Source organism: Pseudomonas berkeleyensis (assembly GCF_014109765.1).
Lineage (GTDB): Bacteria > Pseudomonadota > Gammaproteobacteria > Pseudomonadales > Pseudomonadaceae > Aquipseudomonas > Aquipseudomonas berkeleyensis.
Genome location: NZ_CP059139.1, coordinates 338,344 through 451,521, shown reverse-complemented (window position 1 = coordinate 451,521; position 113,178 = coordinate 338,344). Strand labels below are relative to the sequence as shown.

At 63.5% G+C, this 113,178-nt stretch carries 109 protein-coding genes and 1 other RNA gene (2 of these 110 cut by a window edge); 45 read left to right on the top strand and 65 right to left on the bottom strand.

Features of this window, described 5'->3' with window-relative positions; translation table 11 throughout:
- Nucleotides 1–851, top strand: the 3' portion of a protein-coding gene (locus HS968_RS02125; protein ID WP_182369934.1) for a S66 peptidase family protein. The gene continues 46 nt to the left of window position 1, outside the view; the window shows 851 of its 897 coding nt (coding positions 47–897); the start codon falls outside the window, past its left edge; its stop codon occupies nucleotides 849–851.
- Nucleotides 852–858: 7 nt separating this feature from the next.
- Here HS968_RS02125 and HS968_RS02120 read toward each other — a convergent pair whose 3' ends face one another.
- From HS968_RS02120 to ompR, 3 genes are all read right to left on the bottom strand, one after another.
- Entirely contained in the window at nucleotides 859–4,623 is a 3,765-nt protein-coding gene (locus HS968_RS02120) for a bifunctional diguanylate cyclase/phosphodiesterase (RefSeq protein ID WP_238338903.1), read from the bottom strand.
- A 107-nt stretch (nucleotides 4,624–4,730) separates the two neighbouring features.
- Nucleotides 4,731–6,047, bottom strand: coding sequence for an ATP-binding protein (locus HS968_RS02115; protein WP_119692260.1), 1,317 nt, complete (start codon nucleotides 6,045–6,047; stop codon nucleotides 4,731–4,733).
- A 99-nt stretch (nucleotides 6,048–6,146) separates the two neighbouring features.
- Entirely contained in the window at nucleotides 6,147–6,881 is a 735-nt protein-coding gene (gene ompR, locus HS968_RS02110) for an osmolarity response regulator transcription factor OmpR (protein ID WP_017678391.1), read from the bottom strand.
- Nucleotides 6,882–7,085: 204 nt separating this feature from the next.
- On the opposite strand from ompR, the gene HS968_RS02105 reads away from it, so the two are divergent.
- From HS968_RS02105 to rmf, 4 genes are all read left to right on the top strand, one after another.
- Entirely contained in the window at nucleotides 7,086–9,413 is a 2,328-nt protein-coding gene (locus tag HS968_RS02105) for a Tex family protein (RefSeq protein ID WP_182369930.1), read from the top strand.
- Entirely contained in the window at nucleotides 9,410–9,796 is a 387-nt protein-coding gene (locus HS968_RS02100) for a PaaI family thioesterase (RefSeq protein WP_017678389.1), read from the top strand. The genes HS968_RS02105 and HS968_RS02100 overlap by 4 nt, the downstream gene beginning before the upstream one ends.
- Before the next feature lie 103 nt (nucleotides 9,797–9,899).
- Nucleotides 9,900–11,480 carry a glutamate--cysteine ligase gene (gshA, locus tag HS968_RS02095; RefSeq protein ID WP_182369928.1) on the top strand — a complete coding sequence of 527 codons (1,581 nt, stop codon included), beginning with the start codon at nucleotides 9,900–9,902 and terminating at the stop codon, nucleotides 11,478–11,480.
- A 227-nt stretch (nucleotides 11,481–11,707) separates the two neighbouring features.
- Nucleotides 11,708–11,899 carry a ribosome modulation factor gene (rmf, locus tag HS968_RS02090; protein ID WP_017678387.1) on the top strand — a complete coding sequence of 64 codons (192 nt, stop codon included), beginning with the start codon at nucleotides 11,708–11,710 and terminating at the stop codon, nucleotides 11,897–11,899.
- A 156-nt stretch (nucleotides 11,900–12,055) separates the two neighbouring features.
- Here rmf and argA read toward each other — a convergent pair whose 3' ends face one another.
- From argA to HS968_RS02070, 4 genes are all read right to left on the bottom strand, one after another.
- On the bottom strand, nucleotides 12,056–13,354 hold the full coding sequence (gene argA / locus HS968_RS02085; RefSeq protein WP_119692262.1) for an amino-acid N-acetyltransferase: 1,299 nt from the start codon (nucleotides 13,352–13,354) through the stop codon (nucleotides 12,056–12,058).
- Between the two features lie 66 nt (nucleotides 13,355–13,420).
- Nucleotides 13,421–14,587: an acetylornithine deacetylase gene (gene argE, locus HS968_RS02080; protein ID WP_182369927.1), complete on the bottom strand. Its 1,167-nt coding sequence runs from the start codon at nucleotides 14,585–14,587 to the stop codon at nucleotides 13,421–13,423.
- Nucleotides 14,588–14,698: 111 nt separating this feature from the next.
- Entirely contained in the window at nucleotides 14,699–15,964 is a 1,266-nt protein-coding gene (locus tag HS968_RS02075; protein ID WP_119692264.1) for an inorganic phosphate transporter, read from the bottom strand.
- 38 nt (nucleotides 15,965–16,002) lie between these two features.
- On the bottom strand, nucleotides 16,003–16,680 hold the full coding sequence (locus tag HS968_RS02070; protein ID WP_106737575.1) for a TIGR00153 family protein: 678 nt from the start codon (nucleotides 16,678–16,680) through the stop codon (nucleotides 16,003–16,005).
- 199 nt (nucleotides 16,681–16,879) lie between these two features.
- Between HS968_RS02070 and HS968_RS02065 the strand changes: the two genes are divergently transcribed.
- Nucleotides 16,880–18,241 (top strand): CYTH domain-containing protein, encoded by a 1,362-nt coding sequence (locus HS968_RS02065; RefSeq protein WP_182369926.1) that lies wholly within the window; start codon nucleotides 16,880–16,882, stop codon nucleotides 18,239–18,241.
- 123 nt (nucleotides 18,242–18,364) lie between these two features.
- On the opposite strand, the gene HS968_RS02060 is transcribed toward HS968_RS02065, so the two are convergent.
- The 9 genes from HS968_RS02060 to HS968_RS02020 form a co-directional block, all read right to left on the bottom strand.
- The gene (locus HS968_RS02060) at nucleotides 18,365–19,231 is read right to left on the bottom strand and encodes an ABC transporter permease subunit (RefSeq protein ID WP_119692266.1); all 867 of its coding nucleotides are present in this window, start codon (nucleotides 19,229–19,231) and stop codon (nucleotides 18,365–18,367) included.
- A gap of 82 nt (nucleotides 19,232–19,313) precedes the next feature.
- Nucleotides 19,314–20,195 carry an ABC transporter permease subunit gene (locus HS968_RS02055; protein WP_179625199.1) on the bottom strand — a complete coding sequence of 294 codons (882 nt, stop codon included), beginning with the start codon at nucleotides 20,193–20,195 and terminating at the stop codon, nucleotides 19,314–19,316.
- A gap of 23 nt (nucleotides 20,196–20,218) precedes the next feature.
- A complete protein-coding gene (potA, locus tag HS968_RS02050; protein ID WP_182369924.1) occupies nucleotides 20,219–21,373 on the bottom strand; it encodes a polyamine ABC transporter ATP-binding protein in 1,155 nt (384 codons plus the stop codon).
- A 53-nt stretch (nucleotides 21,374–21,426) separates the two neighbouring features.
- On the bottom strand, nucleotides 21,427–22,518 hold the full coding sequence (locus tag HS968_RS02045; protein ID WP_119692666.1) for a polyamine ABC transporter substrate-binding protein: 1,092 nt from the start codon (nucleotides 22,516–22,518) through the stop codon (nucleotides 21,427–21,429).
- 68 nt (nucleotides 22,519–22,586) lie between these two features.
- Entirely contained in the window at nucleotides 22,587–23,681 is a 1,095-nt protein-coding gene (locus HS968_RS02040) for a polyamine ABC transporter substrate-binding protein (protein WP_179623527.1), read from the bottom strand.
- Between the two features lie 66 nt (nucleotides 23,682–23,747).
- Nucleotides 23,748–24,845, bottom strand: a complete 1,098-nt coding sequence (locus HS968_RS02035) for an extracellular solute-binding protein (protein ID WP_119692269.1) — start codon at nucleotides 24,843–24,845, stop codon at nucleotides 23,748–23,750.
- 132 nt (nucleotides 24,846–24,977) lie between these two features.
- Complete coding sequence (locus HS968_RS02030; RefSeq protein WP_182369922.1) at nucleotides 24,978–26,351, bottom strand: aspartate aminotransferase family protein; 1,374 nt, start codon at nucleotides 26,349–26,351, stop codon at nucleotides 24,978–24,980.
- 118 nt (nucleotides 26,352–26,469) lie between these two features.
- A complete protein-coding gene (locus HS968_RS02025) occupies nucleotides 26,470–27,828 on the bottom strand; it encodes a glutamine synthetase family protein (protein WP_106737582.1) in 1,359 nt (452 codons plus the stop codon).
- A 117-nt stretch (nucleotides 27,829–27,945) separates the two neighbouring features.
- Nucleotides 27,946–28,320 (bottom strand): hypothetical protein, encoded by a 375-nt coding sequence (locus tag HS968_RS02020; protein WP_182369920.1) that lies wholly within the window; start codon nucleotides 28,318–28,320, stop codon nucleotides 27,946–27,948.
- A 275-nt stretch (nucleotides 28,321–28,595) separates the two neighbouring features.
- On the opposite strand from HS968_RS02020, the gene HS968_RS02015 reads away from it, so the two are divergent.
- The 5 genes from HS968_RS02015 (at nucleotide 28,596) to aguA (ending at nucleotide 34,393) form a co-directional block, all read left to right on the top strand.
- A complete protein-coding gene (locus tag HS968_RS02015; RefSeq protein ID WP_106737583.1) occupies nucleotides 28,596–29,975 on the top strand; it encodes a glutamine synthetase family protein in 1,380 nt (459 codons plus the stop codon).
- 322 nt (nucleotides 29,976–30,297) lie between these two features.
- On the top strand, nucleotides 30,298–31,356 hold the full coding sequence (locus HS968_RS02010; RefSeq protein WP_182369919.1) for a polyamine ABC transporter substrate-binding protein: 1,059 nt from the start codon (nucleotides 30,298–30,300) through the stop codon (nucleotides 31,354–31,356).
- Between the two features lie 70 nt (nucleotides 31,357–31,426).
- Nucleotides 31,427–32,068, top strand: coding sequence for a TetR/AcrR family transcriptional regulator (locus tag HS968_RS02005; RefSeq protein WP_182369918.1), 642 nt, complete (start codon nucleotides 31,427–31,429; stop codon nucleotides 32,066–32,068).
- A gap of 263 nt (nucleotides 32,069–32,331) precedes the next feature.
- Nucleotides 32,332–33,216: an N-carbamoylputrescine amidase gene (aguB, locus tag HS968_RS02000; protein ID WP_106737586.1), complete on the top strand. Its 885-nt coding sequence runs from the start codon at nucleotides 32,332–32,334 to the stop codon at nucleotides 33,214–33,216.
- 70 nt (nucleotides 33,217–33,286) lie between these two features.
- The gene (gene aguA, locus HS968_RS01995) at nucleotides 33,287–34,393 is read left to right on the top strand and encodes an agmatine deiminase (RefSeq protein WP_182369917.1); all 1,107 of its coding nucleotides are present in this window, start codon (nucleotides 33,287–33,289) and stop codon (nucleotides 34,391–34,393) included.
- A 97-nt stretch (nucleotides 34,394–34,490) separates the two neighbouring features.
- Here the strand turns inward: aguA and HS968_RS01990 are convergent, their stop codons facing one another.
- From HS968_RS01990 to HS968_RS01920, 15 genes are all read right to left on the bottom strand, one after another.
- On the bottom strand, nucleotides 34,491–35,480 hold the full coding sequence (locus tag HS968_RS01990) for a cytochrome-c peroxidase (RefSeq protein ID WP_182369916.1): 990 nt from the start codon (nucleotides 35,478–35,480) through the stop codon (nucleotides 34,491–34,493).
- A 122-nt stretch (nucleotides 35,481–35,602) separates the two neighbouring features.
- Nucleotides 35,603–37,306, bottom strand: a complete 1,704-nt coding sequence (locus HS968_RS01985) for a SulP family inorganic anion transporter (protein WP_182369915.1) — start codon at nucleotides 37,304–37,306, stop codon at nucleotides 35,603–35,605.
- Entirely contained in the window at nucleotides 37,296–38,159 is an 864-nt protein-coding gene (locus HS968_RS01980; RefSeq protein WP_182369914.1) for an MBL fold metallo-hydrolase, read from the bottom strand. The genes HS968_RS01985 and HS968_RS01980 overlap by 11 nt, the downstream gene beginning before the upstream one ends.
- Before the next feature lie 16 nt (nucleotides 38,160–38,175).
- Complete coding sequence (locus tag HS968_RS01975; RefSeq protein WP_179623520.1) at nucleotides 38,176–38,367, bottom strand: YgaP family membrane protein; 192 nt, start codon at nucleotides 38,365–38,367, stop codon at nucleotides 38,176–38,178.
- A 14-nt stretch (nucleotides 38,368–38,381) separates the two neighbouring features.
- Complete coding sequence (locus tag HS968_RS01970) at nucleotides 38,382–38,801, bottom strand: DUF6691 family protein (RefSeq protein WP_182369913.1); 420 nt, start codon at nucleotides 38,799–38,801, stop codon at nucleotides 38,382–38,384.
- A gap of 2 nt (nucleotides 38,802–38,803) precedes the next feature.
- Entirely contained in the window at nucleotides 38,804–39,238 is a 435-nt protein-coding gene (locus HS968_RS01965; RefSeq protein ID WP_182369912.1) for a YeeE/YedE family protein, read from the bottom strand.
- Complete coding sequence (locus HS968_RS01960) at nucleotides 39,235–39,549, bottom strand: ArsR/SmtB family transcription factor (RefSeq protein WP_182369911.1); 315 nt, start codon at nucleotides 39,547–39,549, stop codon at nucleotides 39,235–39,237. Before HS968_RS01960 ends, HS968_RS01965 begins: the two co-directional genes overlap by 4 nt.
- A 198-nt stretch (nucleotides 39,550–39,747) precedes the next feature.
- Nucleotides 39,748–40,137, bottom strand: a complete 390-nt coding sequence (gene gcvH / locus HS968_RS01955) for a glycine cleavage system protein GcvH (protein ID WP_119692282.1) — start codon at nucleotides 40,135–40,137, stop codon at nucleotides 39,748–39,750.
- A 92-nt stretch (nucleotides 40,138–40,229) separates the two neighbouring features.
- Nucleotides 40,230–41,312, bottom strand: a complete 1,083-nt coding sequence (gene gcvT, locus HS968_RS01950) for a glycine cleavage system aminomethyltransferase GcvT (protein ID WP_182369910.1) — start codon at nucleotides 41,310–41,312, stop codon at nucleotides 40,230–40,232.
- A 413-nt stretch (nucleotides 41,313–41,725) separates the two neighbouring features.
- Nucleotides 41,726–43,342, bottom strand: coding sequence for an ABC transporter permease (locus tag HS968_RS01945; RefSeq protein ID WP_182369909.1), 1,617 nt, complete (start codon nucleotides 43,340–43,342; stop codon nucleotides 41,726–41,728).
- A 161-nt stretch (nucleotides 43,343–43,503) separates the two neighbouring features.
- On the bottom strand, nucleotides 43,504–44,505 hold the full coding sequence (locus tag HS968_RS01940) for an extracellular solute-binding protein (protein WP_182369908.1): 1,002 nt from the start codon (nucleotides 44,503–44,505) through the stop codon (nucleotides 43,504–43,506).
- Nucleotides 44,506–44,616: 111 nt separating this feature from the next.
- Nucleotides 44,617–45,834, bottom strand: coding sequence for a 2-octaprenyl-3-methyl-6-methoxy-1,4-benzoquinol hydroxylase (locus HS968_RS01935; protein WP_182369907.1), 1,218 nt, complete (start codon nucleotides 45,832–45,834; stop codon nucleotides 44,617–44,619).
- A 75-nt stretch (nucleotides 45,835–45,909) separates the two neighbouring features.
- A complete protein-coding gene (gene ubiH / locus HS968_RS01930) occupies nucleotides 45,910–47,094 on the bottom strand; it encodes a 2-octaprenyl-6-methoxyphenyl hydroxylase (RefSeq protein ID WP_182369906.1) in 1,185 nt (394 codons plus the stop codon).
- 4 nt (nucleotides 47,095–47,098) lie between these two features.
- Nucleotides 47,099–48,433, bottom strand: a complete 1,335-nt coding sequence (pepP, locus tag HS968_RS01925) for a Xaa-Pro aminopeptidase (RefSeq protein WP_182369905.1) — start codon at nucleotides 48,431–48,433, stop codon at nucleotides 47,099–47,101.
- A gap of 19 nt (nucleotides 48,434–48,452) precedes the next feature.
- Nucleotides 48,453–49,007 carry a YecA/YgfB family protein gene (locus HS968_RS01920; RefSeq protein ID WP_182369904.1) on the bottom strand — a complete coding sequence of 185 codons (555 nt, stop codon included), beginning with the start codon at nucleotides 49,005–49,007 and terminating at the stop codon, nucleotides 48,453–48,455.
- Nucleotides 49,008–49,197: 190 nt separating this feature from the next.
- Here HS968_RS01920 and HS968_RS01915 point away from each other — a divergent pair, with 190 nt between their 5' ends.
- The 9 genes from HS968_RS01915 (at nucleotide 49,198) to HS968_RS01875 (ending at nucleotide 58,299) form a co-directional block, all read left to right on the top strand.
- On the top strand, nucleotides 49,198–49,407 hold the full coding sequence (locus tag HS968_RS01915) for a TIGR02449 family protein (protein ID WP_003458652.1): 210 nt from the start codon (nucleotides 49,198–49,200) through the stop codon (nucleotides 49,405–49,407).
- The gene (locus HS968_RS01910) at nucleotides 49,404–49,709 is read left to right on the top strand and encodes a cell division protein ZapA (protein ID WP_179623508.1); all 306 of its coding nucleotides are present in this window, start codon (nucleotides 49,404–49,406) and stop codon (nucleotides 49,707–49,709) included. Before HS968_RS01915 ends, HS968_RS01910 begins: the two co-directional genes overlap by 4 nt.
- Nucleotides 49,710–49,776: 67 nt before the next feature.
- A non-coding RNA gene (gene ssrS / locus HS968_RS01905) (6S RNA) lies at nucleotides 49,777–49,955 on the top strand.
- Between the two features lie 55 nt (nucleotides 49,956–50,010).
- Nucleotides 50,011–50,607 (top strand): 5-formyltetrahydrofolate cyclo-ligase, encoded by a 597-nt coding sequence (locus tag HS968_RS01900; protein WP_119692294.1) that lies wholly within the window; start codon nucleotides 50,011–50,013, stop codon nucleotides 50,605–50,607.
- A 374-nt stretch (nucleotides 50,608–50,981) separates the two neighbouring features.
- Nucleotides 50,982–51,431, top strand: coding sequence for an EVE domain-containing protein (locus HS968_RS01895; protein ID WP_182369903.1), 450 nt, complete (start codon nucleotides 50,982–50,984; stop codon nucleotides 51,429–51,431).
- A 52-nt stretch (nucleotides 51,432–51,483) separates the two neighbouring features.
- On the top strand, nucleotides 51,484–53,340 hold the full coding sequence (locus HS968_RS01890) for a sensor domain-containing diguanylate cyclase (protein ID WP_182369902.1): 1,857 nt from the start codon (nucleotides 51,484–51,486) through the stop codon (nucleotides 53,338–53,340).
- 71 nt (nucleotides 53,341–53,411) lie between these two features.
- A complete protein-coding gene (locus HS968_RS01885; protein WP_182369901.1) occupies nucleotides 53,412–54,473 on the top strand; it encodes an HlyD family secretion protein in 1,062 nt (353 codons plus the stop codon).
- Nucleotides 54,470–57,175, top strand: a complete 2,706-nt coding sequence (rbbA, locus tag HS968_RS01880; protein WP_115290144.1) for a ribosome-associated ATPase/putative transporter RbbA — start codon at nucleotides 54,470–54,472, stop codon at nucleotides 57,173–57,175. The genes HS968_RS01885 and rbbA overlap by 4 nt, the downstream gene beginning before the upstream one ends.
- On the top strand, nucleotides 57,175–58,299 hold the full coding sequence (locus HS968_RS01875; protein ID WP_119692299.1) for an ABC transporter permease: 1,125 nt from the start codon (nucleotides 57,175–57,177) through the stop codon (nucleotides 58,297–58,299). Before rbbA ends, HS968_RS01875 begins: the two co-directional genes overlap by 1 nt.
- A 30-nt stretch (nucleotides 58,300–58,329) precedes the next feature.
- Here HS968_RS01875 and HS968_RS01870 read toward each other — a convergent pair whose 3' ends face one another.
- Nucleotides 58,330–58,734 carry a flagellar basal body-associated FliL family protein gene (locus HS968_RS01870; RefSeq protein ID WP_119692300.1) on the bottom strand — a complete coding sequence of 135 codons (405 nt, stop codon included), beginning with the start codon at nucleotides 58,732–58,734 and terminating at the stop codon, nucleotides 58,330–58,332.
- A gap of 155 nt (nucleotides 58,735–58,889) precedes the next feature.
- Here HS968_RS01870 and HS968_RS01865 point away from each other — a divergent pair, with 155 nt between their 5' ends.
- Nucleotides 58,890–59,870, top strand: a complete 981-nt coding sequence (locus HS968_RS01865) for an NADPH:quinone oxidoreductase family protein (protein ID WP_182369900.1) — start codon at nucleotides 58,890–58,892, stop codon at nucleotides 59,868–59,870.
- Between the two features lie 53 nt (nucleotides 59,871–59,923).
- Here HS968_RS01865 and HS968_RS01860 read toward each other — a convergent pair whose 3' ends face one another.
- The 5 genes from HS968_RS01860 to HS968_RS01840 all read right to left on the bottom strand — a co-directional run bounded on the left by HS968_RS01860 (nucleotide 59,924) and on the right by HS968_RS01840 (nucleotide 65,211).
- Entirely contained in the window at nucleotides 59,924–60,892 is a 969-nt protein-coding gene (locus tag HS968_RS01860) for a CDP-6-deoxy-delta-3,4-glucoseen reductase (protein ID WP_182369899.1), read from the bottom strand.
- Nucleotides 60,892–62,358 (bottom strand): 4-hydroxy-3-polyprenylbenzoate decarboxylase, encoded by a 1,467-nt coding sequence (ubiD, locus tag HS968_RS01855; protein WP_182369898.1) that lies wholly within the window; start codon nucleotides 62,356–62,358, stop codon nucleotides 60,892–60,894. Before ubiD ends, HS968_RS01860 begins: the two co-directional genes overlap by 1 nt.
- 132 nt (nucleotides 62,359–62,490) lie before the next feature.
- The gene (gene rho, locus HS968_RS01850) at nucleotides 62,491–63,750 is read right to left on the bottom strand and encodes a transcription termination factor Rho (RefSeq protein WP_003458629.1); all 1,260 of its coding nucleotides are present in this window, start codon (nucleotides 63,748–63,750) and stop codon (nucleotides 62,491–62,493) included.
- Between the two features lie 319 nt (nucleotides 63,751–64,069).
- A complete protein-coding gene (gene trxA / locus HS968_RS01845) occupies nucleotides 64,070–64,396 on the bottom strand; it encodes a thioredoxin TrxA (protein ID WP_003458627.1) in 327 nt (108 codons plus the stop codon).
- A 110-nt stretch (nucleotides 64,397–64,506) separates the two neighbouring features.
- A complete protein-coding gene (locus HS968_RS01840) occupies nucleotides 64,507–65,211 on the bottom strand; it encodes a FadR/GntR family transcriptional regulator (protein WP_182369897.1) in 705 nt (234 codons plus the stop codon).
- Nucleotides 65,212–65,498: 287 nt separating this feature from the next.
- On the opposite strand from HS968_RS01840, the gene HS968_RS01835 reads away from it, so the two are divergent.
- The 6 genes from HS968_RS01835 to ppx all read left to right on the top strand — a co-directional run bounded on the left by HS968_RS01835 (nucleotide 65,499) and on the right by ppx (nucleotide 70,441).
- A complete protein-coding gene (locus HS968_RS01835) occupies nucleotides 65,499–66,284 on the top strand; it encodes a transporter substrate-binding domain-containing protein (protein ID WP_182369896.1) in 786 nt (261 codons plus the stop codon).
- Between the two features lie 20 nt (nucleotides 66,285–66,304).
- Nucleotides 66,305–66,970 carry an amino acid ABC transporter permease gene (locus HS968_RS01830; RefSeq protein ID WP_182369895.1) on the top strand — a complete coding sequence of 222 codons (666 nt, stop codon included), beginning with the start codon at nucleotides 66,305–66,307 and terminating at the stop codon, nucleotides 66,968–66,970.
- Nucleotides 66,967–67,617, top strand: a complete 651-nt coding sequence (locus HS968_RS01825; protein ID WP_170965166.1) for an amino acid ABC transporter permease — start codon at nucleotides 66,967–66,969, stop codon at nucleotides 67,615–67,617. The genes HS968_RS01830 and HS968_RS01825 overlap by 4 nt, the downstream gene beginning before the upstream one ends.
- Nucleotides 67,604–68,335 (top strand): amino acid ABC transporter ATP-binding protein, encoded by a 732-nt coding sequence (locus HS968_RS01820; protein WP_119692306.1) that lies wholly within the window; start codon nucleotides 67,604–67,606, stop codon nucleotides 68,333–68,335. Before HS968_RS01825 ends, HS968_RS01820 begins: the two co-directional genes overlap by 14 nt.
- 5 nt (nucleotides 68,336–68,340) lie before the next feature.
- A complete protein-coding gene (locus HS968_RS01815; protein WP_238338985.1) occupies nucleotides 68,341–68,844 on the top strand; it encodes an ureidoglycolate lyase in 504 nt (167 codons plus the stop codon).
- 94 nt (nucleotides 68,845–68,938) lie between these two features.
- On the top strand, nucleotides 68,939–70,441 hold the full coding sequence (gene ppx / locus HS968_RS01810) for an exopolyphosphatase (protein ID WP_182369893.1): 1,503 nt from the start codon (nucleotides 68,939–68,941) through the stop codon (nucleotides 70,439–70,441).
- 278 nt (nucleotides 70,442–70,719) lie between these two features.
- Here ppx and ppk1 read toward each other — a convergent pair whose 3' ends face one another.
- Nucleotides 70,720–72,921: a polyphosphate kinase 1 gene (gene ppk1, locus HS968_RS01805; RefSeq protein WP_179623497.1), complete on the bottom strand. Its 2,202-nt coding sequence runs from the start codon at nucleotides 72,919–72,921 to the stop codon at nucleotides 70,720–70,722.
- A 19-nt stretch (nucleotides 72,922–72,940) separates the two neighbouring features.
- Nucleotides 72,941–73,954: a porphobilinogen synthase gene (hemB, locus tag HS968_RS01800; protein WP_119692309.1), complete on the bottom strand. Its 1,014-nt coding sequence runs from the start codon at nucleotides 73,952–73,954 to the stop codon at nucleotides 72,941–72,943.
- Nucleotides 73,955–74,171: 217 nt separating this feature from the next.
- Here hemB and HS968_RS01795 point away from each other — a divergent pair, with 217 nt between their 5' ends.
- Complete coding sequence (locus HS968_RS01795) at nucleotides 74,172–74,726, top strand: DedA family protein (protein WP_106737622.1); 555 nt, start codon at nucleotides 74,172–74,174, stop codon at nucleotides 74,724–74,726.
- Here the strand turns inward: HS968_RS01795 and HS968_RS01790 are convergent.
- Nucleotides 74,694–75,944 carry a sterol desaturase family protein gene (locus tag HS968_RS01790; protein WP_182369892.1) on the bottom strand — a complete coding sequence of 417 codons (1,251 nt, stop codon included), beginning with the start codon at nucleotides 75,942–75,944 and terminating at the stop codon, nucleotides 74,694–74,696. The two genes, HS968_RS01795 and HS968_RS01790, sit on opposite strands and share 33 nt — an antisense overlap.
- Before the next feature lie 180 nt (nucleotides 75,945–76,124).
- Here HS968_RS01790 and elbB point away from each other — a divergent pair, with 180 nt between their 5' ends.
- Entirely contained in the window at nucleotides 76,125–76,784 is a 660-nt protein-coding gene (elbB, locus tag HS968_RS01785) for an isoprenoid biosynthesis glyoxalase ElbB (protein WP_182369891.1), read from the top strand.
- Between the two features lie 206 nt (nucleotides 76,785–76,990).
- Entirely contained in the window at nucleotides 76,991–77,458 is a 468-nt protein-coding gene (locus HS968_RS01780) for a thioesterase family protein (RefSeq protein WP_119692311.1), read from the top strand.
- A gap of 106 nt (nucleotides 77,459–77,564) precedes the next feature.
- Here HS968_RS01780 and HS968_RS01775 read toward each other — a convergent pair whose 3' ends face one another.
- The 7 genes from HS968_RS01775 to HS968_RS01745 all read right to left on the bottom strand — a co-directional run bounded on the left by HS968_RS01775 (nucleotide 77,565) and on the right by HS968_RS01745 (nucleotide 84,648).
- On the bottom strand, nucleotides 77,565–78,014 hold the full coding sequence (locus HS968_RS01775) for a YaiI/YqxD family protein (RefSeq protein ID WP_106737626.1): 450 nt from the start codon (nucleotides 78,012–78,014) through the stop codon (nucleotides 77,565–77,567).
- 74 nt (nucleotides 78,015–78,088) lie between these two features.
- A complete protein-coding gene (locus HS968_RS01770; RefSeq protein WP_179623491.1) occupies nucleotides 78,089–78,424 on the bottom strand; it encodes an enhanced serine sensitivity protein SseB C-terminal domain-containing protein in 336 nt (111 codons plus the stop codon).
- A 114-nt stretch (nucleotides 78,425–78,538) separates the two neighbouring features.
- Nucleotides 78,539–80,428 (bottom strand): FTR1 family protein, encoded by a 1,890-nt coding sequence (locus HS968_RS01765; protein ID WP_182369890.1) that lies wholly within the window; start codon nucleotides 80,426–80,428, stop codon nucleotides 78,539–78,541.
- 181 nt (nucleotides 80,429–80,609) lie between these two features.
- Nucleotides 80,610–81,242, bottom strand: coding sequence for a homoserine/homoserine lactone efflux protein (gene rhtB, locus HS968_RS01760; RefSeq protein WP_179623489.1), 633 nt, complete (start codon nucleotides 81,240–81,242; stop codon nucleotides 80,610–80,612).
- Between the two features lie 59 nt (nucleotides 81,243–81,301).
- Complete coding sequence (locus tag HS968_RS01755; RefSeq protein ID WP_182369889.1) at nucleotides 81,302–82,063, bottom strand: TerC family protein; 762 nt, start codon at nucleotides 82,061–82,063, stop codon at nucleotides 81,302–81,304.
- 132 nt (nucleotides 82,064–82,195) lie between these two features.
- Nucleotides 82,196–82,735: a mechanosensitive ion channel family protein gene (locus HS968_RS01750; protein ID WP_119692317.1), complete on the bottom strand. Its 540-nt coding sequence runs from the start codon at nucleotides 82,733–82,735 to the stop codon at nucleotides 82,196–82,198.
- Complete coding sequence (locus tag HS968_RS01745; RefSeq protein WP_182369888.1) at nucleotides 82,735–84,648, bottom strand: ATP-binding cassette domain-containing protein; 1,914 nt, start codon at nucleotides 84,646–84,648, stop codon at nucleotides 82,735–82,737. Before HS968_RS01745 ends, HS968_RS01750 begins: the two co-directional genes overlap by 1 nt.
- A 50-nt stretch (nucleotides 84,649–84,698) precedes the next feature.
- Between HS968_RS01745 and HS968_RS01740 the strand changes: the two genes are divergently transcribed.
- Nucleotides 84,699–85,142, top strand: coding sequence for a TIGR02444 family protein (locus HS968_RS01740; RefSeq protein WP_182369887.1), 444 nt, complete (start codon nucleotides 84,699–84,701; stop codon nucleotides 85,140–85,142).
- On the opposite strand, the gene HS968_RS01735 is transcribed toward HS968_RS01740, so the two are convergent.
- On the bottom strand, nucleotides 85,139–86,221 hold the full coding sequence (locus tag HS968_RS01735) for an AlgP family protein (RefSeq protein WP_182369886.1): 1,083 nt from the start codon (nucleotides 86,219–86,221) through the stop codon (nucleotides 85,139–85,141). The genes HS968_RS01740 and HS968_RS01735 overlap by 4 nt on opposite strands.
- A 192-nt stretch (nucleotides 86,222–86,413) precedes the next feature.
- Between HS968_RS01735 and HS968_RS01730 the strand changes: the two genes are divergently transcribed.
- A complete protein-coding gene (locus tag HS968_RS01730) occupies nucleotides 86,414–87,061 on the top strand; it encodes an FKBP-type peptidyl-prolyl cis-trans isomerase (RefSeq protein ID WP_182369885.1) in 648 nt (215 codons plus the stop codon).
- 24 nt (nucleotides 87,062–87,085) lie between these two features.
- On the opposite strand, the gene rsd is transcribed toward HS968_RS01730, so the two are convergent.
- From rsd to HS968_RS01690, 8 genes are all read right to left on the bottom strand, one after another.
- Nucleotides 87,086–87,559: a sigma D regulator gene (gene rsd, locus HS968_RS01725; RefSeq protein WP_119692322.1), complete on the bottom strand. Its 474-nt coding sequence runs from the start codon at nucleotides 87,557–87,559 to the stop codon at nucleotides 87,086–87,088.
- A 295-nt stretch (nucleotides 87,560–87,854) separates the two neighbouring features.
- Nucleotides 87,855–88,346 carry a disulfide bond formation protein B gene (locus HS968_RS01720; protein ID WP_119692323.1) on the bottom strand — a complete coding sequence of 164 codons (492 nt, stop codon included), beginning with the start codon at nucleotides 88,344–88,346 and terminating at the stop codon, nucleotides 87,855–87,857.
- Between the two features lie 115 nt (nucleotides 88,347–88,461).
- Nucleotides 88,462–89,709, bottom strand: coding sequence for a heme biosynthesis HemY N-terminal domain-containing protein (locus tag HS968_RS01715; RefSeq protein WP_182369884.1), 1,248 nt, complete (start codon nucleotides 89,707–89,709; stop codon nucleotides 88,462–88,464).
- A complete protein-coding gene (locus HS968_RS01710) occupies nucleotides 89,706–90,839 on the bottom strand; it encodes a uroporphyrinogen-III C-methyltransferase (RefSeq protein ID WP_182369882.1) in 1,134 nt (377 codons plus the stop codon). The genes HS968_RS01715 and HS968_RS01710 overlap by 4 nt, the downstream gene beginning before the upstream one ends.
- A 12-nt stretch (nucleotides 90,840–90,851) precedes the next feature.
- Complete coding sequence (locus HS968_RS01705; protein ID WP_182369880.1) at nucleotides 90,852–91,625, bottom strand: uroporphyrinogen-III synthase; 774 nt, start codon at nucleotides 91,623–91,625, stop codon at nucleotides 90,852–90,854.
- The gene (gene hemC / locus HS968_RS01700; protein WP_182369878.1) at nucleotides 91,622–92,560 is read right to left on the bottom strand and encodes a hydroxymethylbilane synthase; all 939 of its coding nucleotides are present in this window, start codon (nucleotides 92,558–92,560) and stop codon (nucleotides 91,622–91,624) included. Before hemC ends, HS968_RS01705 begins: the two co-directional genes overlap by 4 nt.
- A 103-nt stretch (nucleotides 92,561–92,663) precedes the next feature.
- Nucleotides 92,664–93,410, bottom strand: coding sequence for a LytR/AlgR family response regulator transcription factor (locus HS968_RS01695; RefSeq protein WP_106737642.1), 747 nt, complete (start codon nucleotides 93,408–93,410; stop codon nucleotides 92,664–92,666).
- Nucleotides 93,407–94,489 (bottom strand): sensor histidine kinase, encoded by a 1,083-nt coding sequence (locus HS968_RS01690; protein WP_182369876.1) that lies wholly within the window; start codon nucleotides 94,487–94,489, stop codon nucleotides 93,407–93,409. Before HS968_RS01690 ends, HS968_RS01695 begins: the two co-directional genes overlap by 4 nt.
- A gap of 233 nt (nucleotides 94,490–94,722) precedes the next feature.
- On the opposite strand from HS968_RS01690, the gene argH reads away from it, so the two are divergent.
- From argH to HS968_RS01655, 7 genes are all read left to right on the top strand, one after another.
- On the top strand, nucleotides 94,723–96,117 hold the full coding sequence (gene argH / locus HS968_RS01685) for an argininosuccinate lyase (protein ID WP_179623476.1): 1,395 nt from the start codon (nucleotides 94,723–94,725) through the stop codon (nucleotides 96,115–96,117).
- 63 nt (nucleotides 96,118–96,180) lie between these two features.
- Nucleotides 96,181–96,642, top strand: coding sequence for a sn-glycerol-3-phosphate transporter (locus tag HS968_RS01680; RefSeq protein WP_119692330.1), 462 nt, complete (start codon nucleotides 96,181–96,183; stop codon nucleotides 96,640–96,642).
- A 119-nt stretch (nucleotides 96,643–96,761) separates the two neighbouring features.
- A complete protein-coding gene (locus HS968_RS01675) occupies nucleotides 96,762–97,247 on the top strand; it encodes a GNAT family N-acetyltransferase (protein WP_119692331.1) in 486 nt (161 codons plus the stop codon).
- 10 nt (nucleotides 97,248–97,257) lie between these two features.
- The gene (locus HS968_RS01670; protein WP_182369874.1) at nucleotides 97,258–97,533 is read left to right on the top strand and encodes a hypothetical protein; all 276 of its coding nucleotides are present in this window, start codon (nucleotides 97,258–97,260) and stop codon (nucleotides 97,531–97,533) included.
- Between the two features lie 86 nt (nucleotides 97,534–97,619).
- Nucleotides 97,620–98,438: a substrate-binding periplasmic protein gene (locus HS968_RS01665; RefSeq protein ID WP_182369873.1), complete on the top strand. Its 819-nt coding sequence runs from the start codon at nucleotides 97,620–97,622 to the stop codon at nucleotides 98,436–98,438.
- A complete protein-coding gene (locus tag HS968_RS01660; protein ID WP_119692333.1) occupies nucleotides 98,435–98,689 on the top strand; it encodes a TIGR02647 family protein in 255 nt (84 codons plus the stop codon). Before HS968_RS01665 ends, HS968_RS01660 begins: the two co-directional genes overlap by 4 nt.
- 119 nt (nucleotides 98,690–98,808) lie before the next feature.
- Entirely contained in the window at nucleotides 98,809–101,667 is a 2,859-nt protein-coding gene (locus HS968_RS01655; RefSeq protein WP_182369872.1) for a class I adenylate cyclase, read from the top strand.
- Between the two features lie 81 nt (nucleotides 101,668–101,748).
- Here HS968_RS01655 and HS968_RS01650 read toward each other — a convergent pair whose 3' ends face one another.
- The 5 genes from HS968_RS01650 to HS968_RS01630 all read right to left on the bottom strand — a co-directional run bounded on the left by HS968_RS01650 (nucleotide 101,749) and on the right by HS968_RS01630 (nucleotide 104,757).
- Nucleotides 101,749–102,549, bottom strand: a complete 801-nt coding sequence (locus HS968_RS01650) for a lipase family protein (RefSeq protein ID WP_182369870.1) — start codon at nucleotides 102,547–102,549, stop codon at nucleotides 101,749–101,751.
- A gap of 57 nt (nucleotides 102,550–102,606) precedes the next feature.
- Entirely contained in the window at nucleotides 102,607–103,014 is a 408-nt protein-coding gene (gene rnk / locus HS968_RS01645) for a nucleoside diphosphate kinase regulator (RefSeq protein WP_106737652.1), read from the bottom strand.
- 118 nt (nucleotides 103,015–103,132) lie between these two features.
- Complete coding sequence (locus HS968_RS01640; RefSeq protein WP_119692336.1) at nucleotides 103,133–103,330, bottom strand: DUF1289 domain-containing protein; 198 nt, start codon at nucleotides 103,328–103,330, stop codon at nucleotides 103,133–103,135.
- Nucleotides 103,320–103,652 carry an iron donor protein CyaY gene (cyaY, locus tag HS968_RS01635; protein WP_182369868.1) on the bottom strand — a complete coding sequence of 111 codons (333 nt, stop codon included), beginning with the start codon at nucleotides 103,650–103,652 and terminating at the stop codon, nucleotides 103,320–103,322. Before cyaY ends, HS968_RS01640 begins: the two co-directional genes overlap by 11 nt.
- A 67-nt stretch (nucleotides 103,653–103,719) precedes the next feature.
- A complete protein-coding gene (locus HS968_RS01630; RefSeq protein ID WP_182369866.1) occupies nucleotides 103,720–104,757 on the bottom strand; it encodes an AraC family transcriptional regulator in 1,038 nt (345 codons plus the stop codon).
- A 181-nt stretch (nucleotides 104,758–104,938) separates the two neighbouring features.
- Here HS968_RS01630 and lptM point away from each other — a divergent pair, with 181 nt between their 5' ends.
- The 6 genes from lptM to HS968_RS01600 all read left to right on the top strand — a co-directional run bounded on the left by lptM (nucleotide 104,939) and on the right by HS968_RS01600 (nucleotide 109,586).
- A complete protein-coding gene (gene lptM, locus HS968_RS01625) occupies nucleotides 104,939–105,064 on the top strand; it encodes an LPS translocon maturation chaperone LptM (RefSeq protein WP_017361215.1) in 126 nt (41 codons plus the stop codon).
- Between the two features lie 13 nt (nucleotides 105,065–105,077).
- On the top strand, nucleotides 105,078–106,325 hold the full coding sequence (gene lysA / locus HS968_RS01620) for a diaminopimelate decarboxylase (protein ID WP_182369864.1): 1,248 nt from the start codon (nucleotides 105,078–105,080) through the stop codon (nucleotides 106,323–106,325).
- Nucleotides 106,326–106,335: 10 nt separating this feature from the next.
- Nucleotides 106,336–107,166 carry a diaminopimelate epimerase gene (gene dapF / locus HS968_RS01615; protein WP_179623468.1) on the top strand — a complete coding sequence of 277 codons (831 nt, stop codon included), beginning with the start codon at nucleotides 106,336–106,338 and terminating at the stop codon, nucleotides 107,164–107,166.
- On the top strand, nucleotides 107,163–107,861 hold the full coding sequence (locus HS968_RS01610; RefSeq protein ID WP_119692341.1) for a DUF484 family protein: 699 nt from the start codon (nucleotides 107,163–107,165) through the stop codon (nucleotides 107,859–107,861). Before dapF ends, HS968_RS01610 begins: the two co-directional genes overlap by 4 nt.
- Nucleotides 107,862–107,940: 79 nt before the next feature.
- Nucleotides 107,941–108,888: a tyrosine recombinase XerC gene (gene xerC, locus HS968_RS01605; protein WP_119692342.1), complete on the top strand. Its 948-nt coding sequence runs from the start codon at nucleotides 107,941–107,943 to the stop codon at nucleotides 108,886–108,888.
- Nucleotides 108,885–109,586, top strand: a complete 702-nt coding sequence (locus HS968_RS01600) for an HAD family hydrolase (RefSeq protein WP_119692343.1) — start codon at nucleotides 108,885–108,887, stop codon at nucleotides 109,584–109,586. The genes xerC and HS968_RS01600 overlap by 4 nt, the downstream gene beginning before the upstream one ends.
- A 142-nt stretch (nucleotides 109,587–109,728) precedes the next feature.
- Here the strand turns inward: HS968_RS01600 and sutA are convergent, their stop codons facing one another.
- The 4 genes from sutA to HS968_RS01580 all read right to left on the bottom strand — a co-directional run.
- The gene (gene sutA, locus HS968_RS01595) at nucleotides 109,729–110,049 is read right to left on the bottom strand and encodes a transcriptional regulator SutA (protein WP_119692344.1); all 321 of its coding nucleotides are present in this window, start codon (nucleotides 110,047–110,049) and stop codon (nucleotides 109,729–109,731) included.
- 77 nt (nucleotides 110,050–110,126) lie between these two features.
- Entirely contained in the window at nucleotides 110,127–110,552 is a 426-nt protein-coding gene (locus HS968_RS01590; protein WP_119692345.1) for a secondary thiamine-phosphate synthase enzyme YjbQ, read from the bottom strand.
- A 97-nt stretch (nucleotides 110,553–110,649) separates the two neighbouring features.
- On the bottom strand, nucleotides 110,650–111,906 hold the full coding sequence (locus HS968_RS01585; RefSeq protein WP_119692346.1) for an ammonium transporter: 1,257 nt from the start codon (nucleotides 111,904–111,906) through the stop codon (nucleotides 110,650–110,652).
- 111 nt (nucleotides 111,907–112,017) lie between these two features.
- Nucleotides 112,018–113,178: the 3' portion of an ammonium transporter gene (locus HS968_RS01580; protein WP_119692347.1), read on the bottom strand. 156 nt of this gene lie beyond the right edge of the window; the window shows 1,161 of its 1,317 coding nt (coding positions 157–1,317); its start codon lies off the right edge, out of view; it ends in the stop codon at nucleotides 112,018–112,020.

Below are 113,178 nucleotides of genomic sequence, written 5' to 3'. Positions count from 1 at the left end.
CAGCCATCGCCGAAGACGTGCTCGAGGCGACCCTGGCACAGCTCGATGTGCTTGGCATTCGCTATCACCTGGGCCAGCACGTGCGTGCGCGCCACCGCTACCTGGCCGGCACGCCTGAGCAACGTCTGGAAGACCTGCACCAGGCCTTCAGCCTGCCGGACATCAGCGCCGTCTGGTGCCTGCGCGGCGGTTATGGCTGCGCGCAGCTGGTGGAGGCGATCGACTGGTCGCTGCTCCAACAGGCCAGCCCGCGTCCGCTGATCGGCTTTTCCGATCTGTCGATCCTGCTCAGCGCCTTCCAGCAGCATGGGCTGCCCGCCATTCATGGCCCGGTCGCCACGACGCTCGGTCATCAGGCGCTGTCGGCGCCTGGCGGCCAGCGCGAACGCCTGGCCTCGACCCAGGCGCTTTGGGCCTTGCTCAACGGCCAGCACCAGCCGTTGCCGGTGCGCCATATCAGCGGGCCTGCGCATGCCATAGACGGTCGGCTACAGGGCGGCAACCTCACCGCACTGGCCAGCGTCTGCGGCACCGACGCCGAGCTGCGCCTGGTAGAGGATTCGATCCTGATTCTGGAAGACGTCGGTGAACCGTACTACCGCCTGGAGCGCAGCCTCTGGCAACTGCTCAACAGCTTCGCCGGTCAGCGGCCGCGTGCCGTCTGCCTGGGCAGTTTCACCGATTGCCCACGGCGCGGCGTGCATCACAGCCTGGAACAGATCATCGGCGAATACCTGGCCCCGCTGGGCATCCCGCTGTACAGCGAACTCCCCAGCGGCCATGGCGACAGCAACTATCCCTGGCCCTATGGCCGTAAGGCGCGGCTGAGCGGTAGCAGCCTGAGCTGGTAAACCCGGCTCACCCCTGGCGCGCCTGCATCCAGGCCAGAAACTCCGCCTCGGCCATCGGCCGGCCGAACAGATAGCCCTGACCCAGAGCACAGTCCTGCTCGCGCAACAGCGCCAGCTGACTGTCACGCTCGACGCCTTCGGCCACGCACTCAAGCCCCAGGTTGCGGGCGATCATCAGGATGGTCTGCACCAGCATCTGCCCGCTGGCCTCTCCATCGAGGTCGGCGACGAAACTGCGGTCGATCTTCAGGCGATCCAGCGGCAGGCGCTTGAGGTAGGTCAGCGACGAATAACCGGTGCCGAAATCGTCGATGGCGAAACGCACGCCCTGCGCCTTGAGCTGCTGCATGTTGCCAATGCAGCGGTCGACATCCTCCAGCAGCACGCCTTCGGTGATTTCCAGTTCCAGCGCCTGCGCCGGCACCCCGTGACGCCGCAGGCAGTCTTCAACGCGCTCGACGCAGGCGGCATGACGCAGCTCGCGTGGGCTGAGGTTCACCGCCAGCACCAGGTGCGGCCACTGCATCTGCCAGCGTGCCAGCGCCGCGCAGGCCTGCTCCAGCACCCACTGGCCGATGTCCTGAATCAGTCCGGTTTCCTCCGCCAGGGGGATGAATTGATCCGGCCCGATCTCGCCGCGCTCGGGGTGTCGCCAGCGCAGCAGCACCTCGGCGCCGGCGACCGAGTCGTCGGCCAGCCTCAGTTGCGGCTGGAATACCAGTTGCAGTTGCTGTCGCGCGATGGCCTGACGCAGTTCACTCTGCAGTTGCAGGCGCTGGTCGATGGCGGCCTGCATCTCCGGGGCGAAGAAGTGCAGCGCATTGCGCCCGGCGTGCTTGGCCCGGTACATGGCGGTATCGGCCTGCTTGAGAATGTCCGAGGCCTGCTGCAGGCCCATGGGGTGCAGGGCGATGCCGATACTGGCGCTGATCGCCAGTTCGTGACCATCGATCAGGCAACTGCCCTGCAAGCCACGCAGCAACTTCTCGCCCACTGCCGTAGCGTGCTCGGCGACCGCTTGCGGCTCATGCCCGAGGGCTTCGAGCAGTACCACGAATTCGTCGCCGCCCAGACGCGCCAAGGTGTCTTCGGTACGCAGCTCCCGCGCCAGGCGAGTGGTCACCTCGCACAGCAAGGCATCGCCGACCAGATGGCCGAGGCTGTCGTTGACCGTCTTGAAGTGATCCAGATCGATGAACAGCAAGGCGCCCAGGCTGCCCTCGCGATTCTCGCGATCCATCGCATGCTGCAGACGGTCGAGCAGCAGACGGCGGTTGGGCAAGCCGGTGAGTTCATCGCTGTAGGCCAGACGCTCGATCTCACGCTGGTAGCGCTGGCGCTCGGAAATATCGGTGACGCTGGCGCGGATCAGCAACTCCTCGCCCGGCATGCGCACCAGGCGCACTTCGCAGGGCAACTGGCGGCCGGCACTGTCACGGTGGTTCCATTCGAAGACCGGTGCCTCCCCCTTGATGGCGCGGCGCAGGTATTCCTTGCCGGCACGTGACGAGAGGCGGCCATCGGCCTGGCGCATCGGACTGATGTTCTGGATCGAACGGCCTCGCAGCTCCTCGCGCTGATAGCGGAACAGCCTCAGGGCGTTTTCGTTGAACTCGACGATGCCCCCCTCCGGGCTGAACAGCAGGATCGCCTCGGGGGCGTGCTCGACCAGGGTTTGGTAGCGCGCCTCGGCCTCGCGCCGCGCACTGATATCTTCGACCAGCAGCAGGAACAACGTCGGCCGCCCAGCACTGCCGCGCACGACGCTGAGGCTGACGCGGGTGTAGACCACCTGGCCGTCACCACGCAGGAAGCGCTTGTCCATCTCGAAGCCATCGCTGCTACCCAGCAGCACCGGTTCCAGGCGCGCCTTCTCGGCCGCCATGTCGTCCGGGTGCGACAACTGGTGCCAGGTACTGGCCAGCAATTCCTCGCGGCTACGGCCGAGAATGCTGCAGAGCTTCTGGTTGATCTCTTCCCAGGCAAAGGCCTGGGTGGTCAGCGCCATGCCGATCAGCGGCGCCTCGAAGAACAGGCGCAGGCGCTCGTCGCGCTCGCGCAACTGCGACTCGGCACGCTTGCGCTCGCTGATGTCCTGCACCACGCCGTAAAGGCGCACCGGGCTGCCGTCGTCATCACGCTCGACCATACCGCGCAGGCGCACCAGGCGAGCGCCCAGGCGCGCCACCAGACGCACCTCGATATCCAGGTCTTCGAGCCCGTTCTGTGCAGCCTGTAACGTCTGCATGATCAGTGCCTGGCTGGGCGTGTCGTAATAATCGAGCACCTGCTCAAGCGTTGGCGGCCCCTGATGGATATCGCGCTCGACGATGCGATAGCAGCCATCGCTCCAGAACATGCTGTAGTCGCTGACCTCCAGCACCCAGCCGCCCAGGTTGGCGATGTCTTCGGTCTGGCTGAACAAGTGGCTCTGGCGCAGCATTTGCGCGCGCTGCCGCTCGACCTGTGCAGCCAGCTCCTCGCGCTCGCTGACATCGTGCTGCAAGCCGACGAAGTGGCTGATGCCCCGCTCATCGCGCATCGGCGCCAGCACCACTTCGTTCCAGAAACGGCTGCCGTCCTTGCGTACGTTACGCACCACGGCCTGCGCCGCCCGCCCCTCGCGCAGGGCGCTGCGCAGCTTCTGCAGGCCATGGTGATTGGCCTCGTCATTGGCCAGGAACAGGCAATCACGCCCCAGGGTCTCCGCCACCGAATAGCCCGTGATCTGGGTAAAGGCGGGGTTGCAGTAGACCAAGGGCATGTCGCCCTGCCGTGCATCGGCAATGGTCACACCCAGTGGGCTAGCCTCCATCGCCAGGTTGGCGCGCGCCAACTGCTGCTGCATCTGCGCACTGAGCGCCAGGGTTTGACGCAGGTCGCTCAGCGCCCGCCCAACCAGCAAGGCAGCGCCCATCAGCAACAGCACGGCGAGCTGCAGGTGATTGCGCTGCAAATCCAGATCGCCCTGGCTCAGACCGGTGCGCAGCAGCGGCAACAACAAGGTGGCGCAATAACCCAGCATCACGCCGTACAAGGCGCCGGCGAAGGCATGTCGCAGCGCCAGCACCAGCATGCTGACACCCAGCAACGGCAGGGCGAGCAGCGACGGCAGGCTGCCGAGCAGCAACATCAGAAACAGGAAAGCGCCCACGGCGAACAACCAGCCGGACAACGAACGACTGACAATCAGTGTCGGCGCCGAACTCTCAGCTCGCGCCTGCAACCAGCCACGTGCTCGCAGCAATGGGGTGGCGAATGCCAGCAGCGGTGCACTCAGCGCGAGCAGATTGATGCCGTCGGTCAACCAGACCGACAAGCTGGCCTGTGCCCACTGCTCAGCGCTCTGAAAACCGGTCAGCCACAGATTGCTCTGTAGACCGAGCGTTACCAGAGTCATCGGCACCAGTACACCGAAGGCGAGAAAGCGCAGCAGATCGGCCAGCCGCCCCAGCGCTGGATCGAAATCTGCGCGCCGCAATAACCACCAGCCCAGGGCAACGGAAGCCGTCTCGGGCAAGGCATACAGCGGCGCCCACTGCCAGGGCAGGCCCCACAACGGCACGCTGAACAAGGCATTGAGATAAAGCGCTGGCAGCACCCGCGGGCCCCACCACAGACACAGCGCCAGGCCGAGCACCAATGGCAGGTAGCACAGCGCTACCCCGTCATTCAGGCGGGTGGTCAGAGAAATCCAGGTGCCCAGATGGAAAAGAGGCAGCGGCAGCCACCATGTCCACGTGGGTAAGCGATTGGGCAACGCGGCGGACATGCAGGCCTCGAATGGATGCGCTGGCAAAGCATAGCCTAGCGCCAGAGCCCTTGGCAGCATATTGCCAGCACACAGAGAGACCGACTGGACGGCCGGTGCTCAGCCCGCTACACCGCGTCGCGTGGCAACAGCAGGCCCAGAGGCAGCCTTACTCTCGCTTCGAGTCCGCCGCCGCTGCGGTTGCGCAGCTCCACACTACCGCCATGCAGCGCAGCGATGCGCTTGACGATGGCCAGGCCCAGGCCGGTACCACGTCCACCGCGGGCACGGTCGCCCCGGATGAAGGGGTTGAAGATGCTGTCCAGCTCGCCCGGATCGATACCGGCGCCGCGATCCAGCACGCTGAGCACCACATAGGGGGCGGCATGATCGCCGGCCAGGCTGGCGACCACCTCGACGGCATCGCCGCCACCATGGTTCAGGGCGTTCTCCACCAAGTTGGTGAGCAGGCGCTTGATCGACACCCGACGCAGCGGGAAGGACGGAATCGGCTCCAGGCACAGGCGCACGCGCTCCTCGCCCTGGTTGTAGGGCGCCAGTGTCTCGCGCACCAGCTCGCAGAAGTCAGCCTCTTCCACCGGCTCACCACGGCCGTCGCGGATGAAGGCGAGGAACTGGTCGAGGATGGCGTCCATATCCTCGATGTCGCGCACCATGTCATCGGTCAGTTCGGTGTCGTTCTCCATGAACTCCAGCGCCAGGCGCAGACGCGTCAGCGGTGTGCGCAGGTCATGAGAAACCCCGGCGAGCATCAGCTCGCGCTCGCGGGCGGCCTGCTCGACATCTTCGGCCATCTGGTTGAAGGCGCGGTACACCTCGGTCATCTCGCTCGGCGTATCGCCGACCGGCAGACGTACGCTGCGGCCCTGGCCGAGCTGGCGGGCGGCATAGACCAGGCGCTTGAGCGGGGCGTTGAGCTGACGCACGAAGATCCAGGCCGCCGCAGTGGACAGCAAGCCGATACCGAGGAACCAGCCAAGCACACTCCAGATACGCTGACCGCGCAACGGGTGGGGATACATCGGCACCCGCACCCAGCCATCACCCAGACTCGGCGCATGCACCCAGAGTGCCGGTGGCGAGGTGGCGCGCACTCGCGTCTCGGTGTCAGGGCCCAGCTCGGTCTGCATCTGCCGCTGGAAGATCTCGCTGTAGGGCCAGTGCTGCTCGCTGGTCGGCACCTTGTCACGTGGAATGCGCTTGAGTCCGGCAGCCTCGGCAATATGATCCCGATCCTCGGGACTGGCCGCCCAGTAGGCGCGCAACGTCAGGGCAGCGCCATGGCTGTACTGACGGTCGACCAGCACGTCTTCGTTCATCATCAGGTACACCAGGGTCAGCGCCTTGGAGAACAGGACGACGATCAGCACCAGCCAGAGGGTGCGGGCGAAGAAACTTTGCGGGAACCAGTAAGGGGTTTTCATCGGTACTCGGAAGACTTGGGGCAGGTCGCACGGCAACCCGCCAGGTGACGTTCCAGCAAACGACCAGGCGGATGAAGCGACTTCATCCGCCCCGCGCGGTTACTTGTTGCCGTCGGGAACGAACACGTAGCCCACGCCCCAGACGGTCTGGATATAGCGGGGTTTGGATGGGTCGGGTTCGATCAGGCGACGCAGGCGGCTGATCTGCACGTCGATGGAGCGCTCCAGCGCGTCCCACTCACGGCCACGGGCCAGGTTCATCAATTTGTCGCGGGTCAGCGGTTCGCGCGCGTGCTGCACCAGCGCCTTGAGCACGGCGAACTCACCCGTGGTGAGCATGTGCACTTCCTCGCCTTTCTTCAGCTCGCGCGTGGCCAGCGACAGCTCGTACTCACCAAAGCTGACGCTTTCGTCCTCGCTGCCCGGCGCGCCCGGCACCACTGGCGCCTGACGGCGCAGCACGGCCTTGATCCGCGCCAGCAGTTCACGTGGGTTGAACGGTTTGGCCAGGTAGTCGTCGGCGCCCAGCTCCAGGCCCTGAATCCGGCTGGATTCATCGCCCTTGGCGGTGAGCATGATGATCGGCATCTGATTGCCCGCCTCACGCAGGCGGCGGCAGGCGGAAAGGCCATCCTCGCCCGGCAGCATCAGATCCAGCACCACCAGGTTGAACAGCTCGCGCGCCAGCAGGCGATCCATCTGTTCGACGTTTTCCACCGCGCGCACCCGGTAGCCCTGTTCGTCGAAGAAGCGCTCGAGCAGGCGGCGCAGGCGGGCGTCGTCATCGACGATGAGGATCTTCTCGCCTTCGGCGGTAGTGCTGGACTGGGTCATGGCGTCTCCTTGGGCAGACCGTCGCAGGACGGCAAGTGGCGGCATTATCACTCAGGCGCCGGGGTGGGCGCTTCAGCCATTGTTAGCAGATTTTTCCCCGAATGGTTCCCAGCGCAGGTCAGCACGGTGTTTATAATGCGCCGCTTTCGCGTCTGGCCTGCTGCATATGCGGCCATTTTGTCGTTCCAGTGTGGGTAGCTTTTTATGGACAGCATCAATAACCGCATCGCCATCGAGCTGGGCGTGCGCCCGCAGCAGGTCGCCGCCGCCGTGGCTCTGCTCGACGAAGGTTCCACCGTGCCCTTCATCGCCCGTTACCGTAAAGAAGTGACCGGCAGCCTCGACGACACCCAGCTGCGCCACCTGGAAGAGCGCCTGCGCTACCTGCGCGAGCTGGACGAACGCCGCGTGGCGATCCTCGCCAGCATCGAGGAACAGGGCAAGCTGACCCCGGAACTCAAGCGCGAGATCAACCTCGCCGACACCAAGACGCGCCTCGAAGATTTGTATTTGCCGTACAAGCAGAAGCGCCGCACCAAGGGCCAGATCGCCCTGGAAGCCGGCCTCGGCGAGCTGGCCGATGCGCTGTTCAACGATCCGAGCCTGACGCCCGAGCAGGAAGCCGAGCGCTTCATCGACGCCGAAAAGGGCTTCGCCGATGTCAAGGCCGTGCTCGAAGGCGCCAAGTACATCCTCATGGAGCGCTTCGCCGAAGACGCCGCGCTGCTCGACAAGCTGCGCAGCTTCCTCAAGGACAACGCCACCCTCAGCGCCCGCCTGGTGCCGGGCAAGGAAAACGAAGGCGCCAAGTTCAGCGATTACTTCGAGCATGACGAAGCACTCAAGGGCGTGCCGTCGCACCGTGCACTGGCGATCTTCCGCGGGCGCAACGAAGGCATTCTCAGCTCCAGCCTGAAGGTTGGCGAAGAGCTGCCGGGCGCATTGCATCCGTGCGAACTGATGATCGGCGAGCGCTTCGGCATCAGCCAGAACAACCGCCCGGCGGACAAATGGCTGGCCGAGGTGGTGCGCTGGACCTGGAAGGTCAAGCTGTACAACCACCTGGAAACCGACCTGCTCGGCGAGCTGCGCGAGAAGGCCGAGGACGAAGCCATCAGCGTCTTCGCCCGCAACCTGCATGACCTGCTGCTGGCCGCACCGGCCGGCCCGCGCGCGACCCTGGCACTCGATCCGGGCCTGCGCACCGGCTGCAAGGTGGCGGTGGTCGATGCCACCGGCAAGGTGCTGGAAACCGCCACCGTCTACCCGCACGCGCCGCGCAACGACTGGGACGGCACCCTGGCGATCCTCGCCAAACTGTGCGCCAAGCATGGCGTCGACCTGATCTCCATCGGCAACGGCACTGCCAGCCGCGAAACCGACAAGCTGGCCGCCGAGCTGATCAAGAAAGTGCCGGGCCTGAAGCTGACCAAGGTGATGGTCTCCGAGGCTGGTGCCTCGGTGTATTCGGCCTCGGAACTGGCTGCCCGCGAATTCCCCGATCTCGACGTGTCGCTGCGCGGCGCCGTCTCCATCGCCCGCCGCCTGCAAGACCCGCTGGCCGAGCTGGTGAAGATCGACCCGAAATCCATTGGCGTCGGCCAGTACCAGCACGACGTGTCGCAGCTCAAGCTGGCGCGCAGCCTGGACGCTGTGGTCGAGGACTGCGTGAACGCCGTCGGCGTGGACGTTAACACCGCCTCAGCCGCCCTGCTGGCACGCATCTCCGGCCTCAATGCAACCCTGGCGCAGAATATCGTCAGCTATCGCGATGCCAACGGCGCCTTCGCCTCGCGCGCCGACCTGAAGAAAGTACCGCGTCTGGGCGAGAAGACCTTCGAGCAGGCCGCCGGCTTCCTCCGCGTGATGAACGGCGACAACCCGCTGGACGCCTCGGCTGTGCACCCGGAAACCTACCCGCTGGTGGAGCGCATCGCCCAGGACACCAGCCGCGATATCCGCTCGCTGATCGGCGACTCGGGATTCCTCAAGCGCCTCGACCCGGCCAAGTTCACCGATGAACGCTTCGGCCTGGTCACCGTCGGCGACATCCTCAAGGAACTGGACAAGCCTGGCCGCGACCCACGTCCGGAGTTCAAGACCGCCGAGTTCCAGGAAGGCGTGGAAACCCTCAAGGATCTCGAACTGGGCATGGTGCTCGAAGGCGTGGTGACCAACGTCACCAACTTCGGCGCCTTCGTCGACATCGGCGTCCACCAGGACGGCCTGGTGCACATCAGTGCGTTGTCGGAGAAGTTCATCAAGGATCCACACGAAGCGGTCAAGGCCGGCGACGTGGTCAAGGTCAAGGTGATGGAAGTGGACATCCCGCGTAATCGCATCGCCCTGTCCATGCGCATGGGCGACACCCCCGGCGAGAAGGTCGACGGGCCGCGTGGCGGACAATCGCGCGGTGGCAACCGTGGCGGCAACGCCCCGCGTAGCGAGCGTCATTCCAGCCAGGACAAACCGGCACCTGCCACCGGCGGCATGGCCGCCCTGTTCGCCAACGCCAAGCAGTTGAAGAAATGAGCACGACCGACAACGTGGGCGCCAGCAGCGCCTTTTCCCGCCTGCTCGGCCTGGAGATTCTCCAGGTCGGCGGCGGCGAGGCGCGCGTGCGCCTGACCCTCACCGACGAGCTGCGCAACCTGCACGGCAAGCTGCACGGCGGCGCACTGTTCTCGCTGATCGACACCGCCATGGGTCAGGCCAGCCATAGCCTGGGCGATGGCGGCCCGAGCAGCGTGACCCTGGAGTGCAAGATCAACTACATCCGCCCGGTGTCAGAGGGCAGCGTGCTGTGCCACGCCAAGGTGCTGCACGCCGGGCGCCGCACCCAGGTGGTCGAGGCCGAAGTGCTGCAGGGCGACAAGCTGGTCGCCAAGGCACAAGGCACCTTCGCCTGCGTGTAATAAACGCCGGACTAGCTGATCTAATCTGGGCAACCGTTCGCCCCCTTGCAGAGTGCGGGGGCGATCCCCATATTGTGGCGACTGCCCAGTTAGGAATTGCATCTTGAGCGATATTCTCTCCCGCCGCCTGGCCCTGCTCGGCGAGCCGGCTCACCTGTCCCTGCTGGGCGAGTGCCTGCATGGTATCGAGCGCGAATGCCTGCGCGTCGATCGCGACGGTCAACTGGCGCTGACCCCGCATCCACAGGCTCTGGGCTCGGCGCTGACCCACACGCGGATCACCACCGATTACTCCGAGTCACTGCTGGAGTTCATCACCGGCACGGCTACCGACCCAGCCGCGACGCTGGGCGAGCTGGAGAACATCCACCGTTTCGCCTACGAGAAACTGGCTGACGAACTGCTGTGGAGCCCCTCCATGCCCTGCGCGCTGCCGGACGAGGAGACGATTCCCATCGCGCGCTACGGCAGCTCCAATATCGGCCGCCTCAAGTACGTGTACCGCAAGGGCCTGGCACTGCGTTACGGCAAGACCATGCAGTGCATCGCCGGCATCCACTACAACTTCTCCCTGCCTGAGGCGCTGTGGCAGCTGCAGCAGCAGGCCGAAGGCGACACGCTGAGCGCGCGCGACTACCAGTCGGCGCGTTATATCGCGCTGATCCGCAATTTCCGCCGTTACAGCTGGCTGCTGATGTACCTGTTCGGCGCATCGCCAGCGCTGGACAAGGGCTTCATGCGTGATCGGCCGCACCAGTTGCAGGAGCTGGAGGCCAGCACCCTGTATCTGCCGTATGCCACCAGCCTGCGCATGAGCGACCTGGGCTACCAGAGCAGCGCGCAGTCCGGTTTGACACCCTGCTACAACGACCTGGCCAGCTACACCGACAGCCTGCGCCTGGCCGTGGCCACGCCCTACCCGGCCTATGTCGAAGCCGGCACCAAGCGTGGCGACGAGTGGCTGCAACTGAATACCAACATCCTGCAGATCGAGAACGAGTACTACTCGAGCATCCGTCCGAAACGGGTCACCTACAGCGGCGAACGGCCGATCCAGGCGCTGATGAGCCGTGGCGTGCAGTACGTGGAAGTACGTTGCCTGGACATCAACCCCTTCCTGCCGCTGGGCATCGACCTGGCCCAGGCGCGCTTCATCGACGCGTTCCTGCTGTTCTGCGCACTGGAGGACAGCCCGCTGCTGGGCAACGGCGAATGCAGCAGCTGCACCAGCAACTTCCTCAAGGTGGTCAAGGAAGGGCGCCGTCCCGGCCTGCATCTGCAGAAGGGCGCCCAGCAGGTGGAACTCAAGGTCTGGGCCAGCGAACTGCTCGAACGCATCCTGCCGCTGGCCGAACTGCTCGACCGCAGCCAGAACAGCAGTGCGCATGTCGAGGCATTGGCACAGCAGCAGGCCAAGGTCGCGGATGTGGAGATGACGCCCTCGGCCCAGGTGCTGGCGATTCTGCGTCAGGGCAAGAGCTTCACCGAATTCTCCCTGCAGCAGAGCCTGCTGCATGCCGAGTACTTCCGCGCCCAGCCGCTCAGTGCCGAGCTGCAACAAAGCTTCGAGCAGGCCGCGCACGCCTCACTGGCCGAGCAGGCGGAACTGGAAGCACAGCCCAAGGGCGATTTCGACGCCTTCGTCGCCGCCTATCAGGCGAGCATTCTGGCTTTGGCCGTGTAGAGGTGTCGCGGGGCCATCTGGATTGTGCGCCGCAATACTCGGGATACATGCGGTGCGCACGGCGCACCCTACGGGCCGGGGTTTCGCACTCATAATCCAGGGGGTCGAAAAGCGCCGACTGCGTCACAAAGCCAACCAGCGGAGCAAAAGCCAGGATGGGCGGCCATGCCGCCTGTAGCTCATCCAGCTAGCATTGCCGGATAAAGGACGATAGACGAGCAGCGCCCATGGCCGACGACGCCACGCCGCAATGGAGCCTGGAGAGCCTGACCAAGGCCTACCAGCAAGGCTATATGGCCGGCCTCACGGGCCAGCCCAGAACCCGCCAGCCCTACCCTGACGAAATCCCGGCCGCCGCTTGGGAGGCGGGCTGGGATGACGGTTTCGAACAGATGCGCCTGCAGCAGCACAGCGCCTGAATCGTTGAACACACCGTGACAGGGGCTTTAGCCGCGACGGACTAGCCTCTGAAAGGCGCATTCGGCTATGGCTCCCTGCATCACGTAGGAGCGGCTTCAGCCGCGAAGCTCGCGGATAAATCCGCTCCTACAGCTCCGGCCTGCTCTCGCCCCCCCCTACAACGCCTTTTCGAACACCTTCGAATTGCGCTGGTAGTTGTACAGCGACGCCCGTGCGGTCGGCATGCGCTCGACACTGCTCGCCTCGAACCCCCGCTCCTGAAACCAGTGCGCTGTACGCGTGGTAAGCACGAACAGCGTCTTGATTCCCTGCGCCCGCGCCCTGGCTTCGATACGTTCGAGTAGTTCGTCGCCGCGGCCGCCGTGGCGATAGTCGGGATTGACCGCCAGGCACGCCAGCTCGCCACAGTCGGAATCGGCGATGGGATACAGCGCCGCACAGGCGATGATCAGCCCCTCGCGCTCGACGATGCTGAACTGCTCGATCTCACGCTCCAGCACCTCGCGCGAACGACGCACCAGGATGCCCTGCTCTTCCAGCGGGCTGATCAGCTCGATCAACCCACCAACATCCTCGATGGTTGCCTCACGCAACGACTCGAACTGCTCCTGCGCCACCAGGGTGCCGTTGCCGGTACGGGTGAACAGCTCGCTGAGCAACGCGCCATCGGTGGCATAGCTGACGATATGGCTGCGCTTCACGCCGCCACGGCAAGCCTGCGCGGCCGCATCGAGCAGTTCGCCCTGATAGTTGCTGCCCAGACGCGCCAGATGCGCCGGCACCTGTTGTGGACGCAGCTCGCGCACCAGCTTGCCGTTGTCGTCGAGCAGGCCATCCTCGGCGCCGAACAGCAGCAGCTTGTCCGCCCCCAGGTCGATGGCGGCGCGAGTGGCGACGTCCTCGCAGGCCAGGTTGAAGATCTCCCCGGTGGGCGAATAACCCAATGGCGACAACAGCACGATGCTGCGCTCGTCGAGCTGACGATTGATGCCCTTGCGGTCGATGCGCCGCACTTCGCCGGTGTGGTGATAGTCGACCCCGTCGAGCACGCCGATCGGCCGCGCCGTGACGAAGTTGCCGCTGGTCAGGCGCAGGCGCGAGCCCTGCATCGGCGAGGCGGCCATGTCCATCGATAGGCGCGCCTCGATGGCGATGCGCAGCTGGCCAACCGCGTCGATCACGCATTCCAGGGTCGGCGCGTCGGTGATGCGCAGGTCGCGGTGATAATGCGGGGTCAGGCCACGGGCGGCGAGGCGTGCCTCGATCTGCGGGCGCGAGCCATGCACCAGCACCAGACGCACGCCAAGGCTGTGCAGCAGTACCAGGTCATGGACGATATTGGCGAAATTCGGATGGGCAACGCCCTCGCCCGGCAGCATGACCACGAAGGTGCAGTCGCGATGGGCGTTGATGTAGGGCGAAGCGTGGCGTAACCAAGTGACGTAGTCGTGCATGAGCAATCCATTAGCGTCGAGACGGTGGGCGGATGCGATCCGCCGTGTTCGGTTGGAGAGTCTGTCTCATCGTCGCTGCACGTCTTCACTCCGGGTCAGGCAATAGTGTTGGATCAGTTGCCGCAGTATGACCACGGTCGGCTCGATACGGGCGAGCTCCAGGTACTCGCCGGGCTGGTGAGCACAGTCGATGTCGCCGGGGCCCAGCACCAGGGTTTCGCAACCAAGCTGCTGAAGATAAGGCGCTTCGGTGCCGAACGCCACCGCCTGCGCGGTATGTCCGGTCAGACGCTCGGCCAGACGCACCAGTTCCGCATCGGCCTTCTGCTCGAAGGGCGGCACGGCCGGGAACAGCGGGCCGTAATCAATACGCACCTGGTGCTTGAGCGCCAGCGGCTGCAGCTTGCCGCGAATGGCTTCACGCAGCAGCTCCGGATCCATGCCCGGCAGCGGACGCAGGTCGAACTCCAGCGCACACTGGCCACAGATACGGTTGGGGTTGTCGCCACCATGGATGCAGCCAAGGTTGAGGGTCGGCTGCGGCACGCTGAACTGTGGGTTATTGAACTCGCGTTGCCACTGCGCGCGTAGGCCACGCAGCTCGCCCATCACATCCTGCATGGCCTCCAGAGCGCTATGACCGAGCGCTGGATCGGAGGAGTGGCCACTCTGACCGAGAATGTCGATGCGCTCCATCATCACGCCCTTGTGCAGACGGATCGGCTTGAGACCGGTCGGCTCGCCGATCACCGCGGCGCGGCCGAGCGGACGGCCGGCATCAGCCAGGGCACGCGCGCCCGCCATCGAGCTTTCTTCATCGCAGGTGGCGAGGATCAGCAACGGCTGCTGGAAGGGCTGATCGAGCAGCGGCAACACGGCTTCGATCACCAGCGCGAAGAACCCCTTCATGTCGCACACACCCAACCCGACCCAGCGATCCCCCTGCTCGCTCAAACACAACGGATCGCTGCGCCACAGCGACTCGTCGTAAGGCACGGTATCGCTGTGCCCGGCCAGCACCAGACCACCCGGCCCTGTGCCACGGCTGGCCAGCAGGTTGAACTTGCCGGGGCTGATCTGCTGAATCTCGCAGGTGAAGCCCAGCTCACCCAGCCAGGTGGCAAGCAAATCGATCACGGCGCGATTGGACATATCCAGCGAGGGCTGAGTACAGCTGACCGAAGGTGCGGCGATCAGCGCCGAGAATTGCTCGCGTAGGGAAGGTAATGGCATGGCTCGGCTCTCTCGGTGCGGCGGCCCATCATAACAACAAGATTTCGCAGGGCGAGCCCCAGAACGACGAAGCCCGGCATAAGCCGGGCTCCATCAGAGAACGATGCCGCTTCAGAGGAAGATCAACATCATGATCTCGAAGTAGATGATCGCCAGCACGGCACCGACCGGCAGGGTGATCACCCAGGAGGTGAAGATCTTGCCCACCACCGACAGGTTCAGCGCGCCAATACCACGCGCCAGGCCGATACCCAGCACCGCGCCAACCAGCGTGTGCGTGGTGGAGATCGGCAGGCCGATACCGGAAGCCGCGACCACGGTGCCGGCGGTGGCCAGCTCGGCAGCGAAACCACGGCTCGGGGTCAGCTCGGTGATGCCCTTGCCGATGGTGGCGATCACCTTCCAGCCGTAAGTGGCCAGACCGACCACGATACCGACGGCGCCCAGCAACAGCACCCAGCCCGGCACCGACGACTTGCCGCCGACGACCATGTCGCCACCAGCCTCGATCACACCAACCACTGCGGCCAGCGGGCCGACGGCGTTGGACACGTCGCTGGCACCGTGGGCGAAGGCCATGGCACAGGCGGTGAAGATCATCAGTACCGCAAAGACCTTCTCCACGCTGGCAAAGTGGAAGCTCTTGTCCGCTTCGGCGTCGACCTTGATGCGCGTCAGCAGGGCGATACCGATACCGGCGACGATGAAGCCGACCAGGCAGGAGAGCATCAAGGCATCCATGGTGGTGAAATGCAGGCCGACATGCTTGAGGCCCTTGGTGAAGGTCATCAGCGCCAGCATGAAGCCGGTCAGGAACATGTACACCGGCACCCAACGCTTGGCGTTGCGGAACGGATCCTCGGTGTCCATGATCAGCCACTGCACGCTCTTGAACAGACCGAAGGCGATCAGACCTGCGAGGAAGGGCGTCACTACCCAGCTGGAAACGATCGGCACCAGACCGCCCCAGTTGACCGCATCCATCGATACGCCAACGGAGGCGAAGCCGATCAGGGCGCCGACGATGGAGTGCGTGGTGGATACCGGCCAGCCACGCAGCGAGGCGATGAGCAGCCAGGTACCGGCGGACAGCAGCGCCGACATCATGCCCAGCACGAACAGATCAGGCGGGATAGCCGTGCTGTCGACGATGCCGTTCTTGATGGTTTCGGTGACCTGGCCGCCGGCCAGGTAAGCACCGCAGAACTCGAACACCATGGCGATCAGAATCGCCTGCTTGATGGTCAGCGCCTTGGAGCCGACCGAAGTGCCCATGGCGTTGGATACATCGTTGGCGCCCACGCCCCATGCCATGAAAAAACCAAAGCAGCAGGCGAGCACGAGGAGTACGAAGCCGTATTCCGCGACAAGAGTCATAAAAGATTACCTGTGGATTCCTGAATGGCAGCTGGCGGCTAGCGCGCCAGCAGTTGTTCCAGTCGGTTGCCGACACGCTCGGCACGGTCGGCGACGTCGCCAACCCAGTCGATGATCCGGTAGAGGAACATCACATCAACGGCGGGTAATTCCTTTTCCAGCTTGAACAAGGTGCGGCGCACCTCGATCTGCTGACGGTCGGTATCGTGCTCGATCTCCTCGAGCTCTTCGACCATGTGCTGTACCAGGGTGGCTTCACGACCACCGAAACCGGTTTCCAGCAACTCGTCCAATTCGTTCATTGCCTTCAGCGCCTGGGCGCTGGCGTCCACGCAACGCTGCACATACGCCAGCATCAGCGGTTGCAGAGCAGTTGGAATGGCCATCTGACGGCCGAGCATCAGGCCGGCGATGTCCTTGGCACGGTTGGCCACCTTGTCCTGCACGCTGAGCAGTTCCAGCAGGTCTGAGCGCGGTACCGGCAGGAACAGGCTCTTGGGCAGGTGCATGCGCACGCTTTTCTTGAGCTTGTCGGCTTCGCGCTCCAGGCGCACCATTTCCTGCTGCACCTGCTCGACACGAACCCAGTCTTCGGCCATCACCGCCTCGAAGAACGGCACCAGATTGGCCGCGCATTCGTGCGCCTTGGTGATGTGCTGTTGCATGGGGCCGATGGGAGAACGGCCGAACAGACTGACGAAGGGATTGGTAGGCATAGGGTTGCCCCTGGTTGAAAAGAGGCGGCAAGTATACGGGCCGTCCCCAGCGCCTGCCAGCGCATGTCATCAGTTCGTCACATTTCTGTACGTCCGACGCTGCGACCTGACAGCGCACGCCCTTTGCACTACCCTTGTGCGCCCGGAGCCTCGCCCGCCGAACTCCGCCTTCCACCGCTGCTGCGAGCCCGTCATCGCGATGAACAAAGAAACCGAAATCAAACTGCGCGCCAGCCGCGCCACTCTGGCTGCGCTGCGTGAGCACCCGCTGCTGAAGAAACGCAACAAGAGCGGCTGGCAGCGCGTGGAACTGTTCAACCAGTACTACGACACGCCGGATCGCGAGCTGGCTGGCGCCAAGGTCGCCCTACGCATCCGCCGTGATGGCGAGCAGCTCATCCAGACGCTCAAGAGCCGTGGCCAGAGTGTGGCCGGCCTGTCCGAGCGCAACGAGTGGGACTGGTACCTGAGCAAGGCCAAGCTCGACCTGAAGAAGCTCGACGACAGTTGCTGGCCAGCGAGCCTCGCCGAGCTGGACAAGAAAACCCTGCAACCGCTGTTCACCACCGATTTCGTCCGCGAGAAAGCCGAGATCGCCTGGGGCCGCGGCAAGGCCAAGGTGGTCATCGAGGCTGCGCTGGATCTTGGCAAGGTAGTCGCTGGCGAGGGCGAAGAAGAAATCTGTGAGCTGGAGCTGGAACTGCGCCAAGGCGAACCCGCCGCCCTGCTGGAGCTGGCCTGCGAACTGGCCGCCGAGCTGCCGCTGATGCCCTGCGATATCAGCAAGGCCGAACGCGGCTATCGACTGTTCGACTCCGGCAGCTACAGCCTGAGCCTGGCCGCACCGACAGTGCAGGCCGAACAGGTGCTGGACGATGCCTTCGCCATCCTTGCCTGGCACCTGCTGGGCAGCAGCCAGCGCCTGGCTGAGCAGTATCGCTGGAGCGGTCACTGGAGCCTGCTGCAGGACTGGTTGCAGCAACTGATCGACCTGCGCGCCCTGCTCGCCAGCCTTGGCCAGGCCGCTCCTCGCGCCAGCTCGCGGGAGTTGCGTGAAGGGCTCGACGCCCTGCTCGGCGACTGGCGCCCGCGCCTGGCCGCGGGCCAGACCGACGAAAGCATGCGACGCAACGCCCCGGCGCTGTTCGCTGCCGAGCTGGATGGCTGCCGCTGGGGCCTGTTGTCACTGCAACTGTCGCGCTGGTTGCTGCAACGTGGCTGGACGCTGGATCGCAACAACCGTGGCAATCGCCAGGGCAACGCGCCGCTGGGCAACTGGCTGCCAACGCTGCTAAGCGAAGAAGGCGCGGCGTTGCAACTGCGCCGCTATCAGCAGCAGCCGGAGGATCTCGCCGAGCAACTGCCGCGCCTGGAGCGCCTGCTGGTGTGGCTGCGTCTGGCGCGTGGCGTACTGGAAGTGCCCGAGGTCGACCGCCTGTATGGCGAGCTGAACAAGCTGAACCTTCTCGCTCAGCAGCCGCTGGACGATGAGCAGCGCCAGCTGCGGACTACTCAGGCGCAGATCGTCAGCAGCCTGAAGGCCTGGAAAGCGCTGGTGTAAACCGCTAAGCAGGCGCTAGCCGAGCGCCTGCGAACACGTTGGTGCGCACGCCGCACCCTACCATCAGTAACACCATGAAAAACGGGCCCCGCAGGGCCCGTTTTCGTTTCAGCATTTCGTCACTCAGTTGGCGCTGGGACTGGTGCTGGAAGGGTTGGTGGTCTCGTCCATGGCCTGCTGCAACGCTTTCTTGCGTTTCTCTTCGGCGCGATGGGCGAAGAACCAGGCCAGGAAGGTGGCGAACGACACCACCAGCAGGATCAGGCTGGCCACGGCGTTGATCTCCGGCTTAACCCCCAGGCGCACGGCGGAGAAGATCTCCATCGGCAACGTGGTGGAGCCGGGACCGGACACGAAGCTGGCCAGCACCAGGTCGTCCAACGACAGGGCGAAGGACATCATCGCCCCCGCAGCCAGCGATGGCGCGATCATCGGCACGGTGATCAGGAAGAACACCTTCCACGGCCGCGCACCGAGATCCATGGCCGCCTCTTCGATGGACATGTCCAGCTCACGCAGGCGCGACGACACCACCACCGCCACGTAGGCCGAGCAGAAGGTGGTGTGGGCGATCCAGATGGTGGTCATGCCGCGCTGCGCCGGCCAGCCGATCAGCTGTGCCATCAACACGAACAGCAGCAGCAGCGACAGACCGGTGATCACCTCGGGCATTACCAGCGGCGCGGTGACCAGGCCACCGAACAGCGTGCGCCCTTTGAAGTGGGTGATACGGGTCAGCACGAAGGCCGCCAGAGTACCCAGTGCAGTCGCTGCGATGGCGGTGTACAGGGCGATCTCCAGCGAACGCATCACCGCGTTCATCAGCTGGGTGTTGTCCAGCAGGCCGACGTACCACTTCACCGACCAGCCGCCCCATACCGTCACCAGGCGCGAGGCGTTGAACGAGTAGATGACCAGGATGACCATCGGCAGGTAGATGAACAGCAACCCTGCCCACAGCATGATGTTGGAGAAGCTCCAGCGTTTCATGGGCGGCCCTCCAGCTCTTTGGCTCCGCTTCTGGTTGGAAAGCCGGTTGAAGAGAATGATGGGCTCATTGTGATTGAACGGATCATGGTCGCCCCTCCAGCTCTTTGGCCTGGTTACGGTTAAAGAGAATGATGGGCACAATCAGGATCGCCAGCATGACTACCGCCAGGGCGGACGCCACCGGCCAGTCGCGGTTGTTGAAGAACTCCTGCCACAGCACCTTGCCAATCATCAGGGTCTCCGGCCCGCCGAGCAGTTCAGGGATGACGAACTCACCCACCACCGGGATGAACACCAGCATGCAGCCGGCGATGATGCCGTTCTTGGAAAGCGGCACGGTGATCTTCCAGAAGCTGTTGAAGTTGCTCGAACCGAGGTCGGAAGCTGCTTCCAGCAGGCTCAGATCATGCTTCACCAGGTTGGCGTAGAGCGGCAGGATCATGAATGGCAGGTAGGAGTAGACGATACCGATATACACCGCGGTGTTGGTGTTGAGGATCTGCAGCGGCGAGTCGATCAGGCCGATGCCCATCAGCAGGCTGTTGAGCAGGCCGTTGTTGCCGAGGATGCCCATCCAGGCGTAGACGCGGATCAGGATCGCGGTCCAGGTCGGCATCATGATCAGCAGCAGCAGGACGGTCTGCTTTTCCTTCGGCGCACGGGCGATGGCGTAGGCCATCGGGTAGCCGATCACCAGGCACAGCAAGGTGCTGAGCGTGGCGATCTGCAACGAGCCCAGGTAGGCCGACAAATACAGCGCATCTTCAGTGAGGAAGATGTAGTTGCCCAGGTTCAGCAGAATGGTCAGCTTGTTGTCCGCCCATTCGTAGATTTCCGTGTAGGGCGGAATGGCTACGTCGGCCTCGGCGAAGCTGATCTTCAGCACGATGACGAACGGCAGCAGGAAGAACAGAAACAGCCAGAGGAACGGTATGCCGATCACGGCATGCCGGCCACTCGGCAGGTAGCGCGAGAGTTTGGCCAGTTTCATGATTGCAGTACCACGCCGCTGTCGTCTTCCCAGTACACCACGACCGGATCGTCCCAGGTCGGACGCTTGCCGCGACGCTCGGCGTTGGCGATGAAGCACTGCACGATCTGCCCCGACGTGAGCTTGACGTGGTACACCGAGTGCCCGCCCAGGTAGGCGATATCGTGGACGTGGCCATTGCTCCAGTTGTACTCGGGATGCTCATGGTCGGCCGGCAAGGCGGTGGCCATCAGCAGTTTTTCCGGACGCAGGGCGTAGCTGACCTTCTTCTCTTCGGCACGGGTACTGATGCCGTGGCCGATGTAGATCGGCTTGTCCAGGTGCGGGCAGCTGATGATCGCGTGGTCGGCATCGTCGGTGGTGATCGAGCCTTCGAACAGGTTGACGTTACCGATGAACTCGCAGACCAGGCGGCTGGACGGCGTCTCGTAGATGTCCACCGGGCTGCCGGTCTGGGCGATCCAGCCCAGGTGCATGATGGCGATGCGCTGGGCCATGGTCATGGCCTCTTCCTGGTCGTGGGTCACCATGACGCAGGTCACGCCGACGCGTTCGATGATTTCCACCAGCTCCAGCTGCATCTGCGAACGCAGTTTCTTGTCCAGCGCGCCCATCGGCTCGTCGAGCAGCAGCAGCTTGGGGCGCTTGGCCAGCGAGCGGGCCAGGGCCACGCGCTGACGCTGGCCACCGGAGAGCTGGTGCGGCTTGCGCTTGGCGTACTGGGTCATGTGCACCAGCTTGAGCATCTCCGACACACGCTCGTCGATCTCGGCCTTGGGCATCTTGTCCTGCTGCAGGCCGAAGGCGATGTTCTGCGCCACGGTCATGTGCGGGAACAGCGCGTAGGACTGGAACATCATGTTGATCGGGCGCTGGTACGGCGGCATGTCGGTGATGTCGACGCCATCGAGAATGATGCGCCCCTCGGTCGGCTTCTCGAAGCCGGCGAGCATGCGCAGCAAGGTCGACTTGCCCGATCCCGAACCACCGAGCAGGGCAAAGATTTCGCCCTTGTTGATGGTCAGCGAGACATCGTCGACGGCCACGGTCTCATCGAACTTCTTGGTCACCCGATCGATTTTGACCAGCACCTCTTTCGGTGTCTGATCCCCCTCGAGGGCTTTTTTGTAGGCGCTGGAGGCAACAGCCATTTAGGAAAACTCCCGGAAGATTGTGCCCGGCCGCCGCGGCCGGGCAGGAACGATTACTGACCCGATTTGACCTTGGTCCAACTGCGGGTCATCAGGCGCTGCACGCGAACCGGCAGCTCGGCGGAGATGTACAGCTTGTCCAGCACCGCTTGTGGCGGATAAACGGACGGGTCGTTACGCACCTCCTGATCCATGAGCTCGCCCGCCTTGATATTGGGGTTGGCATAACCGACGTAGTCACTGACTTCGGCGATCACCTCGGGTTCGAGGAGGAAGTTGATGAAGGCATGCGCCTGCTCTGGGTTCGCCGCGTCAGCCGGGATGGCCATCATGTCGAACCAGAGGTTGGCGCCTTCCTTCGGGATGCTGTAGGCGATTTCGATGCCTTTACCGGCCTCTTCGGCACGGTCGGCGGCCTGCAGGATGTCGCCGGAGAAACCAGCGGCCACGCAGATGTTGCCGTTGGCCAGATCGCCGATGTACTTGGAGCTGTGGAAGTAGGTGACGTAAGGGCGCACCTCCAGCAGCTTGGCCTCGGCCTTGGCATAGTCGTCAGGGTTGGTGCTGTTGGGATCCAGACCCAGGTAGTTGAGCATCGCCGGAATCATCTCGTCGCCGGAATCGAGGAAGGCGACGCCGCACTGGCTCAGCTTCTTGATGTTCTCGGCTTCGAACAGCACCGCCCAGGAGTCGATTTCGTCGACGCCAAGCGCAGCCTTGACCTTCTCGACGTTGTAACCGATGCCGTTGGTGCCCCACAGGTAAGGCACGGAATACTGGTTGCCAGGGTCGTTGGTTTCCAGCTGCTTGAGCAGGGCCGGGTCGAGGTTGTCCCAGTTCGGCAGCTTGCTGCGATCGAGTGCCTGGAACGCGCCGGCGCGAATCTGCTTGCCGAGGAAATGGTTGGACGGCACAACCACGTCGTAGCCGCTGCGGCCGGCGAGCAGTTTGCCTTCGAGGGTTTCATTGGAGTCGAAGACGTCGTAGATCGGTTTGATGCCGGTCTTGGCCTCGAACTTGGCCAGGGTCTCTTCGCCGATGTAGTCGCTCCAGTTGTAGATATGCACCGTGGACTGGGCCAAAGCGGCACCACAGAAGGCGGAGGCCGCCAGGGCGATCAGAGACTTGGGCAGGGTAACTCGCACAGTTTCATCCTCGTTCTTGTGTGCCACCCGAAAAAGGCGCGGCACTTTATAGGAAAATCGTCCGTCGATCAGCGACCGCTCTTGATTCGTGTCCAGTCGCGCGTCAGCCAGCGCTGTACGTCACGTGGGCGCTCTTCGGCCACGTAGAGTTTGGCCATCACGTCCTTGCCGGGATATACGCCCGGGTTGTTGCGCACGCTTTCGTCGACCAGTTCGGTGGCCTTGAGATTCGGGTTGGCGTACGCCACGTAGTTGCTGATCTTGGCGATCACCTCGGGGCGCAGCAGGTAGTTGATGAAGGCGTGCGCTTCGTCGACGTTCTTGGCGTCCTTGGGGATGGCCAGCAGGTCGGCCCACATGGCGGTGCCTTCCTTGGGAATGATGTAGATGATCTCGTCGGTGCGGCCGGCCTCTGCGGCACGATCAGCAGCCTGCAGCACATCACCGGAGTAACCGAAGGCGGCGCAGATATCGCCATTGGCCAGATCACCGATGAACTTGGAACTGTGGAAATAGGTGATGTACGGGCGCACCTTCATCACCTGCTCGAAGGCCTTCTCGTAGTCTTCGCGCTGAGTGGTATGCGGCGACATGCCCAGGTAGTTGACGACCTGCGGCAGCACTTCGTCGCCCGAGTCGAGCAGGGCGATACCGCAGGAGGCGAGTTTCTCCGCGTATTTGGGGTCGAACAGCAGCGCCCAGGAATCCAGCGGCGCATCGTCGCCCAGCACGGCGCGCGCCTTGGTGGCGTTCAGGCCGATGCCGTTGGTGCCCCACAGATAGGGCACCGAGTAATCGTTGCCGGGGTCGCCCGCGGCCAGGTTGTCCATGATGGTCGGATCGAGATTGACCAGGTTCGGCAGCTTGGATTTGTCCAGCTTCTGATAGGTACCGGCACGTACCTGCTTGGCCAGGAAGTGGTTGGTCGGCACCACCACGTCGTAACCGCTCTGACCGGTAGCCAGCTTGCCATCGAGGGTGTCGTTGGAGTCGAAAACGTCATACACCACCTTGATGCCGGTTTCCTTCTCGAAATCGGCGATGGTGTCCGGCGCAATGTAGTCGGACCAGTTGTAGACCTTGACCACGCGATCAGCAGCCTGAGCCACGGACATGCCAATGGCAGCGGCGATCAGGCCAGCCAGCAGGGTAGAACGACGCATGACGTTTCCTCTTCTTGCGATTTGGGTACCTGGCGGGGAGCCCGCCAGGCGGCGTTGCTTCGTTACTTAGCGACCGGACTTGATCTTGGTCCAGCTGCGGGTCATGGTGCGCTGCACGGCCGGCGCCAGATCCGGGAAGGTGTAGATCTTCTTCAACACTTCCGGAGTCGGGTACACGCCCGGGTCGGTACGCAGGGCTTCATCCACCAGCGGGGTGGCAGCAGCGTTGCCGTTGGGGAACTGCACGTAGTTGGTGATGCTGGCCATCACCTCGGGCTTCATCAGGTAGTTGAGGAATACGTGAGCAGCTTCGACGTTCTTGGCATCGGTCGGGATGGCCAGCATGTCGAAGAACGAACCGGCACCTTCCTTAGGAATGTTGTAGCCAACTTCCACGCCGTTCTTGGCTTCTTCGGCGCGCGCCTTGCTCTGATAGATATCGCCCGAGTAACCGATGGCGACGCAGATGTTGCCGTTGGCCAGGTCGGAGATGTACTTGGAGCTGTGGAAGTAGGAGATCGATGGACGCACCTTGAGGAACAGCTCTTCAGCTTTCTTCAGCTCGTCGGCCTTGCTGCTGTCCGGGGCATAACCCAGGTAGTGCAGAGCGGCTGGCAGGATCTCGGTCGGCGAGTCGAGGAAGGACACGCCACAGGACTTCAGCTTCTCGATGTTCTCCGGTTTGAATACCAGATCCCAGGAGTCGACCGGAGCGTTGTCGCCGAGCACGGCCTTGACCTTCTCGACGTTGTAACCGATGCCGATGGTGCCCCACATGTAGGGGATCGAGTACTGGTTGCCCGGGTCGCTCGGCTCCAGTGCATGCAGCAGATCCTTGTCCAGGTTCGACCAGTTCGGCAGCTTGGACTTGTCCAGTTTCTGGAATACGCCGGCCTTGATCTGCTTGGCCAGGAAGGGGTTGGACGGTACCACTACGTCGTAGCCGGAGCTGCCGGCCAGCAACTTGGCTTCCAGCACTTCGTTGCTGTCGAAGACGTCGTAGACGACCTTGATGCCGGTTTCCTTCTCGAAGTTGGCCAGCGTGTCTTCAGCGATGTAATCGCTCCAGTTGTAGACATGCAGCACCTTGTCGTCAGCCTGAACAGCGCCTGCCACGGCCGCGGTCAGGGACAACGCGAGAAGGGTCTTGCCGAATGTTTTCATGCGTACAGCTCCTGTTGTTGTGTCGATATTCCAGAGGACGCGCTAGCCGCTCGAATCAGCCTGGCTCACGCACTCTGGCGCAGTCTGGCAAGGTCATGGCACCGCTGACAACTTTCCGTGACTGCGGGCTTTTCAGACCGACAGGTCGCGCAAGGTCAGATCCAGGCACTTGCGTGCTTTCTCTACCAGTTCGTCTACTTCCGCCTGGCTGATCACCAGCGGCGGGGCGATGATCATGGTGTCGCCCACCGCGCGCATGATCAGGCCGTTATTAAAGCAGTGGCCGCGGCAGATCATGCCCACGCCCACATCACCCGGATAACGCTTGCGCGTCGCTTTGTCCTGCACCAACTCGATCGCACCGAGCATGCCGACGCCACGCACTTCGCCTACCAACGGATGATCCGCCAGCTCACGCAGACGACTCTGCAAATACGGTGCCGTTTCTGCTTTCACCCGCTCGACGATGCCCTCTTCCTTGAGAATCCGCAGGTTCTCCAACCCGACTGCCGCCGCTACCGGATGCCCGGAATAGGTGAAGCCATGGTTGAAGTCGCCGTGCGCCTCGATCACCTCGAACACCTTGTCGCTGACGATCAGCCCGCCCATTGGCACGTAGCCGCTGGTTAGCCCTTTAGCGATGGTCATCAGGTCAGGCTTGAGATCGTAGTACTGGCTGCCGAACCACTCGCCGGTACGGCCGAAACCGCAGATCACTTCGTCGGCGACGAACAAGATGTCGTACTTGGCGAGGATTTCCTTGATGCGCGGCCAGTAGCTGTCCGGCGGAATGATCACGCCACCAGCCCCCTGGATCGGCTCGGCGATAAACGCTGCAACATTTTCTTCACCCAGTTCGAGAATCTTCTTCTCCAACTGGTCAGCCGCCCAGATGCCAAAGGCTTCCGGGGTCATGTCGCCGCCTTCACCGAACCAGTACGGCTGCGGGATATGCGCGATGCCGGGAATCGGCAGGTCGCCCTGCTCGTGCATGAACTTCATGCCGCCGAGGCTGGCACCGGCCACGGTAGAACCGTGGTAGCCGTTATCGCGGCCGATGATGATCTTCTTCTGCGGTTGGCCCTTGCACGCCCAGTAGTGGCGTACCAGGCGCAGCATGGTGTCGTTGCCTTCCGAGCCTGAACCGGTGAAGAACACGTGGTTCATGCCGGCCGGCGCCACCTGTGAGATGGCCTGCGCCAGCTCCAGCACCGGCGGATGGGCGGTCTGGAAGAAAGTGTTGTAGAACGGCAGTTGCAGCATCTGCTTGGCGGCGGCTTCGACCAGCTCCTCGCGGCCGTAGCCGACGGCCACACACCACAGACCCGCCATCCCATCGAGGATCTTGTGGCCCTCGCTGTCCCACAGGTGCACGCCCTTGGCCTCGGTGATGATGCGCGGGCCCTTCTCGGCCAGCTGCTTGTAATCACTGAACGGCGCCAGGTGATGGGCCTGGCTCATCGCCTGCCACTGGGCGGTCTTGGGATTGTTCGCTTGCTTGTTCATTACCACACCTTATCTGTTGGCCCTGCAGGCTCGCGGCGCTGCCGGGTGGGCCGGGCGGCGATCCGCTTCAGCCCACCGAGTCGGCCTGCAATGGTGGGCTGAAGCCCACCCTACCCTGCTAAACCGACAGCAGGAGGAACTCGCGTTCCCAGGAGCTGATCACGCGCTTGAAGTTCTCGTGTTCGGCACGCTTGACCGCGACATAGCCGCGGATGAACTTCTCGCCGAGGAACTTCTCGGCGTCCTTGCAGGCTTCCATCCGCTCCAGCGCGCTTTCGATGGTCACCGGCAGGCGCAGGTTGCGACGCTCGTAACCGCGGCCTTTCACCGGAGCGCCTGGTTTGACGTTGCCGACCATGCCCATGTAGCCGCACAGCAGGGTCGCTGCCAGCACCAGATAGGGGTTGGCATCGGCACCGGCCAGGCGGTTTTCCACGCGGCGGTTCTGCGGGCTGGCTTCCGGCACGCGCAGGCCCACGGTGCGGTTCTCCTCGCCCCACTCCACGTTCACCGGCGCCGAGGTATCGGGCAGGAAACGGCGGAACGAGTTGACGTTCGGCGCGAACAGCGGCAGCAGCTCGGGGATGTACTTCTGCAGGCCGCCGATGTGATGGAGGAACAGCTCGCTCATCGTCCCATCTTCGTTGGAGAAGATGTTCTTGCCGGTCTTCAGGTCGACCACGCTCTGGTGGATATGCATGGCGCTGCCGGGCTCATCGGTGATCGGCTTGGCCATGAAGGTGGCCGCCACGTCATGCTTGAGCGCGGCCTCGCGCATGGTGCGCTTGAACACCAGAATCTGGTCGGCCAGGTGCAACGCGTCGCCGTGGCGGAAGTTGATTTCCATCTGCGCCGGGCCCTCTTCGTGGATCAGGGTGTCCAGATCCAGGCCTTGCAGTTCGCACCAGTCGTACATGTCTTCGAACAGCGGGTCGAATTCGTTCGCCGCGTCGATGGAGAAGCTCTGACGGCCGGTTTCCGGACGGCCGGAGCGGCCTACCGGGGCCACCAGCGGGAAGTCCGGGTCGCTGTTGCGCTTGGTCAGGTAGAACTCCATCTCCGGCGCGACGATGGGCTTCCAGCCTTTGTCTGCATACATCTGCAACACTTTCTTGAGGATGTTGCGCGGCGACAGCTCGATGGGGTTGCCCTGCTTGTCAAAGGTGTCGTGGATCACCATGGCAGTAGGCTCGATGGCCCATGGCACGACGAAGACCGCATTGGCGTCGGGACGGCAGAACATGTCGATGTCCGCTTCGTCCAGCAGGTCGTAGTAGATGTCGTCCTCGACGTAGTCGCCGGTCACGGTCTGCAGCAGCACGCTCTCAGGGAGGCGCATGCCCTTCTCGTCGAGGAACTTGTTGGTCGGCGAGATCTTGCCGCGGGCAATGCCGGTCAGGTCGCTGATCAGGCATTCGACTTCGGTGATTTTGCGTTCTTTCAGCCAGCTCGTGAGCTGGTCTAACTTGGTACTCATAGAGACCTCAGGGTTGTAGAACCAACTAGGGTTATAGCTGGTTCAGCGTTGCCCCGCCCTCTCCCTGCAAGCCTCACCAAAGGCCTGGAAGAAGGCGAGATATTCGAGTGGATGCTACTAGGGGCGCAGCACCTCCGGCACCTGGCTTTTCACTCCACGGAAAGAAAAGCTTTCGCCTTCGCGAACAAAGCGCGATGTGTCTAGCTCAAGACGCTTGCGTGTTGCACAGCCCGCGCCAGGCCGTGCGCCACGCAGCAGCGAGGCGCCACCTGCGCTATGGTGCAGGGTAGCGGGTAACATGAAGACTCGAGAAAATATGCCGAGCGGCGCTGAAGCCGCCGAAGAAGAATGCTGCCGTGCCTCGACGATAGCGGACATGTCACCCGCACCCACTCGCATGAAGCGAATGCTCACCTCGTCGGCGAGGGGAGAAAGGGCGTGACCGGTGGTTCTGGTACAAGCGCTGACGCCGAGAATCGGCAGGCGAAACATGAGACACCCGTATTATTGCTGTTATGGGTTTGAACCGAGCTTAGCCTTGTTCATTTTTTTACACAATAGCTCTGTAAAAAATTGAACACACCCCGTTGAGCACCCAGAAAGATCGCCAGCTGCCCCCCCCTGAAAGGCCTTGAAATGCCCCAAAAATGGCCATCACGCCCCACTACAGGGCATCATGGGGCCAGCTTGACAGTAAAGTGCGTTTCAGATTGACTCACACCCATGCAGTCGCATGATTGATATATTTAACAAAAAGGTGTTGCATCATGTCGGTACCCCCGCGTGCCGTTCAGCTTAACGAAGCGAACGCGTTCCTTAAGGAACATCCTGAGGTCCAGTTCGTCGACCTTCTTATTGCAGATATGAATGGTGTGGTGCGCGGCAAGCGCATCGACCGAAACGCCCTCCACAAGGTGTACGAGAAAGGCATCAATCTGCCCGCCTCGCTCTTCGCGCTCGACATCAACGGTTCCACCGTCGAAAGCACCGGCCTTGGTCTGGACATCGGCGACGCCGACCGTATCTGCTTCCCCATCCCCAATACCCTGTGCAACGAACCCTGGCAGAAGCGCCCGACCGCGCAACTGTTGATGACCATGCACGAGCTGGACGGCACGCCTTTCTTCGCCGACCCGCGCGAGGTATTGCGCCAGGTGGTGCAGAAGTTCGACGAACTGGGCCTGCGTATCTGCGCAGCCTTCGAACTGGAGTTCTACCTGATCGACCAGGAGAACGTGAACGGCCGTCCGCAGCCGCCGCGTTCGCCGATCTCCGGCAAGCGCCCGCACTCCACCCAGGTTTACTTGATCGACGACCTCGACGAGTACGTCGATTGCCTGCAAGACATGCTCGAAGCCGCCAAGGAGCAGGACATCCCGGCCGACGCCATCGTCAAGGAAAGCGCCCCGGCGCAGTTCGAGGTCAACCTGCATCACGTCGAAGACGCGATCAAGGCCTGCGATTACGCCCTGCTGCTCAAGCGCCTGATCAAGAACATCGCCTACGACCATGAGATGGACTCCACCTTCATGGCCAAGCCCTACCCGGGCCAGGCGGGCAACGGTCTGCACGTGCACATCTCGCTGCTGGACAAGAAGACCGGCAAGAACATCTTCGCTGCCGAAGATCCGCTGGAGAACTCTTCGTTGCGCCATGCCGTCGGCGGCATTCTCGACACCATGTCCGCGTCGATGGCGTTCCTCTGCCCCAACGTCAACTCCTACCGCCGCTTCGGTGCACAGTTCTATGTGCCCAACGCGCCGAGCTGGGCACTGGACAACCGCACCGTGGCCGTTCGCATCCCCACCGGCAGCCCGGATGCCGTGCGCATCGAACACCGCGTGGCCGGCGCCGATGCCAACCCCTACCTGATGCTGGCCTCGATCCTCGCCGGTATCCACCACGGCCTGACCAACCAGATCGAACCGGGCGAGCCGATCGAAGGCAACTCCTACGAGCAGCTCGAACCCAGCCTGCCGAACAACCTGCGCGATGCCCTGCGCGAGCTGGACGACAGCGAAGTGATGAACAAATACATCGACTCCAAGTACATCGACATCTTCGTCGCGTGCAAGGAAGCCGAACTGCAAGAGTTCGAGACCACCATCTCCGACCTCGAGTACAACTGGTACCTGCATACCGTGTAACACCGAGAAAGCCGGCCGTAGAAGGCCATGTGAAAACGTAGCGAGCGAAGGTCAGGCAAGGCAAAAACAGGCGAAGAAGCGCAGTTTACAAGTAGTAAATGAGCATTCTGAGCCTGTTTTTAACGCAGCACGACCGAGCGCAGTAGTTTTCACACGGCCTGAATAGAGCCGGCTTCTTTTTACCTGCCAACTGCCAACTGCCTGCTCCGGCGCTCTGCACCGGGGCCAGCGGTTCGCCGCACGGCGACTCCGCTGACATGAATCAACCTCCGGCGAGCAAGGCCGCCGGATACTGTTGCCTTCATCCATCGGGGAGCTACTCATGCAACGCGCTATTGCCGCCGTCCTGCTGGGCCTGATCAGTGGCCTGGCTCAGGCCGCCGACAGCATCCGTGTCTACAACTGGAACGATTACATCGCGCCGCAGGTGCTGGAAAACTTCACCCGGGACACCGGTATCGAGGTCGAGTACCACACCTTCGCCAGTGCCGAAGAACTGGGCGCAGCGCTGAACAGCGGGCAACCCATCGACATCGCCGTGCCCTCGCACAATGAACTGCCAGCGCTGATCGCCAGCGGCCGCATTCGCCCCCTGGATTTCAACCTGCTCCCCAACCGCACGCACCTGGACAAACAGCTGCTGAGCAAACTGGCTGCGGTCGACCCGCAGAACCGTCATGCCGTGCCCTACCTGTGGGGTGCGGTTGGCCTGGCGATCAATACACCCAAGGCCGAAGCCGCCTATGGCGGGCCACTGCCGAGCAGCTGGAGCCTGCTGTTCGACGCCGAGCAGAGCAAGCGCCTGGCCAGTTGTGGCATCAGCGTGCTGGATGCACCGGATGAAACCCTGTCGCTGCTGCTCAACTACCAGGGCCGCAGCCTGGCGCGCAGCGCTCCGAGCCGCGTCGAACGCGCTGGAGGCGTGCTCGACGGCCTACGCCCGAACCTGCGTTACGTCGACAGCGAGCGCTATATCGAAGACCTCAACAATGGCCGCCTGTGCCTGGCAATGGCCTGGGTCGGTGATGCCCTTGCCGCCGCGCAGGCGGGTCAGCCAGTGAGTTTCGTGGTGCCTGACGAAGGCTCGGTGCTGTTCATCGACAACCTGGTGATTCCCGCCAATGCCAGCCGCCCGGATCTCGCCCACCGCTTCATCGACTACCTGATGCAGCCGCAGGTGATCGCCCAGATCACTGCCGAGACGCTCTACCCCAATGGCAATGCCGACTCCATGCAGTTCATCGACAGCGCCCTGCTGGAACAACCCGGCCTGTATCCGGATCAGGACACCAAGCGCCGCCTGTATCCACTGGAAGTGCTCTCGGAGAAACACGCGCAGGTACGCAGCAACGTCTGGCAGCGTTTCCGCGACGGCAGTTGACCCCCGGCGAGGCTTGCCTCGCCGGCGCCAGCTGACGTCCAATAGCGCCTCGCCCACCGAGGAGCCCACCATGTCGCGCCCCGCCAGCACCCGCAAGCCGCGCGCCAGCAGCCAGGCCCGTATCGCCGTGATCCTCTCTGCCGCTCGTGAGCTGCTGGCCGAGCAGGGCATGGCCAACCTGTCGATCTACACGGTAGCCGAACGCGCCGGCATTCCGCCGTCCTCGGTGTATCACTTCTTCGCCAGCGTGCCGGCCCTGCTCGAAGGGCTGACCGCAGACGTGCACGCCGCCTTCCGTGGCAGCCTGCTCGAACCGGTCGAGCACGCCGCATTACGCACCTGGCACGACCTCTCGCGCCTGGTCGAGCAGCGCATGCTGGCTATCTATGCCAAGGACGCCGCCGCACGGCAGCTGATCCTCGCCCAGCACGGTCTGGCCGAGGTGACCCAGGCTGATCACCAGCACGATCTGGAGCTGGGCCGATTGATGCGGGCACTGTTCGAGCGACACTTCCCTCTGCCGCAATTGCCGATGGATATCGACGTATTCACTCTGGCCATGTCCCTGGGGGATCGCGTTTACGCCCGCTCCGTGCAACTGCACGGGGAGATCACCCCGCGCCTGGCCGAGGAAGGCATGCGCGTATTCGACGCCTACCTGGGCCTGTACCTGCCGGCCGCGCTGCCGAAAAGGCCTGCACCGCTGGTGTAATCCACCGAAGGGTGCGCCGTGCGCACCGATGGCATCTGACGCTGCGACCAATCGCGTTACACAACCAAGGCGCCCCGCCACCTAAGGCCCGAACCAATATAAATCCGATAAAAATCGCATTTATTTCACTCAGCCGACTAAAAGCATCTTCTAATACCGATATTTATCGGATATAAATCGAGCATCCCGCCCTGGTCGAGGTTCAGCCACGGCACTCTGAATGGGCCGCCGGAGCGGCCTGCGAACGAGCCAAGAGGTGCTTCATGTCCCGTATCGTTACCGTCGCTGCGACCCAGATGGCCTGCTCCTGGGATACCCCTGCAAACATCGCCAATGCCGAGAAGCTGGTGCGTCAGGCCGCAGCCCAGGGCGCCCAGATCATCCTGATCCAGGAGCTGTTCGAGGCACCCTACTTCTGCCAAAAGCCCAACGCCGACTACACCCAGCTGGCCACCACGGTGGAGGAAAATCCGGCCATCGCGCACTTCCGGAAGGTCGCTGCCGAGCTGAAGGTCGTGCTGCCGATCAGCTTCTTCGAGCGCGCCGGCCGCGCCCGCTTCAACAGCATCGCCATCCTCGATGCCGACGGCACAAATCTCGGGATTTATCGGAAAAGCCATATCCCGGACGGGCCCGGCTATCACGAGAAGTACTACTTCAACCCGGGCGATACCGGCTTCAAGGTCTGGGACACCGCCTACGCACGCATCGGCGTGGGTATCTGCTGGGATCAGTGGTTCCCGGAATGCGCACGCAGCATGGCGCTGATGGGCGCGGAAATCCTCTTCTACCCCACCGCCATCGGCAGCGAACCGCACGATGCCAACATCACCTCACGTGAGCACTGGCAGCGTGTGCAGCAAGGCCATGCCGGCGCCAACGTGATGCCGCTGGTGGCCAGCAACCGCATCGGACGCGAGGAACAGGACGGCTACGACATCACCTTCTACGGCAGCTCGTTCATCGCCGATCAGTACGGCGAGAAGGTCAAGGAGCTGAACCAGACCGAGGAAGGCATTGCGCTGCACAGCTTCGATCTGGACGCGCTGGAGAAGATCCGCACCGCCTGGGGTGTGTTCCGCGACCGCCGGCCGAACCTATACTGGCCGCTTTCCACGCTCGACGGTGAAACACCCTCGATCCCGTAGGGTGCGCTATGCGCACCTAACCCTCCAAACACTTTGCCGGTGCGCATGACGCACCCTACGGAAGCGAAATATGACCACCCTGAACACGACTCCACGCGCCGATGGCTTCCGCATGCCGGCGGAATGGGAAACCCACAGCAAGACCTGGATGGTCTGGCCCGAACGCCCTGACAACTGGCGCAACGGCGGCAAGCCGGCACAGGCCGCCTTCGCCGCGGTGGCCAAGGCCATCGCCCAGTTCGAACCGGTGACCGTCTGCGTGTCCGCAGCGCAGTACGAAAACGCCCGCGCGCGCCTGGACGACGCCAACATCCGCCTGGTGGAAATCACCACCGACGACGCCTGGGTGCGTGACACCGGGCCGACCTTCGTCACCAATGCCAGCGGTGAAGTGCGCGGCGTGGACTGGGCGTTCAACGCCTGGGGCGGCTTCGACGGTGGCCTGTACTGGCCCTGGCTGCGTGACGACCAGGTGGCACGCAAGGTTCTCGAAATCGAAGGCTGCAAGCGCTACCGCACCGAGGGTTTCGTGCTCGAAGGCGGCTCGATCCATGTCGATGGCGAAGGCACCCTGATCACCACCGAAGAGTGCCTGCTGAACAGGAACCGCAACCCACACCTGTCACGTGAAGAGATCGAAGCCGTGCTGCGCGAGCACCTGGCCGTCGACACGGTGATCTGGCTACCGGACGGCCTGTTCAACGACGAAACCGACGGCCACGTCGACAACTTCTGTTGCTACGTGCGCCCCGGTGAAGTGCTGCTGGCCTGGACCGAGGATCAGAATGACCCCAACTATCCGCGCTGCCAGGCCGCCATGCGCGTGCTGGAAAGCGCTCGCGACGCCAAGGGTCGTCAACTGACCGTGCACAAGATGCCGATTCCCGGCCCGATCCACGCCACGGCCGAAGAGTGCGCGGGCGTCGATATCGTCGATGGCAGTCAGGAGCGTAGCCCGGAGGTTCGCCTGGCCGGCTCCTACGTCAACTTCCTCATCGTCAACGGCGGCATCGTCGCGCCGAGTTTCGATGACCCGAAGGACGAAGAAGCCCGCGCCATTCTCCAGCGCATCTTCCCCGAGCATCGCGTGGTGATGGTGCCGGGCCGCGAGATTCTGCTCGGTGGCGGCAATATCCACTGCATCACCCAGCAGCAGCCAGCGCCGCAAGGGCGCTGAACCATGTAGGGCGGGTGAAACCCGCCAACCCTCGGCGGGTTTCACCCGCCCTACACGAAACGCCCGGCACATGCCGGGCGTTTCGTGTAGGGCCAACTCACTCGAACGGCTGCGGACGCGGCGTATCGTTGTTCGACGGCGGCAGGATCGGCAGGGCGAAGCTCGGCTGCTCGCCGGTCAGGGTCTTGAGGAAGGCGGTGATCTTGCCGATCTCGTCCTCACTCAGCTGTCGCCCCAGTTGCAGGCGGGCCATGATGTCCACCGACTCCTCCAGCTTCCAGTAAGCGCCGTCGTGGAAGTAGGGATAGGTCAGTTCGACGTTGCGCAGGGTCGGCACCTTGAATTTGAAGCGGTCGGCATCCTTGCCGGTCAGGCCGGCCACACCCTCGGCGGGATTGCTGGTTTCATAGGGTTCGACCAGGCCCATCTTCTGGAACGAGTTGCCGCCCAGCGCCGGCCCGTTGTGGCAGGCCACGCAGCCGATGGACTTGAACAGCTCATACCCCTCCCGCTCGGTCTGAGTGATGGCCTTGGCATCGCCCTTGAGCCACAGGTCGAAGCGCGAGTTGGGCGTGACCAGGGTCTTCTCGAACTCGGCGATGGCATCGGTCACTTCGTCCAGGGTGATTTCGTCGGTCTTGTACACCGTCTTGAACGACTCGCGGTATTGCGGGATCGAGCGCAGCACGTCGATGGCGAGAATGTGGGTGAAGGCCATCTCCTTCGGGTTGGCGATAGGGCCGGCAGCCTGCTCCTTGAGGTCGGCGGCGCGGCCATCCCAGAACTGCGCGAGGTTGAAGCTGGAATTGAGTACGGTGGGCGAGTTGATCGGCCCCTGCTGCCAGTTGTGGCCAATGGAACTGGGCAGGTTGTCGCTGCCGCCCATCGACAGGTTGTGGCAGGAGTTGCAGGAAATGAAGCCCGAGCGCGACAGGCGCGGGTCGAAGAACAGCTGCTTGCCCAGCTCGACCTTGGCGGGGTCGGTGATCTCGGCGGGGGCGATGGGCTCCACGGGTTCGTTGCTCGGTACATTGGCCCAGGCGCTGGCGCCCAGACACAGTCCGGCCAGCAGGCTCAGCGTGCGCATGGTGATGTTTCCTCAGGTGTTGGCTTATCTGGTTATGCCTCGACCATGCGCGCCAACCACTGCCCTGGGCTTGACCCAGATCAAGCCCCACCCGGCACGTTAAGAATTTGCAACAAATCCGCTCAGAGTGCTCTGTTGCGTGCGATCAACTCAGGATCGAGCGTCGCCAGCGCCTGGTACTGGCTGACGAATACCTGCCCGCCGAAGCGCTCGAGAAAGTCCGAACGCTTGAGCCTGTCCATCACCGGGCCCTTGACCTCGGAGAAGTGCAACTGCAAACCGGCGCTGGCCAGGCGAGCGCCGATGGTCTCCAGCGAATCCAGGGCGCTGGCGTCGATCAGGTTGACCCCCGAACACTGCAGCACCACATGCCGCGCCTGCGGCCGTGCCGCCACCAGTTCGGCAATGCGTTCCTCCAGATAACGGGCATTGGGGAAATACAGGCTCTCGTCGACCCGAAGCGACAACACCGTGGCACTGTCGAGCGTGTCGAAGCGCTCGACGTTGCGGAAATGCTCGCTGCCGGGCAACAAGCCAATCACGGCGATATGAGGCCGGCTGGTGCGCCAGAGAAACAGCAACAGCGACAGACCGACGCCGAGAACAATGCCGGCCTCGACACCATGGGCAAGCACACCAACCAGGGTGACCAGTTGCGCCACGCCATCCTGCCGCGAGTAGCGCCAGGTACGACGCAGCGTGCGCAGGTCGATCAGACCGAGAATCGCCACCAGGATGCTCGCCGCCAACACCGCCTGGGGCAGATGCTGCAACAGTGGCGCCAGGCCCAACGCTGCGCCAAGCATCAGCGCCGCGACCCACAGGCCGACCCGCGGTGTGGCTACCGGCGTTTCCAGCGCCAGCGCCGAACGCGAGAAACTGGCCGCTACCGGAAAGCCGCCGGTGAAGGCCGCTGCCAGGTTGGCTCCGGCCTGACCACACAGCTCCTGATCCGGATTGACCGAACGCCGCCGGCGCGCCTCCAGGCTCTGAGCGATGGATACCGACTCGACGAAGCCAACCAGTGCGATCAGCAACGCCGCCGGCCATAGCTCACGCAGCAACTGCAGATCGAGCGGCGGCAGGGTCAAGGGCGGCAACCCCGCTGGCACCGTCCCGACCACGCGCACGCCCAGCGCTTCCAGGCCAAACAGAGCACTGGCGGCAATGCCCAGCAGCACCAGCAACAGCGCCCCAAGGCGCACCAGCCAACCGGCCAGACGCACCGGCAGGCCGCAGCGATGCAACTGCCTGAGTGTCAGCAGGAAGCAGATGCTGCCCAGCCCCAGCAACAAGGTCGGCAGATGCACCTGATCGAGTTGCGCCCACAGCGAGGGCAACAGATCCGGCAGACTCTGCCCCGCGCCACGAATACCGAGCAGATGGCCCAGCTGGCTGGCCGCGATCAAAATCGCCGAACCGCTGACGAATCCGGCAATCACCGGGTGGCTGAGGAAATTGGCCAGCACGCCCAGGCGCAGGATACTCATCGCCAATAGAAACAGCCCGACCAGAGCCGTCAGCATGACCGCGCCGGCCATGTATGCGGCGCTGCCGGCGGCAGCGAGCGGTTGCAGGGCGGCAGCGGTCATCAGCGAGAGAATCGCCACCGGCCCCAACGACAGCGCCACACCGGCACTGCCGCCGAGCCAGGCATACACCGCCAGCGGCAGGATGCTCGCGTACAGCCCGGCAACCGCTGGCAAGCCGGCCAGTTGCGCATAGGCCAGCGCCTGCGGCACCAGAAGCAGAGAGACCAGCAGCGCCGCGATCAGATCAGCACTGGCCGAGTTGCGCAAATAGCCGCGCAAGGGCTCAAAGGACATTCAAGGGCACCTTGAGATAACGCACCCCGTTGTCTTCCGGCGGGGGCAGTTCGCCGCCGCGCATGTTCACCTGTACCGACGGCAGGATCAACGTCGGCATGCCTAGCGTGGCATCACGCTTGGTGCGCATGGCGACGAACTCGTCCTCGCCGATCCCTTCGTGCACATGCACGTTGTGGAGACGCTGCTCGGCTACCGTGCTCTGAAACTGAAAATGCTCGCGCCCTGGCACCTTGTAGTCATGGCAGAGGAACAGACGAGTCGTATCCGGCAGGCTGAACAGCCGTTGAATCGAGCGATACAGTACGCGGGCATCACCACCGGGGAAGTCGCAACGTGCGGTGCCATAGTCCGGCATGAACAGGGTATCGCCGACGAAAGCCGCATCACCGATCACGTAGGTCATGCAAGCCGGGGTATGACCCGGCGTATGCAGCGCACGAGCCTCCAGACCACCGATGCGAAAGCACTCGCCATCGCTGAACAGCTGATCGAACTGCCTGCCATCGCAGGAAAACGCACTCCCCGCATTGAACAGCTTGCCGAAAGTGCTCTGCACCTGGGTGATCTGCGCACCGATGGCCAGCCGACCGCCCAGCGCCTGCTTGAGATAGGGAGCGGCAGACAGATGATCGGCGTGCACATGGGTTTCCAGCAGCCAATCCACCGCCAGCCCCTGCGCCCGGACATGCTCGACGATGCGCTCGGCACCGGCATGCGAGGTACGCCCCGAAGCGGGGTCGTAATCGAGCACCGAGTCGATGATGGCGCAGCGCCCCGTAGCCGGATCACTGACCACATAGCTGTAGGTGAACGTGGCCGAATCGAAGAATGGGGTGATGACGGCGGACATAACGACTCCCGAATGGTCAGGGCCTGCGCTTGCAAGTATTGATGCCCAGCAGCGGATAAGCCGGGCAGAAGCGCAAGATGCCAGTGGCCAGCGGCAACACGCCGAGCCAGCCCCACGGGCCGATGACACCGCCCAGGCTCAGTGCAATGAGGATCAGGCCAGCGGCAATGCGCAGGCTACGGTCGAGGGTTCCCACATTGGCGTTCATCGAGTACCTCCAGGTCAACGTGCGCGCTGGCCTTCCAGCGCGGCAAAAATCAGCATGCCGGTGAGCATCGCCGCCACGAACAGCAGCCCCTGCCAATGGCCGGCCGACAGCAGCGCAAGGGCCGGCCCTGGGCAGATGCCGGCGATGCCCCAGCCGACGCCGAACAGCAGGCTGCCGCCAATCAGCCGAGCATCCAGATCGCGGCGAGTCGGCAACTGCATGGTGCCGCCCGACAATGCCCGGGAACGCTTGCCTGCCAACTTCAACGGCAGCATTGCAACAGCGATGGCACCTGCCATCACCAGCGCCAGGGTCGGATCCCAGTTGCCGGACAGATCGAGAAAAGCAAGCACCTTGGCCGGGTCGGCCATACCGGCCAGCAACAGGCCTAAACCGAACAGCAAGCCCGCCACGAATGCACTGAGCCTGGCCATGATCAGCCCTCCAGCAGGTGGCGCAGCACGAACACCGTGGCGAAGCCACTGGCCATGAAGCACAGCGTGGCCACCTGCGAGCGTGGCGAAAGACGGGAAACACCACACACGCCATGCCCGCTGGTGCAGCCTGAACCATAGCGGGTGCCAAGGCCCACCAGCAGCCCGGCGGCGACCAGGCTCAGCGTGCCACCCTCGAAACGCACCGGCGGCAGGTCGGCGAACGCCAGCCATAGCAAGGGCGCCAGCAACAGGCCGAGGAGAAACAGCGCTTTCTCGCCACGCCCCTCAGCGCCGCGCTGCAACACACTGCCCAGCAGGCCGCTGATGCCCGCGACGCGGCCGTTGGCCAGAGCGAAGAGCGCCACCGCCAAACCGATCAGCGCGCCACCGGCCAAGGCGCTCCAGGGTGTGAAATTGGCCCAGTCGACGTTCATTGCTGCCCCTCGCAGAACAGGCGATACAGCGTCTCGATCACCGCGAGCGCGGCCGGACTGCTGATACGGTAGAAGATCTGCTTGCCGTCACGCCGGGTCTCGACCAACCCTTCGCGCCTCAATACGGCCAGTTGCTGCGACAGCGTCGGCTGCTGGATACCAAGCTGGGCCTCCAGCTCGCTGACGTTGCGTTCACCCTGGGAAAGCTGGCAAAGCAGCAGCAGACGATCCGGATTGGCCAGCGCCTTGAGCAACTGCCCGGCCGCATCGGCATTGGTGCGCAGTTGCTGGATGTCGAGGGAATCGACCATGAGACACCTTCAATTTATACAATATATATTTTTATATACTGTATTTTTGAAGAGCGTTGGCCAAGGCGACCGACGGTCGCAGTGAAAGCAGATGGCGGGCGAAGGCAAAACTGCCAGCGTGGTTGGCGAGCTACTCCAGCCAGTGCCATAAAAGCAAAAACCCGCCGAGGCGGGTCTTTGTCGATGCTGTGGGCGCGATCAGGAATCGGCGTCGGCAGCAGCCTGATAGGCAGTTGCATCGAGCAGCTTATCCAGCTCGCTGGCATCGCTCGGCTTGAGCTTGAAGAACCAGCTACCGTAGGGATCGCTGTTGACGCTTTCCGGGCTATCGGCCAGGGCTTCGTTGATGGCGATCACTTCACCGCCGACCGGCGCATAGATGTCCGAGGCGGCCTTGACCGACTCGACCACACCGGCTTCCTGGCCAGCGCTCAGTTGCTTGCCGACTTCCGGCAGCTCGATGAACACCACGTCGCCGAGGGCTTCCTGAGCGTGGTCGGAAATGCCCACGGTCACGCTGCCATCGGCCTCCAGACGCGCCCACTCATGGCTGGCGGCGTAACGCAGATCGGCGGGGATATTGCTCATGTCTCATTCCTCGTAAGCGATGACGGCAAGCGGGCCGTCAGGACAATTTAGCAGGCCACGACGAGAGGGGAAGCCCGCGCCGCAGCCGATGTTCAGATAAGCGTCTTGCCGTGACGCACGAAGCTCGGCTTGACCACGCGCACCGGGAACCACTTGCCGCGGATTTCCACCTCGGCACGATCCCCCGTGGCCGCAGGCACCCGGGCCAACGCGATGGATTTGTTCAGCGTGGGCGAGAAGCTGCCACTGGTGATCTCACCCTCACCGATACCTTCGACACGCACCACCTGGTGAGCACGCAGCACGCCACGCTCCTCCAGCACCAGGCCGACCAGCTTGCTCGGGCAACCAGCGGCGCGTTGCGCCTGCAATGCGGCACGGCCGATGAAATCACGCTCGGCTGGCTCCCAGGCCAACGTCCAGGCCATGTTGGCAGCCAGCGGCGATACGCTCTCGTCCATGTCCTGGCCGTAGAGATTCATACCGGCCTCCAGACGCAGGGTGTCGCGCGCGCCCAGGCCAATGGGGGCGATCCCCGCGCCGACCAGCTCGTTGAGGAAGTACACCACCTCGCTGCTCGGCAATACGATTTCCAGACCATCCTCGCCGGTGTAGCCGGTACGGGCGATGAACCAGTCGCCTTCAGGCAGTCCCTCGAACGGCTTGAGCTCCTGGATCAGGGCAGCGCGAGCCTGGGTCACCAGCTCCGCCGTGCGCACGCGGGCCTTGGGGCCCTGGATGGCGAGCATGGCCAGGTCGCGGCGCTCGCGCAGTTGCACGTCAAAGTCAGCGGCCTGAGCGTGCATCCATGCCAGATCCTTGTCGCGGGTACCGGCGTTGAGCACCAGGCGATAACCGTCTGCGCTGCGGTAGACGATCAGGTCGTCGATCACCCCGCCCTGCTCGTTGAGCATGGCGCTGTACAACGCCTTGCCGGTGCCCTGCAGGCGCGCTACATCGTTGGCCAGCAGGCGTTGCAGATAGGCCTGCGCCTGGCTGCCGCTGACGTCCACCACGCACATGTGCGAGACGTCGAACACGCCGCACTCGCGGCGCACCTGATGGTGCTCCTCCACTTGCGAACCGTAGTGCAGCGGCATGTCCCAGCCGCCGAAATCCACCATCTTGGCCCCCAGCGCCAGGTGCAGGTCATAGAGGGGGGTACGCTGTCCCATGGGTGTCTCCTTCCGGGCTTGGCGAAGCGATTCAGACCCCCGAGAAGCTAGCTGCGTTGCCATTGCGGTGTTGCAACCAGGTTCAAAATGCTCATGTGCAAAAGCACACTCCGCTTTTTCACCTGCCTGCGCCTTGCACTGGCGGCCTCGCTTACGCTTCTCGGCACGTCCGTCGGGTTACCCCGGCTCGCGAATGGCGCGCATTGTAGCCGCAAGGTCGGCGGGGGTCATCTGACCAAAGGTCGCGCGGAGCGTAGGGCGGACTCAGGAGCGAAGCGAACAGTCCGCCAGAGCGCCTCACCTTGCCATCGAAACCCATGGTGTACTGCTGCGCGAACGGATCGCCGACCGGTACGCCCTACCTGCGAGGGAAACCCGCCCTGCTCTGAGCACCAGCAGACAATCCACCACCCTCAGCCGAAACTGCGCGCCGAGCGACGAATCAGCAGAATCACCGGCAACAGACCGACCAGCACCAGCGTCAGGGCGGGCAACGCAGCACGCGCCCACTCACCCTCGCTGGTCATCTCGAATACCCGCACCGACAGGGTGTCCCAGCCGAAGGGGCGCATCAGCAAGGTCGCTGGCATTTCCTTGAGCACGTCGACGAATACCAGCAGCGCGGCCGACAAGGTGCCCGGCAGCAAGAGTGGCAAGTACACCTTGAAGAACAGCCCGAAACCGCCGACGCCCAGGCTGCGCGAAGCCTCAGGCAGGGAGGGGCGAATGCGCGCCAGGCTGGTTTCCAGCGGCCCGAATGCCACCGCCATGAAACGGATCAGGTAGGCCACCAGCAGCGCCGCCAGGCTGCCCAGCAGCAGCGGCTTACCGGCGCCCCCCAGGGCGGTGGACAACGGAATCACCAGCTCGCGATCCAGGAAGCTGAACGCCAGCATGATCGCCACCGCCAGCACCGAGCCCGGCAATGCATAGCCGATGTTGCCCAGCGCCACACCGAAGCGCACGCTGCGATTCGGCGCCTGACGGCGGGCAAAGGCCAGCAGCATCGCAACGCTGACGGTAATCAGCGCTGCCATGCCGCCCAGGTACAGGGTATGCAGGATCAGCCCGGCGTAACGCTCATCGAGATCGAAACGGCCGCGCTGCCAGAACCACGCCAGCAGTTGCAGCAACGGGATGACGAAGGCGCAGGCGAACACCAGACCGCACCAGGCACTGGCGGCGAAGGCCTTCCAGCCATGCAGGTGATACAGCGCCTTGCCTCTTGGCCGCTCGTTGGCCGGCCGCGCAGCGCCGCGGGCACGGCGCTCGCCGTAAAGCACCAGCGCGACGGCGAGCAGCAGCAAGCTGGCCAGTTGAGTGGCACTGGTCAGGCTGTAGAAGCTGTACCAGGTCTTGTAGATGGCCGTGGTGAACGTATCGAAATTGAACACCGACACCGCGCCGAAATCGGCCAGGGTTTCCATGATCGCCAGCGCCAGACCGGCACCGATGGCCGGCCGCGCCATTGGCAAGGCCACACGCCAGAACGCCTGCCAGGGGCTCTGCCCGAGCACTCGCGCCGCCTCCATCAGGCCCTTGCCCTGAGCCAGAAAGGCACCACGGGCAAGCAGGTAAACGTAGGGGTAGAACACCAGCACCAGAACGATGATCACACCACCGGTCGAGCGCACCCGCGGCAGCCTAAAGCCGCTGCCGAACCACTCGCGCAGCAGCGTCTGCACCGGGCCGGCGAAATCTAGCAGGCCGACGAAGACGAAAGCCAGTACGTAGGCGGGAATGGCGAAGGGTAGCATCAGCGCCCAGTCCAGCCAGCGCCGGCCGGGAAACTCGCAGAGGCTGGTGAGCCAGGCCAGGCTGACGCCGAGCAGGGTCACGCCGACACCGACACCGATCACCAGCGTCAGCGTATTGCCGATCAGGCGGCCCATCTGCGTCTGCCACAGATGCGTCCAGATCTGCTGATCCACCTCATGCCAGCTCAGCAGCAATACCGAAAGCGGCATCAGCACCAGAGCGGCGACGGCAAGGACGATGGGATACCAGCGACGCTGGACGGGATGCGGCACGCGGACTCCTAGACGACGAAAAAGACGACGCCCCGGCTAGGCGGGGCGTCGCAGTATAACGGCAGCGGCGTGGATGCCTCCAAACCATACGATCTCGTGAGCGGGAGGGAGCCTGCTGCTGTCAACGCAGCAGGGTCGAAACGCCGCAGATCGTTACGGACTTACTGCCAGCCGGCGCGATCCATCAGCATGGTCGCTTCAGCCTGACGCTTGCCTGCCACTTCTGTAGCGATGGAGTCCGCCTTGAAGGTGCCCCATGCAGCCACTTCCTCAGACGGTGCGACCGCCGGGTTGGCCGGGAACTCCTGGTTGACGCCAGCGAAGATGCTTTGCGCTTGCTCGGTGGTCATCCACTCCAGCAGCTTCTTGGCCTGCTCGGCATGCGGCGCATGCTTGGTCACACCGGCACCAGCCAGATTGACGTGCACGCCACGGTCAGCCTGGTTCGGCCAGAACGGCTTCACTTTCAGACCTGGGTTCTGCTTGTGCAGACGACCGTAGTAGTAGGTGTTGGTGATACCCACATCGCACTGGCCGGCGTCGATGGCCTGCAGCAACGCGGTGTCGTCCGCGAACACGTCGGTGGCCAGGTTGTTCACCCAACCCTTGATGATTTCCTCGGTCTTCTCCGCACCATGGGTTTCGATCAGGGTGGCGGTCAGCGACTGGTTGTAGACCTTCTTGCTGGTACGCAGGCACAGACGGCCTTCCCAGTTCTTGTCGGCCAGGGCTTCGTAGGTGGACAGCTCCTCCGGCTTGACGCGCTCGGTGGAGTAGAAAATGGTGCGCGCACGCAGCGACAGCCCCGTCCAGCTGTCGGTGCTGGAACGGTACTGAGCGGGAATGTTGGCGTCGATCACGTCGGACTTGGTCGGCTGCAGCACGCCTTCCTGCTCGGCCTGCCAGAGGTTGCCGGCGTCGACGGTGATCAGCATGTCGGCCGGGGTGTTGGCGCCCTCGGCCTTGAGGCGGGCGATCAGCGGCGCTTCCTTGTCGGTGATGAATTTCACCTTCACACCGGTCTTCTCGGTGTAGGCATCGAATACCGGCTTGATCAGCTCGTCGATACGCGAGGAATAGACCACTACTTCATCGGCGGCCTGGACGGCGGTCGCCAGGGTGCTGAGGGTGAATGCAGCGAGGAGCGCGTTACGAGCCTTCATGGGATCAGCCTCTTAGGGATTGGCAAAGTGGCTGAATGGTAGTGAATGTTATTTGCCTTCTCAACGTAAACAGCAAGCCGAAACACGGCAGTTATTACAAGTTGCGTCAGCTCAGGCCCTTGCCAGCTCCGGCAGATCACCGGAAAGCCCCAGCGCCTGACGCACGAACAGCGCCTTGGCTTCGGCCTGGCCGTCGACCAGATCGAGGCCGACGTTGCGCAGCAGTCGCAGCGGCAGCGGGTCGGCCTGGAACAGGCGCTGGAAACCTTCCATCGCCGCCATCATCGCCAGGTTATGCGGCATGCGTCGGCGCTCGAAACGGCTCAGCACGCGCTCCTCACTCAGGTTCTCGCCACGCCCCAGAGCATGCAGCAGCACTTCGGCCAGCACAGCAGCGTCGAGGAAGCCCAGGTTGACGCCCTGCCCGGCCAACGGATGGATGGTGTGCGCGGCATCGCCGACCAGCGCCAGCCCCGGCTCCACATAGCGTTTGGCATGGCGTTGGCGCAGCGGAATGCACAACCGGCGATCGGCATGCAGCACCTTGCCGAGGCGCGCCTCGAAAGCCTTGGTCAGTTCATGACAGAAGGCTTCGTCGTCCAGTGCCATCAAGCGCTGCGCCTCGACCGGCAGCGTCGACCAGACGATCGAGCACCAATGCTCGCCAGCCGGGCCATCAAGCGGCAGGAAGGCCAGCGGGCCATCGTCGGTGAAACGCTGCCAAGCCGTGGCCCGATGCGGACGCTCGCAACGCACACTGGTGACGATGGCGTGATGCAGATAATCCCATTCCCGTGTGGCGCAACCGGCCAGGCGCCGCACCGCCGAGTTGGCGCCGTCGGCAGCCACCAACAGAGGGGCACGCAGTTGACGACCATCGGTGAGAGTCAGTAGCCAGTCATCGCCGCTGCGCCGTAACTGCTCCAGGCGCGCACCGGGCAACAGGCCAATCTGGCTATCGTGCAGGCGTTCGAGCAGGGCATCCTGCACCACACGGTTCTCGACGATATGGCCGAGCGTCTCGGCATGCACGCTGGCAGCGGCGAAGTGAATGCTGCCGGTACCGGAGCCGTCCCACACGCGCATCTCGCCATAAGGACTGGCGCGGCGTGCGGCAATGCCATCCCAGACACCCAGGCGTTCAAGGATGCGCTGACTGGCCATCGACAACGCACTGACGCGCGGCTCGAACGGTGCCTGTGCGTCGAACGGCGACACGCTCAGTGGGCTACCGTCGACGATGAGAATGTCCAGGCCGCAGTGCTCCAACGCCAGGGCCAAGGTGCTGCCGACCATACCGGCACCGACGATGATCAGATCCGCGCGCATATCACTCCTTAAACCGTAGGGTGCATACGCACCATGGCTTGCGGTTGGTGCGCACAGCGCACCCTACGGGGCTGGTCATAAATTACGGGTTCCCATGCCCATCGCCTGACGCGCGAACCAGCGCTTGGCCGGCGGTAGCAGGTCGAGGCCGAGCAACCCAAGATTACGCCCGGCAGCCAACAATGGCTGGCCGTTGCTGAACAGACGCGTCACCTGATCGGAAAAGCTCACGGTCATTTGCTGATCGAGCTGCTGCCGCTGCTGATAACGCTGCAAGGTGGTGAAGTCGCCCAGAAGCGCATCACTGTCGATCAACACCTCGGCCAGTGCCAGGGTATCGCGCAGCGACAGGTTGTAACCCTGACCAGCGATGGGATGTAGGCTGTGTGCGGCATTGCCCAACACCACCAGATGCGGGCGCACCTGCTCCTGCGCCTCGACCAAGCTCAGCGAGTAGAGGTGCCGCGCACCGACCTGCTGCAAGACGCCCAGGCGATAGCCGAATGCCTGCTGCAACTCGCTGAGAAAACTGGCCTCGCTGCTGCGCAACAGGCGTTCGGCGTCAGCCTCGGCACGCGTCCAGACCAGCGCGCAGCGGTTGTCGCTCAAGGGCAGCAGCGCCATCGGGCCGTCATCGGTGAAACGTTCGAAAGCCTGTCCGCGATGCGCTTCAAGCGGGCTGACGTTGGCGATCAGCGCACTCTGCCCATAAGGCTTGATGCTAACGCCAATACCGAGCTGCTCACGAAGACCGGAACGCCCGCCGTCAGCGAGAACGGCCAGCTCGCAATCGATACTGGTTTCGTCGCTCAACGTCAGGTGGTAACCGTCCTCCAGACGCTGCATGGCGACCACCTCGGCCGGGCAGCGCCACTCGATCACGTCCTGATCCAGTGCCTGCCACAGGCAGTGGCCGATCCAGGCGTTCTCCACCACGTAGCCGAGCGCCGGCACACCTTCCTCGATGGCCTGCAGACGCGTGGCACCGAAGCGGCCACGGTCGGAAACGTGGATCTGCTGAATCGGCTCGGCGCGCTGGGCAATGCTCTGCCACACGCCCATACGCTCGTAGATCAGCCGGCTGCCATAGGACAGTGCGGTGGAGCGGGCGTCATAACTGGGTTGGTATTCGCTACCCGGCGCGAAAGGCTCGATCAGGGCGATGCGCCAGCCACGCTGGCGTGCCGTTTCCTGCAGGGCCAACGCCAGGCTGGCACCCACCAGGCCGCCGCCGATAATGGCCAGCTGTACGCGTGACATGGGCTCAGGCCGCCTCGCTACGCGCGGCAGCCATCAACGCCTCGATTTCAGCGACCGACTTGGGCACACCGGTGGTGAGAATCTCGCAGCCCTTCTTGGTCACTACCACGTCGTCCTCGATACGCACACCGATGCCGCGCCACTTCTTGGCGACCTTGTCGTTGTCGACGGCGATATAGATGCCCGGCTCCACGGTCATCGCCATGCCGACTTCCAGCACGCGCCACTCGCCGCCGACCTTGTAGTCGCCGACATCGTGCACGTCCATGCCCAACCAGTGGCCGGCACGGTGCATGTAGAAGGGTTTGTAGGCTTCGCTGGCGATCAGCTCGTCGACGTCGCCGTCGAGCAGGCCCAGTTCGACCAGACCGGCAGTGATCACGCGCACAGTGGCTTCGTGGGCTTCGTTCCAGTGCTTGCCTGGAGCGATGAACTTGAACGCCTCCTCGTTGGCCTTGAGCACCAACTCGTAGATGGCCTTCTGCTCGGGCGAGAACGTGCCGCTGACCGGGAAAGTACGGGTGATGTCGCTGGCATAGCAGTCGATCTCGCAGCCAGCGTCGATCAACACCAGATCGCCATCCTTGAGCAGTGCATCGTTCTCGCGATAGTGCAGGATGCAGGCATTGCGACCGGCGGCGACGATGCTGCCGTAAGCCGGCATCTTCGCCCCGCCCTTGCGGAACTCGTAATCCAGCTCGGCTTCCAGGTGATATTCGAACAGGCCGGCGCGGCTCGCCTGCATCGCGCGGATGTGGGCGCGCGCACTGATCTCGGCAGCCTCCTTCATCACCTTCACCTCGGCGGCCGATTTGTACAGGCGCATGTCGTGCAGCAGGTGGTTGAGGGCGACGAACTCGTTCGGCGGCGTAGCGCCCTGGCGAGCCTTGGCGCGGATGTGGTTGACCCACTCCATCAGCCGATGATCGAACTCCTGATTGCAGCCGATGGCGTAGTAGACGCGCTCACGGCCTTCGATCAGACCGGGAAGAATGTCGTCGATATCGCCAATCGGGAAGGCATCGTCGGCGCCGAATGTCTTGATCGCTCCGTCCTGGCCGGCACGCAGACCGTCCCACAGCTCGCGCTCGGGATCACGCTCGCGGCAGAACAGCACGTACTCGCCATGTTCGCGACCAGGGATCAGTGCCATCACCGCCTCCGGCTCAGGGAAGCCGGTGAGGTACTGGAAGTCGCTGTCCTGACGATAGACGTGCTCGACATCGCGATTGCGGATATACACCGGCGCCGCCGGCAGGATGGCGATGCTGTTGGGTTCCATCTGCGCCATCAGCGCCTTGCGCCGACGGGCATATTCGGACTTGGGGATGCTGATCAAGGCAGGCTCCGATGAAAAATCAGTGCAGGGAAGGTTTGGCGGCGGGCACCACAGGCTTGGCACACTCAGAGAACAGCAGCAACGGCGCGACGCGCAGGTACTCCATCACCTCCATGTAGTCGCTCTCGCCATCCTCGGACTCCTCCAGGCCGCTCTGTACCTGAGCGATGGCAGAGAGATCCTGCAACACTTCCATGGCCTCGGCACTCAGCGCGCCATCGCGGGCGGTCAAGCCAAAGCCACCGAGAAAGCCCTGGCACCATTGACCCAGCGCGGCTGCACGCTGCGCCAGCGGGGTTTCGTCGTCCGGCAACAGCAGCACCACGGTGATGTCTTCACCGCACAGCTCACCCTTGACCATCTCCTGCAGACCGATCAGTGCCTGACGCACGTTGTCCTGTGGCTCGCCGCCTAGCAGGTCGGCAGCATCGAGCAACCAGGCATCGGCGTCGAAGCCGGCACCGGCGCAGCTGCGACCGAGCAGCAGGCCATGCAGTTCGGCGGGGGAAACGGAATGCCCGGCGCTGTTCAACAGAGCGGCGAAGGCGGCGTAGGGAGAGCTTGGAATCGACATAGATAGCTAGGCGCCAGGCGGCGCAATCTCTAGAATGGAGGCCTCGTATCCTAGCACCGGCAGGCGCGGCAAGACCATCCGAGGCCACCGCAGTGATGCCGCCGAATGCATCACGCCACCGCCATCTGGGTTTGACCTGCAACCGGGACAGGCCTATACAGTCCAGCCAGCCACCCCATAGCGAGAGCCCATGGAAGACGCCGATCTGCACGCATTGACCGCCAAGCTGGAACTGCTGATCCAGCGTGTCGAGCAGCTAAAGGCTCACAACCGACTCCTGCTGGCGAATGAACAGGCCTGGCGCGAGGAGCGCGCCCATCTGATCGAAAAGAACGAAATGGCCCGGCACAAGGTCGAATCGATGATTTCGCGCCTTAAAGCCCTGGAGCAGGACTCATGACCCAGTCGAACACCGTGACCGTCCACATTCTGGACAAAGAATATTGCATCGCCTGCCCGCAGGATGAACGCGCCAACCTGGAGAGCGCTGCCCGCTATCTGGACGGCAAGATGCGTGAGATCCGCACCAGCGGCAAAGTGATCGGTGCCGACCGCGTTGCCGTGATGGCCGCCTTGAACATCACCCACGACCTGCTGCACAAGCAACAGCGCCTGGATCAGGACGCCAACTCCACCCGCCAGCAGGTGCGTGATCTGCTCGACCGTGTCGACCACGCACTGACCGACGACTCGAGTTCCTGAGCGCCAGCATGCCAGCCTGTTCGTCGCAGGCCGCCCCGCAACCGCTCTGTTCGGGTATACTGGGCGCAACTTCCTGGGGTGTGCGCCAGTCGGTGATGTCCCTGAGCCGATACGCACAACCACGGGGGTTGCACGTTGGGGCCGGTGTGCATGTCCGCCTGACGGAAAGCCTTAACGCCTCCTGCAACCTCCACCTTGAACTTTCGGGTTCAAGGGCTAAACCGACAGCGGCACGCCGGGAAGTCATCTTTTCCAGCAGTGACCTGCAACACTGCTACCCGCCTCGTCCCAACCTCATCCCATGACTACGCCAGCCACTCTCAGTCGCCCGCAACTGCGCCGCGTACTGCGTCAGCGCCGTCGTGCGCTCAGCCGCAGCCAGCAACGCCTGGCCGCGCGCAACCTGTATCGACAACTGGTGCAAAGCCCACAGTTTCGTCGCGCCAGGCATATCGCCCTGTATCTGCCCAATGACGGCGAGATCGATCCGCGACCACTGCTGGCTGCCGCGCAGAAACGCGGCAAGCGTACCTACCTGCCAGTGCTCAGCGCCTGGCCGCGCACCAAGATGGTGTTCCAGCACGTTGCCCGGCACGAAAAGCTGGCGCGCAACCGCTTCCGCATCCTCGAACCCCGCCCGCAGCCCAAACGTCAACGCAAGGTCTGGGCACTGGATCTGGTGCTGCTGCCACTGGTGGGCTTCGATGACTGCGGTGGGCGCCTGGGCATGGGCGGCGGCTTCTACGACCGCAGCCTGGCCTACCTGCACAGGCGCAAAAATTGGCACATGCCGACACTGCTGGGCCTGGCGCACGAATGTCAGCGCGTGGATGAACTGGCGATGGCCAGCTGGGACGTGCCCTTGCAGGCTACGGTGACGGACAAGAAGTGGTACTGAATCGAGAGATGCGGCACCGCGTTCCCTGCGGCGCTTGGAATCGGTGAATCAGGGTTGCTGCGTTACATTGATCGGAGCGTCGCTCTGGCGCTCCCACAAGCTCTGGGTGTAACCCGTAGTAACCACACCCAGGCTGAACAGTACGACGAGAACCCACAAAAGATCTGGTTTGCGTTTCATCTATTGCCTCCCCCTTCAAGGCAATGCGCGCGTTGGCCACGCGTTATTGTTGTATGCAATACGGCGACGCCAAGCGTTAAGCCGGGCATTTTCCGTCAGTGCAGAGCGCTGTGCAATTTCCAACGCCAACCGGCCGTCGGAGATCCCCCTCAAACGAGCGTCCGCTTACGGACAGACCTGCAGGAGCAAAGTTCATGCCTTATTGGTTGATGAAGTCGGAACCCGATGAACTGTCCATCCACGACCTGCAACGACTCGGCAAAACACGCTGGGATGGTGTGCGCAACTACCAGGCGCGCAACTTCATGCGGGCTATGAACCCGGGCGATCTGTTCTTCTTCTATCACTCCAGTTGCCCACAACCCGGCATCGCCGGAATCGCGCGCATCGCTGGCGAGGTTTACCCCGACCCCACCGCGCTCGATCCGCACAGCCACTACCATGACCCCAAAGCCACTGCCGAGAAGAATCCCTGGAGTGCGCTGGACGTGGAGTTCGTCGAAGCCTTCGACGAGGTGCTGGCACTGCAGCAGTTGAAGAACAATCCGCTACTGGCCGAACTGGCATTGGTGCAGCGCGGCAGCCGACTGTCGGTGATGCCGGTGAGCGATGCCGAATGGGCAGCGATTCTCGCCATGCGTTGAGTCCCACGCAGCGCTGTGCTATCACCACAGCGACAGCCTACGGAGCACGCCCATGCCAGCCTCTTCCGCCTGGCCCGCGCGCCTGGCGCTGGCCTTCCTCCTGCTGGTACTGAGCGCCTCCAGCGTACTGCTCTGGCGTCAGATCGAGGGTGTGCAGCAACAGCGGGTTGACGAACGCCTGGGCTACCAGGCGCGCAGCCTCGCCCGTCAACTGGAAAGCACTCTGCATCTGGAGGTGGCCAGCCTCGAGCGCATCGCCCGCTTGTGGAACAGCCTGGGGCGCCTGCCACGCGCCGCCTGGGGCGAGGAGGTAGAGCGCGCACTGCGTGGCTTCCCTGCCTATCAGTCGATCCAGTGGGTCGGCCCCGACCTGCACATGCGCTGGTTACTCCCGGTCGCAGGTAACGAAGCAGCGCTGAATTTCCGCCTGTATCCCGAACACCCCAACTACCCCCTGGCGATGGAGGCTCGCGAGACCGGAGAGCAGCGCTTCTCCAACAGTTTCGATCTGGTGCAGGGTGGTCGCGGCTTCGTGCTCTACACCCCGCTGTACCGCGAGCAGAACGGCGAGCGCGTGTTCGATGGTTTTCTCCAGGGGGTGTTTCGCGTCGAGCCCCTGATGCAACAGCTGCTCAGCCAGATCGACCGTGATGCCTTCAATCTGGAGCTGCTGGAAAACGGTCACAGCCTGTTTCGCCACGGCGAGCCGGACAACAGCAAGTGGCACAGCTTGCAACTGGGCCTGAGCCTGCTCAACAACCAGGGTTTCAGCCTGCGCCTGAGCCCAACGGCACAGTTGCTCGATCAACTCGATTCACCGTTGCCCGGCGTCGTGCTCGGCGCCAGCCTGGCGATCAGTCTGCTGCTGGTCGCAGCCCTGGCCCTGGCCCTGGAAAACAGTCGCCGCGCCCACGCCCTGCAACTGGCCAACCGGCGCCACAAGCAGGAAGCCGAACGCCGGGCAGAAACCGAGCAACGCCTGCGCGAGAACCGCGAACGCCTGCAACTGGTGCTCGACCTGACCGATTCCAGCCATGACGGCCTGTTCATCTTCGACAGCAGCAGCCGCGAGCTGCTGCACATGAACCAGGCCACCTACGCCACGCTCGGCTATCGCCCCGAACAATTCGCCGAACTGCTGCGTGACGACCCGGAAAAGCTGATGCCCGACTTTCACCGCTGGCTGGAGCAGGCACGTCAGGCGCAACGCGCCAATCTCTCGCGGATCTTCCAGCGTGAACTGATTCGCCGCGACGGTAGCCGCCAGCCTGCCGAGATCAACACCCAACTGGTGCAACTGCATGACCGCGAATACCTGATCGCCGTTTCTCGCGACAACAGCGAGCGCCTGCAACTGGAGGCGCAACTGCAACGCCTGTCGCAACTCGATGGCCTGACCGGCTTGTACAACCGCCGCCACTTCGATCAGCAACTGCAGAGCGACTGGCGTCGCTTGCGCCGCCTCGGCGCGCCAATGGCTCTGCTGATGCTGGATATCGACCACTTCAAGGCCTACAACGATGCCCTTGGCCACCTGGCCGGTGACGACGCGCTGCGCCGAGTCAGCTCCGCGCTGAAGGACAGCCTGCAACGTGAGAGCGATACGGCCTGCCGTTACGGCGGCGAGGAGTTCGCCATCATCCTGGCCCATACCGACCTGGAAGGCGCCGAGCAGGTCGCCGCCCGCATTCACGGCGCCATCGCCAGCCTCGAGATCCATCATCCGGCCAGCCCATTCGGACGGCTGACCCTGAGCATCGGCATGACCGCGGTCGACCCGGTCATGGACGAACAACCGGGCGCGCTTGTCGCCCATAGCGACCAGGCGCTCTACCAGGCCAAACATCAGGGGCGCAATCGCACCGCCCTGTGGCAGCAACCCACGGTTGACCTGCATCAAACCACCTAGACTGGTGGCGACGGACAATGGAAACCTCTTGATGGAGCTTCTGTCACGAGGCTCACGAAAGGATATGACCGATGAACAGAAAACCTCTGCCCTATCTGATCGCCGCCGGCGTCGCCGTGCTGGTAGCCGTGGCCTGGTGGCAACTGCGGCCGGATGGCCTCGGCGAGGGTTTTGCCAGCGGTAACGGCCGTATCGAGGCCACCGAGGTGGACGTGGCGACCAAGCTGGCCGGACGCATCGCCAGCATCGAAGTCGACGAAGGCGACTTCGTCGAACCGGGACAGGTGCTCGCGCGCATGGACACCCAGGTGCTCGAAGCGCAGCTGGCCCAGGCTCGCGCCCAACTGCGCCAGGCCGAAAACGGACAGAACACCGCCGCCAGCCAGATCAGCCTGCGCCAGAGTGAAAAGCTCACCGCCGAGGCGGTGGTGCGCCAGCGCCAGGCCGAGCTGGATGCCGCGCGCAAACGTCACGCGCGTAGCGCCACGCTGGTCAAGCGCAACGCCATGGCCCAGCAGCAGCTGGATGACGATCTGGCCCGCCTGCAGAGCGCCGAAGCGGCGCTGGCAGCCGCGCGGGCTCAGGTCAGCTCGGCCGAGGCCGGTATCGCTGCTGCGCAATCGCAAGCCATCGAGGCGCAATCGGCGACCGAAGCAGCCCGCGCCAGCGTCGAACGACTGCAGGTGGACATCGACGACAGCCAGCTCAAGGCACCTCGCGCTGGCCGCGTGCAATACCGCGTGACCCAGCCGGGTGAAGTGCTCGGTGCCGGTGGCAAGCTGCTCAACCTGGTGGATCTCACCGACGTCTACATGACCTTCTTTCTGCCCGAGCGCCAGGCCGGTCGCGTCGCCCTCGGCAGCGAAGTACGCCTGGTGATCGATGCCGCGCCGCAGTACGTGATCCCGGCCAAGGTCAGCTATGTCGCCAGCGTCGCCCAGTTCACGCCGAAGACCGTGGAAACCGCCAGCGAACGCGAGAAACTGATGTTCCGGGTAAAAGCACGCATCGACCCCGAGCTGCTGAGCAAGCACCTGCAGCAGGTGAAGACCGGCGTGCCCGGCATGGCCTACCTGCGCCTCGACCCTGACGCCGAGTGGCCTGCACATCTGGCGATCAAGGTTCCGCAATGAACGCGCCGGTCGCACGCCTGAGCGGCGTCGGCCTGCGCTACGGCCAGACCCGCGCGCTGCAACAGGTCGATCTGGCACTGCCGGCCCGCTGCATGGTCGGCCTGATCGGCCCGGATGGCGTCGGCAAGTCCAGCCTGCTGGCGCTGATCGCCGGGGCGCGCAAGATTCAAGACGGCAGCGTCGAAGTGCTCGACGGCGACATGGCTGACGCTCGCCACCGGCGCAATGTCTGTCCTCACATTGCCTACATGCCGCAGGGCCTGGGCAAGAACCTGTATCCGACGCTGTCGGTGTTCGAGAACCTGGACTTCTTCGGCCGCCTGTTCGGCCAGGACGCCGCCGAACGCGAACGGCGCATCGACGACCTGCTGCGCAGCACCGGCATGTCCGCCTTCCGCGAGCGCCCGGCGGGCAAGTTGTCCGGAGGCATGAAGCAGAAGCTCGGGCTGTGCTGCGCGCTGATCCATGATCCGGATCTGCTGATCCTCGATGAGCCGACCACCGGCGTCGACCCACTGTCGCGCAACCAGTTTTGGGAGCTGATCGAGCGCATTCGCAAGCAGCGCCCGCAGATGAGCGTGCTGGTGGCCACGGCCTACATGGAAGAAGCCGAGCGTTTCGATCATCTGGTGGCGATGGATGCCGGCCGCGTGCTGGCCGAAGGCAGCCCCGCCGAATTGCGCGCGCGCACTGGCAGCGCCAGCCTGGAGCAGGCCTTCATCGCCCTGTTGCCCGAAGAGCGTCGGCGCGGCCATCAGCAGGTGGTGATTCCCCCCCTGCAAGACAGCAACGAGATCGCCATCGAGGCCAAGGGCCTGACCATGCGCTTCGGTGATTTCGTCGCCGTCGACTCGGTGTCGTTTCGCATTCGCCGTGGCGAGATCTTCGGCTTCCTCGGCTCCAACGGCTGCGGCAAGAGCACCACCATGAAGATGCTCACCGGCCTGCTGCCAGCCAGCGAGGGCGAGGCGCTGCTGTTCGGCCAGGCGGTCGACCCGCGCGACATGGCCACGCGCAAGCGGGTCGGCTACATGTCGCAGGCGTTTTCCCTGTATGGCGAACTGACGGTGCGGCAGAACCTGGTGCTGCATGCCCAGCTGTTCCATGTCCCGGCCGAGGAGATCGAACCACGCGTGGCACAGATGGCCGCACGCTTCGACCTCGGCGAGGTCATGGACATGCTCCCCGAGCGCCTGCCCCTGGGCATCCGCCAGCGCCTGTCGCTGGCCGTGGCGGTGATCCACAAACCAGAGATCCTGATCCTCGACGAGCCCACCTCGGGCGTCGACCCGGTCGCCCGTGACGGCTTCTGGCAACTGATGCTCGACCTGTCGCGCCAGGACGGCGTGACCATCTTCATCTCCACCCACTTCATGAACGAGGCGCAGCGCTGCGACCGCATCTCGCTGATGCACGCCGGCAAGGTGCTCGACAGCGATACGCCACAGGGCCTGATGGAAAAACGCGGCCTCGACAGCCTGGAAGCCACCTTCATCGCCTACCTGCAGGAAGCCGTCGGCGAGCAACCAGTCAGCGAGGCGCCGCCACTGGAACAGGCGCCACCCACGCAGCGCCAGCGATTCAGCCTGCGCCGGCTGCTCAGCTATGCCCGCCGCGAAGCGCTGGAGCTGCGTCGCGACCCGATTCGTGGCGGCATGGCGCTGCTTGGCACGGTATTGCTGCTGTTCATCATCGGCTATGGCATCAGCCTCGATGTCGAAGACCTGACCTTCGCCGTGCTGGATCGCGACCAGACCACCACCAGCCAGGAATACCATCTGAACCTGTCCGGCTCGCGCTATTTTCTGGAGAAGGCGCCGCTACACGACTACGACGAACTGGAACGGCGCCTGCGCAATGGCGACATCAGCCTCGCCGTGGAGATTCCGCCGCACTTCGGTCGCGATCTCAAGCGCGGCGCCAGCCCGCAGATCGGCATGTGGATCGACGGCGCCATGCCGACCCGCGCCGAAACCATCAAGGGCTACGTCACCGGCCTGCATCAGCACTACCTGAGCGAGCTGGCGCGGCGTTCGCCGCAGCCGCAAGCGGCCAACGCCGCCGAGCTGGAGGTGCGCTACCGCTACAACCCCGACGTGGAGAGCCTCAAGGCCATGGTGCCGGCGGTGATTCCGCTGCTGCTGATGCTGATTCCGGCGATGCTCACGGCGCTGGGTGTGGTGCGCGAAAAGGAGCTGGGCTCGATCATCAATCTCTACGTCACCCCGGTCACCCGCCTGGAATTCCTGCTCGGTAAACAGCTGCCCTACATCGCCCTGGGTTTGTTCAACTTCATCCTGCTGATGCTGCTGGCAGTCACGGTGTTCGACGTACCGCTCAAGGGCAACCCGCTTACCCTGCTGGCCGGCGCGCTGCTCTACCTGGCCTGCGCCACCGGCCTCGGCCTGCTCATGTCGACCTTCACCAAAAGCCAGATCGCCGCCGTGTTCGGCACGGCCATCGTCACCCTGCTGCCGGCCATCCAGTTCTCCGGGTTGATCTACCCGGTAGCATCACTGGAAGGCGTCGGCGCCCTGGTCGGCCAGACCTATCCCACCTCACAGTTCCTGGTGATCAGCCGCGGCCTGTTCTCCAAGGCACTGGAGCTGCACGACCTGATCGGCTACTTCGTTGCCCTGGCACTGACCATCCCCCTGCTGACCCTGCTCAGCGCCAGCCTGCTGCGCAAACAGGAGGTCTGATGGAACGCCTGGCCAATATCTTTCATCTTGGTACCAAAGAGCTGCGCAGCCTGCAGCACGACCTGGCACTGGTACTGCTGATCCTCTGGGCCTTCAGCATGGGCATCTACTCGGCGGCCACCAGCATGCCGGAGAGCCTGCACAACGCTGCCATCGCCGTGGTCGACGAAGACCAGTCACAACTCTCCGAACGGCTGATACAAGCCTTCCAGGAGCCCTACTTCCGCACGCCAGAGCGCATCGACCTGAGCGAGATGGATCGCGGCATGGACTCCGGGCGCTACACCTTCACCCTGAACATCCCACCGAACTTCCAGCGCGACGTGCTCGCCGGCCGCAGCCCGGCGATCCAGCTCAACGTCGATGCCACCCAGGTGAGCATGGCCTTCACCGGTGCCGGCTACATCCAGAACATCGGCGCCAGCGAGGTGGCCGAGTTCGTCCGCCGTTACCGTGGCGACCTGGCGCAACCGGCGGAACTGGCACTACGCGTGCAGTTCAACCCGAACCTGACGCGCGCCTGGTTCGGCTCGGTGATGGAGGTGATCAACCAGATCACCATGCTGTCGATCATCCTCACCGGCGCGGCGCTGATCCGCGAGCGCGAACATGGCACCGTGGAGCACCTGCTGGTGATGCCGGTGACACCGCTGGAAATCATGCTGGCCAAGGTCTGGTCGATGGGGCTGGTGGTGCTGACGGCAGCGGCGCTGTCGCTGCTGCTGGTGGTGCAGGGCTGGCTGCAGGTGCCGATCGAAGGCTCGATCGCGCTGTTCCTAGCCGGCGCGGCGCTGCACCTGTTCGCCACCACCTCGATGGGCATCTTCTTCGGTACCGTGGCACGCTCGATGCCGCAGCTGGGGCTGTTGATCATCTTGGTGCTGCTGCCGCTGCAGATCCTCTCCGGCGGCACCACGCCGCGCGAGAGCATGCCCGAACTGGTGCAGCAGATCATGCTGGCGGCGCCGACCACCCACTTCGTCGCCCTGGCCCAGGCCATTCTCTATCGCGGTGCGGGATTCGCAATCGTCTGGCCCTACATGCTGGCCATCGCCGGCATCGGCACGCTGTTCTTCGTCGCGGCACTGAGCCGCTTCCGCAAGACCCTGGCGCAGATGGCGTAGCCCGGATGCATGCCGGGCTACGGATGACGCTTACTGGATGATCAGGTTGTTGAACAGCAGGTCTTCGACGATGGGCTTACCCTCCTCGCCGTTGATCGCGTCCTGCACCTGTTTGAGCGCCTGCTGACGCAGGGTTTCACGGCCATCGGGGGCGTTGATGGCCTCACTGGTCTGGGCCGAGAACAGCATCACCAACTGATGGCGGATCAGCGGTTCATGCTGTTTGAGCTTGTCCTCGGCCTCAGTGCCGGTCACCCGCAGCGATACGTCGGCCTTGAAGAACTTCAGACGATTACCGGTATCGGCCAGGTTGCCGATCAGGGCTGGCGTCAGGTTGTAATAGAGCGTCGTCGGCACCTCCTCCTTCTTCTCCGAATTGGCCAAGGCAGGCAGGCAGATCGACAAGCTCAGCAACAGGGCGGTCAACAGTTTCACGTTCGGCACTCCATCGGGGATGTGCCTAGCATAGCCATCCACACGCCAGCACCCAAGCCCGGCGCTTATGCCGACCTATCAGGCATCGGCATGCTCGTTGACCCTCGGCAGGCGCTTCCTACACTGCAAGGCACCCTGCAAGAGGAATGACCTTCATGAAAGCCCTGCTGTGCAAAGCCTTCGGCCCTGCCGACACCCTGGTACTGGAAGACCTGCCAAGCCCCGAACCGAAGAAGAACGAGGTGCTGATCGAGGTGCAGGCCGCTGGGGTCAACTTCCCCGACACGCTGATCATCGAAGGCAAGTACCAGTTCAAACCGCCCTTCCCCTTCGCCCCGGGCGGCGAGGTGGCCGGCGTGGTCAAGGCCGTTGGCGAGAAGGTCAGCCACCTGCGTGCTGGTGACCGGGTGATGGCACTGACCGGCTGGGGCGGCTTCGCCGAAGAGGTCGCAGTGCCAGCCTACAACGTGTTGCCGGTGCCCAAGAGCATGGATCTGACCACCGCGGCAGCCTTCGGCATGACCTACGGCACCTCGATGCACGCCCTCAAGCAGCGCGCCAACCTGCAACCAGGCGAAACCCTGCTGGTGCTCGGCGCCTCCGGTGGCGTCGGCCTGGCCGCAGTGGAGATCGGCAAGGCCATGGGCGCCAAGGTGATCGCCGCGGCGAGCAGCGCCGAGAAGCTGGAAGTGGCGCGCAACGCCGGCGCCGACGAGCTGATCAACTACAGCGAGCAGAGCCTAAAGGATGAGGTGAAGAAGCTCACCGGCGGCCAGGGCGTGGACGTGATCTACGACCCGGTGGGCGGCACGCTGTTCGAGGAAGCCTTCCGCAGCATCGGCTGGAATGGCCGCTTCCTGGTGGTGGGTTTCGCCGCCGGCGGTGGCATCCCGGCACTGCCAGCCAACCTGCCACTACTCAAGGGCGCCTCCCTGGTCGGCGTATTCTGGGGCTCCTTCGCCCAGCGCCAGCCGCAGGACAACGCCGAGAACTTCCAGCAGCTGTTCGCCTGGCACGCCGAAGGCAAGCTCAAGCCCCTGGTGTCGCAGACCTTCCCGCTGGAGCGCGGCGGCGAAGCGATCAATGCACTCGGTCAGCGCAAGGCCGTGGGCAAGGTGGTGGTAACCGTTCGCTGACGCTGCGCACTACGCCGTGACATGAAAAAGCCGCCCTCGGGCGGCTTTTTCATTCAACCTCGCGGCGCGTAGGCGAACACATCGGCGCGCATCTGGTGCGCGTCCATGCCGGCCTCGACCAACGCATCGAGCGTGGCATAGACCATCGCAGGTGAACCGCTGGCGTAGACGTGCAAGGCCTTGAGGTCGGGAAAGTCCTCGCGTACCGCTTCGTGCAGCAAGCCACAACGGCCCTGCCAGCCACACTGGTCGCTGACCACCTGATGCAGGCGCAGGTTGTCCAGCTGCTGCCACTCGGCCCAGTGCGGCAGCGCATAAAAATCCTCGGGCCGACGCGCGCCCCAGTACAGATGCAACGGGTGGACGAAGCCGGCGGCGCGGCAATGCTCGATCAGACTGTGCATCTGGCCCATGCCGGTACCGGCGGCGATCAGCACCAGCGGGCCATCGGGCAGATCGGCGAGATGGGTATCGCCATAGGGCATCTGCACACGCACCATACCCGTGGCGCGCAGGTGCTCCAGCAGCGCGATACTGCTGTCTTCGCGGGCGAGGATATGCAGCTCCAGCTCGCGCCCGGCATGCGGCGCCGAGGCCAGGGAGAAGGCCGCCATCTCACCATCCGGGCGCTGTAGCAGCAGGTACTGCCCGGCGTGATAACGCGGCGCCTTGCCCGCTGGCGTACGCAAGCGCACACGGAACACGTCGCCACCCACGTCCTGACACTCGATAACCTGGCAGCTCAGCTCGCGCACCGGCAGCTCACCCGGCGCCAGCACACCGTCCCAATGCAGCACGCAGTCTTGCAGCGGTTCGGCCAGGCAGGTGAACAACTCGCCATGATCCAGCTCGATACCGTTCTGCTTGACCCGGCCCTCCACCAGCAGGGCGGCACAGATATGGCAATTGCCATTGCGGCAGCTCTGCGGGCAGTCGTAGCCCAGGCGCCGAGCGCCATCTAGAATGCGCTCCCCCGGCTGCAAGGCGAGGGTGACACCGGAAGGTTGCAGGGTGACGTTCATCAATCGATTCCCAGCTCGCCCCACAGCGCATCGATACGCGCCACCACGGCCGGATCCTTCTCGATTGCGCGGCCCCATTCGCGATTGGTCTCACCCGGCCACTTGTGGGTGGCGTCCAGGCCCATCTTCGAGCCCAGGCCGGAGATCGGCGAAGCGAAGTCGAGGTAGTCGATCGGCGTGTTGTCGATCATCACCGTGTCGCGCTTGGGATCCATGCGCGTGGTAATCGCCCAGATCACGTCATTCCAGTCCCGTGCGTTGATGTCGTCGTCGGTGACGATAACGAACTTGGTGTACATGAACTGTCGCAGGAACGACCACACACCGAGCATTACGCGCTTGGCGTGGCCCGGGTACTGCTTCTTCATGGTCACCACCGCCATGCGGTAGGAACAGCCTTCCGGCGGCAGGTAGAAATCGGTGATCTCGGGGAACTGCTTTTGCAGGATCGGCACGAACACTTCGTTCAGCGCCACGCCGAGAATCGCCGGCTCATCCGGCGGCCGGCCGGTGTAGGTGCTGTGGTAGATCGGCTCGCGGCGACGGGTGATGCGCTCGACGGTGAACACCGGGAAGGTGTCGACCTCGTTGTAGTAGCCGGTATGGTCGCCGTATGGGCCTTCCGGCGCGGTCTCGCCCGGGTGGATCACGCCTTCGAGGACAATCTCGGCGCTGGCCGGCACCTGCAGGTCGCTGCCACGCGCCTTGATCAGCTCGGTGCGATGGCCACGCAGCAAGCCGGCGAAGGCGTACTCGGAGAGGGTATCGGGCACCGGCGTCACGGCGCCGAGAATAGTTGCCGGGTCGGCACCCAGGGCGACGCAAACCGGATACGGTTTGTCCGGATGCTTCTGGCACCACTCGCGGTAATCCAGTGCGCCGCCACGGTGGCTGAGCCAGCGCATGATCACCTTGTTGCGGCCGATCACCTGCTGGCGGTAGATACCGAGGTTCTGCCGCTCCTTGTTCGGGCCTTTGGTGATGGTCAGGCCCCAGGTGATCAGCGGCGCCACGTCACCCGGCCAGCAGTGCTGGATCGGCAACTTGCCGAGGTCGACGTCGTCGCCCTCCTCGATCACTTCGTGGCAAAGCGCATCCTTGACCACCTTGGGCGCCATGGAAATGACCTTCTTGAAGATCGGCAGCTTGCTCCAGGCATCCTTCAGCCCCTTGGGCGGCTCCGGCTCCTTGAGAAAGGCCAGCAGCTTGCCAATCTCGCGCAGTTCGGACACCTCTTCGGCACCCATGCCCAGCGCCACGCGCTTGGGCGTGCCGAACAGGTTGCCGAGCACCGGCACATCGAAGCCGGTGGGCTTTTCGAACAGCAACGCCGGGCCGCCCTTGCGCAGGGTGCGGTCGCAGATTTCGGTCATTTCCAGAACGGGCGATACCGGAGTCTGGATGCGCTTGAGTTCGCCGCGCTTTTCCAGTTCACGGATGAAGTCGCGCAGGTCGCGATACTGCATGCAGGAGCCTCGTGTCGGACAGGCTAGAGTCGGCCGCAAAGTTTAGCGCCGAAGTCAGGCTTTCAGAAGGCTTGAAAGCCTCCAGATACGACAAGGCCGGGTTTCCCCGGCCTTGTGGCAAGACGTGATGTCTTACTTGCGCTTCATCGACAGGAAGAACTCATCGTTGGTCTTCGTTGCCTTGAGCTTATCGATCAGGAACTCGATGGCGGCGATTTCGTCCATCGGGTGCAGCAGCTTGCGCAGAATCCACATGCGCGACAGCTCTTCCTCACCGGTCAGCAGTTCTTCGCGGCGGGTGCCCGACTTGTTGATGTTGATGGCCGGGAACACACGCTTCTCGGAAACACGACGATCAAGGATCAGCTCCATGTTGCCGGTGCCTTTGAATTCCTCGTAGATCACTTCGTCCATCTTCGAGCCGGTTTCCACCAGCGCGGTGGCGATGATGGTCAGCGAGCCACCTTCTTCGATGTTACGCGCGGCGCCGAAGAAGCGTTTCGGCTTCTCCAGGGCATGGGCGTCGACACCACCGGTGAGTACCTTGCCGGAGCTCGGGATCACGGTGTTGTAGGCACGCGCCAGACGGGTGATGGAGTCGAGCAGGATGACCACATCCTTCTTGTGCTCGACCAGGCGCTTGGCCTTCTCGATCACCATCTCGGCGACCTGCACGTGGCGGGTCGGCGGCTCGTCGAAGGTGGAGGCGACCACTTCGCCGCGCACGGTGCGCTGCATTTCGGTCACTTCTTCCGGGCGCTCGTCGATCAGCAGAACGATCAGGTGGCACTCGGGGTTGTTACGGGTGATGTTCGAGGCGATGTTCTGCAGCATGATGGTCTTGCCCGCTTTCGGCGGGGCGACGATCAGGCCACGCTGGCCCTTGCCAATCGGCGCGCAGAGGTCGATCACACGGCCGGTGATGTCCTCGGTGGAGCCGTTACCGGCTTCCATGGTCAGGCGCTTGTTGGGGAACAGCGGCGTCAGGTTCTCGAACAGAATCTTGTTCTTGGCGTTTTCCGGACGGTCGAAGTTGATGCTGTCGACCTTGAGCAGGGCGAAGTAACGCTCGCCTTCCTTCGGCGGACGGATCTTGCCGACGATGGTGTCACCGGTACGCAGGTTGAAACGGCGGATCTGGCTGGGCGAGACGTAGATATCGTCCGGGCCGGCCAGGTAGGAGGAGTCAGCGCTACGCAGGAAGCCGAAACCGTCCTGGAGGATCTCCAGCACGCCGTCACCGGAAATTTCCTCGCCGCTTTTGGCATGCTTTTTCAGCAGAGCGAAGATGATGTCCTGCTTGCGCGAACGAGCCATGTTTTCCAGGCCCATCTGTTCGGCCATGTCCAGCAGTTCGGCAATCGGCTTTTGCTTGAGTTCGGTCAGATTCATAGGAATGACGTGATCATCGAGAGGAGAAGAAAGCTGTTAGCTTGAGAGGCCGCGCCGCAGAGAAGGCGACAGGATCGCGAACGAGTTCGTATGGGTATGAATCGGCGACGGCGTGCAGAGAGCTGCATGAAGGATGCAGCGAGGCCGAATTTAACACCGCGAAAAAACAGCGTCTAGCCCTAAAAACGAAAAAGCCCCGCAAATAGCAGGGCTTCTTGCAGAGCGTTAGGGTGGGCCGGGCGGCGCTCCGCTTCAGCCCACCATCACGCCAACTGCGACCAACTCGACGGGCTAAAGCCCGCCCTACCTCTTCAGCCCCTCAGATGTTGCTGTCGAGGAAAGCAGCCAGTTGCGACTTGGACAGTGCGCCAACCTTGGTCGCTTCGACGTTGCCGTTCTTGAACAGCATCAGGGTCGGGATACCGCGCACGCCGTATTTCGGCGGGGTTTCCTGGTTCTCGTCGATGTTCAGTTTGCAGATCTTCAGTTTGCCTTGGTATTCCTTGGCGATCTCGTCGAGCACCGGTGCGATCATCTTGCACGGGCCGCACCACTCAGCCCAGTAATCGACCAGAACCGGACCTTCAGCCTGGATGACGTCCTGGTCGAAGCTGGCGTCGCTGACGTTGGTGATGAATTCGCTCATGGGGAGTCTCCGTATATTCGGAAGCAAAAAAGTGGCGCCATCATAGCCCGGCTTGAGTGACACCGAAAGGCACTGACGATTGAGCCTTTCAATAGCCGCCAATGTACGCCTCAATCACCCAAGGTGGCGAAAGCGATTCCGGTACGCAGCGCAGCGGCGCGGATATGCTGCTGCATGGCCTTCTGCGCCGAACCCGCGGCATGCCGGGCCAGGGCCTTGAGGATCTTGCGATGCTCCTGCCAGGTTTCCATCGCCCGCTCCGGGCGGATGAACGGCAGCTTCTGGCTCTCTAGAAAGATATCGGCACTGGAGGTCACCAGGGTGAACATCGCCTGGTTGCCGCTGGCAGCGAGGATGCGTTGGTGAAACTCGAAATCCAGGCGCGTCGCCTGCTCGAAATTCTCGGCGCGCAACTCCCGGCGCATCTGCTCGACGTTGTCCTCGAGGATGTCCAGCTCCTCTGCGGTCATCACCCCGGCGGCCAGACCACAGGCGAAACCCTCCAGGGCAAAACGCAGCTGGAAGGTATCGGCCGCCGACACCTGTGCAGCGAATGGCCAGACGAAAGCACCGGTCGCTTCGGCCTTTGGCGCCTCTTGAACGAATACGCCCTTGCCGGCCTGCACGCTCACCAGGCCCAGGGCGCTGAGCGATGACAGCGCTTCGCGCAACGACGCACGGCTGACCCCCAGACGCTCGGCCAGGTCACGCTGCGAGGGCAAGGCATCACCAGGACGATAGCCCTCTTCCTCGATCAGACGACGGATCGCCTGCAGGGCGTATTCGGGTACCGCGCGGGGAGCAGAAGCATTCATGACTGTTCGGGCCGGTCAGTCCAGTGAAGTCGCCTTTGTAAGGCCATCAGACCGTTTCAGGCAAGCGACGCACCCTTGTGGAACAGCCCACCTCACGAACGCACCGAGATGGCCCAGAAAAACTTCTGACCAGTTGGTCAGCAACACCAACTGTTCAGACCAGTAAGACCTTGTTATCACTCGCCAGAAGCGGTGCAAGCGCTGATTTCATTGAACTTGGCACAGGCGATGCACTGCACGAATCACGCAAAACGCTTCAGTTTTCGTCCATTCATCGGGAGTTCGACATGCGTAAATTTCACCGCACCCTGCTGGGTACCCTGTTCGCTGCCCTCGCCTTTGGCGCTGCCACCGCACATGCCGATGCCCTTGAAGACATCAGCAAGGCTGGCGTGCTGAAAGTCGCCGTACCGCAGGATTTCCCACCATTCGGCTCGGTCGGCCCGGACATGAAACCGCGCGGCCTGGACATCGATACCGCACAGCTGCTGGCTGACAAACTGGCAGTGAAGCTGGAACTGACTCCGGTCAACAGCACCAACCGCATTCCTTTCCTCACCACCGGCAAGGTCGATCTGGTGATCTCCAGCCTCGGCAAGAACCCGGAGCGTGAGGCGGTGATCGATTTTTCCGCCGCCTATGCCCCCTTCTACCTCGGCGTGTTCGGCCCGGAAGACGCCGCCATCGTCAGCCTCGATGACCTGGCCGGCAAGACCATCAGCGTCACCCGTGGCTCCATCGAAGACATCGAGCTGAGCAACGTCGCCCCGAAAGGCGCCACCATCAAGCGCTTCGAGGACAACAACTCGACCATCGCCGCCTACCTGTCCGGCCAGGTCGAGCTGATCGCCAGCGGCAACGTGGTGATGGTGGCTATCTCCGAGAAGAACCCCAAGCGCGTGCCGAGCATGAAACTCAAGCTCAAGGACTCGCCGGTGTACGTCGGAGTGAATAAGAACCAGGCCGCCCTGCTGGACAAGGTCAACGCCGTCCTCGCCGATGCCAAAAGCGACGGCAGCCTCGATGCGATCAGCCAGAAGTGGCTGAAGCAGCCCCTGCCGGCCGGCCTCTGAGCCTGACGGAGCACTGAGCCATGGCGTACCAGTTCGACTTCGCCGCCGTCCTGCAGCACAGCGATCTGCTGCTGCAGGGCGCGGCCTTCACCCTCGGCCTGACGGCGATCGGCACCCTGCTGGGCGTCGGTCTCGGCATCGTCGGGGCGATACTGCGCGCCTGGCGCATCCGCCCATTCGACCGGATTTTCGGCGCCTACGTGGAGCTGATCCGCAACACGCCGTTCATCGTCCAGTTGTTCTTCATCTTCTTCGGCTTGCCCTCGCTCGGTTTTCGCCTGAACGAATGGGAAGCTGCAGTGCTCGCGATGGCGATCAACCTCGGCGCCTACTCCACGGAGATCATCCGCGCCGGCATCCAGGCCATCCCGCATGGTCAGCTGGAAGCTGCAGCGGCACTGGCGCTGAACCGTTTCGAGAGTTTCCGCTACGTGGTGCTGCGCCCGGCCCTGGCCAAGGTGTGGCCGGCTCTTTCGAGCCAGATCATCATCGTCATGCTCGGCTCGGCGGTGTGCTCGCAGATATCCACCGAGGAGCTGTCGTTCGCCGCCAACTTCATCCAGTCGCGCAACTTCCGCGCCTTCGAGACCTATCTGCTGACCACCGCACTGTACCTGATCATGGCCATCCTGGTGCGTCAGCTGCTGGCCTGGATCGGCCGCCGCTTCATCATGGGAGCCCGCTGATGGACTTCACCCTCTGGGACATCCTGCGCAATCTGCTCACCGGCCTGCAGTGGACGCTGCTGCTGTCGCTGGTGGCCTTCGTCTGCGGCGGCATCGCCGGCCTGCTTATATTGCTGGCCCGGCTATCGCCGCTGTCGGCGCCGCGCATCCTCGCCCGTGGCTATATCGAACTGTTCCAGGGCACGCCGCTGTTGATGCAGCTGTTCCTGGTGTTCTTCGGCATCGCCCTGCTCGGTATCGACGTATCGCCCTGGCTGGCCGCCGCCGCCGCACTGACGCTGTTCACCAGCGCCTTTCTCGCCGAAATCTGGCGCGGCTGCGTCGAGTCGATCACCCGCGGCCAGTGGGAGGCTGCCGAAAGCCTGGCCATGAGTCGCCTGGAGACCCTGCGCCACGTCGTTCTGCCGCAAGCCCTGCGTATCGCCGTGGCGCCCACCGTCGGTTTCTCGGTACAGGTGGTCAAGGGCACTGCGGTGACCTCGATCATCGGCTTCACCGAGCTGACCAAGACCGGCAGCATGCTGGCCAACGCCACCTTCGAACCGTTCATGGTCTACGGCTTCGTCGCCCTCGGTTACTTCCTACTCTGCTACCCGCTCTCGCTCGCTGCATACCGCCTGGAAAGGAGGCTGAATGTCACTGCTTAACGTCACCGCCCTGCACAAGTACTACGGCGACAACCACGTGCTCAAGGGCATCGACCTCAAGGTCGAGGAAGGCGAAGTGGTCGCCATCATCGGCCGCAGCGGCTCGGGCAAGAGCACCTTCCTGCGCACCCTCAACGGCCTGGAGTCGATCAACGACGGCGTGATCGAAGTCGACGGCGAGTACATCGACGCTGCCCGCGCCGACCTGCGCAGCCTGCGGCAGAAAGTCGGCATGGTGTTCCAGCAGTTCAACCTGTTTCCGCACCTGACCGTCGGCGAGAACGTCATGCTGGCGCCGCAGGTGGTGAAGAAGACCTCACGCGCCGAAGCGGAAAGAATCGCCCGGCAGATGCTCGAACGCGTGGGCCTGGCAGAGAAATTCGACGCCTACCCCGAGCGCCTGTCCGGCGGTCAGCAGCAGCGCGTGGCCATCGCCCGTGCCCTGGCCATGTCGCCCAAGGTGTTGCTGTGCGACGAGATCACCTCGGCGCTCGACCCGGAGCTGGTCAACGAGGTGCTAGCGGTGGTCAAGCAACTGGCCAGCGAGGGCATGACCCTGATCATGGTCACCCACGAGATGCGCTTCGCCCGCGAAGTCGGCGACAAGCTGGTGTTCATGCACCACGGCAAGGTGCACGAGATCGGCGATCCCAAGGTTCTGTTCGCCGCGCCGCAGACCGAGGAACTGCGCAACTTCATCGGCTCGGTGAACCTGTGAACGCCATGACGCCGCTGCCACTGCGCATCGAGCCGCTGACCCGCAGCGCCTTCGCGCCCTTTGGCGAGGTGATCGAGATGGCCGGCGCCAACGCCTTCCCGATCAATGCTGGCACCACCACGCGCTACCACGACCTGGCGCAGGTGGAACTGGCCGGCGAAGCGCCGCGCACGCTGGTCAACCTGTTCGAGGGCAAGGCCTGGCATGCACCTATCGAAGTCCGCATGCTCGAACGCCATCCGCTGGGCAGCCAGGCGTTCTACCCGGTAGATGGCGGGCGTATGCTGATCGTCGTCGCCCCGCCCGGCGAGCTGGACGAGTCGAAGATCCGCGCCTTCATCAGCGCGCCGGATCAGGGCGTGAACTACGCGCGCGGCACCTGGCACCACCCGTTGCTATGCCTGCAACACCCCGGCCGCTTCCTCGTGATCGACCGCGGCGGTGCCGGGCACAACTGCGATGAACAGGCGCTGAAACAACCGCTGAGCATGCTGAACCTGGCGGAATAACAGGTCTAGACCAGTTAAATGCGACATCCGTATGCGTTGGCTCATGGCTTCAGTCGTGGCAGGATGCGCGGAAATCGAACGAGATGCCGCAATCATGCCCCAAGCCCCTGCCGAGAGTTTTCCCCTGATCGCCGCCATCGATCTGGGCTCGAACAGTTTCCATATGGTGCTGGCCAAGGCCGACAATCACGAGATTCGCATCCTCGAGCGCATCGGCGACAAGGTGCAGTTGGCGGCAGGCCTGGACGATGAGCGCCAGCTCAGCGAGGAGGCCATGCAGCGCGGCCTGGATTGCCTGCGCCGTTTCGCCCAGTTCACCACCAGCCTGCCGGAAGGCGCCGTGCGCATCGTCGGTACCAACGCCCTGCGCGAAGCGCGCAACCGCGCGGTGTTTATCCGCCGCGCCGAGGAAATCCTCGGTCACCAGGTCGAGGTGATTTCCGGCCGTGAGGAAGCCCGCCTGATTTATCTAGGCGTGTCCCACAGCATCGCCGACACGCCCGGCAAGCGCCTGGTCGCCGATATCGGTGGCGGCAGCACCGAATTCATCATCGGCCAGCGCTTCGAACCGCTGCTGCGTGAAAGCCTGCAGATGGGCTGCGTAAGCTTCACCCAGCGTTACTTTCACGACGGCAAGATCACCCCGGCGCGTTATGCCCAGGCCTACACCGCGGCCCGTCTGGAACTCATGAGCATCGAGCAGGGCCTGCGCCGCCTCGGCTGGGAAGATGCCGTCGGCGCATCCGGCACCATCAAGGCGGTCGGACTGACCATCAAGGCAGCGGGCTTGGGCAGCGGCGAGGTGACGGCCGAAGGCCTGGCCTGGCTCAAGCGCAAGGTGTTCAAGCTGGGCGAGGTGGACAAGCTCGACCTCGACGGCATCAAGCCGGATCGTCGCGGCATCTTCCCCGCCGGCCTGGCGATTCTCGAAGCGATCTTCGATGCCTGCGAAATCCAGCGCATGAGCCATTCCGAGGGCGCATTGCGTGAGGGCGTGCTCTACGACCTGCTCGGCCGCCATCAGCATGAAGACGTACGCGAACGCACTCTGGCGGCGTTCATGGAGCGGTACCACGTTGATGTCGACCAGGCCGCCCGGGTCGAAGCCAAGGCACTCTCGGCACTGGACAAAGTGGCCGGCGACTGGGGGCTGAACGATGACTGGCACCGCGAGCTGCTGAGCTGGGGCGCCAAGGTGCACGAGGTCGGTCTGGACATCGCCCACTATCAGTACCACAAGCACGGCGCCTACCTGATCGAGCACTCCGACCTGTCGGGCTTCTCGCGCCAGGATCAGCAAATGCTCGCCCTGCTGGTGCGCGGCCATCGACGCAACATTCCCAAGGACAAATTCGCCGACTTCGGTGAGGAAGGCGTGAAGCTGATGCGCCTGTGCGTACTGCTGCGCTTTGCCATCCTCTTCCATCACATCCGGGGCACGCAGAGCATGCCGGAAGTGCAGTTCAAGGTCGGCGATAACAGCCTGGAAATCCTCTTCCCGGAAGGCTGGCTGGCAGCCAACCCGCTGACCCAGGCGGACTTCGAAGCCGAAGCCGAGTGGCTCAAGCGTATCGACCTGACCCTGAGCGTGCGCTGATCAACTTCTGAATCAGGCCCGCCACAACCCCGTAGGGTGCGCCGTTCTCATTAATGCACGCGAGCAGGACGACCTCGCGAAACCTTGTGTGGCGTCAGTCTGTAATACGGGAATAGCCAAAGCCCCGGATTGCATACGGGCTACGCGCTGAGTCAACCGCCCGTAGGGTGCGCCGTGCGCACCGGGGTTTTGCGCAGTAAGCGTAGGGCGGGTGAAACCCGCCGTCCGCTGTTATCAGCAAGCGATGACACGCGACGTGGCCGCAGCAAGCGGCCTTTTTATCGAGTCACGATTACCGGGGCGGTGAGTTTCTCCAGCAGTCCAGCCTGCGCATTGCGCGGGTTCTGGTTGCCGGTCGGCTGCTGGCGCACGTAGCGACCATCGGACTGCAGCACCCAGGCCTGGGTGTTGTCGGTCAGGTAGCTCTCCAGTTCCTTCTTCACCCGCGTGATGAGCTTCTTGCCCTCCACCGGGAAGCAGGTCTCCACGCGCTTGTCGAGGTTGCGCTCCATCCAGTCGGCACTGGACAGGTAGATCAGCTCGTCGCCACCGTTGAGGAAGTAGTAGACGCGGGTGTGCTCGAGGAAACGACCAATGATCGAGCGCACCTGGATATTGTGGGAAACCCCAGGCACGCCGGGGCGCAGGCTGCACATGCCGCGCACCACCAGGTCGATTTTCACGCCGGTCTGGCTGGCCTTGTACAGCGCGCGGATGATCTTCGGATCGGTCAGCGCGTTGAACTTGGCGATGATCTGCGCCGGCTTGCCTTCAGCCGCCGCAGCGGTTTCCTTGGCGATCAGGTCGAGCAGGGTTTTCTTCAGGGTGAACGGCGCATGCAACAGCTTCTTCATGCGCAGCGTCTTGCCCATGCCGATCAACTGGCTGAACAGCTTGGACACGTCCTCACCCAGCGCCACGTCGGCGGTGAGCAGGCTGTAGTCGGTATACAGACGCGCGTTGCCAGCGTGGTAGTTGCCGGTGCCGAGGTGCGCGTAGCGGCGGATCTCGCCGTTCTCGCGGCGCAGGATCAGCATCATCTTCGAGTGGGTCTTGAAGCCGACCACCCCGTAGATCACCACCGCACCGGCAGCCTGCAGGCGGCTGGCCAGTTGCAGGTTGGACTCCTCGTCGAAGCGTGCACGCAGTTCGATCACCGCGGTGACTTCCTTGCCGTTACGCGCGGCTTCCACCAGCGCATCGACGATCTCCGAGTTGGCGCCGGAACGGTACAGCGTCTGCTTGATCGCCAGCACGTGCGGGTCTTTCGCAGCCTGGCGCAACAGGTCGACCACCGGGGTGAAGGACTCGAACGGGTGCAGCAGCAGGATGTCCTGCTTGCTGACCACGCTGAAGATGTTCTCGGCGTTCTGCAGCAGCTTGGGAATCACCGGGGTGAACGGCGTGTACTGCAGCTCCGGGTGGCTATCCAGGCCGGTGATGCTGAACAGACGCGTCAGGTTGACCGGGCCATTGACCTGGTACAACTCGCTCTCGGCCAGGCCGAACTGCTTGAGCAACTGATCGGTCAGGTGTTTCGGGCAGGTGTCGACCACCTCCAGACGCACCGCATCACCGTAGCGACGACTGAACAGCTCGCCGCGCAGCGCACGCGCCAGGTCTTCGACGTCCTCGGTGTCCACCGACAGGTCGGCGTTACGGGTCAGGCGGAACTGGTAGCAACCCTTGACCTTCATGCCCTGGAACAGGTCGTCGGCGTGCGCGTGGATCATCGACGACAGGAACACGTAATTGGCGCCCGGGCCACCCACCTCTTCCGGCACGCGGATGATCCGCGGCAGCAGACGCGGCGCCGGGATGATCGCCAGGCCGGAGTCGCGACCGAAGGCATCGACGCCTTCCAGCTCGACGATAAAGTTCAGGCTCTTGTTGACCAGCAGCGGGAACGGGTGCGTCGGGTCGAGACCGATCGGCGTGATGATCGGCGCGATCTCGTCGCGGAAGTAACGGCGAACCCAGGTCTTGAGCTTGGTCGTCCAGTAGCGACGACGGATGAAGTTGATGTTGTGCTTGGCCAGCGCCGGGAACAGGGTGTCGTTGAGGATGGCGTATTGGCGATCCACCTGTTCGTGCACCAGCTCGGAAATCCGTGCCAGTGCCTGATGTGGCAACAGGCCGTCGGCACCGGCCTGCTCGCGGGCAAAATTGATCTGTTTCTTCAGGCCAGCGACGCGAATCTCGAAGAACTCGTCAAGGTTGCTGGAGAAGATCAGCAGGAACTTCAGGCGCTCGAGCAGCGGATAGGACTCGTCCAGCGCCTGCTCCAGCACGCGGATGTTGAATTGCAGCTGGGACAGCTCGCGGTGGATGTACAGGCTGCTGTCATCCAGGCTCGGCACCACCACGGGAGCAGGTGCCGGTACCTCCGCGACAGTCGGTTCGGCGACGACTTCCGCCGGGGTTTCGGCCTGCGCCACTGATCCGTCTAGCAATTCGCTGTTGAGTCCTTCGGTGTTCATCGCTGGGTTCCTGGGGGCGTCATTGCCCCGGTTTTAACAGTTCTGCCGCACGCACGGCGAAATAGGTGAGGATGCCATCGGCACCGGCACGTTTGAAGGCGGTGAGCGACTCCAGTATGACCGCTTCGCTCAGCCAACCGTTCTGGATCGCCGCCATGTGCATGGCGTACTCGCCGCTGACCTGATAGGCGAAGGTCGGCACCTTGTAGGCGTCCTTCACGCGCCAGACGATGTCCAGGTAGGGCATGCCCGGCTTGACCATGACCATATCGGCGCCTTCGGCGAGATCGGCAGCCACTTCGTGCAGCGCCTCGTCACCATTGGCCGGGTCCATCTGATAGGTATTCTTGCTACCCTTGCCGAGGTTGGCGGCCGAGCCGACCGCATCGCGGAACGGGCCGTAGTAGGCGCTGGCGTACTTGGCCGAGTAGGCCATGATGCGCACGTTGACGTGATCGGCCAGCTCCAGCGCCTCGCGGATCGCCTGGATGCGGCCGTCCATCATGTCCGACGGCGCCACGACCTGGGCACCGGCCTCGGCATGCGACAGCGCCTGTTTGACCAGCGCATCGACGGTGATGTCGTTCTGCACGTAGCCGTCTTCGTCGAGGATGCCATCCTGGCCATGGGTGGTGAATGGGTCGAGAGCCACGTCACTGATCACCCCCAACTCGGGGAATTTAGCGCGCAGGGCGCGGATCGCACGTTGAGCGATACCCTCCGGGTTCCAGGCCTCGGCGCCGTCGAGGGATTTCTTCTCCAGCGGCGTGACCGGGAACAGCGCCAGCGCCGGAATGCCCAGTGCGACCCAGTGTTCGGCTTCCTTGAGCAACAGGTCGATGGACAGACGCTCCACACCCGGCATGGACGGCACGACTTCGCGACGGTTTTCGCCGTCGAGGACGAACACCGGCAGGATCAGGTCATCGACGCTCAGGCGGTTCTCGCGCACCAGACGGCGGGAGAACTCGTCGCGGCGGTTGCGACGCAGACGGGTAGCAGGGAACAGACGGTTGGCGGGGGTAACGCTCACGGCAGACTCCAGAGCCCGCACGGACGGGCCAGTGTGACGGTTATAAGCGGGCATTATGACTAAATGATGACAGCCGCATGACTCGATGCGACCGCGGGTCGCAGCCGCAACCTGCGGCGGCAATGCCACGAAACCTGGCCATTGTGGCACGGGACGCCACCTTCCGGCTTTTTCACGGTCGGAGTAATCTGCCTCACCTTCACCATGAGCACGTGCGATGCTGCAAGACCTGATTCGCCAGTTCGGCTACCCAGCCTTGATTCTGGGCACCTTCCTCGAAGGTGAAGTGTCGCTGCTGGTGGCATGCTACCTGGCTGTGCGCAACCTGCTCAGCATCGAACTGGTGGCGCTGTGCGCCTTCCTCGGCACCTTCGCCAGCGACCAGCTGTGGTTCCACCTCGGCCGCCGCCATGGCCGCGCCCTGTTGCAACGCCACCCCCGCTGGCAACCGCTGGGCGAACGCGCCAGCGCCCTGCTGCGCCGCCATCCCGACCTGTGGGTATTGGGCTTTCGCTTCCTCTACGGCTTGCGCACGGTGATGCCGGTCACCATCGGCCTGTCCGGCTATTCCTGGCGCCGCTATCTGCTCTTCGACTGCATCGGCGCAGCACTGTGGGCCGGCGGCCTGAGCCTGATCGCCTATCGCCTAGGCAATGCCATGAGCGGCTTGCTGGAAGACGTGCGTCACGCCCAGCTCTACCTGGCCGCGGGCGTGGCGCTGCTGATCGCCCTCGGTTGGCTATACCGGCGGCGCCAGCGTCGGGCCGACTGACGAACCGCGCCGCACACCCCACAAACCGATCAGGCTGAGCAACAGGTAGCCTGCCAACAGCGTCCAGACGCTGGTGCCAGCCGTTAGCATGCCAAATGCATCGGCCAGCGCCAGCAGCGGCAGATTGGCCAGCAAGCGCAACAGCTCCAGACGTATGGCCCAGCTGCGGTTCTCCAGCCAGGCGCCAATGCTGTAGAGGCCCAACGCAACCCAGGCGCAGCCGAGCAGCATCCCGACTGGCGTCAACACCTCGGCCTGCGCCAGCAGCCAGGTACCGCCGAGCAGGTAGACGACGAACTGCAGCGCGGCGTAGCACTGCTGACCACGGCCCAGCGGCACCTCGAATTTGACGAAGCGACTCAGGTCGGCCTTCTCCTGTGGAAAACGCGCAGCCACGTCGGCCGGGCGCCAGCCGGTGGGCATGAACCAGATACGCAGCCGATCCCACCAGGACTCGCTACGCCGCGCATCGCTCCACAAGCCGGCATAGACCTGCAGATTCGCCCATAGCGGGTTCCAGCTGGCCAGCGGCACGGTGACGCCGAAGACCACCGGCTCCTCGTCCAACTCCTCCTGAAAGGTGCCAAAAATTCGATCCCAGACAATGAACACACCGCCGTAATTGCGATCCATGTAAATAGGGTTCTGCGCGTGGTGCACACGGTGATTGGAGGGCGTGATGAACAGCCACTCGAACCAGCCCAGTTTGGGGATATGCCGAGTGTGCACCCAGAACTGATAAAGCAGATTGAGCGCCGCCACACTGAGAAATACCAAAGGTGGCACACCGACAACCGCCATCGGCAAGTAGAAGATCCAGCCGAAGATGAAGCCGGTGCTGGTCTGGCGCAACGCGGTGGACAGGTTGTAGTCCTCGCTCTGGTGATGCACCGAGTGCGCAGCCCAAAGCACGTTGCGCTCATGGCCCAGGCGGTGGTTCCAGTAGTAGCAGAAGTCATAGAAGAGGAAAGCGAACACCCAGACCCACAGGCTGCCGGCATCCAGCGTGAACACCGCCAGGTGCTCCCAGGCAAACGCGTAGGTCAGCAATCCGACGACCTTGGTCACCAGGCCGGTAGCCTGCGACAGGACGCCGGCACTGAGGCTGTTGAGGGCATCGGCCAGGCGATAGGTGCGCATGCCGCGCCAGCGATCGGCGAGCAGCTCCAGGCCGATCAGAAGAAAGAAGAAGGGCACCGCGTAGAGAATGTAATTCATGACTGCGCCATATCGTTGTACTTGTCTCGGGAATGAGCTGTTATTCATCCTATGCGCCGGCCCGTTATGCTTCACGGCGGCAAATGACAGTCCGAGTGGCATTTGACGACAGCCAGGCCCAAGAATTGGTAACAACCGCGCCCGCCTCACGGGCGCGTCTTTCCTCACCAGGAGTCGAGCATGAGCAAAAAAGTGGCAGTGATTCTGTCCGGCTGTGGCGTCTACGATGGCGCCGAGATCCACGAAAGCGTGATCACCCTGCTGCGCCTCGACCAACGCGGCGCTGAAGTGCAGTGCTTTGCTCCCAACGTGCCGCAGTTGCACGTGGTCGATCACTACAGCGGCGACGAGATGAACGAGACACGCAACGTGCTGGTGGAATCCGCACGCATCGCGCGTGGCCAGATCAAGGACGTCAAACAGCTGCACGTCGCCGACTTCGACGCACTGATCCTGCCCGGCGGCTTCGGCGTGGCGAAGAACCTCTCCGACTTCGCCACCAGCGGTGCCAACTGCACAGTGCAACCCGACGTACTGGCCGCCTGCAAGGCCTTCGTCGATGCCGGCAAACCGGTCGGCCTGATCTGCATCGCCCCGGCGCTGGCCGCGAAAATCTTCGGCGCCGGGGTGATCTGCACCATCGGCAACGATGCGGACACCGCCAGCGCACTGACCCAGATGGGCGCCGAGCACCACGAGTGCGACGTCAGCGACATCGTCGAGGACGAAGCGCGCAAGCTGGTCACCACACCGGCCTATATGCTCGCCCAGTCCATCGCCGAAGCGGCGTCGGGCATCAACAAGCTGGTCGACCGGGTGCTGGAACTGGCGCACCACTGACCGTAGAAGCGGACGAGGGGCGTTCCGTTTCAGCACTCGCTGATCGCCCTTGGTGGGCTAAAGCGGAACGCCGCCCGGCCCACCCTACCCACTGATCGCCGTTCACATGGCGCTTCGGTCATTGGCCAGGGCACTCCGGCCGCAGCCCTGGCCAAGCCCGCCAGGCTGCGGCAGCGTGACAGACACGTGATCTCCGGAGTGCCACGATGCCGCAAGCCTTCAGCCTGGACGCCGACCTGCAACAGGCGGTGACTGCCTTCTTCCAACGTATCCCGTTCAACCAGTTTCTCGGCATCGAGATCGATGAACTGAGCGAGGAACAGGTGACCATGCACCTGCCGATGAAGCCCGAACTGATCGGCAACTTCGTCCACGGCATCCTGCATGGCGGGGTGATTTCTTCGCTGCTCGACGTCTGCGGTGGCGCCATGGCGCTGATCGGTGCCTTCGCCAACCACCAGCATCTGCCGGCGGCAGAACGCATGAGCAAGCTATCCAAACTCGGCACCATCGACCTGCGCATCGACTACCTGCGTCCCGGCCGCGGCCAGCGCTTCATCGCCACCGCCATGCCACTGCGCGCCGGCAACAAGGTGGCGGTGATCCGCATGGAATTGCACAACGATGAAGGCGTGCTGGTCGCCGTGGGCACCGGCACCTATCTGTGCGGGTGAAGGTGATGCGGGAAGGGCTTTGGCCGCGATGAGCACTGGATCGGTCGCTGCTAAAGCGGCGCCGACAGAAACAGCCAAAGCCCGAAGCTGGATATAACCTGAAGCGCTATCGACTCAGACGCGTGAGAATCCGATCGAGTGAGTTGGCGAAAGCCTGGCGATCCTTGTCCGAATAAGCCGCCTGACCGCCACCTACCTGACCCTGCTCACGCAGATCGGTGAACAGGTTGCGCACGGCCAGGCGCTCGCCCATGTTGCGCTCGTCGAACTCACGACCACGCGGATCGAGCGCAGCGACGCCGTTTTTCACCAGGCGGTCGGCCAGCGGCACATCGCTGCAGATCACCAGCTCGCCGGGCACGGCGTGTTCGACCAGATAATCATCGGCGGCATCCGGGCCGCTGGGTACCACGATCAGTTTCACACAGGCGAAGTTAGGGCGCGCGACGGCCTGCCCGGCCACCAGCACCACTTCGAAACCGCGTTTGAGAGCGAACTTCACCACCTGATCCCGCGCTGCCCTGGGGCAGGCATCGGCATCGATCCAGACACGCATAGCGCTGCTCTAATGACCTAACAGGGCGCCAGTATGCCTGGCCGCCCTGCTGTGCGGGTAGGGTGCGCCGCTGCTCAGGCGCAGTAGAACGCCTGGCAGCGCTCACGCACAGCGCGCGACAGGTTATCGTCGGCCAGCTCGATCAGATCCAACTCCACTTCATCGGGCAACAGCTCAGCCACCAGTGCGGCCAGACGGCGCTGGCCACGCACATCCGCGCCGGAAATCGCCAGCAACAGCCGCGGTTGCGGGCCGATGGCCGGATCGCGCAAGGCCGCCAGGTAGGCCTCACGCACGGCAAGCTGAGCACAGGCACTGGACAGCGCCTGTTCCAGGGTGGGATGACGCAACGCGGCCAACGCCAGATCAGGACTGTCGGCGTAATGGGTGGAATGAATCGTGGAGGTCATGCGCGCACTCGGCAAAGGGATCGGAACCAGCCTAGGTGCACTGAGACCAGCTGTCGTGGCAGCGGTTCACGCTCTGATGCAACGAGGGCGGCAAATGCCGCCCCCGGTCACGCCTTAACGCTGCTCGGCCAGCCGGCGTCGTTCGCCCAACAGGCTACGCCCGTAGAGCAGCGCGATACCTGCCAGTGCCAGTCCCTGAGCCGAGAGGCTCCAGGCATCAGCATGAATGCCCAACCAGTCGAAATCGAAGAACGCCACCGGCCGTGTGCCCAACACGCCGGCTTCCTGCAGCGCGGCTACGCCGTGGCCGGCGAACACCACCGACAGTACGCACAGCAGCACGGCATTGATACCGAAGAAGGTGGTCAACGGCAGCTTGCGCGAGCCGCGCAGGATCACCCAGGCCAGGCCGATCAGCAGCACCAGGGCCGCAGCCGCGCCCGCCAGTACGGCGCCGTGTCCGGCAGGGCCAGCCTGCAGCCAGAGGGTCTCGTAGAACAGGATCACCTCGAACAGCTCGCGGTACACCGAGAAGAACGCCAGCACGGCAAAACCGAAGCGACCGCCGCCACCGACCAGGCTGCTCTTGATGTAGTCCTGCCAGGCCGCCGCGTGGCGCCGGTCATGCATCCACACGCCGACCCACAGCAGCACTACACTGGCGAACAGCGCGGTGGCGCCTTCGAGCAATTCACGCTGAGCGCCGCTGATATCGATCAGATAGGCTGCCACGGCCCACGTGGCGACGCCGGCCAACAGCGCCAGCCCCCAGCCGATGTGCACGCTACGCACCGCCTGCTGCTGACCGGTATTGCGCAGGAAGGCAAGGATCGCTGCCAGCACGAGGATGGCCTCCAGCCCTTCACGCAGCAGGATCAGCAGGCTGGCGAAGAAGCTCAGGCTGTCGTCCATCGCGCCTTCTTCCAGCAAGGCCGCCGACTTGCCCAACTCGGCCTTGGCCAGCTCCAGCGCCTGGGCTGCCTGAGCGACACTGGCGCCATCCTGCAACGCCTGACGGTAAGCCATCAGCGCTTTCTCGGTGGTCTTGCGCTGCGCAGCGTCGAGGTTGTCGAGGGCGCTTTCCACCAGCTCGAAACCTTCCAGATAGGCGCCCACGGACAGGTCATAGGCCTGCTCGTGATCCCCTGAGCGATAGGCCGCCAGGCTGCGCTCCAGAGTGTCACGGGTATAGCCGATCAACTGCTGCGGCCCACGCTGCTCGATCTGCGGCTTGGCTCGCTGAGCGCGAAACGCGGCAACGTCGCCACCGGCGGCTGCGACTTCGGCAGGCGTTCGTCCAGCCAGATCCGCCATGGAGAAGGCAGCCTTGCCTTGCACTGCAGCGGCCGTGAAACCGGCGATATAGCTCGCCAGATCCCAGCGCTGGCGCTCGTCCAGCTGATCGGCGAATGCCGGCATGTCGGTGCCTTCGATGCCCAGCCCCACCGTGTTATACAGGTCATAAAGGCTCAAGCGATCCAGACGCGCGCCATCACGCAGATTGGCCGGTGCAGGTTCCATACCGATGCCCGCAGGGCCGTCACCCGCACCGCTATCGCCATGGCAGACCGAACAGTGCTGCGCATACAGCGGTGCACCACGCTCGGGATCGGGGGTCAGCACCGGGCTTTGGGAAATTGCGTACACCTCGGCCAGGCGAGCGCCCAGACGACGCGCCTCGGCCGCGACCTGCTCGCCAGGCTGGCGCTGCGTAACAGCATCGCGCAAGGCACTAACGCCCTGCTCCAGCTCGCTACGCTCGGCACGTGCCGGCAGGGCCACGACCAGCCCCTGGAGCACGCCGAGAAACTCCAGCTGCTCCTGGTATTCGCCGCTGTCGACGATTTGGCCGGCCGATACGGTAGCGGGGTAGTCGGCGCCGATATAGCCCAGCAGATGCAGGGCCTGGGCTGCGCCGTCGAGGGGCTCGCCGACGGCGAGAAGACTGCTGCCAGCCAGAACGGGCAGCAGCAGCCAGGAAAGAAGAGAACGAATACGAGACATCAATGCATCCCAAACGCGAATGGGTGGCATCAAATTGTTGCTGCGCGGACGCTAAGGCACAAGGAATATCGGAAATATCTTGTAACAAGCAGACGAACGCACTGTTCCAGAAAGCGCCGGGAACTTTATGCCGCAAACGAATCGGCCGCCTGGAGGGCGGCCGATCAGTACAGCAAAGAGCTCACACCGCGGCGCGTTTGACCGTCGCCAACAACCCGGCTGCCGCCACGAACAATGCGGCGAAGCTGCGGTTCATCACCCGCTGCTGGCGCGGGGTGCGCAGCACCCGCAGCACGCGAGAGGCCAACCCGGTGTAACCGGCCATGACGATCAGATCCACCACGATCATGGTCACGCCCATCACCAGGTATTGCGGCACCAGCGGCGCATGCGGGGTGATGAACTGCGGCAGTACCGCGAGCATGAAAATGATCGCCTTGGGGTTGCTGGCGTTGACCAGAAAGCCCCGCAGCACCAGCGTCAGCGGTCGACCAATCGGTCTTTCGGCGGCGCCGGTATCGAGATCGGTAGGCAGGGCCTTCCACTGCTTGTAGCCGAGGTAGATCAGGTAGACCACGCCAAACCACTTGATGACGCTGAATGCCAGCGCCGAGGTGGCGAGAATCGCCCCCACGCCAGCGGCAACAATGGCGATCTGCAACGCCAGGCCAACCTGCAGCCCCAAGGCGTTCCAGTAACCCCGCCAGAAACCGTATTGCAGGCCGGCGGACATCGACGCCACGGCGCCTGCGCCTGGCGAGAGACTGATCACCCAGCAGGCGACCAGAAAAGCGAGCCAGGTTTCGAGAGCCATGGCGAATTACCTCGGAGAAGGAAAAGCGGGAGCAGGCCCTCAAGCCTACTCCCGCCCGATCAATCCGGCGAGCCCTTGCGGAGCTGCACCGGCTCGGCCTGCTGTTGCTTTTTCATCCGTCCACGCAACCGAATGTTGATCGCCTCGACCGCCAGGGAGAAGGCCATGGCGAAGTAGACGTAGCCCTTGGGCACATGCACATCGAAGCTCTCGGCAATCAGCACGGTGCCGACCACGATAAGGAACGACAGCGCCAGCATCTTCAGGCTCGGGTGCTTGTCGATGAAGTCGCTGATGGTGCTGGCCGACAGCATCATCACGATCACCGAGATGACGATGGCCGCCACCATCACCGGCACATGCTGCACCAGGCCGACGGCCGTGATCACCGAGTCGAGGCTGAAAACGATGTCGATGATGGCGATCTGGATGATGATGCCCATGAAGCCGTAAGCCTTCTTCGGCGCATCCGGCCCACCCTCTTCCGCACCTTCGAGGCTGTGGTAGATCTCCGCCGTGCTCTTGAACAACAGGAACAGGCCGCCGAAGAACAGGATCAGATCCCGACCCGAGATGCCTTCGCCGAAGACATGGAACAGATCCGCAGTCAGGCGCATTACCCAGGCGATCGACAGCAGCAGCAGGATTCGCGTCACCATGGCCAGCGCCAGACCGAAGAAACGCGCCTTGGGCTGCTGTTCCTTGGGCAGACGACTGACCAGAATGGAAATGAAGATGATGTTATCGATGCCCAGAACGATTTCCAGGGCGGTCAGGGTCAGGAACGCGACCCAGATTTCCGGGTTGCTAAGCCATTCCATTCGGAGTTACTCCACAGAGGGGTTAGGTTGTGTAGGAAAGGTGACTGTCGACTGCCAGGCACGAATGCTCGTCCCGTACAGGCACCTTTCGTACAGACCCTAGGTAGTGCAATTTTTTCGATGCGCCCGAGTTCAGCGCCAGCGCCGTACGGATCTCTGGAAGAACAGGCTGTTGGGCACCTGCAACACCGCACCTGCTGCGTCCTCACTGAGATCCTGCAAGGTGGTATAGAACAGATTGATGGCGATTACTCGACCTTTCACGCCAGGCTTGTCGGCACTGTCGATCACCTCGACCGTATCGCCGATGCGAAACGGCCCCATGGTGAAGATCAGCAGCGCGCAGAACATGTTCGACAACACGCTCCAGATGGCGAAGAACGCCACGGCTGCCACGGCGGTGAAACCGGTCAAGGCCGTCCATAGCACCGTCGCCGACACACCCAAGCGCTCCAGCACCATGAGCAGCGCGCTGCCCATGATCAACCAGCGCACCAGGCCACGTAGCGGCTGCAGAATCTCTGGCGGCAACAGACTGTAGCGCGCACCGAGGCGGCTGATAGCGCGAGTCAGGATGCGCTGGGCAAGCCAGGCCAGCGCCAGAATCAGCAGCACCTGGCCAGTACGTACCAGGGGGTCACGCCAGGCTGCAAGCAGCTCGAGCTGTTCCATCACTCACTCTCCTCCAACTGCTGCTGCAGCGCTTCCAGGGTTTCCAGCGCCAGCAGCCATGACTCTTCCAACTCGGCCTCACGGGCTTTCAACTTCGCCTGCTCCGCCAGGCAATCGCGCAACTCATCCTTGCGCGCAGCCTCGTACAGACCGCTGTCACCCAGTTGGGTTTCCACGGCGGCGAGCTTTTCCTGCACCTTGCCCAACTCCTGCTCCAGCTTGTCGGCCTGCTTCTTGTGCGGAGCGAGTTGCTGACGCAGCGCGGCGGCGGCCTGGCGCTGGGCGCGCTTGTCGGTCTTGTCCGCAGCGCCTTCTGCCGGGGCACTAACCGGCGCCTGGCGCTGACGATAATCCACCAGCCAGCGCGCGTAGTCGTCGAGGTCGCCATCGAACGGCACCACGCGACCTTCGGCGACCAGCAGGAACTCGTCGGTGGTGCTCTTGAGCAGATGCCGATCGTGGGAGACCACCACCACGGCGCCGGCGAACTCCTGCAGGGCCATGGTCAGGGCCAGGCGCATTTCCAGGTCGAGGTGGTTGGTCGGCTCATCGAGCAGCAGCAGGTTGGGCTTGCCCCAGGCGATCAGCGCCAGGGCCAGGCGCGCTTTCTCACCGCCGGAGAAATTCACCACCGGCTCGTCGCAGCGCGCGCCGCGGAAGTCGAAGCCACCGAGAAAGTCGCGCAGGGTCTGCTCGCGCTCGCTCGGCGCCAGGCGTTGCAGGTGCAGCAGCGGGCTGGCCTTGTCGTCGAGGGAGTCGAGCTGGTGCTGGGCGAAATAGCCGATCACCAGGTTCTCGCCGCGAGTCAGGCTGCCGCTAAGCGGCTGCAGTTCGGCGGAGAGGTTCTTGATCAGCGTCGACTTGCCCGCGCCGTTGGGGCCGAGCAGGCCGATGCGCGCGCCCGGCACCAGACTCAACTTGACCTGCTGCAGCACGGTCTTGTCGCCATAACCGAGGCGACCTTCGCTGAGGCTGAGCAGTGGCGTGGAAATCTTGTCGGCCTCGCGGAAGACGAAGTCGAAGGGCGAGTCGACATGCGCCGCGCTCAGCTCTTCCATGCGTTCCAGAGCCTTGATCCGGCTCTGCGCCTGACGGGCCTTGGTCGCCTGGGCCTTGAAGCGGGCGATGTACTTTTCCATGTGCGCACGCTGCGCCTGCTGCTTCTCGTACGCCTGCTGCTGCTGAGCCAGGCGTTCGGCGCGGGTACGCTCGAAAGCCGTGTAGCCGCCGCGGTACAGGTTCAGCTTGCGCTGCTCGACATGAGCCACGTGATCGACCACCGCGTCGAGGAAATCGCGGTCGTGAGAAATCAGTAGCAGGGTGCCGGGATAGCTCTGCAACCAACCTTCGAGCCAGAGAATGGCGTCCAGATCGAGGTGGTTGGTCGGTTCGTCGAGCAGCAGCAGGTCGGACGGACACATCAGCGCCTGGGCCAGGTTCAGGCGCATCCGCCAGCCACCGGAGAAGTCGCCGACGCGACGATCCATCTGCGCGTTCTCGAAGCCCAGGCCGGCCAGCAATTTGCGTGCGCGGGCATCGGCGGTATAGCCATCGGCACTGTCCAGCTCGCTATGCAGGCGGGCAATGGCAGCGCCATCGTGGCTCTGCTCAGCGGCGGCCAGTTCGGCCTGCACGCGGCGCAGGTTGTGGTCGCCGTCGAGCACGTAGTCGACAGCCAGACGGTCGAGGGTATCGACCTCCTGACGCATATGGGCGATGCGCCAGTCGCCGGGCAGCAGGCAATCGCCGGCGTCCGGGGTCAACTCGCCGCGCAACAGGGCGAACAGGCTGGATTTACCAGCGCCATTGGCGCCGATCAGGCCGGCCTTGTGACCGGCGTGCAGGGTCAGCTCGGCGCCTTCGAGCAGGCGTTGCGGACCACGCTGTAGAGTGAGGTTCTGGAGTCGGATCATAATGGCGGCGGAGTCTATCAGTTTCGCCCCGAAATCGCCTGGGAGGCCACGTGCAGGATCTATGGAATTTCGCCGTGCAGCTCTACGCTCGCCCAGGCGTGGAAAGTGCCTGCCTGCAGTTGCAGGACTCAGGCTGTGACGTCTGCCTGGTACTGACCGGCGCCTGGCTGGAGCAACGTGGCATTCCTTGTCGGGACGACTATTTGCAGGCCTTGCGCGACCTGGCGCAGCCCTGGCAGCAGAACGTCGTCATGCCATTGCGGCAAGCACGCCAGCAATGGCGAACAGCCGCGAGCCAGGATGCCGAATTGGCGACCCTGCGCGAGCAGCTCAAGCAATTGGAGCTGGAAGCCGAACGGCTGTTGCTGAAAAGACTGGAAGCGCTGACCAAGGATTGGCCAAACGAGAGCGCCGGCAGTGACTGGCTGCGACACCTTGTCGGAAATGACAACGCCGCGCTGCAAGTGCTGCGCGGCGCCGTTATCACGCGTTAGGACGCGCTCGATGCACCAGGAGCAGCGGCACCATTGGTGGCCGCGGCAGGTGCCGGAGCAGCCGCTGGAGCAGTAGGGGCTGCGGGAGCAGTTGCGGCAGCCTTGGGCTGCGCCGGTTTGGCAGGAGCCTTTGCAACAGCTGGCTTGGCAGCAGCGAGTTTCGCGGGGGCTTTTGCAGCAGTTGGCTTGGCAGCTGCGGGCTTGGCCGGAGCTTTCGCAGCAGCTGGCTTGGCAGCAGCGGGTTTCGCTGGGGCTTTCGCAGCAGTTGGCTTGGCGGCAGCGGGCTTGGCTGGAGCTTTCGCAGCAGCAGGCTTGGCGGCAGCGGGTTTAGCCGGAGCTTTCGCAGCAGCTGGTTTGGCAGCAGCGGGCTTGGCCGGAGCTTTCGCAGCAGCAGGCTTGGCAGCAGCGGGCTTGGCCGGAGCTTTCGCAGCGGCAGGCTTGGCGGCAGCGGGCTTGGCTGGAGCTTTCGCAGCAGCTGGTTTGGCAGCAGCGGGCTTGGCTGGAGCTTTCGCAGCAGCAGGCTTGGCGGCAGCGGGTTTCGCTGGAGCTTTTGCAGCAGCTGGTTTGGCAGCAGGCGCTTTAGCAGCAGCCTTCTTAGCCGGAGCCTTGGCAGCTACTGGTTTCTTCGCCGCAGCGGGTTTGCTGGCAGGTTTGGCGGCAGGAGCAGCCACTTTGGCCTCGCGTACCGACAGCGCCTTACCTACTGCTTCCTTGACCTTGCCGACACCCTGGGCCAGCTTCAGGCTTTCCTGCGCGTCACGCTTGAGTTGGGCGATATAGGTGCGGGTCTCGCTCTGACTGGACTTGAGTGCATCGAGCAGCTCCTCCAGCTCAGCGACTGCATCCTTGGCCTTGGCCTGCGCCTTGGCTTTGCCGGCCACTGCGGCGTCCTGCAGCTTGCTGCGGGCCTTGTGCAGTTTTTCCTGGGCCTTGCCGCGCTGTTTCTCGAGCTTGGCGAGGAGTTTCTCGGCATCGACCAACGCTTGTGAGCAAGCGCCTTCCAGATGTTCGAGCAGGCTGGCAGACAGTTGATGAAGCAAATGCAGCGGGGTAGTGATGGACTTCTTCTTGGCCGACATGGCGCGCCTCCAGGCGGATGTGGATGCGCCCATACTAGACGCAGGCGCGAGCCCTCGCCATAGGCCTTTAGACGATCTAAAGCAGATGCCGGCCTGCACTGGCATAATCGCCAAGACCTTTGAGGTGCCGGCGAACCTCATGTCGCTGCACAACCTCAACAGCCCCTAGCATCTTGATCGGGAGACATCGTCATGAGCCGCGCCGTATTCGCCGCCCTCGCCATCTGCTGCAGCCTCGGCGCTCAGGCCGACCAGCAGAGGCAGGATCTGGCCTACAGCCTTGGCGTACGTCTGGGTGAGCGCTTGCAGGACGAAGTACCGGATCTGCCCCTGAACGATCTGCTCGAAGGCCTGCGCCAGGCCTATGAAGGCAAGCCATTGCGGCTCCCGGAGGCGCGCATCGAGCAACTGCTCGATGCTCACGAAGCCAGCATCGCCGCCAGCCCGCAACATCACGCCAGAGCCGTCGAAGTGGAACAACACTTTCTCGCCGAGCAACGTGCGTTGCCCAATGTACGGGCGCTCGACAACGGGGTACTGATCACGGAGCTGCGCGCCGGGAGCGGCGCCAAACCTACCTCCAGCAGCCGGGTGCAGGTGCGCTACCGCGGCACCCTGGCCGACGGCAGCGTTTTCGATGAGAGCAGCTCACCGCAATGGTTTCGTCTGGACAGTCTGATCGCCGGCTGGCGTAGCGCGCTGCTGCAGATGCCCAAAGGTGCCCATTGGCGGCTGGTGGTGCCGTCGGCTCAGGCCTACGGTGAAGAAGGGGCGGGAGACCTGATTCCCCCGCATGCGCCGCTTGTGTTCGATCTGGAGTTGCTCGACGTCACCAACTGATGTCGGCGCGCCGAGCCATGCCGATCAGGCCAGTGCCGCAGCCTGCTCTTGGTGGGCGTTGTGCAACACCTCAATCAGGCAGTCTTCCAGTTCGAAACGCTCATGCAGCAACTGCCCCAGACGATTGAGCTCGGCCATCAGAGAAGCGTTGTCACGGCAGTCGCCGTTATCACAACGATCATTGAACGCCAGAGCTACCTCGGTAATGGCTTCGATCCGTGGATAGATCTGCTTGGCCAGTTCAAGGCCACGCTGATCATTGAAGGCCTTGGCCTCGTTGGTGAGTTGCTCGTAGACCTCGAAGTGGCCGGCCGAGACGTAGTCCACCAGCAACTCGCAAAAGCCCAGCAAGGTCTCGCCATTGATCGTGGGAGCCTGCGGCGCCTTGGTCAGATCGGTATAGGCCAGCACCAGTTCGCGGCGCTCACCCAGCCAACGGTCAATCAGCTGGTGCACACCACCCCAACGTTCCTGTGCGTTCTGACAACTCTCAAGCATGATGAACCTCGCTTCCCTTATCGGTAATGCCTGTTATACGTCCACTCCCGAGACGTTTATGGTGTCTGCCATCCTGGGCACTATCCTTTAGGCCGTCGGCGCGACCTGGAAAATTGCTCCCGCCGACTTTTTGTCAATTGCCAGCTGATCACGGAAAGAAACCGCAAAATGGCGTTTTTCCGGCGGTGCGTGCGAGCCAGATTATGCCCGCAGGCACACACCATCAAGGCACCGTGGCGATAAATTTAATACGCGCGTTTGATCGGCACGGCAAGAATGCCGTGCCCTCTGCACTTCAACGGCGACGCAGCAGCTGCAGCAGGCAGAAACCGAACATGCCGATGAACGCCAGCAGGCTCCATTCGGGAATGCTCATGCCGAACAAGGTCCAGTTGACCTCGGCGCAATCCGCCGTGCCCTGGAACACCAGACGCACGACATCCTGCATCGGCAGAGCCTGCATCATGAATTCCAGACTCGGCAGGCAGGCCTCGAGCTGATCGGCCGGAACGCTCTGCAGGTAGATTTGCCGCCCTGCCGTGGCCCCACCGACAAGCACGAAAAGCAGCGCCAGCACGGCATAGATGCGCTGACCGAGACGCCCTGGGCCATGAATGGCGGCAACCAGACATACCAGGCCAAAACCAATGACGCAGATACGCTGGACGATGCACATCGGACAGGGCTCAAGCCCCACCGCATGCTCCAGATAGAGAGCCACTGCCATGAGCAGCACGCAGCCGATAAATGCCAGGAAGAACAGGGGACGCGGGCTGGCCAATTGCATGATGGCTCCGGAGGGAAATCGAGGGCAGTACGGTAGAGGAAAGCATGGGCGCCTTTCAAGGCGCCTCATGCATGGCGAACGGCTACTCGTCCGAACGGAATGCCCCTCCGTCCGCTCAGACGCTTGCGCCCTGAGGCTGCGGCAGGCTGGGCAACCCCTGGTGCAGCAGAGCGTGACTCTCGAGCAGCAACTGATTGCTGCGCTCCAGCTCACCCAGTTGCGCCAGCAGGCGGGCCAGTTCGGCGCAGGTTTCCGGATGACGCTCGATCTTCAGGCTGGTTTCGAAATAATCGCGCGCCTTGCCCCAGAGTTGATTCTGCAGGCACAACCGGCCGAGGGTCAGTAGCAACGCCGGATCCTGTGGATGCTGCTTGAGCCAGAGTTCGGCGGTCTGTAGCTGGCGCGCCGGATCGGCGCCACGCAGCACGCCATAGAAGCGTGCCAGGCGGCTGTCGTAGCCACGCTTAAGGGCGCTACGCAGCACTTCTTCGGCCTCTTCCTGCGCGCCCAGGCGACGCAATTGCTCGACATAGGTGGCAATCAGTTCCGGCTCCTGGCGCAACGGTGCGGAGAGCTGATGCCAGGCTTGCGTCAGCGGCTGCAATGCGGCTTCACCCTCGCCCTGCCCAGCATGCCCGGCCTCAGCCAGGCGACCGCGCCAGGTCTCGCGCTCCAGTTCGTCGAGTTCGGCGGCAGGCAGGGCCTTTTCCTTGCGCAGCTCCGGCAGCAACCCGAGCAAGGCAGACCAGTCCTGGCGTTGCAAATACAAACGCTGCAACTGGCGCAACACCAGGTGATGGCCCGGATGGCGTTCACGCATCGCCTGCAGGGTTTCCAGTGCGGCATCGCTGTCACCACGGCTGCGCTGCAATTCGGCATGCGTCAGGGCAATGGCCAACTCCGCTTGCGGCTGCTTGTTCAATGCACGCTCGAGCAGTGCATCGCTCTGCTCATGCTGGCCAAGCTTGCTCGCCGCACGTGCGGCGCCCAGGTAATACATCAGCGGCTGACTGTCGGCCTCGGCAGCGCGCGTCAACTGACGCTGAGCACGCGCCCAGCGCCCTTCGGCCAGATCCAGCATGCCCTGCTCGGAGGCCTGGCGGACACGACGAGTGCGGTGCAACCGCGACCAGGGATTGGCCAGGCGCGTCGAGCTGAGCAACAGACGCAACGTCAGCTTGATCAGGTAATAGAGCAGCACGACGACCACTACCAGACCGAGGAAAGCCCACAGACCTGACTGGTAACGGAAACCCTTGTAGGCGAACAGCACGTAACCGCGGTCGGCCTCGATGGCCAGGCTGAGCAAGTACAGACCGGCGGCGACAGCCAGCAGCAACAGCAGCCAGATCAGGCGTTTCATTGCACCTCCCCGGCCGCAGCGGCCCCCTGCCGACGCTGCGCCTGCTTCCGTTGCAGGTAAGCCTGCAACGCGTCGAGCGAGTCGCTCAGATCCGGCACCTTGACCTCGACACTGGCGTCGGCCAACTCGCCGAAGCGCTGGCGCAGGGCGCGGCTATCGGGGTTGTCCAGGTTGAAATGAGCATCGAGGATTTCTTCCGCCTGCTTCAACGACTGCTGGTACACCCCGGTCTGGCCATGCAGTGCGGCCCATTGCGCCTGCTCCAACGCCAGCGACAAGCTCAGACGCACCTGCGACAGGCTCTGCCCGGACAACAGCGGACGCACGTTACGATCAGCATCGAACTCGATACGGAAGTAATCCGACAGCTTCTTCACCCACTCGCCCCACCAGGCACTGCCATCACCTTCGGCTGCGAGATCGGAGAGCACGTCGCCCTGACCCTCGAACGTAGGTGCGAGCGGATTGAGGGTGGCGGCCTGCTCACGCAGGGCACCCAACTGCAGGAACAAACCGACGCGATCCGGACGCGCCGTAGTACGCAGGGCTTCGAGGCTACGGCTGAGTTGCTCGCGTGCGGCGAAGGCGGCAGGGTCGTCCTGCTCACGGAGAATGTCGTCGGCAGCCTGTACCAGCGCCTCGGCGGTGGCCACATCCTGCAGCGCGGACAAACGCAGGGTCGCCAGGCGCAGCAAATGCTCGGCCTCATCCAGACGCCAATCCTGTCGACTGCCATCGAGCACCGACTCCAGGCGCTGGCTCATGCGCTGCTGATCATTCTGCAGGTTGGCCAGCAGGCGGCGGCGTTCATCCAGTTCGGCTGCACTGGGCAGAGCTGAAAGACGTGAGTCCAGGCGCTGGGCCAGCTCCTCCACCTTCTTCGCGCTGTCGTCACGCGTGCGCTGCAGATCCTCGGCCTGCTGTTGATCTCTGTTCTGCATTTGCTGCAGCTGCCAGAGACTCCAGCCACCCGCACCGGCACCCGCCAGCCCGATCAGCAGGGCGAACGCGGCAAGACCGCTACCGCCGCCATTGCGCGGTGCCTTCGCAGCTGGAGGTGTAGGCGTGGTTTTCACGGCTTCGCTGGCCGGTTTCTCTTCTGGCGTGTTCGGGGTGGATGCTTCGCTCACGTATCCGTCCTTTTAGAGGGCGGCAGCCGGAAACTGCTCCAGAGCTGCCTGCAAGGCCGCGGCACTGGCGCCGCGACAGTCCACAACGATCTCCGCACCCGCATTGCGCGCCTGCTCGGCGACACGCGGGCTGGGTACGAACAAGGGTAGCCGAGCCAGAGCCGGCCAGTCATCGCCAGCCAGCTGCAGCAGGTGTTCGAAACCCTGTCCACTGCTGACAACCAGGCCGTTCAGGCGTTCCGCTCGCAGCCGCCGACTCAGTTCCCCCACCGCATAATGCGGCAGCACGCGGCGATACAGTGGCAGATAGTCGACCGTCACACCTTGGCCGCGCAAGCACTCGGCAAGGAATTCTCGGCCACCCTCGCCACGCAGAATCAACACCCGCGGGGAAGAAACGGAAGCAATGCTCTGCTGCAAAGCCGGCAGGGCGAGCAGCGCTTCGCTGTCATCGCCCTGCGCCGGGTAGTGAGTATCCAGCCCTTGCTCCGCAAGCAACGCCGCAGTCGCGCCGCCGACGGCGAACCAGGGCTGCCGCGCCGAGTCTCGCACGCCATGACGATCCAGCTGCGCCAGAGCGAGGCGTGCTGCGGGCTTGCTGACGACTATCACGGCGCAGTAACGCTGCAACTCGGAGAAAGTGCGGCGCTGCTCAGGCGTCTCATCCAGCGCCTCGATGGCCAGCAACGGCATGCAGCTACTGGCGACGCCTCGCTCGGCCAGCGTCTGCGCCAGCACCGCGCAATCCTCGGCAGGACGGGTCAGCAGCAGGCGCCAGGCGCTCACGGATGGCCGGCCTCACCATACACCGCCTTGAGAATGGCTTCGGCGCCCTGCTCCAGCAGCTCCTCGGCGACGCGCACGCCCAGGGCCTCGGCGTCACTGCTGGGCGCCCGGGATTCGGCACGCAGCAGCAGGCCGCCATCGGGCTGACCGACCAGGCCACGCAACCACAACTGATCGTCTTCGAGCAGGGCGTAGCAGGCGATGGGAACCTGGCAGCCGCCATTGAGGCGCTTGTTCAGTGCTCGCTCGGCAGTCACACGCAGGGCAGTCTCGCGGTGATGCAACGGCGCCAGCAGGGCATGCACGTCAGCATCGGCACTGCGGCACTCGATACCCACGGCACCCTGGCCGCCGGCCGGCAGGCTGTCCTCGGCACTGATCGAGCTACGGATACGATCCTCGAAGCCGAGGCGGATCAGACCGGCAGCGGCGAGGATGATGGCGTCGTACTCGCCGGCATCGAGCTTGGCCAGGCGGGTATTCACGTTGCCACGCAGGAACTGGATTTTCAGGTCAGGCCGGCGCGCCAGCAACTGTGCCTGGCGACGCAGGCTGGAGGTGCCGACCACGCTATCGGCCGGCAACGCATCGAGGCTCTCGAAGGTGTTGGAGACGAAGGCATCGCGCGGGTCTTCGCGCTCGCAGATGCAGAACAGGCCCAGGCCCTCGGGAAAGTCCATCGGCACATCCTTCATCGAATGCACGGCGATATCGGCCTCGTTTTCCAGGAGTGCGGTTTCCAGTTCCTTGACGAACAAGCCTTTGCCGCCGATCTTCGCCAACGGCGCATCGAGCAGCTTATCGCCGCGGCTGACCATCGGCACCAGGCTGACCTTCAGGCCGGGATGGGCCTGTTCCAGACGGGCTTTGACGTATTCAGCCTGCCACAGGGCCAGGGCGCTCTTACGGGTGGCGATGCGAATTTCGCGGGACATGAGGCAATTCCACAGAACAAATTGCCGCGAATCATAACAGGCTCGTCTTTCCAGGGCTCCGGGAGGCGGCCATCGGCCGCAGCTCCCGTGAAGGCTCGTGGGGCTAGAGCGACTGCATCAGCTTGCGAACCCCGGCCACATGCCTGCGGCTGACCACCAGCGAGTCGCCGTCGAGCCCTTTGAGGAATAGCTGGAAATGCCCCAGCGGCGTGCGCTGCAGGCGCTCGATACGCTCGCGAGCGACCAGCGCATTGCGGTGGATGCGCACGAAGCGATCGCCGAACTCGTCTTCCAGCGCCTTCAGCGGCTCATCCAGCAGGACTTCACCGCCCTGGTGGCGCAAGGTGACGTACTTGTGATCGGCGATGAAATAGACCACGTGATCCAGCGGGATCAGCTCGATGCCCTTGCGGGTTCGCGCGCTGATATGGGTACGCGGGCCACCGCCGGTTTCCGCCGCAGGGCGGGTCAGGGCAGCCAGTTGCACGCGGTTGGGTCGCTCGGCCTTTTTCAAAGCTTCGCTGAGGCTTTCCGAGCGCACTGGTTTGACCAGATAGCCGACCGCACTGACCTGGAAGGCTTCCAGGGCGAATTCATCATGAGCGGTACAGAAAATCACCGCCGGGGGCGCCTCACGCTCGCACAGTTTGGCGGCCACCTGCAGACCATCCAGACCAGGCATGCGGATATCGAGCAGGACTACGTCCGGCTTGAGGCTATCGATCAGGGTCAGAGCTTCCTCGCCATTGCTGGCGGCGGGCTCCAGTACCCGGTAACCCTCGAGCTCACCGACCATGCGGCTGAGGCGCTCGCGGGCAAGGGGTTCGTCATCGACGATCAGGACATTCATATTGCTCTGGCTTCCTGCGTGAGTCTCGCACAAGGATAGCGTAGACAGCTGTAATGACGGCCGTCACGGCGCTCCACGCTGAGACTCGCGCGCGGCCCAAAAAGTGCCGCCAGGCGCGCATCGATATTACTCAGCGCTTGGTGCGTTCCCCGTGACGGGTGCTGCTCGCCCCGCTCTTCATACGGATTGCTGACACACAAGCTGAACACTCCATCCTGGTAATCCGCTTCGACCCGCACCAAACCACCTTCTATACGCGGCTGGATGCCATAGATCAGCGCATTCTCCAACAGAGGCTGCAGGGTCAGCTGGGGAATCGGCAGATCCTCCGGCACACCTTCGACCTCCCACTGCAACTGTAGTCGCTCGCCGAGCCTGTAGTGCTCGATCGATAGATATCGTTTCGCCAGTTCCAGTTCCTCCTTCCACGGCACCAGACTGCCGGGCTTGGCCAGGCTGGCACGAAACAGATCGGACAGATCCAGCACCGCCTGCTCGGCCTTGAACGGGTCTAGCGTGACCAGGCTGGCGATGCTGTTGAGGCTGTTGAACAGAAAATGCGGGCGGATCCGCGCTTGCAGCGATTCGATGCGTGCGCGCAGCTCTGCCTGCTCCTGCCGACGCCATTGGCTCTGCAGATAGAAATAGCGTAGCAGCAGTGCGGACATGATCAGGCTGATCAACGCATGACGCAGGTAAAGATTCACCTCGCCGCTGCGTGGAAGCGGTCCACCCAGCTCGTAATAGTCGGCGACTGCCGTACAGCCAAGGGTCAACAGCACCACGAGCACGCAACACAGGCTGCCCGCCAGCGAAGGGCGCAAGCGCGCCAGCAGCGGCCGTAGACGACACAGCACGGCAGCCGAAAGCAGCACGATCCACTGCACGAACAGCGAGGTCAGGGCCAGACGCACCCAGTCGAAGCCCGGCGTCATCGGTTCGGCAAGCACCAGCACCAGCACCAGCAACTCGGCCAGCAGCACCATGCTCAGCAGCGCTTCCGGCTGGCACAGTTCGGGGACGAAGAAGTCGTCGATGGAGGCGCTTTGTTTATTCTTGGCAAAGGATTGTGTGTGCATCGACGCAGTTTCCGTGTCGCCCCACGAGCCGGCAAGCCAGACGGCTCCCGCCGGACAAAATAAAGCACCGAAATGCCACCTTCAGGACAAAACTGTGAAGCAGCCGACAACGCCACTGAGTGCCCGACGGCGAACGCAGCCCGGCGAAACGCCTGCCGACCCTGTTATTATCGACGCACTTTGTCCGCCATGCTGGCCGTAGAAAGCGGCTTGCCGATCCAGAGCACTAAATCATGAGCAGCGAAAAAACCAACCAATCCTGGGGCGGCCGCTTCAGCGAGCCCGTCGACGCCTTCGTCGCCCGCTTCACCGCCTCGGTCGAATTCGACAAGCGCCTCTATCGCCACGACATCATGGGCTCCATCGCCCATGCCAGCATGCTGGCCAAGGTCGGCGTACTCACCGATGCCGAGCGTGACGCCATCGTCGACGGCCTCAAGCAGATCCAGGGCGAGATCGAAGCCGGCCAGTTCGACTGGCGCGTCGACCTGGAAGACGTGCACATGAACATCGAGGCGCGCCTGACCGACCGCATCGGCGTGACCGGCAAGAAGCTGCACACCGGCCGCTCGCGCAACGACCAGGTAGCCACTGACATCCGCCTGTGGCTGCGCGACGAGATCGACCTGATCCTCGCCGAGATCACCCGCCTGCAGCAGGGCCTGCTGGGCCTGGCCGAGGCCGAGGCAGATACCATCATGCCCGGTTTCACCCACCTGCAGACCGCCCAGCCGGTGACCTTTGGCCATCATCTGTTGGCCTGGTTCGAGATGCTCTCGCGTGACTACGAGCGCCTGGTCGACTGCCGCAAACGCACCAACCGCATGCCGCTGGGCTCGGCGGCGCTGGCAGGCACCACTTACCCGATCCAGCGTGAGATCACTGCTCAATTGCTGGGTTTCGATGCCGTTGGCGGCAACTCTCTGGATGGCGTATCGGATCGCGACTTCGCCATCGAATTCTGCGCCGCGGCCTCGCTGGCGATGATGCACCTGTCGCGCTTCTCCGAAGAGCTGGTGCTGTGGACCAGCGCGCAGTTCCAGTTCATCGACCTGCCGGATCGTTTCTGCACCGGCTCCTCGATCATGCCGCAGAAGAAAAACCCCGATGTGCCCGAGCTGGTACGCGGCAAGACCGGCCGTGTGTTCGGCGCCCTGACCGGCCTGCTGACCCTGATGAAAGGCCAGCCGCTGGCCTACAACAAGGACAACCAGGAAGACAAGGAACCGCTGTTCGACGCCGCCGACACCCTGCGTGACAGCCTGCGCGCCTTCGCCGATATGGTGCCGGCGATCAAGCCCAAGCGCGAAATCATGCGCGAGGCGGCGCTGCGCGGTTTCTCCACCGCCACCGACCTGGCCGACTACCTGGTACGCAAGGGCCTGCCCTTCCGCGACTGCCACGAAATCGTCGGCCATGCGGTGAAATACGGCGTGCAGACTGGCAAGGATCTGGCCGAGATGAGCCTGGACGAACTGCGCCAGTTCAGCGACCAGATCGCTGACGACGTGTTCGCCGTGCTGACCCTGGAAGGCTCGGTTGGCGCTCGTGACCATATCGGTGGCACGGCACCGAACCAGGTGCGCGCCGCTGTGGTGCGTGGCCGCGAACTTCTCGCCAGCCGCTGAGGTCGCAAAGGGGCGACGGTACGTCGCCCCTGCCAAGGCAGGCCATTCGACCAGGAGGTTGTCATGCGTTACACACTCCCTACGACCCTGCTACTGAGTTTGCTGGCAACGCCGGTATTGGCCAACGAAGGCGATCACTGGCAGTTGCAGACCAGCGTTTACACCCGCCACTACCACCCAGAGCCTGACCACAACAATCACCAGCGCCTGATCGGTCTGGAACGTGGTTATGCCTCCGGCAACCTCTGGGGCGGGGCTGTTTTTCGTAACTCGTTCGACCAAAATTCGCAGTACGCCTACGTAGGCCGTCGCTTCGAAAGCGACCGCCACCCGTTCTATGCCAAGCTGACCGGCGGTCTGTTGCACGGTTACCGTGGCGAGTACCGCGACAAGATCCCACTCAACCATCTGGGCGTGGCACCCGCCATCATTCCCTCGCTGGGCGTGCAAAGCCACGGCATGGCGGCGGAACTGGTGCTGCTGGGTAACGCCGCGCTGATGGTCAACCTCGGCCTGCGCCTTTGACGGATCAGAACGACGGAGCGCCCTCAGCGAGCACACCGCGGATCGACAACACCACCGTTTCCAGTACACGTCCAACCATGCGACAGCACCTGCACTGCCTGTCGCCCCAGGAGAGATCCATGTCCCTGCATATCCGCCCCGCTACCGCTGACGACGCCGAACTGATCCTGCGCTTCATCACCGAGCTGGCCATCTACGAGAAGGCCGAGCACGAGGTGAAGACCGATGCCGCCGGTATTCGCGACAGCCTGTTCGCCGAAGGCAGCACCGCCCATGGCCTGATCTGCGAGCACGAGGGTCAGCCCATCGGCTATGCGGTGTACTTCTTCAACTACTCCACCTGGCTGGGCAAACACGGCCTGTATCTGGAAGACCTCTACATCAGCCCCGAAGCTCGTGGCCTGGGCGCAGGCAAGGCCATGCTGCGCCATCTGGCACAACTGGCCGTGGCACGCGGTTGTGGTCGCTTCGAGTGGTCGGTACTGGACTGGAACAAACCCGCCATCGACTTCTACGAATCCTTCGGCGCCCGTCCGCAAAGCGAGTGGGTCGGCTATCGCCTGACCGGCCAGGCCCTTTTGGATTTTGCTGCTGGCAATCAATGAGGAAACGAACATGAGCCCAAACAACGACCAGGAAGACGAAGACTTCGCCGAAGCCACCCTGATCCAGGCCATCGAAAACCAGCTGGAAAGCGGCGAACCCGCCGCTGCCAAAGCGGTATTCAACAAGCTGACCCTGGTTGGTTACGAGCGCGAAGAGATTCTCGAACTGATGGCACTGGTGCTCGCCCATGAGGTCGACGCCATGCTGCGGGAGGATCGCCCCTTCGACGGAGCCTGGTATGAGCAGGCTCTGCGCGCACTGCCTGAGCTGCCGGAAGAAAACTGAGCCAGGATTGATCCAGGCCACTGGTCGGACTGGCAGGCAGATTGCTACTGTCACCTCCAGTCCCGACCGAGAAGGTACCGCCTTCGATGGCCTGTCCGTTGCCACGCATCGCTGCATTGCTCGCCCTGCTGCTGCCATTGCTCTGGGCCGGCGCGCCGTTGGCCGAGACGCCCCGCATCGGTGCCGAGGACGATTGGTATCCCTACACCGCCTGGCGCAATGAGCGGGTCGAGGGCATGTCGGCGGATATCGTGCGCGCGGCCTTCGCCGCCAGCGCGACCGCCATCGAGCTGGCGCCCTACCCCTATTCGCGCTGCATGGAGCTGGCCCGCTCAGGCAGCCTGGCGGCCTGCTTCAACACCACCCCCGACTCACGCATCAAAGCGCAGTTTCTGCTGCCGCAGGAGATGTTGTTCAGCGACGACATCATCCTGTGGGGCCGCGCCGGCGAGCGGCCGGTCAGCGACCTCGAAGACCTCGTCGGCAAACGGGTGGCCGTGACCATCGGCTACACCTATGGCGAGCGCTTCGACAACTACCCGAACATCCAGCGCATCCCCGTACGCCGCGACCTCAACGGTTTCCTCATGCTGCAGCGGGGACGCGTGGACTATGTCGTCGCCTTTCGTGGCACCACCCAGGCACTTCTGGACGATAACCCGGAGCTGGTCGGGCAATTCAGCCCCTTGGCGACGGTATACCGCCCGCAACTGTACCTGACCTTTTCCCGCCACCATCCGCAGGCCAGAGAACTCCTGCAGCGCTTTGACGCCGGCATGCGGCAGATCCGCCAGGATGGCACTTACCAGCAGATTCTCGCGCACTGGCAGCTTTCCGACGGGCAAACCACGGCGCATGGCTCTACACTGAACGAACGCCATAATAAAAAAGCGGAGTTACCATGAAGTCATTCAATACTGACCTGATCGACGAGCTGGAAATCCTCGCCCTGTACAACCTGGACAATCATCAGGAAGGGCTGAAGGTGCACAACAACGCTTCGTTCAAGGCTCAGGGCGCCATCACCCGCCTTTACGAGAAGGGCCTGGTGAGCCAGGCCGATGGCGGTTATCTGACCAGCCTGGGCATCGATGCCGCCGAACATGCACAAGCCCTGCTGACGATTCTTTCCACCCGGCAAACCACCCCCGCTTAATCCCCAACGTGCGCCCGTCGCCCTTCAGGGAAAGGCGCGGCGGGCGATATAGCGTCACAGACACTGCACTGGCGAGCACGCCGCTGATAGGCTTGCAGCATTACCAGTAGAGTTCGAGCATGACGCGCAATCACGAAATCCGCCCGGACCTCGACGACGGCATCGACCGCAAGGTGCTCGCACAACTGCGCGCACGTTTCCTCAAGATCAACCAGGGCCGCCTGCAGCGGGCCATGGAAGCACTGTCTACACGCCAGCAACTGGTGCTCAAGCTGTTGCCGTTGTTACTGCACGTCAACCACCCGCTGCTCCCCGGCTACGTTTCCGCCAGCACCCCGGCAGGCCTCAGTGGCTTCGAACCGGACGACGACAGCCTGGCCGAAGTCCAGCGCCTGACCCGCTCATTCGTTTACAAGCCCCGTCGTGGCCAGGGCGCTGCACCGCTGCATGGCCTGTTCCTGATGGGCAGCCTGGGCACCGTGGCGCAAGCCGAGCAGAGCGACATGGATCTGTGGCTATGCCACGCGCCGACCCTGACCGCGCAGGAGCTGCAGGATCTGCGCAAGAAATGCGATCTGCTGGAAAGCTGGGCCGCCACCCAGGGTGCCGAGGTGCATGTCTTTCTGGTCGATCCGCAGCGCTTCACCCAGGGCGCGCGCGAAGCACAGCTGACCTCGGACGACTGCGGCACCACCCAGCACTATCTGCTGCTCGACGAGTTCTACCGCACCGCCATCTGGCTCGGCGGGCGCACGCCGATCTGGTGGTTGGTGCCGGTGTACGAGGAAAACCGCTACCACGACTACTGCCGCACCCTGCTGAGCAAGCGCTTCGTACGCGAGGATGACGTGCTCGATCTCGGCCACCTGGCGCAGATCCCGCCGCAGGAGTTCGTCGGTGCCGGCATGTGGCAGCTATACAAGGGCATCGAGTCGCCCTACAAGTCTGCCCTCAAACTGCTGCTGACCGAGGTTTACGCCAGCGAACACCCCCAGGTCGAGTGCCTGGCGTTGCGCTTCAAGCAGACCGTATTCGAAGGCCGTCTCGATCTCGACGAGCTCGATCCTTACATCGTGGTCTACCGCCGCCTGGAGGAGTACCTCGGCAACCGTGGCGATCGCGAACGTCTGGAACTGGTGCGGCGCTGCCTGTACCTGAAGGTGAACAAGAAGATCAGCCGGCCACCGGCGCGCGGCCGCAGCAAGAGCTGGCAGCGCCTGTTGCTGGAACGCCTGACCGCTGAGTGGGGCTGGGAAACCCGACAACTTGCCGTGCTCGACAGCCGCAGCCAGTGGAAGGTACGCCAGGTCGCCGCCGAGCGCCGCGTACTGGTCAACGAGCTGACCTACAGCTACCGCTTCCTCACCCAGTTCGCCCGCAGTGCCCAGGTCGGCAGCTCATTGAACAACCGCGATCTCAACGTCCTGGGCCGGCGTCTGTACGCCGCCTTCGAACGCAAGGCCGGCAAGGTGGAATTCATCAACCCCGGCATCGCCCCGGATCTGGCCGAAGACACTCTCACCCTGGTGCAACAACCGAGCAGCGAAACGCCGAACGAATACCAGTGGGCGCTGTTCAGCGGCAACCTCAGCGCCCAGGAATGGCCGGATTTCGCGCCGATCAAACGCACCCGCGAACTGATCGAACTACTTGCCTGGTGCCACCGCAATGGCGTGATCGACGCCAGCACCCGGCTGTCGCAACATCCAGGCAGCAGCGACCTGACCGACTTCGAACTGTCCAACCTGATCGGCAGCCTGCAACAATGCTTCCCCCTGCCTCCACCGCCCGTGGAGGAAGCAGCACTGCTGCGCGCGAGCGTACCCAGCCGGGTACTGTTATTGGTCAACGTGGGTGTCGACCCGCTCAAGCAGCACAGCCAGATGAACGTGCACATGACCACCGGGCGCACCGATGCACTCGGCTATTCCGGCGTGCGCGAGAACCTGGTGCTGACCCTCGACCAGGTCAGCCTCAATAGCTGGAACGAGTTGCAGGTCGCTCGCTATGACGGCGAGGACGCGCTGCTCGACTGCCTCAGCGACCTGCTCAACAGCCTGCCGCTGGATGGCCCCGTGCCCGAGGTGCAAGTGCGCTGCTACTGCCGCAACCGCGCAGTAGCCATCGCGACCCGGGTCGAAGAGCTACTGCGCGACCTGCTTGGCAGCTACGCCAGCGGTCAGCCATCACGCTACCTGGTACAGGTGCGCCAGCATTACCACGTTCTGCAGTTGGCGCCCGGCCAAGTGCGCCACACCGCGCTGGGTGACCTGCCGGCGCTGCTCGATCACCTCGGCGCCGAGCAAGAGCTGTACAGCCCGCTGAATCTGGATCGCTACGCCCTCGAAGGCAATGATCTGGCACTGATCCTGCCTATGGGCAAGCCGCAATCGATCCAGGTTTTCTATCGCCTGAACGAACAGAACAACGAAGCCGAACTGACCGTACTCGACGAGCACAACGCACTCTGGCGCAGGCGCCTGCCCTACCGCGACGAGCAGAGCCTGCTCACGCCGCTGCAGCGTTTCCTGCAATCCCTGCTGTACCGGCGCAACGCCCAGTTGCCGCTGGATAATCCTGCCGGCGATGTACCTCTGGACGTGCTTTACCACCAGTTGCTACCCGATGCGCCATTGCGCGCACAGAGTGTGGAGCGCCGCCCGCCACCTCAGGCGCCGCTCAGCCATCCCTTCTACGATGTGCAGGCGATCGTCGAGCCGGGGGACGGGCGTCAGCGTCACGTCACCCTGTATTGCAACCACCGCGAATTTTCCGAGCTGGAATACGGCCGCGATCTGTATCGCGCCGTGGCGCAGCACATTCTTGCCCAGCGCTCCGGTGGTGAACGCTACCCCTTCTACATCACCGATCTGGATCTTTCCGCCGTGCTCGCGGGGCAGCAGGCGCAGACCGTGCATTACCTGCGCTACAAGAGCGAACTGGAAGATGCCTTGAACACCGCCTTGCAGCAGGTCTAGTACGGACGATAGATCTGTATACCGCTAGGGCGGGAGCACACTGCCAATGGCGGGTTGCACCCGCCCTACTCTCAAGCAGACCTAGCTTTTCATTGGCGCATCAGGATTGTTCAGCGCGTAGAGGTAACAGTCGCCCATGCTGTGGTTGGCCGCGACGCCCCCATAGCTGGCGGTGAAGGTCACAGGCAGGCCCAGGTGCTGGTAGAACCAGCGATCACTGTCCGCCGGCGGCACCTCGGGCACCAGGTCGCTATCGTTGACCAGACGATAGGTCGGCACGGCCAGAGCGTTGTAGTAATTGGCGAAGGCCGGCGAGGCCACGCGCGGGCTGGCGAAGTTGTAATGCTGCAACAGCAGCAGAGGCCAGCGCTGAAGCAGATCCGGCACGGCCAGCGTGCTCAGGGTACTGCCCAGACTGTGGCCACATGCCCACAGGCGCGCTTGTGGTTGCAGGTCATCCAGTGCCAGCAGGGCCTGGTCGCGCAGGGATGTGTAGAGTTTGAGAAAGCCGTCGTGCACCAGGCCGACATTGGCTTGCCAGGGGTAGTCGCGCTGATCCAGGTCGAGATCATCGAGCCAGTCCTGTACCGACTCGGTGCCCCGGAACACCAGGTAGCAATCGCCTTGCGGGTCACGGGCGGCGAAACCGAAGGGCTCGGACTCATTGAGCACGTGCCACTCACTGAGCACACTCCAGATCGGCGCAGAGAGTTGCCAGCCTTCCAGAGACGGCTGTCTCCAATGGAACTGTTCGGGCTTGCGTGGGCGCTGCTGCGCCAGCCATTGCTCGTACTGATCGTAGGCGGCCATCACCAGTTCAGCGCAGAGCAGGGCGCGCGAGAGCTGGTAGGTCGGCGGGAAATACAGGGGCAGACTGGACATGGCGAGGCCTCCTTGCCATTGGCGGAAACCTCACTCTAGTCCAGCTTGAGCGGAGCGTCAGCGGTCGTATTCGCCTGCGGCTTCCGGCTGATATTCGACTTCCAGCAGGGTCAGCTTGAGCTGCTTGCCGCCGGGTGCCGGCCAGTCGATATGCTGCCCCACGGACAGACCGAGCAGCGCGCAACCTACTGGCGCGAGGATGCTGACCTTGCCTTCGCCACCCGCATCCTGCGGGTAGACCAGGGTCAGGTGATAATCCTTGCCGCTGCTTTCTTCACGGCAGTGCACGCGCGAATTCATGGTCACCACCCCTGCCGGCACCTCGTCGTGCCCCACCACCTCGGCACGATCCAGCTCGGCCTGCAATGCAACCGCGCCGGGCCCGAACTCGTCCAGACTGTCGAGCAAGCGCTCCAGGCGCTGCAGGTCGAGGCGGGTAATGGTGATGGTAGGTGTGTTGTTCATGATGCCGGGCGATCTCCTTGCCTAATCCATAAAAAAGCAAAACCCCGCCCGAAGGCGGGGTTCAGCAGAATGTTTTGTCGACCCTAACACAGCCGGACAAATAAACAAGACCACCTGGTCAGGGGGCTGGCTTGCGCTGGCGCAAACGCTCGATGGCCGCCTGGCAGATATCCCGGCGCCGGGCATTGTCGGCCGAACCCCAGTCGAGAATCTCCTGCAGGGTACGACCACAGCCAATGCACTGGTCGCGCTCGTCCAGGCAACACTGGCGCCGGCATGGCGAGGCCAGCGGCGCCTCGCCGGGCTCAGAGCTCATCGAACTCCAGTTCGGCACCGCACTGCTCGAGCGTGATACGCACCAGCATCTCGCCCAACTGCTCATCGCTGGTGTCGCAGATCCAGCGCTCGCTGCTTTCATCGTAATCAAAGTGGAAACCACCGGAACGGGCGGCCAGCCACAGCTGACGAATCGGCTCCTGGCGGCTGAAGATCAGTTGGCTGCCATTTTCGAAACGCACAGTGAGTACACCAGCGCTGTTCTCCAGATCGACGTCCAGACCGCTGTCGTCGAAGATGTCTTCCACCGTCTGCTGGGTGGCATCGACCAGATCGTGGAAGCGGGCTTCGCTCAGGCTCATCGGGTTTTCCTCACAAGGTGCAGCGACTGCAAAAATAGGTGAAAACGCCAGACCGGTGTAGCCAGGCCTAGCTGCAAAGGTGGCGACGGTACTCGCCCGGGCTCGTTCCCGTCCAGCGACGAAATGCGCGGGCCAGCGAACCAGGCTCGCTGAATCCGACCAGAAAGGCGATTTCCGCCAGTTCCAGCGCCGGATCACGCAGATAGTGCAACGCCAGTTGCTGGCGGGTTTCATCCACCAATTGACTAAACGAGAGGCCAGCTTCACGCAGACGCCGCTGCAAGGTGCGCGGACTGAGCGCCAGCGCGCTGGCAATGGCTTCCAGATCAGGCCCCTGCTCGGGCAACTGCCGGGCCAGTTGCAGACGCGCCTGGTCGAGCACGTGATGGCCCTGCTTGAGCTCACCGAGCAGACGATCAGCGTAGGCATCGAGCGTGCCCTGCACCTGCGCATCGGCCTGGCCGAGCGGCACACCAAGCAGCCGTTTGGGGAAGATCAACGCGTTGTCCGCCTGACCGAACAGCACAGGGCAACGAAAGATGCGCTGATGCTCGGAGGTGTCAGCCGGCGCCGGATGCTGAAAACGCACCTCGGTCGGCGCAATGTCCAGGCCACTGATCCAGCGCCCGAAACTGACCCAACCGGCCAGGGTTTCCTCACTCAACTGACGCTGCTGTTGCGGCAAGAGCGGTTGCCAGCTGTGGGCCACCAAAGGCTCGCAGCCAGGCCGCGACGGCTCGTCGTCGAGACCGACCACTCCCAGATTGCCGACCAACGCAGCGTAACGCGCCTGCCGGTGCAGGGCATCGGCCAGCGTGGCGCAACTCATGATCAGATAACCAAGCACGCCGTAGTAGCCGGGCCGCACGGCTTCACCCAGGTGCAGGCCCAGGCAGCCGTCACCGCTCAGTCGCACGCCTTCGCCGAGCAATGCCAGATAAGCGCTGGCAGCCACGCGCTGATCGCGCTGCGCCAGTACCTCGGGCGTCAGCTGGGCATGGGCGAGCAGCACCTCGGGGGCCACCCCCTGGCGCTGCAAATGATCGATCAGACCTTGCAGGTAGGCCACCGAAACCGAACCAGCGAGAATCGCGGGATTATCCATCGAGGCTCCTCGTTACTCGCAGCATGCTAACCCAAGCCACGACAAATGCCGCCGAAGCGAACGCCAGGCAAGCGCGCAAATTGAGCCAGCGCCCCGCCAGGCGGGCGGCGGGCGCATAGGCAAGGTGACGGGGGGTCGGTATACTCCGGCGCAATTCACGCTTATTTTCAAGGACTGCCCCATGAAGCGACTGACCCTCGCGCTCCTCGCCGCCGTTTGCCTGCTGGCCGGCTGCGGTCAGAAAGGCCCGCTGTACCTGCCGGGCGATGACAACGCCGGCAACAGCCGAGACCGTTTCGAACTCTGACAGGAGCTGCCCCATGGAAGCCTTCAACTACCGCGACGGTGAGCTGTTCGCGGAAGGCGTTGCCTTGTCTGCGCTGGCCCAGCGCTTCGGCACGCCCACCTATGTCTATTCCCGCGCCCACATCGAAGGGCAGTACGGTGCCTATGCCGATGCGCTGGCCGGCATGCCGCACCTGGTCTGCTTCGCGGTCAAGGCCAACTCCAACATCGGCGTGCTGAACGTCCTGGCACGCCTTGGTGCCGGTTTCGACATCGTTTCCAGCGGCGAGTTGGAGCGTGTACTGGCTGCCGGTGGCGAGCCGAACCGCATCGTCTTCTCCGGCGTCGGCAAGAGCCGCGACGACATGCGCCGCGCGCTGGAAGTCGGCGTGCACTGCTTCAACGTCGAATCCAGCGTCGAGCTGGAGCGCCTGCAGAAGGTGGCAGCCGAGCTGGGCGTCAAGGCGCCGGTCTCGCTGCGGGTCAACCCGGACGTGGATGCTGGCACCCACCCGTACATTTCCACCGGTCTCAAGGAAAACAAGTTCGGCATCGACATCGAGCAGGCCGAGGCGGTCTACGCCCGCGCTGCCGAGCTGCCGAACCTGGAAGTGATCGGTGTCGATTGCCATATCGGCTCGCAGCTGACCACCCTCGAGCCCTTCCTCGATGCGCTGGATCGCCTGCTGCTGCTGGTCGACAAGCTGGCCGCACGCGGCATCATCATCAAGCACCTGGATCTGGGCGGCGGTCTCGGCGTGCAGTATCGCGACGAACAGCCACCGCTGGCCGGCGACTACATCGCCGCCGTGCGCAAGCGCCTGGAAGGCCGCGACCTGGCCCTGGTGTTCGAGCCGGGCCGCTTCATCGTGGCCAATGCCGGCGTGCTGCTGACTCAGGTCGAATACCTCAAGCACACCGAGCACAAGGACTTCGCCATCATCGACGCGGCGATGAACGACCTCATCCGCCCGGCGCTGTACCAGGCCTGGATGGACGTCTCGCCGGTGCAGCCGCGTGACGGTGAGGCGCGCAACTACGACCTGGTCGGGCCGATCTGCGAGACCGGCGACTTCCTGGCCAAGGATCGTCAGTTGGTGCTGGCCGAAGGCGACCTGCTGGCCGTGCGTTCGGCCGGCGCCTATGGCTTCGTCATGAGCTCCAACTACAACACCCGCGGCCGCGCCGCCGAGGTGCTGGTAGATGGCGAGCAGGCGTACGAAGTGCGGCGCCGCGAGACCGTCCAAGAGCTCTACGCCGGCGAAAGCCTGCTGCCGGCCTGAGGGCGACGTCATGCTATTGCGCTTTACCAAGATGCACGGCCTGGGCAATGACTTCATGGTTCTCGACCTGATCAGTCAGCATGCCCACGTGCAGCCTAAACACGCCAAGCAATGGGGCGATCGCCACACCGGCGTTGGCTTCGACCAGTTGCTGATCGTCGAGCCGCCGAGCCACCCGGATGTCGACTTCCGCTACCGCATCTTCAACTCCGACGGCTCCGAAGTGGAGCAGTGCGGCAACGGCGCACGTTGCTTCGCCCGCTTCGTGCTGGACAAGCGCCTGACCACCAAGAAGGTCATTCGCGTCGAGACCAAGAGCGGCATCATCGAGCTGCGCGTGCAGAACGACGGCCAGGTCTGCGTCGACATGGGTGCACCGCGCCTGGAACCAGCGCAGGTGCCATTCCAGGCCGAGCAGGCTGCACTGAGCTATCGCGTAGAGGTCGACGGACAAACCGTCGAACTGGCAGCGCTGTCGATGGGTAACCCACATGCCGTGCTGCGCGTCGACAACGTCGACAGCGCGCCGGTACACACGCTCGGGCCGAAGCTGGAACACCATCCGCGCTTCCCGCAACGGGTCAACGTCGGCTTTCTGCAAGTGCAGGATCGCAAACATGCCCGCCTGCGTGTGTGGGAGCGTGGCGCGGGCGAAACCCAGGCCTGCGGCACCGGCGCCTGTGCGGCTGCCGTCGCGGCGATTCGCCAGGGCTGGATGGACTCGCCGGTGCAACTGGAGTTGCCGGGCGGCAAACTGTCCATCGAGTGGGCAGGCGAAGGTCAGCCCGTTATGATGACCGGGCCCGCTGCACGCGTATACGAAGGACAGGTTCGCCTATGACCGACCAGCAGGATTCTCCCAAGCCGCTCGACTCGGAAACGGTCGCAGCCTATCTGCGCCTGCATCCGGAGTTCTTCATCGATCACGATGAGCTGATTCCCGAGTTGCGCATTCCACACCAGCGCGGCGATACCGTGTCGCTGGTGGAGCGTCAGGTCAAACTGCTGCGCGAACGCAACATCGAGATGCGTCATCGCCTCGGCCAGTTGATGGACGTGGCGCGTGACAACGACCGCCTGTTCGACAAAACCCGCCGCCTGGTGCTCGACCTGCTCGATGCAGGCAGCCTGGAGGAAGTGGTCGGCGCCGTGGAAGACAGCCTGCGCCATGAGTTTCAGGTGCCCTTCGTCGGCTTGATCCTGTTCAGCGACAACAAGTTGCCGGTGGGCCGTTCGGTCAGTTCGGCCGAGGCGCATCAGCAGATCGGCGGCCTGATCAGCGGCGGCAAGACCATCTGCGGGGTATTGCGCCCGCATGAGCTGGAATTCCTGTTCGGCGCTGAAGAAGCCGGCAAGGTCGGCTCTGCCGCCGTCGTCAGCCTCAGTCACCAGGGTCTGCATGGCGTACTGGCCATCGGCAGTGCCGATCCGCAGCATTACAAGAGCTCACTCGGCACGCTGTTCCTCGGTTACATCGCCGAAGTGCTGGCGCGTGTTCTGCCGAGCTTCGCCACGCCGCTGCGCTCGGTACGCTAGAAGCCGTCCGAGGCCGTTCTTAACACCATGATGGCAACGCAGGCCGTTTTCCAACTGCCTGCCATACCGTGTAGGGTGGATGGCGCAACGCTCATCCACCATCGGCCCGTCCGGAGCCCGGCACGTGACACTTGAAGCCAACCTTGAAGCCTATCTCGAATACCTGCGCCGCGAGCGCCAGGTATCGCCGCACACACTCGACGGCTATCGACGTGATCTCGGCAAGGTGCTGGCCTTCTGCGAGGCGGAAGGTCTGAAAGACTGGGCAGCGCTGGACACTCGCAACCTGCGCCGACTGGTCGCTCGCCTGCATCAGCAGGGCCTGGCCAGCCGTAGCCTGGCCCGCCTGCTCTCGGCCACCCGCGGGCTCTATCAGTATCTGCTGCGCGAAGGCCTGTGCCGCCATGACCCGGCGACCGGCCTCAGCCCACCGAAACGCGAGCGGCGCCTGCCGCGCACCCTGGACGCCGACCGCAGCGCACAATTGCTCGACGGCGCGGTAGAAGACGACTTCATCGCCCGCCGTGATCAGGCCATGCTCGAGTTGTTCTATTCGTCCGGTTTGCGCCTGTCGGAACTGGTCGGGCTGGATCTCGACGGGCTGGATCTGGACGCCGGCCTGGTACGCGTGCGCGGCAAAGGCAACAAGGTGCGCGAACTGCCAGTCGGCAGCATGGCGCGTCAGGCGCTGGAGCAATGGCTGACGCTACGCAAGCTGGCCAACCCTGGCGACGGCGCGGTGTTCATCAGCCAGCAGGGACGCCGCCTCGGCCCTCGCGCCGTACAGCTGCGGGTGCGCCAGGCCGGCGTACGCGAACTGGGCCAGCACCTGCACCCGCACATGCTGCGGCACAGCTTCGCCAGCCATATGCTGGAGTCCTCGCAGGATCTGCGCGCGGTGCAGGAGCTACTCGGCCATGCCGACATCGCCACCACGCAAATCTACACTCACCTGGATTTCCAGCATCTGGCCAACGTCTACGACCAGGCCCATCCGCGCGCCAAGCGCAAAGGCGGTTCCGAATGAGCATTGAACTGATCACCTTCGACCTCGATGACACCCTGTGGGACGTCAGCCCGGTGATGCAGGACGCCGAAGCTGCGCTGCGCAACTGGTTGGCCCTGCACGCCCCTCGCCTCGGCGCCGTGCCGGTGGAGCACCTGTGGCAGATCCGCAGCGGCCTGCTGGACGCAGAACCGATGCTCAGGCATCGCCTCAGCGAACTGCGCCGGCGCATCCTCTTCCACGCCCTGGAGGGCGCGGGTTATTCCCATGACGAGGCACTGGCACTGGCCGAAGCCGGCTTTCAGGTCTTCCTCAGCGCACGTCATCAAGTCGAACTGTTCGCCGAGGTGCACCCGACACTGGAAGCGCTCGCCGAGCGCTTCATGCTCGGCGTAATCACCAACGGCAATGCCGATGTGCGCCGTCTGGGCCTGTCGGAGTATTTCCGGTTCGCGCTGTGCGCTGAAGAACTGGGGATCGGCAAACCCGACCCGAAACCCTTTCGCGAAGCGCTCAGCCGCGCAGGCGGCATTGCTGCCGAGCGAGCCGTGCACATCGGCGATCACCCCAGCGACGACATTGCCGGCGCCCAGGCAGCCGGGATGCGCGCGATCTGGTTCAACCCGCAAGGGCGAACCTGGGACGCCGATACGCTGCCCGACGCACAGATCGGTAGCCTGGCCGAGCTGCCGGCACTGCTCTCCAGCTGGATGCGCTGAGCCCGTAGGGTGCGCTGCGCGCACCGCCTGATACACGAACAAGATCGGTGCGCACGGCGCACCCTACGCCGTAACGCAATACGTGTTGATCGCGGCGACAAAAAACCCGCCACAGGGGCGGGTCTTTTGTGACGTACCGTCCTCAGATAGGACGGCTGCCGTATTTGCTATCGGGCTTCTTGGGCGGGTCGGCAACCACATTGGGTTCGACCTCCTGCACCTTGCCGCCGCGGGAGAGGAATTCCTCCATCGCCTTGGCCAGCGCATCACGCTCCTTCTGCTTGGCTTCGATGCTCGGCATCTCGTCGACTTCGACGGCTTTTGCCTTGCTCTTCTTGCCAGTAGCTACGACCTCGCCGTCGCCATCGTCGCCGCTGTCACCGTCGTCGGCAGCAGCCAGCTCCTCGCCGTCGTCCTCGTCAGCCCCTTCCAGATCGTCTTGTTCCAGGTCTTCGTCGCTCATGTTCAACCTCATGACTTGCGAAAAGCAGGTTAGTTATAGACCAGTCGCGCAGGCTTCACTGCCCGACCGGAAAAAATTCAAATAGCCTCGCCATGCAGGGTCGCCACCACTCGCCGAGCGCCGCCTTGATCACGGTGCTCACCAAGGTAAATCCCCTGCCAGGTACCCAGGGCCAACTGTCCATCCTGTATCGGCAGTTGCAGCTGAAACCCCAGCAGACTGCCTTTGAAATGTGCCGGCAGATCGTCCGGCCCTTCGTAATCGTGCTCGTACCCCGCATCGCCTTGCGGCACCAAGCGATTGAAGAATCGCTCGAAATCGCGTCGCACTGCCGGGTCGGCATTCTCGTTGACCGTCAGCGAGGCCGAGGTGTGCTGTAGCCAGAGGTGTAAAAGACCCACTCGCACTTGTTGCAGTTCCGGTAATGCGGCGAGGATTTCTTCGGTTACCAGATGAAATCCCCGACTCCGTGGACGCAAGGTCAGAGTCCGTTGCCACCACATCGTCGTCTCTCCTGCAGACTTCAGCGCGCGCATTCTAACGCGCTGTCAGAAAAAGCAAAGGGCGCCAAAAGGCGCCCTTTACATTTACCAGCAGCGCTTATTTCTTGTTGCTGGTGAACTCCGGGTAGGCTTCCATGCCGCACTCGACCAGATCCACACCCTCGTACTCTTCCTCTTCGCTGACACGCAGGCCAACGACGGCCTTGATGATGCCCCAGACGACCAGGCTGGCAGCGAAGACCCAGGCGAAGACGCAGACGATACCCAGCAGTTGAGCGCCCAGGCTGGCATCAGGGTTGGTCAGGCATACAGCCAGGGTGCCCCAGATGCCGACTACGCCGTGTACCGAGATGGCACCGACCGGGTCGTCGATCTTGATCTTGTCGAAACCGAGGATGGCGAACACCACCAGCACGCCACCGACACCACCGATCAGGGTGGCTTGCAGGGCAGTCGGGGTCAGCGGCTCGGCAGTGATGGCGACCAGGCCAGCCAGTGCACCGTTGATGGCCATGGTCAGGTCAGCCTTGCCGAACAGCAGGCGGGCCACGATCAGGGCAGCAACCAGGCCACCGGCAGCGGCCATGTTGGTGTTGACGAACACCTGGGCGACGGCGTTGGCGTCTTCGATGGTGCTCATCTTCAGCTGCGAACCGCCGTTGAAGCCGAACCAGCCCATCCACAGGATGAACATACCCAGGGTAGCCAGCGGCAGGTTGGCGCCGGGAATGGCATTGACCTGACCATTGGAGCCGTACTTGCCTTTACGAGCGCCGAGCAGCAGCACGCCAGCCAGCGCGGCGGAGGCACCCGCCAGGTGAACGACGGTGGAACCGGCGAAGTCCAGGAAGCCCGCTTCGTTGAGGAAGCCGCTGCCCCATTTCCAGTAGCCCTGTACCGGGTAGATGAAGGCAGTCATCACCACTGCGAAGGCGATGAAGGGCCACAGTTTCATGCGCTCGGCGACAGCACCGGAGACGATCGACATGCAGGTCGCGGCGAACACGATCTGGAAGAAGAAGTCGGCACGAGCGGCGTAGTAAGGCGCATCGTCACCACCGGCCAGAACGGCGTCGACGGTGTTCTCATCGCCAATCAGGAAGCCCAGGCTCGGCAGGATGCCGCCCTCGGGGCTGGAATACATGATGTAGTAGCCGACCAGCAGGTACATGATGCAGGCGGTGGCGAACAGCGCCACGTTCTTCACCAGGATCTCGGTGGTGTTCTTGGAGCGGACAAGTCCGGCTTCGAGCATGGCGAAACCTGCCGCCATCCACATCACCAGGGCACCGCAAATAACAAAGTAGAAGGTATCGAAGCCGTACTGCAATGCAGTCAATGCTGTGTTATCCATTTTTCACCTCTTGCCGGAGCGCTTTATTGATGCGCTATTCGGTCGAGGCGCCCGGGTTGGCTCCGGGCGCACTCCGTGTGCTTCAGGCCTGCCAGCGACAGGCCCACGTACTTACAGGATGTAGCCACGCTCGTTGTGCTGAGCCAGGTCGAGGCCGACCGACTCTTCTTCTTCGGTGACACGCAGCCCCATGACCACGTCGATGACCTTGAGGATCACGAAGGTGACGATGGTGGTGTAGATCACGGTGAAGGCCACGCCCTTGAACTGAACCCACAGTTGCAGGCCGATGTTCTCAACCTCACCGAAGCCACCCAGGGCCGGCGCGGCGAAGATGCCGGTCAGCAGGGCACCGACGATGCCACCCACGCCATGCACGCCGAAGACGTCCAGGGAGTCGTCGTAGCCCAGCTTGCGTTTCAGGCTGGTGGCGCAGACGAAGCAGATCACGCCAGAGGCCAGACCGATGACCAGCGCACCTACCGGGCCGACGGTGCCGGCAGCCGGAGTGATGGCTACCAGACCGGCAACCACGCCGGAGGCGATACCCAGGGCGCTCGGTTTGCCGTGACTGATCCACTCGGCGAACATCCAGCCCAGAGCGGCGGCGGCGGTGGCGATCTGGGTAACCAGCATGGCCATGCCAGCGGTGCCGTCAGCGGCTGCAGCGGAGCCGGCGTTGAAGCCGAACCAGCCGACCCACAGCATCGCAGCACCGATCAGGGTGTAGCCGAGGTTGTGCGGCGCCATGGCCACGCTCGGGTAACCCTTGCGCTTGCCGAGCATGATGCAGGCCACCAGGCCGGCGATACCGGCATTGATGTGCACCACGGTGCCACCGGCGAAGTCGAGTACGCCCCAGTCCCACATCAGAGCACCATCGCCGCCCCAAACCATGTGGGCGATCGGTGCATAGACCAGGGTGAACCAGACGGCCATGAACACCAGCATCGCGGAGAACTTCATGCGCTCAGCGAAGGCGCCGACGATCAGGGCCGGAGTGATGATGGCGAAAGTCATCTGGAAGGTGACGAACACGCTTTCCGGGAACGCCGCCGTCAACGATTCCTTGGTCAGATTACCCAGGAACATGTTGCCCAGGCCGCCCACGAAGGAACTGAAGTTGGTGACGCCAGCTTCCATTCCGGTGGTGTCGAAGGCCAGGCTGTAGCCGTAGGCGAACCACAGGATGCTCATCAGAGCGGTAATGGCGAAGCACTGCATCATCACCGACAGGACGTTCTTGGAACGCACCATGCCAGCGTAGAACAG

Coding starts and splice junctions, on each gene's coding strand:
- HS968_RS01655 (WP_182369872.1), top strand. CDS start 98,809: ATGACGCGCAATCACGAAATCCGCCCGGACCTCGACGACGGCATCGAC.
- HS968_RS01885 (WP_182369901.1), top strand. CDS start 53,412: ATGAACAGAAAACCTCTGCCCTATCTGATCGCCGCCGGCGTCGCCGTG.
- HS968_RS01590 (WP_119692345.1), bottom strand. CDS start 110,552: ATGTGGTGGCAACGGACTCTGACCTTGCGTCCACGGAGTCGGGGATTT.
- argA (WP_119692262.1), bottom strand. CDS start 13,354: ATGCACGACTACGTCACTTGGTTACGCCACGCTTCGCCCTACATCAAC.
- HS968_RS02010 (WP_182369919.1), top strand. CDS start 30,298: ATGCAACGCGCTATTGCCGCCGTCCTGCTGGGCCTGATCAGTGGCCTG.
- HS968_RS01720 (WP_119692323.1), bottom strand. CDS start 88,346: ATGCAATTGGCCAGCCCGCGTCCCCTGTTCTTCCTGGCATTTATCGGC.
- HS968_RS02040 (WP_179623527.1), bottom strand. CDS start 23,681: ATGCGTCGTTCTACCCTGCTGGCTGGCCTGATCGCCGCTGCCATTGGC.
- HS968_RS01775 (WP_106737626.1), bottom strand. CDS start 78,014: ATGCGTGTCTGGATCGATGCCGATGCCTGCCCCAGGGCAGCGCGGGAT.
- HS968_RS01920 (WP_182369904.1), bottom strand. CDS start 49,007: ATGTCGATTCCAAGCTCTCCCTACGCCGCCTTCGCCGCTCTGTTGAAC.
- HS968_RS01985 (WP_182369915.1), bottom strand. CDS start 37,306: ATGTCCTTTGAGCCCTTGCGCGGCTATTTGCGCAACTCGGCCAGTGCT.
- HS968_RS01610 (WP_119692341.1), top strand. CDS start 107,163: ATGACCGACCAGCAGGATTCTCCCAAGCCGCTCGACTCGGAAACGGTC.
- HS968_RS01875 (WP_119692299.1), top strand. CDS start 57,175: ATGGAACGCCTGGCCAATATCTTTCATCTTGGTACCAAAGAGCTGCGC.
- ppx (WP_182369893.1), top strand. CDS start 68,939: ATGCCCCAAGCCCCTGCCGAGAGTTTTCCCCTGATCGCCGCCATCGAT.
- HS968_RS01890 (WP_182369902.1), top strand. CDS start 51,484: ATGCCAGCCTCTTCCGCCTGGCCCGCGCGCCTGGCGCTGGCCTTCCTC.
- HS968_RS01600 (WP_119692343.1), top strand. CDS start 108,885: ATGAGCATTGAACTGATCACCTTCGACCTCGATGACACCCTGTGGGAC.
- HS968_RS01750 (WP_119692317.1), bottom strand. CDS start 82,735: ATGGAACAGCTCGAGCTGCTTGCAGCCTGGCGTGACCCCCTGGTACGT.
- xerC (WP_119692342.1), top strand. CDS start 107,941: ATGGCGCAACGCTCATCCACCATCGGCCCGTCCGGAGCCCGGCACGTG.
- HS968_RS01585 (WP_119692346.1), bottom strand. CDS start 111,906: ATGGATAACACAGCATTGACTGCATTGCAGTACGGCTTCGATACCTTC.
- HS968_RS01940 (WP_182369908.1), bottom strand. CDS start 44,505: ATGAAGGCTCGTAACGCGCTCCTCGCTGCATTCACCCTCAGCACCCTG.
- rho (WP_003458629.1), bottom strand. CDS start 63,750: ATGAATCTGACCGAACTCAAGCAAAAGCCGATTGCCGAACTGCTGGAC.
- HS968_RS01650 (WP_182369870.1), bottom strand. CDS start 102,549: ATGTCCAGTCTGCCCCTGTATTTCCCGCCGACCTACCAGCTCTCGCGC.
- dapF (WP_179623468.1), top strand. CDS start 106,336: ATGCTATTGCGCTTTACCAAGATGCACGGCCTGGGCAATGACTTCATG.
- HS968_RS01745 (WP_182369888.1), bottom strand. CDS start 84,648: ATGATCCGACTCCAGAACCTCACTCTACAGCGTGGTCCGCAACGCCTG.
- HS968_RS02030 (WP_182369922.1), bottom strand. CDS start 26,351: ATGAACAAGCAAGCGAACAATCCCAAGACCGCCCAGTGGCAGGCGATG.
- aguB (WP_106737586.1), top strand. CDS start 32,332: ATGTCCCGTATCGTTACCGTCGCTGCGACCCAGATGGCCTGCTCCTGG.
- rhtB (WP_179623489.1), bottom strand. CDS start 81,242: ATGGCTCTCGAAACCTGGCTCGCTTTTCTGGTCGCCTGCTGGGTGATC.
- gcvT (WP_182369910.1), bottom strand. CDS start 41,312: ATGGGACAGCGTACCCCCCTCTATGACCTGCACCTGGCGCTGGGGGCC.
- HS968_RS01820 (WP_119692306.1), top strand. CDS start 67,604: ATGTCACTGCTTAACGTCACCGCCCTGCACAAGTACTACGGCGACAAC.
- ompR (WP_017678391.1), bottom strand. CDS start 6,881: ATGACCCAGTCCAGCACTACCGCCGAAGGCGAGAAGATCCTCATCGTC.
- HS968_RS01910 (WP_179623508.1), top strand. CDS start 49,404: ATGACCCAGTCGAACACCGTGACCGTCCACATTCTGGACAAAGAATAT.
- ppk1 (WP_179623497.1), bottom strand. CDS start 72,921: ATGAACACCGAAGGACTCAACAGCGAATTGCTAGACGGATCAGTGGCG.
- HS968_RS01860 (WP_182369899.1), bottom strand. CDS start 60,892: ATGAACGTCACCCTGCAACCTTCCGGTGTCACCCTCGCCTTGCAGCCG.
- gcvH (WP_119692282.1), bottom strand. CDS start 40,137: ATGAGCAATATCCCCGCCGATCTGCGTTACGCCGCCAGCCATGAGTGG.
- HS968_RS01865 (WP_182369900.1), top strand. CDS start 58,890: ATGAAAGCCCTGCTGTGCAAAGCCTTCGGCCCTGCCGACACCCTGGTA.
- HS968_RS01675 (WP_119692331.1), top strand. CDS start 96,762: ATGTCCCTGCATATCCGCCCCGCTACCGCTGACGACGCCGAACTGATC.
- rsd (WP_119692322.1), bottom strand. CDS start 87,559: ATGCTTGAGAGTTGTCAGAACGCACAGGAACGTTGGGGTGGTGTGCAC.
- elbB (WP_182369891.1), top strand. CDS start 76,125: ATGAGCAAAAAAGTGGCAGTGATTCTGTCCGGCTGTGGCGTCTACGAT.
- lptM (WP_017361215.1), top strand. CDS start 104,939: ATGAAGCGACTGACCCTCGCGCTCCTCGCCGCCGTTTGCCTGCTGGCC.
- HS968_RS02015 (WP_106737583.1), top strand. CDS start 28,596: ATGTCGGTACCCCCGCGTGCCGTTCAGCTTAACGAAGCGAACGCGTTC.
- HS968_RS02005 (WP_182369918.1), top strand. CDS start 31,427: ATGTCGCGCCCCGCCAGCACCCGCAAGCCGCGCGCCAGCAGCCAGGCC.
- HS968_RS01765 (WP_182369890.1), bottom strand. CDS start 80,428: ATGTCTCGTATTCGTTCTCTTCTTTCCTGGCTGCTGCTGCCCGTTCTG.
- potA (WP_182369924.1), bottom strand. CDS start 21,373: ATGGCTGTTGCCTCCAGCGCCTACAAAAAAGCCCTCGAGGGGGATCAG.
- HS968_RS02035 (WP_119692269.1), bottom strand. CDS start 24,845: ATGAAAACATTCGGCAAGACCCTTCTCGCGTTGTCCCTGACCGCGGCC.
- HS968_RS01730 (WP_182369885.1), top strand. CDS start 86,414: ATGAGCCGCGCCGTATTCGCCGCCCTCGCCATCTGCTGCAGCCTCGGC.
- HS968_RS02065 (WP_182369926.1), top strand. CDS start 16,880: ATGAACAAAGAAACCGAAATCAAACTGCGCGCCAGCCGCGCCACTCTG.
- HS968_RS01915 (WP_003458652.1), top strand. CDS start 49,198: ATGGAAGACGCCGATCTGCACGCATTGACCGCCAAGCTGGAACTGCTG.
- HS968_RS02105 (WP_182369930.1), top strand. CDS start 7,086: ATGGACAGCATCAATAACCGCATCGCCATCGAGCTGGGCGTGCGCCCG.
- HS968_RS02025 (WP_106737582.1), bottom strand. CDS start 27,828: ATGAGTACCAAGTTAGACCAGCTCACGAGCTGGCTGAAAGAACGCAAA.
- HS968_RS01640 (WP_119692336.1), bottom strand. CDS start 103,330: ATGAGCTCTGAGCCCGGCGAGGCGCCGCTGGCCTCGCCATGCCGGCGC.
- HS968_RS01960 (WP_182369911.1), bottom strand. CDS start 39,549: ATGGTCGATTCCCTCGACATCCAGCAACTGCGCACCAATGCCGATGCG.
- HS968_RS01895 (WP_182369903.1), top strand. CDS start 50,982: ATGCCTTATTGGTTGATGAAGTCGGAACCCGATGAACTGTCCATCCAC.
- HS968_RS01980 (WP_182369914.1), bottom strand. CDS start 38,159: ATGTCCGCCGTCATCACCCCATTCTTCGATTCGGCCACGTTCACCTAC.
- HS968_RS02120 (WP_238338903.1), bottom strand. CDS start 4,623: ATGTCCGCCGCGTTGCCCAATCGCTTACCCACGTGGACATGGTGGCTG.
- HS968_RS01965 (WP_182369912.1), bottom strand. CDS start 39,238: ATGAACGTCGACTGGGCCAATTTCACACCCTGGAGCGCCTTGGCCGGT.
- HS968_RS01795 (WP_106737622.1), top strand. CDS start 74,172: ATGCTGCAAGACCTGATTCGCCAGTTCGGCTACCCAGCCTTGATTCTG.
- HS968_RS01665 (WP_182369873.1), top strand. CDS start 97,620: ATGGCCTGTCCGTTGCCACGCATCGCTGCATTGCTCGCCCTGCTGCTG.
- HS968_RS02060 (WP_119692266.1), bottom strand. CDS start 19,231: ATGAAACGCTGGAGCTTCTCCAACATCATGCTGTGGGCAGGGTTGCTG.
- HS968_RS01680 (WP_119692330.1), top strand. CDS start 96,181: ATGCGTTACACACTCCCTACGACCCTGCTACTGAGTTTGCTGGCAACG.
- HS968_RS01830 (WP_182369895.1), top strand. CDS start 66,305: ATGGCGTACCAGTTCGACTTCGCCGCCGTCCTGCAGCACAGCGATCTG.
- HS968_RS02020 (WP_182369920.1), bottom strand. CDS start 28,320: ATGTTTCGCCTGCCGATTCTCGGCGTCAGCGCTTGTACCAGAACCACC.
- cyaY (WP_182369868.1), bottom strand. CDS start 103,652: ATGAGCCTGAGCGAAGCCCGCTTCCACGATCTGGTCGATGCCACCCAG.
- HS968_RS01840 (WP_182369897.1), bottom strand. CDS start 65,211: ATGAATGCTTCTGCTCCCCGCGCGGTACCCGAATACGCCCTGCAGGCG.
- HS968_RS02075 (WP_119692264.1), bottom strand. CDS start 15,964: ATGACTCTTGTCGCGGAATACGGCTTCGTACTCCTCGTGCTCGCCTGC.
- trxA (WP_003458627.1), bottom strand. CDS start 64,396: ATGAGCGAATTCATCACCAACGTCAGCGACGCCAGCTTCGACCAGGAC.
- HS968_RS02115 (WP_119692260.1), bottom strand. CDS start 6,047: ATGAAAACCCCTTACTGGTTCCCGCAAAGTTTCTTCGCCCGCACCCTC.
- lysA (WP_182369864.1), top strand. CDS start 105,078: ATGGAAGCCTTCAACTACCGCGACGGTGAGCTGTTCGCGGAAGGCGTT.
- HS968_RS01660 (WP_119692333.1), top strand. CDS start 98,435: ATGAAGTCATTCAATACTGACCTGATCGACGAGCTGGAAATCCTCGCC.
- argE (WP_182369927.1), bottom strand. CDS start 14,587: ATGCCATTACCTTCCCTACGCGAGCAATTCTCGGCGCTGATCGCCGCA.
- HS968_RS01695 (WP_106737642.1), bottom strand. CDS start 93,410: ATGAATGTCCTGATCGTCGATGACGAACCCCTTGCCCGCGAGCGCCTC.
- ubiH (WP_182369906.1), bottom strand. CDS start 47,094: ATGTCACGCGTACAGCTGGCCATTATCGGCGGCGGCCTGGTGGGTGCC.
- aguA (WP_182369917.1), top strand. CDS start 33,287: ATGACCACCCTGAACACGACTCCACGCGCCGATGGCTTCCGCATGCCG.
- rmf (WP_017678387.1), top strand. CDS start 11,708: ATGGCCGACGACGCCACGCCGCAATGGAGCCTGGAGAGCCTGACCAAG.
- rnk (WP_106737652.1), bottom strand. CDS start 103,014: ATGAACAACACACCTACCATCACCATTACCCGCCTCGACCTGCAGCGC.
- HS968_RS01790 (WP_182369892.1), bottom strand. CDS start 75,944: ATGAATTACATTCTCTACGCGGTGCCCTTCTTCTTTCTTCTGATCGGC.
- HS968_RS02070 (WP_106737575.1), bottom strand. CDS start 16,680: ATGCCTACCAATCCCTTCGTCAGTCTGTTCGGCCGTTCTCCCATCGGC.
- HS968_RS01770 (WP_179623491.1), bottom strand. CDS start 78,424: ATGACCTCCACGATTCATTCCACCCATTACGCCGACAGTCCTGATCTG.
- HS968_RS01970 (WP_182369913.1), bottom strand. CDS start 38,801: ATGGCCAGGCTCAGTGCATTCGTGGCGGGCTTGCTGTTCGGTTTAGGC.
- HS968_RS01735 (WP_182369886.1), bottom strand. CDS start 86,221: ATGTCGGCCAAGAAGAAGTCCATCACTACCCCGCTGCATTTGCTTCAT.
- HS968_RS01755 (WP_182369889.1), bottom strand. CDS start 82,063: ATGGAATGGCTTAGCAACCCGGAAATCTGGGTCGCGTTCCTGACCCTG.
- HS968_RS02100 (WP_017678389.1), top strand. CDS start 9,410: ATGAGCACGACCGACAACGTGGGCGCCAGCAGCGCCTTTTCCCGCCTG.
- HS968_RS01990 (WP_182369916.1), bottom strand. CDS start 35,480: ATGCGCACGCTGAGCCTGCTGGCCGGACTGTGTCTGGGCGCCAGCGCC.
- hemC (WP_182369878.1), bottom strand. CDS start 92,560: ATGTCCCGCGAAATTCGCATCGCCACCCGTAAGAGCGCCCTGGCCCTG.
- argH (WP_179623476.1), top strand. CDS start 94,723: ATGAGCAGCGAAAAAACCAACCAATCCTGGGGCGGCCGCTTCAGCGAG.
- sutA (WP_119692344.1), bottom strand. CDS start 110,049: ATGAGCGACGAAGACCTGGAACAAGACGATCTGGAAGGGGCTGACGAG.
- rbbA (WP_115290144.1), top strand. CDS start 54,470: ATGAACGCGCCGGTCGCACGCCTGAGCGGCGTCGGCCTGCGCTACGGC.
- HS968_RS01780 (WP_119692311.1), top strand. CDS start 76,991: ATGCCGCAAGCCTTCAGCCTGGACGCCGACCTGCAACAGGCGGTGACT.
- HS968_RS01815 (WP_238338985.1), top strand. CDS start 68,341: ATGACGCCGCTGCCACTGCGCATCGAGCCGCTGACCCGCAGCGCCTTC.
- HS968_RS01900 (WP_119692294.1), top strand. CDS start 50,011: ATGACTACGCCAGCCACTCTCAGTCGCCCGCAACTGCGCCGCGTACTG.
- HS968_RS01670 (WP_182369874.1), top strand. CDS start 97,258: ATGAGCCCAAACAACGACCAGGAAGACGAAGACTTCGCCGAAGCCACC.
- HS968_RS01630 (WP_182369866.1), bottom strand. CDS start 104,757: ATGGATAATCCCGCGATTCTCGCTGGTTCGGTTTCGGTGGCCTACCTG.
- HS968_RS01975 (WP_179623520.1), bottom strand. CDS start 38,367: ATGAACGCCAATGTGGGAACCCTCGACCGTAGCCTGCGCATTGCCGCT.
- HS968_RS01935 (WP_182369907.1), bottom strand. CDS start 45,834: ATGCGCGCGGATCTGATCATCGTCGGTGCCGGTATGGTCGGCAGCACC.
- HS968_RS01715 (WP_182369884.1), bottom strand. CDS start 89,709: ATGAAACGCCTGATCTGGCTGCTGTTGCTGCTGGCTGTCGCCGCCGGT.
- HS968_RS01690 (WP_182369876.1), bottom strand. CDS start 94,489: ATGCACACACAATCCTTTGCCAAGAATAAACAAAGCGCCTCCATCGAC.
- ubiD (WP_182369898.1), bottom strand. CDS start 62,358: ATGCAGTATCGCGACCTGCGCGACTTCATCCGTGAACTGGAAAAGCGC.
- HS968_RS01835 (WP_182369896.1), top strand. CDS start 65,499: ATGCGTAAATTTCACCGCACCCTGCTGGGTACCCTGTTCGCTGCCCTC.